Source organism: Paenibacillus sp. sgz302114 (genome assembly GCF_056120345.1).
Genome location: NZ_JBVYOI010000003.1, coordinates 461,372 through 576,714 on the forward strand (window position 1 = coordinate 461,372; position 115,343 = coordinate 576,714).

100 protein-coding genes, 1 pseudogene and 1 other annotated feature (2 of these 102 running past the window's edge) are annotated in these 115,343 nt (G+C 52.7%); of the genes and pseudogenes, 10 read left to right on the top strand and 91 right to left on the bottom strand.

Annotated features, from left to right (window positions below; translation table 11 throughout):
- From AC0LWF_RS11385 to AC0LWF_RS11525, 29 genes are all read right to left on the bottom strand, one after another.
- Positions 1 to 126, bottom strand: partial view of a Nif3-like dinuclear metal center hexameric protein gene (locus AC0LWF_RS11385; protein WP_474651640.1) — the start only. 996 nt of this gene lie to the left of the window's left edge; 126 of the gene's 1,122 nt are visible here — the first part of the coding sequence; the start codon lies at positions 124 to 126; the stop codon falls past the left edge of the window.
- Positions 90 to 881 (bottom strand): tRNA (adenine(22)-N(1))-methyltransferase, encoded by a 792-nt coding sequence (locus AC0LWF_RS11390; RefSeq protein ID WP_474651641.1) that lies wholly within the window; start codon positions 879 to 881, stop codon positions 90 to 92. The genes AC0LWF_RS11385 and AC0LWF_RS11390 overlap by 37 nt, the downstream gene beginning before the upstream one ends.
- A gap of 1 nt (position 882) precedes the next feature.
- The gene (locus tag AC0LWF_RS11395) at positions 883 to 1,710 is read right to left on the bottom strand and encodes a hypothetical protein (RefSeq protein WP_474651642.1); all 828 of its coding nucleotides are present in this window, start codon (positions 1,708 to 1,710) and stop codon (positions 883 to 885) included.
- Between the two features lie 121 nt (positions 1,711 to 1,831).
- The gene (gene rpoD / locus AC0LWF_RS11400; protein WP_126015716.1) at positions 1,832 to 2,959 is read right to left on the bottom strand and encodes an RNA polymerase sigma factor RpoD; all 1,128 of its coding nucleotides are present in this window, start codon (positions 2,957 to 2,959) and stop codon (positions 1,832 to 1,834) included.
- An 18-nt stretch (positions 2,960 to 2,977) separates the two neighbouring features.
- A complete protein-coding gene (gene dnaG / locus AC0LWF_RS11405) occupies positions 2,978 to 4,846 on the bottom strand; it encodes a DNA primase (protein ID WP_474651643.1) in 1,869 nt (622 codons plus the stop codon).
- A gap of 41 nt (positions 4,847 to 4,887) precedes the next feature.
- Positions 4,888 to 5,355, bottom strand: a complete 468-nt coding sequence (locus AC0LWF_RS11410) for a YaiI/YqxD family protein (RefSeq protein ID WP_474651644.1) — start codon at positions 5,353 to 5,355, stop codon at positions 4,888 to 4,890.
- Between the two features lie 84 nt (positions 5,356 to 5,439).
- Positions 5,440 to 6,258, bottom strand: a complete 819-nt coding sequence (locus AC0LWF_RS11415) for a pyruvate, water dikinase regulatory protein (RefSeq protein WP_474651645.1) — start codon at positions 6,256 to 6,258, stop codon at positions 5,440 to 5,442.
- A gap of 35 nt (positions 6,259 to 6,293) precedes the next feature.
- Positions 6,294 to 8,378, bottom strand: coding sequence for a glycine--tRNA ligase subunit beta (gene glyS, locus AC0LWF_RS11420; protein ID WP_474651646.1), 2,085 nt, complete (start codon positions 8,376 to 8,378; stop codon positions 6,294 to 6,296).
- A complete protein-coding gene (gene glyQ / locus AC0LWF_RS11425) occupies positions 8,371 to 9,258 on the bottom strand; it encodes a glycine--tRNA ligase subunit alpha (RefSeq protein WP_474651647.1) in 888 nt (295 codons plus the stop codon). Before glyQ ends, glyS begins: the two co-directional genes overlap by 8 nt.
- A gap of 326 nt (positions 9,259 to 9,584) precedes the next feature.
- Positions 9,585 to 10,475 (bottom strand): DNA repair protein RecO, encoded by an 891-nt coding sequence (gene recO, locus AC0LWF_RS11430; protein WP_474651648.1) that lies wholly within the window; start codon positions 10,473 to 10,475, stop codon positions 9,585 to 9,587.
- Between the two features lie 37 nt (positions 10,476 to 10,512).
- Positions 10,513 to 10,665 (bottom strand): YqzL family protein, encoded by a 153-nt coding sequence (locus AC0LWF_RS11435; RefSeq protein WP_474651649.1) that lies wholly within the window; start codon positions 10,663 to 10,665, stop codon positions 10,513 to 10,515.
- An 80-nt stretch (positions 10,666 to 10,745) separates the two neighbouring features.
- Positions 10,746 to 11,681 (bottom strand): GTPase Era, encoded by a 936-nt coding sequence (gene era, locus AC0LWF_RS11440; RefSeq protein WP_474651650.1) that lies wholly within the window; start codon positions 11,679 to 11,681, stop codon positions 10,746 to 10,748.
- 34 nt (positions 11,682 to 11,715) lie between these two features.
- Positions 11,716 to 12,189: a cytidine deaminase gene (gene cdd / locus AC0LWF_RS11445; RefSeq protein WP_474651651.1), complete on the bottom strand. Its 474-nt coding sequence runs from the start codon at positions 12,187 to 12,189 to the stop codon at positions 11,716 to 11,718.
- Positions 12,180 to 12,530 (bottom strand): diacylglycerol kinase family protein, encoded by a 351-nt coding sequence (locus AC0LWF_RS11450; RefSeq protein WP_474651652.1) that lies wholly within the window; start codon positions 12,528 to 12,530, stop codon positions 12,180 to 12,182. The genes cdd and AC0LWF_RS11450 overlap by 10 nt, the downstream gene beginning before the upstream one ends.
- The gene (gene ybeY, locus AC0LWF_RS11455; protein ID WP_474651653.1) at positions 12,530 to 13,027 is read right to left on the bottom strand and encodes an rRNA maturation RNase YbeY; all 498 of its coding nucleotides are present in this window, start codon (positions 13,025 to 13,027) and stop codon (positions 12,530 to 12,532) included. The genes AC0LWF_RS11450 and ybeY overlap by 1 nt, the downstream gene beginning before the upstream one ends.
- Positions 13,024 to 15,270, bottom strand: coding sequence for an HD family phosphohydrolase (locus AC0LWF_RS11460; protein ID WP_474651654.1), 2,247 nt, complete (start codon positions 15,268 to 15,270; stop codon positions 13,024 to 13,026). Before AC0LWF_RS11460 ends, ybeY begins: the two co-directional genes overlap by 4 nt.
- Before the next feature lie 371 nt (positions 15,271 to 15,641).
- Positions 15,642 to 16,613 carry a PhoH family protein gene (locus tag AC0LWF_RS11465; RefSeq protein WP_474651655.1) on the bottom strand — a complete coding sequence of 324 codons (972 nt, stop codon included), beginning with the start codon at positions 16,611 to 16,613 and terminating at the stop codon, positions 15,642 to 15,644.
- A gap of 6 nt (positions 16,614 to 16,619) precedes the next feature.
- Positions 16,620 to 17,822 carry a sporulation protein YqfD gene (gene yqfD / locus AC0LWF_RS11470; protein ID WP_474651656.1) on the bottom strand — a complete coding sequence of 401 codons (1,203 nt, stop codon included), beginning with the start codon at positions 17,820 to 17,822 and terminating at the stop codon, positions 16,620 to 16,622.
- Positions 17,823 to 17,918: 96 nt separating this feature from the next.
- A complete protein-coding gene (gene yqfC, locus AC0LWF_RS11475) occupies positions 17,919 to 18,197 on the bottom strand; it encodes a sporulation protein YqfC (RefSeq protein ID WP_126015702.1) in 279 nt (92 codons plus the stop codon).
- A 175-nt stretch (positions 18,198 to 18,372) separates the two neighbouring features.
- Positions 18,373 to 18,930: a hypothetical protein gene (locus AC0LWF_RS11480; RefSeq protein ID WP_474651657.1), complete on the bottom strand. Its 558-nt coding sequence runs from the start codon at positions 18,928 to 18,930 to the stop codon at positions 18,373 to 18,375.
- Between the two features lie 39 nt (positions 18,931 to 18,969).
- Positions 18,970 to 19,956 (bottom strand): flotillin-like protein FloA, encoded by a 987-nt coding sequence (floA, locus tag AC0LWF_RS11485; RefSeq protein WP_474651658.1) that lies wholly within the window; start codon positions 19,954 to 19,956, stop codon positions 18,970 to 18,972.
- Positions 19,957 to 19,977: 21 nt separating this feature from the next.
- Positions 19,978 to 21,345 carry an NfeD family protein gene (locus AC0LWF_RS11490; protein WP_474651659.1) on the bottom strand — a complete coding sequence of 456 codons (1,368 nt, stop codon included), beginning with the start codon at positions 21,343 to 21,345 and terminating at the stop codon, positions 19,978 to 19,980.
- Between the two features lie 91 nt (positions 21,346 to 21,436).
- The gene (locus AC0LWF_RS11495) at positions 21,437 to 22,783 is read right to left on the bottom strand and encodes an MATE family efflux transporter (RefSeq protein WP_474651660.1); all 1,347 of its coding nucleotides are present in this window, start codon (positions 22,781 to 22,783) and stop codon (positions 21,437 to 21,439) included.
- A 122-nt stretch (positions 22,784 to 22,905) separates the two neighbouring features.
- Positions 22,906 to 23,349 (bottom strand): GatB/YqeY domain-containing protein, encoded by a 444-nt coding sequence (locus AC0LWF_RS11500; protein ID WP_474651661.1) that lies wholly within the window; start codon positions 23,347 to 23,349, stop codon positions 22,906 to 22,908.
- Positions 23,350 to 23,364: 15 nt separating this feature from the next.
- A complete protein-coding gene (rpsU, locus tag AC0LWF_RS11505) occupies positions 23,365 to 23,538 on the bottom strand; it encodes a 30S ribosomal protein S21 (RefSeq protein ID WP_090573672.1) in 174 nt (57 codons plus the stop codon).
- 163 nt (positions 23,539 to 23,701) lie between these two features.
- Positions 23,702 to 24,040 (bottom strand): histidine triad nucleotide-binding protein, encoded by a 339-nt coding sequence (locus AC0LWF_RS11510; RefSeq protein ID WP_474651662.1) that lies wholly within the window; start codon positions 24,038 to 24,040, stop codon positions 23,702 to 23,704.
- 122 nt (positions 24,041 to 24,162) lie between these two features.
- On the bottom strand, positions 24,163 to 26,598 hold the full coding sequence (locus AC0LWF_RS11515; RefSeq protein ID WP_474651663.1) for an EAL domain-containing protein: 2,436 nt from the start codon (positions 26,596 to 26,598) through the stop codon (positions 24,163 to 24,165).
- Between the two features lie 177 nt (positions 26,599 to 26,775).
- Positions 26,776 to 27,327 carry a hypothetical protein gene (locus AC0LWF_RS11520; protein WP_474651664.1) on the bottom strand — a complete coding sequence of 184 codons (552 nt, stop codon included), beginning with the start codon at positions 27,325 to 27,327 and terminating at the stop codon, positions 26,776 to 26,778.
- 119 nt (positions 27,328 to 27,446) lie between these two features.
- Positions 27,447 to 27,983, bottom strand: a complete 537-nt coding sequence (locus AC0LWF_RS11525; RefSeq protein ID WP_474651665.1) for an HAD family hydrolase — start codon at positions 27,981 to 27,983, stop codon at positions 27,447 to 27,449.
- A gap of 242 nt (positions 27,984 to 28,225) precedes the next feature.
- Between AC0LWF_RS11525 and AC0LWF_RS11530 the strand changes: the two genes are divergently transcribed.
- Positions 28,226 to 29,542, top strand: a complete 1,317-nt coding sequence (locus AC0LWF_RS11530; protein WP_474651666.1) for an FAD-dependent oxidoreductase — start codon at positions 28,226 to 28,228, stop codon at positions 29,540 to 29,542.
- 472 nt (positions 29,543 to 30,014) lie between these two features.
- On the opposite strand, the gene AC0LWF_RS11535 is transcribed toward AC0LWF_RS11530, so the two are convergent.
- The 5 genes from AC0LWF_RS11535 to addB form a co-directional block, all read right to left on the bottom strand.
- Positions 30,015 to 30,626, bottom strand: a complete 612-nt coding sequence (locus AC0LWF_RS11535; protein WP_474651667.1) for a hypothetical protein — start codon at positions 30,624 to 30,626, stop codon at positions 30,015 to 30,017.
- Between the two features lie 115 nt (positions 30,627 to 30,741).
- The gene (locus AC0LWF_RS11540) at positions 30,742 to 34,464 is read right to left on the bottom strand and encodes an AAA family ATPase (RefSeq protein WP_474651668.1); all 3,723 of its coding nucleotides are present in this window, start codon (positions 34,462 to 34,464) and stop codon (positions 30,742 to 30,744) included.
- Positions 34,461 to 35,687: an exonuclease SbcCD subunit D gene (locus AC0LWF_RS11545; RefSeq protein ID WP_474651669.1), complete on the bottom strand. Its 1,227-nt coding sequence runs from the start codon at positions 35,685 to 35,687 to the stop codon at positions 34,461 to 34,463. Before AC0LWF_RS11545 ends, AC0LWF_RS11540 begins: the two co-directional genes overlap by 4 nt.
- Before the next feature lie 21 nt (positions 35,688 to 35,708).
- Positions 35,709 to 39,932 carry a UvrD-helicase domain-containing protein gene (locus tag AC0LWF_RS11550; protein ID WP_474651670.1) on the bottom strand — a complete coding sequence of 1,408 codons (4,224 nt, stop codon included), beginning with the start codon at positions 39,930 to 39,932 and terminating at the stop codon, positions 35,709 to 35,711.
- Positions 39,929 to 43,477, bottom strand: coding sequence for a helicase-exonuclease AddAB subunit AddB (gene addB / locus AC0LWF_RS11555; RefSeq protein ID WP_474651671.1), 3,549 nt, complete (start codon positions 43,475 to 43,477; stop codon positions 39,929 to 39,931). The genes AC0LWF_RS11550 and addB overlap by 4 nt, the downstream gene beginning before the upstream one ends.
- Positions 43,478 to 43,959: 482 nt before the next feature.
- On the opposite strand from addB, the gene AC0LWF_RS11560 reads away from it, so the two are divergent.
- Complete coding sequence (locus AC0LWF_RS11560; protein ID WP_474651672.1) at positions 43,960 to 44,280, top strand: CD3324 family protein; 321 nt, start codon at positions 43,960 to 43,962, stop codon at positions 44,278 to 44,280.
- 302 nt (positions 44,281 to 44,582) lie between these two features.
- Here the strand turns inward: AC0LWF_RS11560 and AC0LWF_RS11565 are convergent, their stop codons facing one another.
- The gene (locus AC0LWF_RS11565; RefSeq protein ID WP_474651673.1) at positions 44,583 to 46,025 is read right to left on the bottom strand and encodes a class I SAM-dependent rRNA methyltransferase; all 1,443 of its coding nucleotides are present in this window, start codon (positions 46,023 to 46,025) and stop codon (positions 44,583 to 44,585) included.
- A 93-nt stretch (positions 46,026 to 46,118) separates the two neighbouring features.
- On the opposite strand from AC0LWF_RS11565, the gene AC0LWF_RS11570 reads away from it, so the two are divergent.
- Positions 46,119 to 47,105 (top strand): Na/Pi cotransporter family protein, encoded by a 987-nt coding sequence (locus AC0LWF_RS11570; protein WP_474651674.1) that lies wholly within the window; start codon positions 46,119 to 46,121, stop codon positions 47,103 to 47,105.
- Positions 47,106 to 47,235: 130 nt separating this feature from the next.
- Here AC0LWF_RS11570 and AC0LWF_RS11575 read toward each other — a convergent pair whose 3' ends face one another.
- From AC0LWF_RS11575 to gpr, 19 genes are all read right to left on the bottom strand, one after another.
- Positions 47,236 to 47,661 (bottom strand): NUDIX hydrolase, encoded by a 426-nt coding sequence (locus AC0LWF_RS11575; protein WP_126015670.1) that lies wholly within the window; start codon positions 47,659 to 47,661, stop codon positions 47,236 to 47,238.
- 124 nt (positions 47,662 to 47,785) lie between these two features.
- Positions 47,786 to 49,150: a tRNA (N(6)-L-threonylcarbamoyladenosine(37)-C(2))-methylthiotransferase MtaB gene (gene mtaB, locus AC0LWF_RS11580; RefSeq protein ID WP_474651675.1), complete on the bottom strand. Its 1,365-nt coding sequence runs from the start codon at positions 49,148 to 49,150 to the stop codon at positions 47,786 to 47,788.
- 5 nt (positions 49,151 to 49,155) lie between these two features.
- Complete coding sequence (locus tag AC0LWF_RS11585) at positions 49,156 to 49,926, bottom strand: RsmE family RNA methyltransferase (protein ID WP_474651676.1); 771 nt, start codon at positions 49,924 to 49,926, stop codon at positions 49,156 to 49,158.
- A 132-nt stretch (positions 49,927 to 50,058) separates the two neighbouring features.
- Complete coding sequence (locus AC0LWF_RS11590; RefSeq protein ID WP_474651677.1) at positions 50,059 to 50,766, bottom strand: site-2 protease family protein; 708 nt, start codon at positions 50,764 to 50,766, stop codon at positions 50,059 to 50,061.
- Between the two features lie 55 nt (positions 50,767 to 50,821).
- The gene (gene prmA / locus AC0LWF_RS11595; protein WP_474651678.1) at positions 50,822 to 51,787 is read right to left on the bottom strand and encodes a 50S ribosomal protein L11 methyltransferase; all 966 of its coding nucleotides are present in this window, start codon (positions 51,785 to 51,787) and stop codon (positions 50,822 to 50,824) included.
- A 156-nt stretch (positions 51,788 to 51,943) separates the two neighbouring features.
- On the bottom strand, positions 51,944 to 52,969 hold the full coding sequence (locus AC0LWF_RS11600) for a Gfo/Idh/MocA family protein (protein ID WP_474651679.1): 1,026 nt from the start codon (positions 52,967 to 52,969) through the stop codon (positions 51,944 to 51,946).
- A complete protein-coding gene (locus AC0LWF_RS11605) occupies positions 52,966 to 53,295 on the bottom strand; it encodes a cupin domain-containing protein (protein ID WP_090573653.1) in 330 nt (109 codons plus the stop codon). Before AC0LWF_RS11605 ends, AC0LWF_RS11600 begins: the two co-directional genes overlap by 4 nt.
- A gap of 152 nt (positions 53,296 to 53,447) precedes the next feature.
- Positions 53,448 to 53,642 carry a hypothetical protein gene (locus AC0LWF_RS11610; protein ID WP_474651680.1) on the bottom strand — a complete coding sequence of 65 codons (195 nt, stop codon included), beginning with the start codon at positions 53,640 to 53,642 and terminating at the stop codon, positions 53,448 to 53,450.
- An 18-nt stretch (positions 53,643 to 53,660) separates the two neighbouring features.
- A complete protein-coding gene (locus AC0LWF_RS11615; protein ID WP_474651681.1) occupies positions 53,661 to 53,819 on the bottom strand; it encodes a YfhD family protein in 159 nt (52 codons plus the stop codon).
- An 84-nt stretch (positions 53,820 to 53,903) separates the two neighbouring features.
- Positions 53,904 to 55,037, bottom strand: coding sequence for a molecular chaperone DnaJ (dnaJ, locus tag AC0LWF_RS11620; RefSeq protein ID WP_474651682.1), 1,134 nt, complete (start codon positions 55,035 to 55,037; stop codon positions 53,904 to 53,906).
- 162 nt (positions 55,038 to 55,199) lie between these two features.
- A complete protein-coding gene (gene dnaK, locus AC0LWF_RS11625; RefSeq protein WP_474651683.1) occupies positions 55,200 to 57,035 on the bottom strand; it encodes a molecular chaperone DnaK in 1,836 nt (611 codons plus the stop codon).
- A 59-nt stretch (positions 57,036 to 57,094) separates the two neighbouring features.
- Complete coding sequence (grpE, locus tag AC0LWF_RS11630; RefSeq protein ID WP_474651684.1) at positions 57,095 to 57,664, bottom strand: nucleotide exchange factor GrpE; 570 nt, start codon at positions 57,662 to 57,664, stop codon at positions 57,095 to 57,097.
- A gap of 54 nt (positions 57,665 to 57,718) precedes the next feature.
- Complete coding sequence (hrcA, locus tag AC0LWF_RS11635) at positions 57,719 to 58,744, bottom strand: heat-inducible transcriptional repressor HrcA (RefSeq protein WP_474651685.1); 1,026 nt, start codon at positions 58,742 to 58,744, stop codon at positions 57,719 to 57,721.
- A gap of 150 nt (positions 58,745 to 58,894) precedes the next feature.
- Entirely contained in the window at positions 58,895 to 59,356 is a 462-nt protein-coding gene (locus AC0LWF_RS11640; protein WP_474651764.1) for an N-acetyltransferase, read from the bottom strand.
- Between the two features lie 119 nt (positions 59,357 to 59,475).
- A complete protein-coding gene (hemW, locus tag AC0LWF_RS11645) occupies positions 59,476 to 60,633 on the bottom strand; it encodes a radical SAM family heme chaperone HemW (RefSeq protein WP_474651686.1) in 1,158 nt (385 codons plus the stop codon).
- A 274-nt stretch (positions 60,634 to 60,907) separates the two neighbouring features.
- Positions 60,908 to 62,725 carry a translation elongation factor 4 gene (gene lepA / locus AC0LWF_RS11650; RefSeq protein ID WP_474651687.1) on the bottom strand — a complete coding sequence of 606 codons (1,818 nt, stop codon included), beginning with the start codon at positions 62,723 to 62,725 and terminating at the stop codon, positions 60,908 to 60,910.
- Between the two features lie 66 nt (positions 62,726 to 62,791).
- The gene (locus AC0LWF_RS11655; RefSeq protein WP_474651688.1) at positions 62,792 to 63,262 is read right to left on the bottom strand and encodes a hypothetical protein; all 471 of its coding nucleotides are present in this window, start codon (positions 63,260 to 63,262) and stop codon (positions 62,792 to 62,794) included.
- Between the two features lie 35 nt (positions 63,263 to 63,297).
- Positions 63,298 to 64,644 (bottom strand): stage II sporulation protein P, encoded by a 1,347-nt coding sequence (gene spoIIP / locus AC0LWF_RS11660; protein WP_474651689.1) that lies wholly within the window; start codon positions 64,642 to 64,644, stop codon positions 63,298 to 63,300.
- A 285-nt stretch (positions 64,645 to 64,929) separates the two neighbouring features.
- Positions 64,930 to 65,934 (bottom strand): GPR endopeptidase, encoded by a 1,005-nt coding sequence (gene gpr, locus AC0LWF_RS11665; RefSeq protein ID WP_474651690.1) that lies wholly within the window; start codon positions 65,932 to 65,934, stop codon positions 64,930 to 64,932.
- Positions 65,935 to 66,125: 191 nt separating this feature from the next.
- Here gpr and rpsT point away from each other — a divergent pair, with 191 nt between their 5' ends.
- On the top strand, positions 66,126 to 66,398 hold the full coding sequence (gene rpsT, locus AC0LWF_RS11670; RefSeq protein WP_090573642.1) for a 30S ribosomal protein S20: 273 nt from the start codon (positions 66,126 to 66,128) through the stop codon (positions 66,396 to 66,398).
- A gap of 74 nt (positions 66,399 to 66,472) precedes the next feature.
- On the opposite strand, the gene holA is transcribed toward rpsT, so the two are convergent.
- The 4 genes from holA to AC0LWF_RS11690 all read right to left on the bottom strand — a co-directional run bounded on the left by holA (position 66,473) and on the right by AC0LWF_RS11690 (position 70,709).
- Positions 66,473 to 67,498, bottom strand: coding sequence for a DNA polymerase III subunit delta (gene holA, locus AC0LWF_RS11675; RefSeq protein ID WP_474651691.1), 1,026 nt, complete (start codon positions 67,496 to 67,498; stop codon positions 66,473 to 66,475).
- A gap of 241 nt (positions 67,499 to 67,739) precedes the next feature.
- Positions 67,740 to 68,963, bottom strand: coding sequence for an anti-sigma factor family protein (locus AC0LWF_RS11680; RefSeq protein ID WP_474651692.1), 1,224 nt, complete (start codon positions 68,961 to 68,963; stop codon positions 67,740 to 67,742).
- Entirely contained in the window at positions 68,960 to 69,508 is a 549-nt protein-coding gene (locus AC0LWF_RS11685; RefSeq protein ID WP_090573639.1) for an RNA polymerase sigma factor, read from the bottom strand. The genes AC0LWF_RS11680 and AC0LWF_RS11685 overlap by 4 nt, the downstream gene beginning before the upstream one ends.
- Positions 69,509 to 69,749: 241 nt before the next feature.
- Entirely contained in the window at positions 69,750 to 70,709 is a 960-nt protein-coding gene (locus tag AC0LWF_RS11690) for a D-2-hydroxyacid dehydrogenase (RefSeq protein ID WP_474651693.1), read from the bottom strand.
- A gap of 158 nt (positions 70,710 to 70,867) precedes the next feature.
- Between AC0LWF_RS11690 and AC0LWF_RS11695 the strand changes: the two genes are divergently transcribed.
- Complete coding sequence (locus AC0LWF_RS11695; RefSeq protein WP_474651694.1) at positions 70,868 to 71,203, top strand: hypothetical protein; 336 nt, start codon at positions 70,868 to 70,870, stop codon at positions 71,201 to 71,203.
- A 61-nt stretch (positions 71,204 to 71,264) separates the two neighbouring features.
- Here the strand turns inward: AC0LWF_RS11695 and AC0LWF_RS11700 are convergent, their stop codons facing one another.
- The 3 genes from AC0LWF_RS11700 to AC0LWF_RS11710 all read right to left on the bottom strand — a co-directional run bounded on the left by AC0LWF_RS11700 (position 71,265) and on the right by AC0LWF_RS11710 (position 75,489).
- Complete coding sequence (locus tag AC0LWF_RS11700) at positions 71,265 to 73,904, bottom strand: DNA internalization-related competence protein ComEC/Rec2 (RefSeq protein WP_474651695.1); 2,640 nt, start codon at positions 73,902 to 73,904, stop codon at positions 71,265 to 71,267.
- Between the two features lie 359 nt (positions 73,905 to 74,263).
- A complete protein-coding gene (locus tag AC0LWF_RS11705; RefSeq protein WP_474651696.1) occupies positions 74,264 to 74,794 on the bottom strand; it encodes a deoxycytidylate deaminase in 531 nt (176 codons plus the stop codon).
- 155 nt (positions 74,795 to 74,949) lie between these two features.
- The gene (locus AC0LWF_RS11710) at positions 74,950 to 75,489 is read right to left on the bottom strand and encodes a ComEA family DNA-binding protein (protein ID WP_474651697.1); all 540 of its coding nucleotides are present in this window, start codon (positions 75,487 to 75,489) and stop codon (positions 74,950 to 74,952) included.
- 130 nt (positions 75,490 to 75,619) lie between these two features.
- Between AC0LWF_RS11710 and comER the strand changes: the two genes are divergently transcribed.
- Entirely contained in the window at positions 75,620 to 76,459 is an 840-nt protein-coding gene (gene comER / locus AC0LWF_RS11715; RefSeq protein ID WP_474651698.1) for a late competence protein ComER, read from the top strand.
- A 61-nt stretch (positions 76,460 to 76,520) separates the two neighbouring features.
- Here comER and leuS read toward each other — a convergent pair whose 3' ends face one another.
- From leuS to AC0LWF_RS11785, 14 genes are all read right to left on the bottom strand, one after another.
- Positions 76,521 to 78,962, bottom strand: coding sequence for a leucine--tRNA ligase (leuS, locus tag AC0LWF_RS11720; protein ID WP_474651699.1), 2,442 nt, complete (start codon positions 78,960 to 78,962; stop codon positions 76,521 to 76,523).
- Between the two features lie 74 nt (positions 78,963 to 79,036).
- Positions 79,037 to 79,270: a binding site (T-box leader), on the bottom strand.
- A gap of 126 nt (positions 79,271 to 79,396) precedes the next feature.
- Positions 79,397 to 80,164 carry a class I SAM-dependent DNA methyltransferase gene (locus AC0LWF_RS11725; RefSeq protein WP_474651700.1) on the bottom strand — a complete coding sequence of 256 codons (768 nt, stop codon included), beginning with the start codon at positions 80,162 to 80,164 and terminating at the stop codon, positions 79,397 to 79,399.
- Position 80,165: 1 nt separating this feature from the next.
- Positions 80,166 to 81,074, bottom strand: coding sequence for a CvfB family protein (locus tag AC0LWF_RS11730; protein WP_474651701.1), 909 nt, complete (start codon positions 81,072 to 81,074; stop codon positions 80,166 to 80,168).
- Positions 81,071 to 81,418, bottom strand: coding sequence for a ribosome silencing factor (gene rsfS / locus AC0LWF_RS11735; RefSeq protein ID WP_474651702.1), 348 nt, complete (start codon positions 81,416 to 81,418; stop codon positions 81,071 to 81,073). Before rsfS ends, AC0LWF_RS11730 begins: the two co-directional genes overlap by 4 nt.
- Positions 81,418 to 81,990, bottom strand: coding sequence for a bis(5'-nucleosyl)-tetraphosphatase (symmetrical) YqeK (gene yqeK, locus AC0LWF_RS11740; RefSeq protein ID WP_474651703.1), 573 nt, complete (start codon positions 81,988 to 81,990; stop codon positions 81,418 to 81,420). The genes rsfS and yqeK overlap by 1 nt, the downstream gene beginning before the upstream one ends.
- On the bottom strand, positions 81,980 to 82,567 hold the full coding sequence (nadD, locus tag AC0LWF_RS11745; protein ID WP_474651765.1) for a nicotinate-nucleotide adenylyltransferase: 588 nt from the start codon (positions 82,565 to 82,567) through the stop codon (positions 81,980 to 81,982). Before nadD ends, yqeK begins: the two co-directional genes overlap by 11 nt.
- 120 nt (positions 82,568 to 82,687) lie before the next feature.
- Complete coding sequence (yhbY, locus tag AC0LWF_RS11750) at positions 82,688 to 82,978, bottom strand: ribosome assembly RNA-binding protein YhbY (protein WP_474651704.1); 291 nt, start codon at positions 82,976 to 82,978, stop codon at positions 82,688 to 82,690.
- A 24-nt stretch (positions 82,979 to 83,002) separates the two neighbouring features.
- Entirely contained in the window at positions 83,003 to 83,869 is an 867-nt protein-coding gene (gene aroE / locus AC0LWF_RS11755; RefSeq protein WP_474651705.1) for a shikimate dehydrogenase, read from the bottom strand.
- Positions 83,870 to 83,918: 49 nt separating this feature from the next.
- The gene (yqeH, locus tag AC0LWF_RS11760) at positions 83,919 to 85,040 is read right to left on the bottom strand and encodes a ribosome biogenesis GTPase YqeH (protein ID WP_474651706.1); all 1,122 of its coding nucleotides are present in this window, start codon (positions 85,038 to 85,040) and stop codon (positions 83,919 to 83,921) included.
- Complete coding sequence (locus tag AC0LWF_RS11765) at positions 85,037 to 85,567, bottom strand: YqeG family HAD IIIA-type phosphatase (protein ID WP_474651707.1); 531 nt, start codon at positions 85,565 to 85,567, stop codon at positions 85,037 to 85,039. Before AC0LWF_RS11765 ends, yqeH begins: the two co-directional genes overlap by 4 nt.
- Positions 85,568 to 85,683: 116 nt before the next feature.
- The gene (locus AC0LWF_RS11770) at positions 85,684 to 87,924 is read right to left on the bottom strand and encodes a DUF4129 domain-containing transglutaminase family protein (protein ID WP_474651708.1); all 2,241 of its coding nucleotides are present in this window, start codon (positions 87,922 to 87,924) and stop codon (positions 85,684 to 85,686) included.
- Entirely contained in the window at positions 87,921 to 89,174 is a 1,254-nt protein-coding gene (locus tag AC0LWF_RS11775; protein WP_474651709.1) for a DUF58 domain-containing protein, read from the bottom strand. Before AC0LWF_RS11775 ends, AC0LWF_RS11770 begins: the two co-directional genes overlap by 4 nt.
- A gap of 5 nt (positions 89,175 to 89,179) precedes the next feature.
- Positions 89,180 to 90,136, bottom strand: a complete 957-nt coding sequence (locus tag AC0LWF_RS11780) for an AAA family ATPase (protein ID WP_474651710.1) — start codon at positions 90,134 to 90,136, stop codon at positions 89,180 to 89,182.
- Between the two features lie 144 nt (positions 90,137 to 90,280).
- Positions 90,281 to 91,135 carry an endonuclease/exonuclease/phosphatase family protein gene (locus tag AC0LWF_RS11785; protein WP_474651711.1) on the bottom strand — a complete coding sequence of 285 codons (855 nt, stop codon included), beginning with the start codon at positions 91,133 to 91,135 and terminating at the stop codon, positions 90,281 to 90,283.
- 74 nt (positions 91,136 to 91,209) lie between these two features.
- On the opposite strand from AC0LWF_RS11785, the gene AC0LWF_RS11790 reads away from it, so the two are divergent.
- A complete protein-coding gene (locus AC0LWF_RS11790) occupies positions 91,210 to 92,262 on the top strand; it encodes a hypothetical protein (protein WP_474651712.1) in 1,053 nt (350 codons plus the stop codon).
- 25 nt (positions 92,263 to 92,287) lie between these two features.
- Here the strand turns inward: AC0LWF_RS11790 and spoVAE are convergent, their stop codons facing one another.
- The 4 genes from spoVAE to AC0LWF_RS11810 all read right to left on the bottom strand — a co-directional run bounded on the left by spoVAE (position 92,288) and on the right by AC0LWF_RS11810 (position 95,583).
- Positions 92,288 to 92,638 (bottom strand): stage V sporulation protein AE, encoded by a 351-nt coding sequence (gene spoVAE / locus AC0LWF_RS11795; protein ID WP_474651713.1) that lies wholly within the window; start codon positions 92,636 to 92,638, stop codon positions 92,288 to 92,290.
- 24 nt (positions 92,639 to 92,662) lie between these two features.
- On the bottom strand, positions 92,663 to 93,679 hold the full coding sequence (spoVAD, locus tag AC0LWF_RS11800; RefSeq protein ID WP_474651714.1) for a stage V sporulation protein AD: 1,017 nt from the start codon (positions 93,677 to 93,679) through the stop codon (positions 92,663 to 92,665).
- 2 nt (positions 93,680 to 93,681) lie between these two features.
- Positions 93,682 to 94,140: a stage V sporulation protein AC gene (gene spoVAC / locus AC0LWF_RS11805; RefSeq protein ID WP_474651766.1), complete on the bottom strand. Its 459-nt coding sequence runs from the start codon at positions 94,138 to 94,140 to the stop codon at positions 93,682 to 93,684.
- Between the two features lie 375 nt (positions 94,141 to 94,515).
- A complete protein-coding gene (locus AC0LWF_RS11810; RefSeq protein WP_474651715.1) occupies positions 94,516 to 95,583 on the bottom strand; it encodes a LacI family DNA-binding transcriptional regulator in 1,068 nt (355 codons plus the stop codon).
- A gap of 150 nt (positions 95,584 to 95,733) precedes the next feature.
- Here AC0LWF_RS11810 and AC0LWF_RS11815 point away from each other — a divergent pair, with 150 nt between their 5' ends.
- Positions 95,734 to 98,883: a beta-galactosidase gene (locus AC0LWF_RS11815; protein WP_474651716.1), complete on the top strand. Its 3,150-nt coding sequence runs from the start codon at positions 95,734 to 95,736 to the stop codon at positions 98,881 to 98,883.
- Positions 98,884 to 98,964: 81 nt separating this feature from the next.
- Here AC0LWF_RS11815 and AC0LWF_RS11820 read toward each other — a convergent pair whose 3' ends face one another.
- The 3 genes and pseudogenes from AC0LWF_RS11820 to AC0LWF_RS11830 all read right to left on the bottom strand — a co-directional run bounded on the left by AC0LWF_RS11820 (position 98,965) and on the right by AC0LWF_RS11830 (position 101,380).
- Positions 98,965 to 99,537: a nitroreductase family protein gene (locus AC0LWF_RS11820; protein WP_474651717.1), complete on the bottom strand. Its 573-nt coding sequence runs from the start codon at positions 99,535 to 99,537 to the stop codon at positions 98,965 to 98,967.
- A gap of 65 nt (positions 99,538 to 99,602) precedes the next feature.
- Positions 99,603 to 100,421, bottom strand: a pseudogene (locus tag AC0LWF_RS11825) (formylglycine-generating enzyme family protein); the annotation flags it as partial.
- A gap of 119 nt (positions 100,422 to 100,540) precedes the next feature.
- Entirely contained in the window at positions 100,541 to 101,380 is an 840-nt protein-coding gene (locus tag AC0LWF_RS11830) for a sugar phosphate isomerase/epimerase family protein (RefSeq protein WP_474651718.1), read from the bottom strand.
- Between the two features lie 176 nt (positions 101,381 to 101,556).
- Between AC0LWF_RS11830 and AC0LWF_RS11835 the strand changes: the two genes are divergently transcribed.
- Positions 101,557 to 102,441: an AraC family transcriptional regulator gene (locus AC0LWF_RS11835; RefSeq protein WP_474651719.1), complete on the top strand. Its 885-nt coding sequence runs from the start codon at positions 101,557 to 101,559 to the stop codon at positions 102,439 to 102,441.
- Between the two features lie 66 nt (positions 102,442 to 102,507).
- Here AC0LWF_RS11835 and AC0LWF_RS11840 read toward each other — a convergent pair whose 3' ends face one another.
- From AC0LWF_RS11840 to AC0LWF_RS11880, 9 genes are all read right to left on the bottom strand, one after another.
- A complete protein-coding gene (locus AC0LWF_RS11840; RefSeq protein ID WP_474651720.1) occupies positions 102,508 to 104,142 on the bottom strand; it encodes a response regulator in 1,635 nt (544 codons plus the stop codon).
- Positions 104,143 to 104,144: 2 nt separating this feature from the next.
- Positions 104,145 to 105,887: a sensor histidine kinase gene (locus AC0LWF_RS11845; protein ID WP_474651721.1), complete on the bottom strand. Its 1,743-nt coding sequence runs from the start codon at positions 105,885 to 105,887 to the stop codon at positions 104,145 to 104,147.
- Positions 105,888 to 105,920: 33 nt separating this feature from the next.
- Positions 105,921 to 106,799: a carbohydrate ABC transporter permease gene (locus AC0LWF_RS11850; RefSeq protein ID WP_474651767.1), complete on the bottom strand. Its 879-nt coding sequence runs from the start codon at positions 106,797 to 106,799 to the stop codon at positions 105,921 to 105,923.
- A 12-nt stretch (positions 106,800 to 106,811) separates the two neighbouring features.
- Positions 106,812 to 107,672 carry an ABC transporter permease gene (locus AC0LWF_RS11855; protein ID WP_474651768.1) on the bottom strand — a complete coding sequence of 287 codons (861 nt, stop codon included), beginning with the start codon at positions 107,670 to 107,672 and terminating at the stop codon, positions 106,812 to 106,814.
- 131 nt (positions 107,673 to 107,803) lie between these two features.
- A complete protein-coding gene (locus AC0LWF_RS11860) occupies positions 107,804 to 109,612 on the bottom strand; it encodes an extracellular solute-binding protein (protein WP_474651722.1) in 1,809 nt (602 codons plus the stop codon).
- Between the two features lie 282 nt (positions 109,613 to 109,894).
- Positions 109,895 to 110,776, bottom strand: a complete 882-nt coding sequence (locus AC0LWF_RS11865; RefSeq protein ID WP_474651769.1) for a phytanoyl-CoA dioxygenase family protein — start codon at positions 110,774 to 110,776, stop codon at positions 109,895 to 109,897.
- Positions 110,777 to 110,805: 29 nt separating this feature from the next.
- Complete coding sequence (locus AC0LWF_RS11870) at positions 110,806 to 112,848, bottom strand: molybdopterin-containing oxidoreductase family protein (RefSeq protein WP_474651723.1); 2,043 nt, start codon at positions 112,846 to 112,848, stop codon at positions 110,806 to 110,808.
- Positions 112,849 to 112,919: 71 nt separating this feature from the next.
- Positions 112,920 to 113,699, bottom strand: a complete 780-nt coding sequence (locus AC0LWF_RS11875; RefSeq protein WP_474651724.1) for an SDR family NAD(P)-dependent oxidoreductase — start codon at positions 113,697 to 113,699, stop codon at positions 112,920 to 112,922.
- Positions 113,696 to 114,505 (bottom strand): SDR family NAD(P)-dependent oxidoreductase, encoded by an 810-nt coding sequence (locus tag AC0LWF_RS11880; protein ID WP_474651725.1) that lies wholly within the window; start codon positions 114,503 to 114,505, stop codon positions 113,696 to 113,698. The genes AC0LWF_RS11875 and AC0LWF_RS11880 overlap by 4 nt, the downstream gene beginning before the upstream one ends.
- Before the next feature lie 127 nt (positions 114,506 to 114,632).
- Between AC0LWF_RS11880 and AC0LWF_RS11885 the strand changes: the two genes are divergently transcribed.
- Positions 114,633 to 115,343, top strand: partial view of a helix-turn-helix transcriptional regulator gene (locus tag AC0LWF_RS11885; protein ID WP_474651726.1) — the 5' portion only. It continues 186 nt past the right edge of the window; the window shows 711 of its 897 coding nt (coding positions 1-711); its start codon is at positions 114,633 to 114,635; the stop codon falls past the right edge of the window.

Here is a 115,343-nt window from a genome sequence, read left to right on the forward strand (position 1 = left end):
GAGCACCTTGCTTACTTCCTTCTGTAAGGTTCCAAGCTGCAAGCCGATCTTGTCATTCTCCATCGCGATATGCTTCGGAGCAAGCTGTTCTAGGAGCTGGACAATGGTTTGGCCATTCGCAAACATGACAGCACCTCCTGAATCGCGTCCATCTCTTGCTTCAGCTGTGCCTGCTTGTCACGGGATTCCGCAAGCTCCGACTGCTCCATCTGTTTGGAGATACGTGCAAGCTTGCCATGCTCATGCTGCCATTTATTATGCAGCAGCTCTTCGTTACTGCGAAGCAAGTACGGTCCCATCCGGTACAGCCACTCCCGCTTGATCTCTTCGGACAAATTTGCCGCTAAGAACGCAGCGTCATAAACACTCTCGATAGACTTGCCAGCTATGCTATGTGAACCATGCAGCGCATGAAGCACTTCATAGATGCGTCCATCCTCTTCCAGAATCGTCTCGTTCTGCAGCACGTAACCATGCGCTGTAAGCCATTTGCGCACAATTTCTTCGCCGACGTTCGGCTGCAGCACAAGTTCCTTGACCCCTTTGAGCTTGCCTGCCTTCCTGCCAGTCTCGAGAATGTCCGCCATAAGCGCGCCACCCATACCTGCGATCGTCACCGTATCGGCTTCACCTGGTTCCAATACGGCAAGCCCGTCCCCTTGACGGACATGAATCACTTTCGAAAGTCCAGCTTCAGCCGTTTGACGCTTAGCCGCTTGGAACGGTCCCGTGTTCAGCTCGCCTGCAATGGCAGACGGACATGTACCGCTTTGCAGCAAGTAGACGGGAAGGAGCGCATGGTCAGAGCCGATATCTGCGACACGCGAACCAGTTGATACATAATCAGCAATTTGCTGCAATCGTTTTGACAATTTAATCATATTACGCAACCCACGCAATCCATTGTTTTCGCAGCGAGAACAGTGTAGCGCCTCCCGCTATAATTTTTATCATAAGTTGTAGCTGTAACCCGATCTGCTCCTTTATGAAAACAGCGGAGTAGAGTTCTGGCATGAACCAAGCAAGCGCAGCAGCGACGAAGAGAATCGACGCGACAGACCTTGACCATCTGTGGAAAAACCAGCTGCACCATCCGAAGACGAAGGAAGCCGGCAGCCAATAAAGCTGAATCTCAAACCAGCGCGGCGATTCCGTATTGTTCGAAAGCAACCACGCGTAGACAAGGAAGGACGCCATCCAGCCGCATAAGTGAAGCAACGGGATACGCGCTCCGATACCGAAAGCGATCCAGCAGATCGAGCATAGTCCGAGCAGCCCTGCTTGCCATCCCCAAGCAAGAAGCTCATGAAGTTGAAGCATATACAAGCCCGTCCCCAGCATGAGCAGCATCCCCGTGCCAATCAATCCGAGCCCGACGGACTCATTGCGTTCACGATATTTCTGCCCGATGGAGAGCAGTACGAGAACGCCAGTAATCGATAGCGCAATTTGCAATAGCGGATGAAATTCGTTAAAATAAAGAACAACAAAACATATTAAGGAAAATATTCCAAATGTAAGCAGCCATTGCTTCACCGATGCCGCTTTCACGACAACTGCCGCTCTTCCAGTGAAAGTAACCGGAGTTCTGGCCTGTCCTTCATCCAAATACAAGTTGAGCAGAAAATCACAATATTGATCCGGAAGCAGTTTGCTGCGCTGCCAATGCTCAATCTCTCTTACGATTGTTTTGCGCCGTTCTTGATCCATATCGTCCAGAAATCCTCTCTCATGATGGTGTGTGAAGCAGGTGTGAAAGCGACCAAGCCGAGCCATTCATTCTGATTGATGGAAAAAAGACCTTGCTGCCTTAGCAGAAAGGTCCCCTCATTTATTCAAGAAAATCTTTCAAACGTTTGCTTCTTGATGGATGGCGAAGCTTACGAAGCGCCTTCGCTTCGATTTGACGAATCCGCTCACGGGTTACGCCAAACACTTTACCAACTTCCTCAAGCGTGCGTGTACGGCCATCATCAAGACCGAAACGGAGTCGCAGCACGTTCTCTTCACGCTCCGTAAGCGTATCAAGCACGTCCTCCAGCTGTTCCTTCAAGAGCTCATACGCAGCAGCGTCCGCTGGTGCAAGCGCCTCTTGATCTTCGATGAAATCACCCAAATGCGAATCGTCTTCTTCCCCAATCGGAGTTTCCAGCGATACCGGCTCTTGTGCGATCTTCATAATCTCGCGTACTTTCTCTGTGCTCAAATCCATTTCAGCCGCAATTTCTTCGGGGCTCGGCTCGCGGCCAAGCTCTTGCAGCAATTGACGGGATACACGAACGAGCTTATTAATCGTCTCCACCATATGAACAGGGATCCGAATTGTACGGGCTTGGTCAGCAATTGCGCGCGTAATCGCTTGTCTAATCCACCATGTTGCATACGTACTGAATTTGTAGCCCTTGGTGTGATCGAACTTCTCAACTGCTTTAATAAGACCCATATTGCCTTCTTGGATAAGATCGAGAAACAGCATTCCTCGTCCAACATAACGTTTCGCGATACTAACGACGAGCCTTAGGTTCGCTTCAGCGAGTCTGCGCTTCGCTTCCTCATCCCCGTTCTCGATCCGTTTGGCAAGTTCCACCTCATCATCAGCCGACAACAGCGGCACGCGTCCGATTTCTTTCAAGTACATGCGAACCGGATCGTTAATCTTGATACCAGGCGGTAATGCCAAATCATCATCGAAGTTGAAGTCGTCATGCTCGCGCTCCTGATCGTCCCGATTGCCTATAGGTTGATCCTCGTCGTTCTCATTTACCACTTCAATGCCGATATCATCGAGTTGCTCGAAGAACTCATCGATTTGCTCCGGATCCTGATCAAACGGGGACAGTTTCTCCATGATCTCTTTGTACGTTAAGGAGGATCTTTTCTTCCCATGTTCAATCAGCTGTTCTTTGACGAGTTCCAGCTTTTGTTCAGTATCCAGTTCAGTATGTTGATCATTCGCCATATTCCGACTCCCTCCTCCCTAGAAACGATCATCCTGCCGACCTTTTAGCTGTCTCTCTAGGGCGATAATCTCACTTGCAATTTGTGCCGCTTTCAACATGTCCCCGGAACGTTCCGCTCGTACCATCGTTTCCTTCAACTGCTCGATTTCACGAAACTTTGGCACTTTCCTAATTTCATTCACGTAATCGGCGAGCAGATGCTCATCGAATGGAATGTCGTCATCCATCATCATGATGGAAGCGGCTGTCCGTTCAAGGCGGTCATCCTGGAGCGATGCGATAAACCGGCTTACATCCGGATCATGTCCTTGCGCGTAATAAGCATATAAGTAAGCAGCAAGCGCTGCGTGATCCTCTACATTAAAAGCTTCTCCAAGCTTCTGATGTACCGTATTTGCGATATCCGAGTCCAGCAGCATCTGGGCGAGCAGCTTACGCTCAGCCACTTGATACGCAGGCAAAACGGGCGGCGCCGAGGACGTACGACGGTTCTCACGGTTCTCACGGTTTTCATTTCTACCATTATTCCACGAATTATCGTTATTATCCCTTGGCGGTTTCATTTTTTGCAGCTGCTGCCGCCTCTCGAAGGCATCCTGCTTCAATGAATCCAAAGACATATCGAACTCTCGGGACAGCTCCTTTAAGTAAAACTCCCGCTCGGTAGGAGAATCGAGTGCAGCAATAATGCCAACAGCCTCGAGCAAGTAGTCTTTCTGTCCTTCTTCTTCTAGGAGTATATGGTTTTTCTTCGCATATAGTAGTCTAAATTTCGTAGCAGAGACGGGATGTTCAATCATTTCGCGCATGAATGCCTGAGCACCATGTTTCTCGATAAATTCATCCGGGTCCAAGCCTTTAGGCAGCATCGCCACCTGAACGCGCAATCCGGCTCGCTCCAAGATCGGAATGCTCTTCAGCGCTGCTGCTTGTCCAGCGTTGTCACCGTCGTAGCAAAGAACGGCTTCCTCAACATTACGCCCCAGTAGTGACGCATGCTCATCCGTCAGCGCCGTACCCATGGAAGCAACGCCGTTCTCGACCCCGGCGCTCCATGCTTTAATGACATCCATATAGCCCTCGAACAGTACGACGCGCCGATTCTTGCGCATCGACACTCTGGCATGATGGAAGTTGTACAAATTACGGCTTTTGTTGAATAGCATGGTCTCCGGAGAGTTCAAATATTTGGGCTGACCCTCACCGAGCATCCTGCCGGCCATCGCAATTACTTTGCCGTCACGGCTCCAGATCGGAAACATGATCCGGTCGCGGAAACGGTCAATGTAGCCGCTTCTGTCCTGCTTGGCAATAAGCAGCCCGCCCTTCTCCATAAGCGCGAGATTGTATTCCCGCTTCTCAAGAAATCGGGCCAATGTGTCCCATTCAGGCGGAGCATAACCGATCATATAATGATCAATCTGCTTGTCCGTCACACCGCGTGAGCGTAAATATTGCAGCGCAGGCTGTCCGTGCGTCGTGTTCATGAGCAAATAATGATATAACTTCACCGCCAGCTCATGCGCTCCAATAAGCGTGTCGCGGTCACCGCCGCCTTCCGTATTCGAACGGTCCGCAGCTCCTGACCACGTGGTCGGGATACCCGCTTCTTCCGCCATCATGCGAACAGCTTCGGGAAACGAATATTCTTCGATTTCCTCGATAAACTTGATCGCATTGCCACCTTTACCGCACCCGTAGCAATAGAAGATACCTTTCTCCGGAGTTACGGTAAATGACGGGGATTTCTCTGAATGAAACGGGCATAACCCCTTCATGTATTTCCCGTGCTTCGAGAGGTGAACGTACTTTCCGACCGTTTCTACAATATCGTGGTGCTTAAGCACCGCTTCAATGACAGAATCCGGTATTTTCCCGTAAGCCATACACCTTCACCTTCATCCTAATTGACAAGTAATACTATTCGCTACAGCTTGTCATTTTCCTTCCGGGTCTGCAAAACTTTTGTCAGCTTTTGCTGAAACCTTGTACGATCCTCGCCGCTCATCGCCTTTGGTCCTTTTGTTCGCATTCCGCCCCGGCGAGCTTTGGCTAATTCATGCCTGCGTTCCATCAAATAATCAATGTTGCTGTCATCGTACTCCTGGCCGCGCGGCGACAGCGCTATTGCGCCTTTAGCTAGCACAATCGTCGCGAGCCCAAAGTCCTGCGTGACCACGATATCGCCTCGCGAGATGTGATTCGCAATATACAGATCAACGGACTGATCGCTTCGATCAACCTGCATAATCGCAACGCCCGCTTCCTGCTGAAGCCGATGATCATGTGAAGCAACCATTAATACAGGAACGGCGAAACTTCGAGCCGTTTCGACAATTTCACGCTTGACTGGACATGCATCCGCATCGACCACAATTGTAGGTAAAGCTTTCATTTTCGCTGCATCACCGCATCTTATTGGAACTACCGTACTATTATATACGGCAAATAAACAAAAAATCCTGCACCAAATCACACATCAGTTTGATTCAATATACTCCAAGATCAGGCTTGCCGTTTCTTCAACTGCCCGGTGCGATACGTCAATCACCAAACAGCCGATCCGATCCGTAATCTTAGCGGCATATTCAATCTCCCGCTCGATTCGCGCCGTCGTTGCATAGGCTGCGCTATCAGGCAGGCCGAGCGCCTTCAAACGTTCCTTGCGAATGCCGTTTAGATAATTCACATCGATCGTCAGGCCGACGACCTTTTCTTTCGGAATTTGGAACAGCTCCTCAGGCGGCTGAAGCTCTGGCATAAGCGGTACGTTCGCGACTTTGAACTGCTTGTGTGCGAGGTACATCGACAATGGTGTCTTGGACGTTCGAGACACGCCAACAAGCACAATGTCTGCTTTAAGAATGCCCGTCGTATCTCGCATATCATCATATTTGACGGCGAACTCAACCGCGTCGACCTTACGGAAGTAATTCTCGTCAAGCACGTGATTCAGCCCTGGCTCCTGCCTTGATTTGCGATTCGTTTTCTCTTCGAGACTCGTGATAAGCGAGCCGAGCAGATCAATCGAGGTCACTTGATGCTGTAAGGCAAGTTCCACCATCCGATCCCGCAAAGCAGGAAGCACAAGCGTATAAAGGATGATTGCGCCGTGCTCCTTGGCGAGCAACACAAACCGCTCGAGCGACGCTTCATCATGGACGAACGGCGCTCTGCGGATATCTGCATTAAGGGGATGAAACTGAGCAACCGCCGCCCTGACGACAAGTTCACCCGTATCACCGGCAGAGTCGGAAACGACGTAAATAATGACATCAGGCTGCGTTTCAGTTGCCATTTGGATTCACCCTCCTTGATTGTCAGGAAAAATGCTTACCACACCAGCTTCGTCAAATCCGCCACTTTCAACACACTGCCCGCAATTGCCGACAATGTTGCCAGACGGTTCGCACGTACCGCTTCGTCCTCAGCCATAACCATGACTTTGTCAAAATACGCATTGATCGGCGTTTTCAGACTAGCCAGCTTCGCAATCGCTTCCGCTGTGCGGCCTTGCTCCACAAATGCTCCAATGTCAGCCTGCACCGCTTCCCAAGCACTGTATAGAGCGGCTTCTACATCTTCGGCGAACAGCTTTGCGTTCACTTCCGACGATGTCGCTTTGGACGCCAGGTTGCATACGCGGTTCAGCGCGTCAACGACGCCTTTGAACTCATCGCGGCGATCACCGGCTGCACAAGCCGTAACCGATGCTGCACGGTCAACAGTCTGGCTCAGATCATTAAAGCCCACTGCCATAACCGCATCAACGACATCATAACGAACGTTCTGCTCCGTGAGTACATTCTTCACGCGAAGCGAGAAGAACTCGTACAAGTCTTTACGCACTTCAGCGCGGTCGCGTTTCAACGAGCCAGCTGAAACATGGACGTCGAGCGCAAGCTCGAACAACGTTTCAAGCGGCAGCTTAAGACCGTGCGCCAATATGATTTGTACGATGCCCGCTGCTTGACGACGCAGCGCGTAAGGGTCCTGCGAGCCTGTTGGAATAATGCCGATCGAGAAACAACCCACGATTGTATCGATTTTGTCTGCGAGGCTGACAACTGCGCCAACTACGGATGCCGGAGCGCGATCGCCTGCAAATCGCGGCTGATAGTGCTCGTTAATTGCACGAGCAACCGATTCTCTCTCGCCTGCTTTACGAGCATAATCTTCACCCATGATGCCTTGCAGCTCTGGGAACTCGTAGACCATCTGCGTAACAAGGTCGAATTTGCAAATTGCCGCTGTGCGGGCAGCATCATCAGACGTCTCAGCATCCAATTGCAGCGCATTTGCGATTTTGCCTGCTGTATTCACGATACGGCGCACTTTATCTGCAACTGTACCAAGCTCTTCATGATATACAATCGCCTCAAGCTTCTTAAGCGCATCGTCAATTGCCAGCTTCTGATCTTCTCCATAAAAGAACTTCGCATCGGACAGACGTGCACGCAGCACTTTCTCGTTACCTTTGGCAACAGACTCAATGGAGGTGCGGTCGCCGTTACGAACGGTAACGAAGTAAGGCAGCAGCTTGCCTTCATGATCCAGAACCGGGAAGTAGCGCTGATGCTCGCGCATCGAAGTAATCAGCACTTCCTGCGGAATGTTCAAGAACGCTGGATCGAACGAGCCGAACAGGACGTTCGGGTATTCAACGAGGAATACAACTTCCTCCAGCAGATCTTCTTTAATGTCGATGTGCCAGCCCTTCTCGGCTGCGAGCGACTTGATTTGCTCTACGATCAGCGCTTCACGCTCTGCCGCATCCGCAATAACTTGCTGCTCTCTTAGACGTTCCACATACGCAGAAGGCTCAGATACAACTGTCTCGCTGCCAAGGAAACGATGGCCGCGTGTTGTCTTGCCACTTTGCACAGCAGTAATATCGAGCGGAACAATTTCTTCGCCGAACAAAGCAACGAGCCAGCGGATTGGACGTACGAAACGAAGATCATAAGCGCCCCAACGCATATTTTTCGGGAAAGACATAGCGGTAATAAGTGCTGTGAGCCCTTCCGGCAGCACATCGCTCGTTACGGTACCAATGCTGCTCTTGTTAGCATACACATACTCGACGCCAGCAAGCTCCTTGAAGAAGAAGTCTTCCGGAGAAACGCCTTGACTGCGGGCAAAACCAAGCGCAGCTTTGCTCCACTCGCCTTGCTCATCAAGCGCGATTTTGCGGGAAGGGCCTTTCACTTCCTCGTTCACATCAGCTTGCTTCTCCTCCACATCGCGCACCAGAACCGCGATACGGCGAGGCGTTGCAAAAGCTTCAACAGCGCCATGGCCGATTCGAGCGGAATCCAGCCATTTGACCGTCTTCTCTTTCAATTGATTCATTGCGCCGCGCACGAAACGTGCAGGCACCTCTTCAAGTCCGATCTCCAGCAGCAAATCTTTAGCCATTGACGTTCACTCCTTTCAGCAGCAGCGGGAAGCCAAGACGCTCACGCTCTTCCAAATACGTAGCCGCACAAGCACGAGCCAAGTTACGTACACGCATAATGTAGCCTGTACGCTCCGTTACGCTAATCGCGCCGCGCGCGTCCAGCAAGTTAAACGTATGAGAGCATTTCAGAACGTAATCATACGCCGGGAAAACAAGCTTATGCTCGATCGTCTTCTTCGCTTCTTCTTCATACATGTTAAACAGCGAGAACAGCATCGCCGGATCAGAAGTTTCAAACGTATACTTCGAATGCTCAAACTCAGGCTGCAGGAACACGTCGCCATAAGTCACTCCGTCTACCCACTCCAGATCGAACACATTCTCTTTCTCTTGAATGTACGAAGCTAGGCGCTCCATACCGTACGTAATTTCAACAGCGACTGGATTCGCATCAATACCGCCGACTTGTTGGAAGTACGTAAATTGCGTGATCTCCATACCGTTCAGCCAAACTTCCCAGCCAAGACCCCAAGCGCCAAGTGTCGGTGATTCCCAGTTATCTTCGACGAAACGAATGTCGTGGTGAAGCGGATCAACGCCAAGACGCTTCAAGCTCTCAAGGTACAATTCTTGAATATTGTCCGGCGACGGCTTCAGAATAACCTGGAATTGGTGATGCTGGTACAACCGGTTCGGGTTCTCACCGTAACGGCCGTCAGCAGGACGTCTGGACGGCTCTACATAAGCAACGTTCCACGGCTCAGGTCCGATAGAGCGCAGGAAGGTCATCGGGTTCATCGTGCCCGCACCTTTCTCCGTATCGTATGGCTGAACGAGAATGCAATTTTGCTCTGCCCAGAACTGCTGCAGCGTCAGAATCATGTTTTGAAAATTCATTTCATTCATCTCCTTAAGTTTGTATGACCGGCCATTCCACGTGCGTGGCATATAAAAAAGCCCTCGCCCACTATGTCCGGAAAATCAGACATAGGGACGAGAGCTATCATCTCCCGCGGTTCCACCCTACTTGGTCTTCAGCATGAAGTCCTGAAAACCCGCTTTTCGAAAAGTTGCAAGAACTCCGGAGTGCCTTTCACCGAATACGTCCGTCCAGGCTCCCACTATCCCCGGCTCGCTTTACTGACGACTGTAACAGTTACTTTCTCCTTCAACGTTCTTATTTCATAATAATATATCATAACATTGCCAATAGGGTGTGTCAATTATTCTGCGGCGTCATCTTTGGGTTCATGTTCATGTTCACGTTCATGTTCATGTTCATGTTCATGTTCATCACGAGATTCACGAGATTCATTCACTCCGCTTGCTTCGCTCGCCTCACGTTTAGGCTGCCGGCCCACGGGCACCGTCGATTCGAATCGTTCCATCTGATCTAAGAACGAACGCGATTTTAACTGCAGCGCCAGATGCGTGTCCATGAGCGCGCGCATAACGAGTTTGAGCTGCTTCTTCGTTTCATCTCGCACCGTTATGTTTCCTAGCCTGCGCAGATCGAGCTGGCGGAACATTCTAAGCAGCTTAAGCGCGCCCTCGCTGAGCTCCATTGCACTCGGATCCTTATAGCGGCATCTGCTGCACAGAACCCCTCCGGCTCTCGCGCTGAGCGCCATTCGTCCTTCAGCATTGCCGCAAGACATGCAAGCGGTAAAGTCCGGCGCATAACCAGCCGCTTCGAGTATCTTCATCTCGAAGAGCTGGATCGTAATGGCAACATCCTTGCCTTCGACAAATGCGGTCAGACATGCTTTCAGCTGTTCGTAGATGTACGCACTCGCATCCTCTTCCTGCAGCGCCCTGTCTACCAATTCGACCGCATAAGAAGAGTAGGCGGTTAGCTCCAATTGCTCACGCAAAACATGGTGAGATTCAATAATCTCACCATGCGTCAATGTGCCTAAGCCGCTATTTCGGAAAAATAAATATTCGCCGTACGTAAACAGCTGAGCAAGGGAGCCATGACGACTCTTTACTTTTTTGGCACCACGCACGACAACACCTATCTTGCCGTGCGTTCTTGTAAAGAGCGTAATGATCTTGTTGCCTTCACCGTAATCCGTACTGCGAATAACAATGCCTTCGACGCGGTATTGCATGAATCTCTCCCCCAACCTGCGCCTTGCAGCGACCTGCTTATAACGCGCTGTCAGTCTCGACTGCAGCCTCTCCATCTTCCTCGCTGCTGACAGCGTCGGCACCCGCTGCCTGTTCCTCGATTTCCTTGTAAAGCATAAAAGCTTCCACATCCCCCGTCAGCGCAAAATACTTCCACGAAAAATTTCGCATTCGTATTCATCCTTTCCGCGTGAGAATGATGCTCACGAATTAGGATGCGATAAAGGGAGCAAGGCTATGCCTTACAAATTTTAGTCATTGCGGTAGCCGAGGTCCTTCAGTAAGCGATCCTGATTGCGCCAATCCTTCTTCACCTTCACCCACAGCTCAAGAAATACTCGTGAGCCAAGCAGCGTCTCGATGTCGCGGCGCGCTTCCTTGCCAACCTGCTTCAGCAAGGCGCCTTGCTTGCCGATAACAATCCCTTTCTGGGAATCGCGTTCAACGTAAATAACGGCGCCGATATAGACGACTCCGTTCTCCTGCACGCGCATATCCTCAATCGCAACAGCGATGGAATGCGGTACTTCTTCACGAGTGAGGTGAAGAATCTTCTCCCGGACAAGCTCTGCACAGACGAATTGCTCCGGATGGTCTGTCACTTGATCCGCAGGGTAGTACTGCGGCCCTTCCGGCAAGTAGCTGCTCAGCACTTTCAGCAAAGTGTTGATGTTATTGCCTTGAAGCGCGGAGATCGGAATGATCTCTGCGAAGTCGTACAGATCCTTATATTGAACGATGAGCGGCAGCAGCGCTTCCGGCTCAATCTTGTCGATCTTGTTCATGATGAGGAACACTGGCGTCTTTATTTTCTTGAGCGCTTCGATAATGAAGCGGTCACCGCCGCCGAGTCCTTCGGAAACGTCAATAAGAAACAGCGCCGCATCCACTTCGCCAAGCGTATTGATTGCCGACTTTACCATGAAGTCGCCAAGCTTGGACGTCGGTTTGTGAATGCCAGGCGTATCTAGAAACACAATTTGCGAGTTGTCGGTCGTATAAACGCCGTGAATTTTATTGCGCGTCGTTTGCGGCTTGTCCGACATAATTGCTATTTTCTGCCCGATGACCTCGTTAATAAGTGTCGATTTGCCGACGTTTGGCCTGCCTACAATAGCGACGAAGCCGGAGTGAAATTTCTGTTTGGATCCCTTAGGTCCAGATCCTGATCCTGTTGTTGAGCTCATAGGTTGTCCGTTTATCCCCTTCCAGTTGCGGCGGTTATACTTCTTTCGTTAGCGAAACTGACGAGAATGCGCCCGGCAGCAGTTCCGCAACGGTGGAGACACGCCAATCTCCATTTACATTTCCCATAATGACTGGCATGTCGGATGGGCATAGCTCCACAAGCACCTGCCTACATACGCCGCAAGGCGTAATCGGTGCGTCTGTGTCTCCTACAACCGCGATCGCTTCAAACGAGCGCGCTTGATGACCGTCCGCAATCGCGCGGTACAACGCTGTACGTTCAGCGCAGTTCGTTGGGCTGTAAGCTGCATTCTCTACGTTGCAGCCCAAATGGACGCCGCCTTCGGAATCAAGCAACGCTGCGCCGACTTGAAAGTTCGAATACGGCACATAAGCACGCTTTCGTGCTTCAAGCGCCTGATGAAGCAGCTGCTGCCACTCTGCGGATAGTTCATTCGATTTATTGTTCATCGTATCTCGTTTGACACTCCTTCTCGTTAAGGCCATAAGTGCGGAACAAATACGATTAGGCCAATGATAACGGCTGCTATCGCCAATAGGAGCACAGCGCCGGCCGCTGTATCCTTCGCAGCTTTCGCAAGCGGATGCTGCTCGGGACTAGCTAGATCAACGACATGCTCAATGGCAGTGTTCATAAGCTCGGCTGCCATGACGGCTGCTTGCAAGAGAATGATCACCAGCCATTCGTTTCGCTCCAAATGCGCAATTACCCCCGCAACATTGACGATGATGGCTGCTGCGACATGAATGCGCATATTCGCTTGCGTGCGAATGCCTGCGCCAATTCCTGCGAATGCAAAGGAAAAACTGCGGAGCAGCTTGCGCATTAGCGAGTTAAGCCGACTTGGCTCAATGCCGCTTCTTGCTTCTCAGTCATGACCGCTTCGCTCGCCTCATCCTGATGATCGTAGCCGATCAGATGAAGGAACCCGTGCACGAACAGGAAGCCAAGCTCACGCTCCAAGGAATGTCCGTATTCGTCACTTTGTAGTTTAGCCCGTTCAGCCGAAATAATAATGTCGCCAAGCATTCCTTCGAACGGGATTCGCTCGCTCTCGTTTTCCACTTCATAAATAATTTCCAGCTCTTCATCCGTTTCTTCTTGCATCGAGAACGACAAGACGTCTGTTGGCCGGTCGACGTTTCGGTACTCGCGGTTCAACTCGTGAATTTCTTCGTCGTCGACGAACGTGAGCGTCACTTCACCCTCAGTCAACCCCTCGGCTTCTGCCGCCAGCTGCAGCAGCTTATCCAGCACGCCGATAAAATCCTCGGAAATTTCGATTTTATCCTGATCGTTGATCCATCCTAATTGCAAACTCATGCTAGCCGCTCCTTTTGTTTAACGTCTTCCGGATATTCAATGCGCGAGTGGAAGATGCCGATAACGGTCTCTTTCAGCGTCTGCGCGATCTTCTCAAGTTCCTTCAGCGTAATATCGCATTCGTTGAATTGATCATCGTCCAGTCGGCTCTTAATGATCTTGTTAATCATGGATTCAACTTGCTCCACCGTTGGACTGCGCAGGCTGCGAACCGCAGCTTCGACACAGTCTGCGATGCCGACGATCGCCGCTTCCTTCGACTGTGCCTTCGGACCTGGATACCGGAAATCATCTTCGGTGAAATCCGGCTCTATGCCCGCTTCTTCCGCCAATTTATACGCTTTGTGATAAAAATACTTCAGGAATGTCGTACCGTGATGCTGCTCGGCTATGTCTCTTATCGGCCTCGGCAGCTTGTGAGCGCGAAGCATCTCGACTCCGTCTCTAGCATGCGCAATGATGATCGATTTGCTCAGTTTCGGCTCAATCGAATCATGCGGATTCTCAATATTCGACTGATTCTCGATGAAGTAGCTCGGTCGTTTCGTCTTCCCGATATCGTGATAGAAAGAACCGACGCGGCATAACAAGCCGTTCGCGCCGATAGCCTCAGCTGCAGCTTCGGATAAATTGCCGACCATCACGCTATGATGATAGGTCCCAGGCGTCTCTGTCAGCAGCTTGCGCAGCAGCGGGTGGTTCGGACTCGACAGCTCGACAAGTTTCAGCGCGGATAATATGCCGAAAGTCACTTCGAAGAAAGGCATTAATCCGACAACAAGAATCGCCGTGAGCAGGCCGCTCGCGAATGCAAACGCCACCGTCATGATGATCTCATTCTTGTCTGGCAGCTCCCCTAGAAGCAGTATCGCCAATGCGGAGGCTGAGCCAAACAAGCTGACCATAATGCCTGCTTTCAGAATCGTTGAACGCTGGCTCGCTCGATGTATCGCAAAGATTGCCGCGAACGAGATGACCGCAGTCGTGAATCCATAATTGAAATCAAAGATACGTCCAGAGTCCATGTTAAAAATAACGCTGCCCATAATAGCAAACAAGAAGGAGCTGACGACCGCAAGCTGAATATCCAGCAGCAGCACGATCAGCATCGCACCCATTGCGGTAGGAGCTAGATAACCGACGTAAGGCATCGACTGCGTCTGCGTTAAATCTATAATTTGCATCGCCACGATATTAAGCACATAGACCAGCAACAGCATAACGAGCTGCGTATTGCTGTACTTGGTCCGCGTCCCGCCGGATAAGCCTGCCGCCTTCTCCAAGTAGCTATAAATAACGATCGTGAACAAAATAGACATCAGCAGCAAACCAAGCTGCGGCCAGTACGTCTTCTTCGTCTGAAGCAGTCCGATGGAAGATAGTCGATCGTACATTTCTTTGGATACGATTTCGCCTTTATGAACAATAATATCGCCCTGCTTGATGACAACAGGCGGTGTATTCTCCTTCGCAGCAACTCTTGCATCGTTCGTCGCTTGTTTATCTAGAAATTTGTTCGGCATAATGGCGTACCGGGCAAGCTCCTGCACAATTTCTCTCGTTTTGCGCTCGCTTAAGGAGCTGGCATTGACAAGCTCTGCGACTTTCGTACGAGCGGTCTCCGCTTCACGAAGCGAGTCACCCATCAGCTTATGTACGATGGATACCGCAACCTGCTGCATGTCACCTAGCTGAATCGGCGACAACGACGGCAGCTTATAATACGTTTCCTCAGGAATCCGGTAAGTTTGCGACTTGACGGCAGTTGCCATCTCTTCGAGCAGCGTATCGTTGTACGTGCCATTGCCTTTGTTATTGCGAACGAATTGATCCACATAATCGGTATACAACTGAGGAATTTCGGTGCGATAAATCGATACCTTGTTCTCCAACGTCACTTGATCATCCTGGTTCAATTGCTCCATCCGGGCAAAAACTTGCTCCAGCAGCACCTCGCTCCGCAGCGCAACGATGGAATAGATCGGCTCCACCTGCTCGGCAGCTTGCTCCTGCGCTTGAAGGGTCGCCTTCTCATCCTTAATCTCCATCGGCGCTTCGATGTCGCGGTCGCTTGGCTTGCCAAGCTCAATGTTGTATGTCTCCGGGAGCACATGAGGTGCCAAAGAAAAATAAAACAACAAAACAAACAGAAGCAATAGCACCCATCTAATGGCGGCGCTGTGCTTCCATCCATTCCATCCTGATGACCTTAGTTCATCTAGGCTGGTTCCTTGATTCACCATCTTATTTATCCTCCCAAACCTAGAACAATCCCCCAACCTTACATTCGTATCCCCAAGGACACATTCGCATCCCCCTAAATCCCCCTTTATAAGGGGGACCCCAGGGACTACCGTCCCTGGCCCGGAAATACCGTACCTGCGCCTGGGCCGTCTTCGACCATTCTTCGACGAGGGAACGTTTTCGTCCGCTAGCGCGGACACACTTTCATGCGGCGTTCTTACGCCACGTGATGCCTGAATAAGGTGGAGGACTGCCGCTTTTTGTCGATATTAGTAACATTCGCGGAAGGGAGCGCTTTTGTGACCTTCGGTCACAAGGGTAGCTTTTAGTCGGTGACCTACGGTCACAATTCATAGGCTTACAGCCTATTTTAAACCTGCTTCTCTGCGTCTACATTGTATGCCGTTATGATTTTCTGGACAAGCGAGTGACGGACGACATCCTGCTCGTTAAAGAGGATGAAGCCAATCTCCGGAATATCAGCGAGAATGCGCTGTGCTTCGATAAGTCCCGAACGCTTGCCGCGGGGCAAGTCAATTTGGGTAACGTCGCCGGTGATGACCATCTTCGCGCCAAAACCGAGACGAGTCAGGAACATTTTCATCTGCTCCGGTGTCGTATTCTGTGCTTCGTCCAAAATAATAAATGAATCCTCGAGCGTCCGGCCACGCATATAGGCGAGCGGCGCTACTTCGATAAGTCCGCGTTCAAATGCTTTGGTCGTTTGATCCGGGCCGAGTACGTCATGCAGAGCATCGTACAGCGGTCTTAAGTACGGATCTACCTTCTCTTGCAGATCACCGGGCAGGAAGCCTAGGTTCTCGCCTGCCTCAACCGCTGGGCGCGTCAGCACGATTCGTTTGACGGAGCCTTCCTTCAGCGCAGCTACTGCGAGAACGACCGCGAGATACGTTTTGCCCGTACCTGCCGGGCCGATCCCGAACACAATATCCATCCGCTTAATCGTCTTAACGTAGTGGCGCTGACCAATCGTTTTTACCCTAATCGGTTTGCCACGAAACGTTGTCGTAATTTCGGCCTTGAACAAATCTAGCAGCTGATCTGCCTGCAGCGTACGCGATAGGTCAAGCGCATACATAATATCGCGTTCAGACGGTGTGTAGCCGCCTCGCACGAGCTGCTGCAGTACGGTATAAAGCTGTTCGATAGAATCAACCTCGGTGCTAGTACCCGAAATCGAAATTTCCGCTTCACGGGATGCAATGTCTGCTGACGTTTGCTGCTGAACTAACCGTAGATACTTATCCTGCGGGCCAAATAGTGCTAGCCCCTCCGCTGCGTTGGCAAGTGGAATTTTGGCTACTTTGAATTCATTTTGCAAAAATACTCAATCCCCTTGCATCTGAACTAGCGGTCTCTCTTTCACAATCGATTGATCCACTTCAAAAAGCACTTTCATATAAACTTTACCATTGTCCGTCTTTTCATGCAAAATGTTTTCACCAAGCACCTGTGCATCCGGGCCGACTTTAGCCAGTACATCTGCCTTTGCCTGCTCAATCCCCTCAGCTTTGGCCTCCTCGACGCTGACCGTTTGGCTTTGCAGCTTCACTTCCAGAATCGTCTCTTTCATTCTTCCAAACGGCATCTTCATCGTTCGCCAAGCGGCCTGCTCCTCTTGCTTCACGCTTTCGTACATCGCGAAGGGACTGCCGCCATATCCGCTTACCTTCATCGCCCGACCTGCGACAACCGCATACCACACCACTTTCTTCTCGCCCGTATATACCTTCGTCTGACGAGTGAGCGGTGAAACTATGTCATACTCATGCCACACAATACCCTTCACGACGCCTTTCGCGACGACCGCTTTGATGTTATTCTCGTCCCCGAGCATGCCTGAGATGAGCACATCGCCCTGCTTGACGCGCATATTGCGTTTAACGACAGGCCTGCCGGTCTCGGCCAGCACCTTCGTCACGACCGCATCGGTAGAAGCGACGAGATGGCGCGGGTTCATCGGCGTCTTCTTATCCGGCATTGAAGATTCTACGACTTGTATCGTAATTCGCGTGCCCTGCTTCTGAACGCCGACCCATGCCGCACCAGGAAGCTTCTGCGCCATTTTCTTCGACAATACGGTTACATCGTCAAGCCGGAACGACCATTGGAACGGGTACAGTCCCTCCTGCTTGGCCACCTGCAAGATTTGCTCCTCCGAGAGTCGATTATTGCCCTTCACGTCGATAGACCAGATGAGCGATGATAGCAAATACATCCCGATAAAGAACAGGACGAGCCCCACTGCAAAAAAAACACGCTTCTGCGCGCGGCGCACCCAGAACGGCAGTCCTTGACGCGACGTCACATGGATGCGGCAGCCTGTCTCTTTCAAGATCGGACGAAGCTCGAAGAAATCCGTCACAAGCAAGTAACAGTCAAGCTCTCCCTTGCTTGTCCGCCTGATGGACCAAAGCGACAGCCCTTTCGAGAGAGCGGTGTTCACCAGCTTCTCTGCGGCTTCGCCGCGCACCCGAACGGTGATATATCCGCGGAGCCATTGCATCCACGTTGCATTCGTCGCATTCATTGTTCTTGCCCCCCTACGGTTGTTCTGGCAGCGGTGCTTGTCCGGCACACGCTCAAGGAAGCGCTGCTTCCGCCATAAGCGCTGCTCCCCTTCGCATTACTCGCGTACTTCTATATTTTTAATAAAGCCTTCAATGACGACTTCCTCTGTCCATATCGTACGTATGACGAGATCGCTGCCCGTCACTTCTATTTCACCCTTGCTTAGCGCGAGTCGCAGCTTATCGCTTGAGAAATGCAGCACTCCGCGATGGTTCTCGATGTAAAGTTGGCGGTCGCCGATCATGGTTAGCCGGGGCAAATCCATCACGACATCCTGCGGCAAATCGAGCAGATCGGCAGCCATTTTACGAAGTTTGCGATTGAATCGGCTCATGCCGGCAGAGGCCCCCTTCCCGTACTGTACCAAAATATGCGCAAAGGATCGGAAATATGAAAAAAGCACCACCTAGAATCTCATCCGAAAAAAGCGAAGGTTTTAAGAAAATAAAAAAAACAGATTCCTCGTTTAAAAGGAATCTGTTCTTGGACTGCGTTTATACTCGTTTCCGCTACATCCGCCGAAGCGATCGCTTCGAGCGCGGAGGCCCTAGCACCTCCGCCATAACGAAGGCGCGGCGCAGCTCTTCGCCTTGCGGCGTACGAAACGCGGTGCCTCCCTGCGCTCGCTGCGGCACTTCAGCTGGCTGGCGTGCCGCAGCAGTCGGTCTGCCGCCCACGGCAACAGCCGCCGGACGCTCCGCCGCTAGCGCCCGCTGAAGCGCACTAGACTCCGTCTCAGGCTGCGAAGGGATCATATCGCCTCGCGGCTTCATCTGCGTCGTATATACCCGCGCAGGCACATCTGCTGCCGGCTGATTCACCGGACGCTGCTGCTCAGGCCGCGTAGACTGCTCCTGGCGGCGCGCCGGCTGCTGCGTGTGCACATCGCGAGTCGCGGCAGGAGGACGCTCCTGCTGCTGCCTCTTAGAAGGCTCACCGCCGAAGGATGGCATCCGATTGGGCGAATTTTGCTTGCCTCTTGCCTTGTTAATCATCGTCAGCAGAAACCCGACGAAGATGACGACAATATAAATGTTCGAGAAGAGGAGCTCAATTAGCGCTCTCACCCAGACACCTCCTCCGTACGATCACCGTAGCGATACGGGCTATTCATTCTTCTCCGGAGTAGTGCCGCCACCGATGGAATTACGCATTGAAGTATCTGCTTCAATGTTCTTGAAGTTCATATAATCAAGAACTCCGATCTTGCCAGTCTTAAGCGCTTCAGCCATTGCAAGCGGAACTTGCGATTCGGATTCAACCACTCGCGCTCTCATCTCGACAACGCGCGCTTTCATCTCTTGCTCCTGAGCGACCGCCATCGCGCGGCGTTCCTCCGCCTTCGCTTGCGCGATCCGCTTATCCGCCTCAGCTTGCTCCGTTTGCAGATGCGCGCCGATGTTCTTGCCTACGTCAACGTCGGCAATATCGATCGACAGAATCTCGAACGCCGTACCAGCATCAAGCCCTTTGCCAAGCACCGTACGGGAGATCATATCCGGATTTTCAAGCACATCCTTATGCGAATCCGAGGAACCGACCGTCGTAACGATACCTTCGCCGACACGGGCAATAATCGTCTCTTCACCTGCACCGCCGACGAGGCGGTCAATGTTCGCGCGAACCGTTACACGTGCCTTAACTTTCACTTCAATCCCGTTCTTCGCTACAGCCGCTACAATCGGCGTCTCAATGACGCGCGGGTTAACGCTCATCTGAACGGCCAGCAACACGTCACGACCTGCAAGGTCGATTGCTGCAGCACGCTCAAATTCCAATTCGATGTTCGCACGCTGTGCCGCGATCAAGGAGTTGACGACGCGGTCTACGTTACCGCCAGCGAGAAAGTGGCTCTCAAGCTGGTTAATCGTCAGCCCAAGTCCTGCTTTGGTCGCTTTAATGAGCGGATTGACAATCCGGCTCGGTACGACGCGGCGGAGCCGCATAGCTACTAGCGTAATGATGCCGACTCGGACACCAGATGCAAGCGCCGAAATCCAGAGCATAATCGGGAAGAAGCTAAGGAACACCGATACTGCGATTACAGCAAGCACCGCAATTATGACTACCGTTACTGTTGGATCCAATTCCATAACTAAAATCCCTCCACTTCTTTATTGAGCAGCTGTTTCCTGCTCGACGACGACGCGAGTGCCTTCGACTTTAATAACAACGACGTTCACGCCAGTCGGAATGAACTCGCCAACGGTAACGACATCGACACGTGCTTCTCCGATACGGACGGTGCCGGCAGGCCGCAGCGGCGTAATGGTCGTCCCTTTCATGCCGAGATAGGACGACTTGTTAGCCGTTGAGACGTAGCCTCCCTCTGTCGTCAGCGCATCTTTCAGAATGAACTTGTTCCATACACCACGATGCGCGAAGCGCTTCGCGACCACAAATACAATCACCACAGCCACCACGAGCGCCACGAGCAGAGACAAGCCAGCAGACTTCGGATTCGGCGCCGCCATCAGCACGCCAGCGACAAGCGATGCCGCTCCGAGAATACCAAGTATGCCAAAGCTCGGAACGAATAGCTCAGAGACGAGCAGCAGTATCCCAATGACGAACAGGACGACGTCTTCAAGCCCTGCGAATCCGGCGATATAATGACCGAAGAAGTAGAGCGCAAACGCAATGAGACCGACAATACCCGGAATTCCAAAGCCAGGCACCATGAGCTCAATAGCAATGCCAGCGATGCCGATAATTAGCAGCAGCGTCATGATAGCAGGCGTGGTCAGAAATTGTGAAATGCGTTCCATGACGCTCGCATGGAAATTCACGACATTCGGCTGCGACAGCTTCAAGCCGTCAAGCGCTTCATCTACACTTGCCGCGGTATATTCGGCATAGCCGACTTTCATCGCATCAGCTGCAGACAGCGTTAGAACGTCGCCCTTCTCCTTCGTTCTACCGAGGTCCTTCAGCTCCAACGTCAAATTTGTATTGACCATTGCAGCCGCAATATTCGGATCACGGTCATGCAGCAGAGCCGCCGACTTCATCTCCTCAGTCCAGAAGGATACGGTCTTCGGATTCGTAATTAGCGTGCCACTCTCATCCACCACAGCAGCAGCGCCCATCGTACTGCCCGGCTGCATGGCGATCTGCTCCGCATTCAGCGCAATATAGGTACCTGCCGATACCGCTTTGCCTTGAATGTAGACAGTCGTCGGCACACTGCTCGTTCGAATAAGCTCGCCAATGTTAAGCGCATTGTCAACTAGCCCGCCAAGCGTGTTCAGCACGAGCAGCACACGCGCCGCTTTCGCATCCTCCGCTTCTTTGTATGCCCGCTTCAGAAAATGCTCCAGGCTTGGATCAACGGTATCCTTCGCCTCCACCACATAAACGGTAGAGCCAAGCGCTCCGCCGGTCTCCTCGGCCGCGACTGCCGCCGGTGCGGCAGCAAATAGCGAGCTGAGCAGCAATGCAGCAATTGGCAGCAGAATAAGCAAACGCAATCTTTGGATCATTCGCATGAATAGCCCCCTTATTGGATAACAAACGACTTTACCACGCGTCTGTACTACATCTACGTCCAATACTGCAAGGCGTTTCGTTTTATCAGTGAGCTGCTTCCTTCAGGCGCACCGCTGTCCAGTCCGTACGGTAAAACCGGATCATGACCGCGATGCCGAATATGGTCAGGAACGTATACAACGCGAGCCACGCCCCCATGCTGCCCCAATGGAACACGAAGATAAACACATAAGCGAGCGGGACAAAGATGAACCAGCTGACCACAAACGAAACGCGCAGAAGGAAGGTCGTATCGCCGATGCCGCGCAGGCCGCCAGCGAAGAAGTTCAGCAATCCGTCGAACAGCTGCAAGTAAGCGGATACTTTGATGAGATATGCCGCGAGCTCATAAACTTCTTTGTCATTCGTGTACAAATGCGTAATTTCATTTGCAAAAATAAGTTCAACCGTGCCAAGCACAATCAGGAAGATCGAGCCGAGAATTGCGGTATCCGTGCCGGCGCGGCGACCAAGCAGAGGCGTCCCTTTGCCCACGTACTGACCAACGAGAATCGTTGCAGTCGATCCGAAGGCGAAGGCCGGCATGAAGCCGAACGACATGATGCTGAGCGCCACTTCGTTAGCCGCGAGCGCTTTGTCGCTAAGCCGGGCAACGAATGCAGTAAAGATGTACATGGATAAGCTTAGCGAGAACTCTTGAATGCCAAGCTTGCCGCTCTCAATGGAGATCAGCTTCGTCTCAAGCCAGCTGAGTGAGAACGCAATTCGGCTGCGCGTCTGATACTTCTTGTGCAGCAAGACGAAGAATATAAATGCGCAGATCAGCGTCTGCAGCCCTTCTCCGAAAATAACTGCAACACCTGCGCCAGTTAAGCCAAGCTCCGGGAAGCCCCATTCACCGAACGTAAGCGTATACGTGAGCAAGATAATTGGCACATTCGTGATGAGCGATACGACCATCGACGTCTTCGTAGCGCCTATGCCGCGCAAGAAGCCATGGAAGGCGAAGTTAATAATGCCGAATGCCATTCCATAGAACCGCAGCTCCAAGTAGAAGCTTCCGGTGCTGACAAGTTCCTTCGAACCGCCGGTCCATCTAAGAATATCGCCTGCGCCTATCCAGCCGACAAGCGCGATCACGAACGCGAACGCAATGCACATATACAATGCGATGTACGTACGCTGAATGCCCTTGCGCATATCACCTGACCCATTATTCTGTGCAACAAGGTAATTGACCGTGTGGCCGATGCCCGAGAACAGAGCGAATGCGTTATACATGATGATATTGGAAACGCCTACAATTGCAATGATAAGTGCGCCCAGCTGACCGACAATAATGAGATTAATCGTACCCGTCATCGTCATGCTGGCGAATGAAACGAGCGACGGGATGGCAAGTACTAAAATTCCTTTCCAATTACGTAACATTGTGCATGTTGCCTCGTTTCTTTAGGTTAGCACTAATTGTGGGCTAATATGTGCAATTGGTCAATACGATATAACGAAAAAACACCCCCCGCAAGCGAGGAGTGTTTGGCTGTCAGCCTATGTTATTGCAGAAATTGCTGCACAAATGTGTTTACTAGTTTACCGTCAGCCCGCCCTTTTGTTTTTGGCAAAAGTGCACTCATGACTTTCCCCATGTCGGCTTTGGAAGAAGCACCGGTCTCCTGGATGGTCTGCTGAACAATCAACTTGATCTCTTCTTCGGTCAGCTGCTGAGGCAGGTATACACTAATAATTTCAATTTCTGCTGCGACATCTTTCTCAAGATCATCGCGGCCGGCTTTCTTAAATTCTTGGAGGGAATCTTTACGTTGTTTGATCTCCCGACTTAAGATATCAAGCACTTCAGCGTCTTCAAGCGGACGTTTCAGTTCGATCTCTTGATTCTTAATGGACGAACGGATCATCCGAATCGTAGTGAGCTTGAACTTATCTTGGCTCTTCATCGCTTGCTTCATATCATCGTTCAATCGTTCGCTAAGGTTCATTGTGGAAGGATCCTCCTAAAACTTTCTCTTGCGCGCAGCCTCGGACTTCAACTTACGCTTTACGCTAGGCTTCTCATAATGCTTGCGTTTCTTCACCTCGGCCAATACGCCATCCTTTGCGATGGTACGTTTGAAGCGGCGGAGTGCAGCATCGATCGTCTCGTTTTTGCGAACTTTTGTTTCAGACACCAGTTTTCCCTCCCTCCGAATCAGACCGTCCAGTAAAAGTTAACACGGTTCATCAAATTTAATTATATGGTTTAAGATAGGCAGTGTCAACTGAATTGGACATGCTATTTTTATACATGCGTCTAGAGAGTACTCCAACCCCGTCAGCTACGCCGCAAAAAGCTTAACCGAGTCCCTTTAATTTCTCCCCGCCGAGGAGGTGAATATGCAGGTGGTAAACAATTTGTCCGCCGTCTGAATTGCAGTTATTTACCAGGCGATAACCGGATTCTGCAACACCAAGCTCCCTCGCTACATGACGCGCTGCTCGAAGCAATTCAGCCATCAGCGCATCGTCTGCGTCTGTCACATCATTCATCGTGGCGATATGCTTCTTCGGGATGAGAAGAATATGTACCGGCGCAGCAGGCTGGATGTCGTGAAAAGCAACTACGTGCTCATTCTCAAACACTTTTTTGGATGGAATGCTGCCTTCAATTATTTTACAAAAAATACAATCCATTCTCTTCTCCTCCTTTCACCTGTGAATTGCGAAATGCGAACACAACTACTCCCTATAATAACGAAAATATGCGAACAAGTCCATGTCAGCAAACTACCGCTAATCGCTCACTATACACGCTCTTATTGCAGTGGTTGCAGTGTTTTGTCACTCAGGAACATGGCTTCAACATCGTTCGCGGACAGCGGCCGACTGTAGTAATAGCCTTGAATTTCGCTGCAATCGTTGTCTACCAGAATGTCGAGCTGTTCCTTCGTCTCAATGCCTTCCGCGATGACGTCCATGTTCAAATGCTTCGCCATGGAAATAATCGTTGCTACAATCGCTTTGTCATTCACATTCTGGGTGATGTCGCGAATAAACGAACGGTCAATCTTCAGCTTATGAATAGGCAGCAGCTTGAGATAACTGAGCGAGCTATATCCGGTTCCAAAGTCGTCAAGGCTAATGCGAATGCCAGACTCCGACAATTCATTCAGAATGCTGCTGGATACTTTCGGATCCATCATCATGCTCTCCGTAATCTCGAGCTCCAAATAACGGGATTCGAGTCCCGTTTCCACCAAAATGTCTTTGATATACGTCGTCAAATTCGCTTGATGGAATTGCTGGGAAGACAGGTTAACTGAAACCGTAATTAGCGGTCCTCCCGCGTCATGCCATGCTTTCATTTGTCGGCAAGCTTCTCGCAATACCCATGTGCCGAGTTCATAAATCATCGCCGTTTCTTCCGCTATCGGAATGAACATGCCGGGCGATAGAATGCCCTTCGTCGGATGCTGCCAGCGGACGAGCGCTTCGACGCCGATGATCTGATTGCTCCCGGCATCGGCTTGCGGCTGGTAATCAAGGAATAACTGGCCCTGAGCAAGCGCCTGCCTCAAATCGCCTTCCAGCTGGATTTTCTCCTGCAATAGCGCATGCAGTTCTTTCGTATAGTACTGATAGCCATTCTTCCCGTTCTTCTTCACCTCGTACATGGCGGTATCGGCGTTTTTGAGTAATTGAACCGCATCCGCTCCATGCTCGGGATAAACCGCGATGCCGATGCTCGTCGTCACGTAGAAATCATTCTCTTTCAGTCGATAAGGCACCGCGACCGCTTCTATGATCCGCTCCGTAATTCGCGTGATTTCTTCGTCCCCATAGATACCATCGCAGAGCAGCGTGAATTCATCACCGCCCATGCGGGAGAGCGTCATATCGTAATCGCTGATGCAAGCTTGAATCCGCCTGCTCACTTCCTGCAAAAACAGGTCTCCATACGTATGGCCAAGCGAATCATTGATTAACTTGAAGCGGTCCATGTCCATGACCATAACGCTAAAACGTGCGGTTCCGCTCTCAATCATCTGCGCCAGTCCTTGATTGAACCAACGCCGGTTAGGCAAGCCTGTCAGCTCATCGTGAAACGCCAGATGTTGAATCTGCTCCTTCGCTGCCTTCTCCTCCGTCACATCCTTGGCGATTACATAGCTGCCGACGATTTGCCCGTTCACGCTGACCGGGACATTGACAACGTTGATATCAACCCGTTGACCAAGCTGATGGATAATGGCGGATGGATAGTTCTGGATCTCTCCGTTTAACGACTTATGTAGCTTATCCCGCGTTCGCTCTAATTCGTCCGGTGCGATGAAAGGAAGCAGACTGCTGAGCGAGTTGCCGTGAAACCAGCTGCCAGGAAGACCTGTTAGCTCCGTAATCGCCATATTGTAGTCGATGATTTTGAGATCCTTGTCAATGGAGATGATGCCGTCTTGATTGTTCTCGAACAACGACTTGTACCATCGTTCGTTCTGATGAATCTCCGAATCCTTCCGAGAGAAGCGATTGGAGATGTAAATGCCGAATAGCGACAGCCCCAGTGTGAACAGCGTTGCGCCTACGATGAGATATGGTAGAAACGTTTGGTCCAGCACGACGCCTTTCATCATGTCTGATTCCGCCCGCTCCTGAAACTGAGCGGCATGCATCCCCGTGTAGTGCATGCCAACCACGGCGGCCCCCATAATGAGACTGCTGACAAGCTTTACCCAGATCTTATTCCGTTCTTTGCCTTGGCGCAGGAAGAATGACAGCCACAAAGCCACGTTCGATGCGATGATTGCAATTAATATCGACAGCGAGAAGAATAAAGGATCATATGTAATATCTATTTGCATGGCAGCCATACCGGTATAATGCATGACCGAAATCCCCGTCGCGAGCAATAGCCCGCCTGCAACCAAGCGCGGGATCGTCAGCTTGCTCTGGCCGACAATAATGAGCGCAACAAACGCAGCTGCAATGACGACGACCACAGAGTAAATAACCATTTTTAAATTATACGCAACGGAAGTGCTCAGCGAGTATGCAAGCATGCCGACAAAATGCATCGACCATACACCAAGCCCCATCCCGACCGCGCCGAATGCAACCCACCCCCAGCGCTGCATACCTCTCGACGTACTGATCCTGCCAATCAAATCAAGCACCGTATACGAAGCGACTGTCGCAACCAAATAAGAGAATAAAACTAACATTAAGTCATAAGAACCATGCATGTGTTGATGCACCAATGTCCCTCTTTCATAAAAAAGAATAACTGCATACTCATAATAAACGATAATCTGACAATTTTCAGCAAAATAATGCCAGATGATACCACGTTGTGAGTTATTTAGAATGCAAAAAGCCGACACAAGGTCGGCTCTGTACATCGGCGGAGGGCATATTGCCGAGAAATTAGTAGCTTAATAATAGGGCAGTAGCGATAATCCGAGCAGCGTCGCGAGCGGAAATACTTGCCGAACGAACCGTCTGCGCGGGAAGAACGGGTATGGATAAATGGGGAAAAACGGCGGTTGCGGGAAAAACGCGCGTTGGTGTTGGTCCACATTGCCCCCGCATGGCACGGCGAGACATACGTATTCATCGTCGATATGTTCAACAATGCCGTCGCAGCACCAGCCATCATGCGTGTGCACAAGGACGTAGCGGTGCATGTGCTCGTGGCATTTTTGCTTCATTTCATGATGAGTGTGATGCTTTTCGTGCTTCTCCATGACCATCGGTTTATTCTCATGCTTCGTTTCGCCTTTCGAAGCATTTCCGCCTTTGGAAGCGTTTGATCCTTTTGATGCATTCGATCCTTTTGATGCATTCGATCCTTTCGATGCGTTCGCGCCTTTGGATAGATTCCAGCCTTTCGGCATGTTCCAGCCTTTGGAAACATTCGACTTTTTGGAAGGCATCGGCTGATTAGGCGCCTTCCCGACTGGGGAAGTCGTAACCTTCTTCTCCATGCTGTTCATGACCTCCTTCATTCTGTTACCATGATATTCGCCCGTAGGCAAATGGCGCCTGTTCAATCGCAAAATGGGCGTTTATCTATCACAGATCAGGAAGTTACATATGGATCGGCCTAGTTAAGCACAAGCTCACGATTTAACTGCTCAACCAAATCCAGCAGCTCCAGAGGCTCACGAATGGTATAAGCCGGTTGCTCCGTCTCATCTGCTGGCGTATGCGGATAGCGTGTCGTCCAGCTTTGAAACACACTCGTTATTCCGAGCGCATTAGCACCTTTAACGTCACGGCTTAAATTGTTGCCCACCATAATAATGCGGGAACAATCGGACTCACTAAGGTCCAGCGCTCCTATTGCCGCTTTGAACATGCGGGGACTCGGCTTGCTGGCTTTGATCGTTTCGGAATAAATCATCGTCGTAAAGTACTCATACAGGTCGTTTTGTTTAAATACGTTCTTAAACGACTGCGCGTCACCATCAGCGACCAGAGCAAGCGTATACCCTCTCTCAAAGAGCGTCCTTACCATTACGTCTGCTCCCGGGATCACATTTGCACTAACGACAATCCCCTCTTCATCTCTAATTTCGGTCGATTCATCGATAATGGTGTCTCCGCTGTCCAGAAAAATGATCAGTTTCTTGTTATCCATCGTTGATCTTCCCCGCTTTCCTTATTCTAGGATAATGAATATTGATTTATATCAGTTCAATGCCTGGAAGCGAATTCCTGCCTTCTATGAAGGAACAAAATTCGACATAAGATGAAGCGGATTCAAACTGTTTCGCACAGCGAATCTATGCCGATTTGATCAGACTATCAGCCATTAATGAGATGGATTGGCATTTTGGTCATGCGTATAATTGGGATAGATATGAGGAGGAGAGTACGACAATGAGAGTGGCCATTATCGGCGGCGGACTGGCGGGATTAACCGCAGCTGCTTACCTTTCAGGGCAGTCTGGCATCCAGGGTGTTCTATTCGAGCGGAGTCCGCAGCTTGGCGGACGAGCATTTACGTATGAGAAGGCCGGCTTCACGCTCAATTACGGCGCACATGCCATCTACGGTCTGGACAGGCACACGCTAACTGACATGGAACGCGAGCTGGAGCTGCAATTCAGCAGCAAGCAAGTCGATAAGCGCAAGGTCATGTACGAGAAAGGCGAGCATCTGACACCGGCACCGATGGACTTCGTAAACCTCGTGAAGACCGACATTCTGACGACGATGCAGAAGGTCCGTTTTGTCGGAGAAATTACAGCTATCATTGCAAACATTCATCAAATTAAACATTACGATACACTTGGCGACTATTTGGCCGAGTCCGGCGCAGCCGAGGATGTAAAGGAGCTGTGGGAGCATCTCGTATGCAGCAACTTCTTCATTACGCCTGAGGATGCTCGGCGAGTTCCAGGCGCAGTCATCAGCGACTATTATCATAACTTGTTCCTCTCGCATCGTCCGGTCAACTATGTGCTGGGCAGCTGGGCCGTCATTACGAATCAGCTGAGAGACAAAATTGAGAAGTCTGGCAGATGGTCCATCGCCTTGCAAGAAGGCGTTGATGGCATCCGCTATGAGCAAGGCAAGTACTTGCTCAAGACGAAGGCGCGCGAGGAACAATTCGATCGAGTCGTGTTCGCGATGCCGGTTCAGCAAGTGACGAAGCTGCTTCGCGGGACGCCATGGGAGCCTTTCCTGGCACCTTATGAATTCAACACGGCAACAGAGGTTATGGTTTACGATATCGGACTTAACCACGTCGTTGCACGGCCGTTCAGCTACATAAGTGATATGAACCATAAGCTGTTCATCTCCGATGTATCCGCGACCGACCATACGCTCGTTCCGGAAGGCGGCCAGCTGCTGCAGGGGATCGCCTACCTTAGCGACGAGAGCAGCGGCGGCGATACCGACCGCAAAGCCTACCTGGATGAGAAAACGCAGCAGATGGAATCGCTGTTCGATCGCCACTATCCAGGTTGGCGCGAAGCGGTAGCAGTAAAGCGCGTGTCTAAGAAAGCGATGGTGCAGAGCGTCAAGAACGTCACCGGCAACCGGCTGCTGCCGATTCGGATTGAGAGTATGCCGTTCTTCTTCTGCGGCGACGGCTGCGAAGGTAAAGGCGAGCTGGCAGAGCGCGCATTCTCAAGCGGACGAAAAGCGGCTTCGCTGTTAATTGCAGATATGAAGAAAACCGTACATTAGTTTAGAGAGGAAAGCCCTTCCCGATAGTCTGGGAAGGGCTTTTGAGTGTAGAGAAACGTATAGGATCCATTGGAAGACTCGATCCGACTAGCTTGGTTGCGTCTTATACACTGAACGCTAATGGTTGCCACGCAGCCTATTTAGAATAAAATTGCACGTGTGAAATTGTAACGGTTATCAGCGGCGTTATTGGGCTAGATGGAAGCGAAATGTTCCGATTTTGGGCCAAATAAGCTCTCAGGCAACCGTTAGATTGCAAGAACAAAGCTTCGCTTGTCAATAAGCACTCTGCGAACCGCTAGAATGATGGTCTATAGAATCGAGAGGGTTGTCGCGCCTAAATTAGTCGCATAACCGCTGTTCAGCAGGCGAAAACCAGAGAAACAGATGAACTAAATCCGCAAAACAGGTGAAATAAAAAAGAGGTTGTTCCCTCCGTCAGTCCTTCGACTACGATTGAGGGAACAGCCTCTTATTTGCTTAGGTTCAAAACAGGGGAATCATGCATCGTTTGCTTCAGCTTCTCGGCCATTGCGACCCACTCTTTATCAACGAGAATGGTCAATGCATTCGTCTCGGACCATGTATCATGGTCGAACGGCTGCATCGTCTCAGCGCAGACTTGATACGTCTTGATTAGAAACTGCAAAAACTCTGATTCATTCGCCTTTAACGGACCTTCATGATTGCCAATGTTCGCAAGTCTCGTTTGCGCTTGTTTCATGAAAGCAACAGCATCCCGCTTATCTGCTTGAAACGGTTGACCATTCGTAACTTCCGCTTCCTTGATAAACTGAATCACTTGCGGAGCAGTTTGAAAAGCAGCAAGCAGCTTACTCTTGTCCGCAAGACGCGATGAAACGTCTTGCTTGTCCAGCATGTGCTGCGCCGTATCGACAACTAGCTTGAAGTGCTCCTTTGCTTCATTGCCAGACTGAATAACTATATTTCCACGTGCCACTCGCGTGTCATGATCATTCTGAATCTTCTTCGTATACAAAACGACGTTGCCCATTAAGCTCATCGTCAGTAAAAGCAGAATGGCAGGCGTAAATATGGGACGTTTCTTTTTAGTCTCTTCCAAGTCAAATTCCTCCAAGCTAACCAACTTTATTTCGATAATCTCCCTACTAAGTTAGCCGTTTCAAGTGTAGTTTGCAAGGCTGCCTGGAGGCAAAACCGTAATGTTAACAGAACCGTCACATCGTCTCGAGCGCAACTGTACTGCCTCGTCCAGCGGGCTCGGATGCCGTTACAATCAACCTTCTTGGCAATCTCGCGCGGAGCTCCGGCACGTGGCTGATGACACCAACTGCCAGCGTCTCGTTATGGAGCCGCTCTAACGCTGTAATGACCGTATCGAGCAGCTCCGGATCAAGTGTACCGAAGCCTTCGTCGAGGAAGAAGAACTGCAGCGGGTATTTGCCTCGCAGCTGAATTTGTCCGGAGAGCGCCAGCGCAAGAGCAAGCGAAGCGAGGAACGTCTCGCCGCCAGACAATGTCGACACAGGTCGGCGAATACCGCCTCCCGCGTCATCGCGGATTACGAAGCCGCCGCCGGAATCAACTTCCAGCGCATAGCGCCGCTTCGTCAAGAAGCCAAGCCGCTCGGAGGCGGCTCTGCACACCTGCACAAGCTGCTCCTCAGCCACGTATTCAACAAAAGCATTGCCGCGAAATACGGTTTGAAGCGACTTTAGCCGTCCGGTAAGCTGATCCATCTGGCTCCGCTTCGCTTCGAGCGCATTCCACCGCTCTTGCTTCTGCTTCAGCTCTTCTTGGTCTCGTTCAGCTTTCGCCGACACCCCAAGCTGCAGCTCGTTCTCTTCGCGGCAGCGAGCAAGCTGCTGAACTGCCGCTTCCCACTCTTCCTCGGTCTGGCTCCGTCCGCCAAGCTGGTCACGCAACAGCTCGATCTGAGCGGCAATTTGGTTGATTGCTTCGTGGAACTCTGCAGCCTGTTCGGAAAGCTTGCTCTGCTCCGCAAGGCGTGGCTGCAAGGCCGCAACCTCCTCACCGCTCTCAAACGGCGAACGTGCAAGCTGCGCCTCCCACTCCGCACTCGTTTCCTCGTGGCGGCTAGCGGCAGCCCGCTCTGCTTCCTGCTCTCTGCTCTGGGTCAGCAATGCATCTTGAAGAGCCGCCTGCGCAGCTTCATGACGTTCAGTTTGCTGCTTGAGCGAGCTTCTCAGCTTCGTTAATTCCTGTTCCGCCGCTGCAATTAATTGTGCAGCTGGAACACCAGCTGTCATCTGACGCAGCTGTCCTTGCTTCTCTTGAAGCTGAAGCTGCTGGCCAGCAAGTTTCTCGGCAAGCGTAGCGGCTTCCAGCTCTGCAGCTTGCGCCTGCTTCGTGCTTTCTTGCATGGTGTGCGTCTTCTCTTCGATGTAGCTTACGCTCTTCTCCAATCTCATCCGCAGCTCTTCCGAGCTGTTCTCACGGCTTGCGAGCTGTTCAAGCAGCTCCTCGGCTTGCTCAGGCGCAAGCGTCTCGCCGAATAGCTGCTGCCACTTCGCCAGCCCTTCTGCCAGCTGCATATCGGCTTGCTCCCGCTGCTCCGAAGCGCGGTTCGACAGCGCAAATTGAGTGCGAAGCTCGCTTGCGGCTTGCTCATGCTTACGCGTCGTTTCGGTAAGCCGATTGCGGCTGCTCGTAAATCCTCGCTCTGCCGATTGCAGCCAAGCTTCCTGCACAGCGATCTGCTCTGACAGAGCGGCAAGCGCCTGCTGCGTGGCAAGCAGCGCCTCGCTTGAGGAGAGAGCTGCGGCTTGTAATGGCGAAACAATGGACTCGGAGTTAATAGAGATGGAATCTACAGATATGAGATCAACAGAATCGGAATTAACAGTGACGGAATCAACAGCCACGGAACCAATGGAACCAGAATCGACAGAACCGGGATCAACAGATACAGTTAATGAGGTCTCCTCTTCCGTACTGTGGAATGCATCCCCAAAGAGGTCGACCTGCTCCACTGCTTCCGAGTAGAAATCAGCCGAGGCATGTGAATTTGAAACAACAGAGCTAGGTGCAACAGGATCGGCAAGCGCGGCCGCTGCTTCGCTTATCGGCGCAAACCGTGTCCAGCCAATTTGCGACCCCGCCGCTTCATCCATGTGGATTGCTTCCATGAGACGCTCTCGCGCCGAATCTGCTTTCGTTTGCAGCGGCGTCAGTCGCAGCTGCGCCATCTGAACGTGTCGCTGCGCTTGTTCCCATGCTGATACATGGCTCGCTCCTGCATCCGCTTCTCCTTGCAGCACTCGATCATGCGCGCCGTGATGCGTGCATGATCCGCACACTGGGCACGGCTCGCCATAGACAAGTCCTGCCGCCAGCTGGGCAGCTAGCGCCTGCCGTTCCTGTTCGCGCTGCTCAGCGCGCGTTCTTTCGATCCACTGCGGCAGCATGCTGCCCATTGCAGTCAAATGACTGCCGATCTCAGATAGTTCGGCACATACGGGCACCAGCTGCTCCAGCTGTCCGCGTACATCAGCCTCCGCTTGCACCATCTCCATTCGTGCTTTCCCGTGAAGTTCCATCGAGCGCTCCAGCTGCAGCGCGGCAGCGTCGCTCTCACGCAACGCTGCCGCCTTGGCGGCGAGCAAATGCTGGTGCTGCTGCAGCTGCTTGCCGAGCTTCTCACGCTTCTCGCGATCGGCGGCGGTCAGCTCCGTCGCCTTCAGCTCCTGGCGCAGCTCCGCCTGCTTCGCCGTGGCGCGGCTGAGCTGCTCCTGCGCTTTGGCCGCTTCCGCGCCAAAGCTGTCGCGCCGCTGGGCCGCTGTGCGAGCGCGCAGCTCGCCTTCGGCCGCGCTCTTCGCAAGCGCAGCGGCTTCGCCCTCCAGCCGCTGCGCTTCCGCAAGCTGGCCGAGCCGCAGCGCTAGGCGCGGCTCGCCAGCCGCGGCCTCGGCAGCGGCCGCCGTCCACGCGGCGGCTGCGGCCGTGGCCGCTTCCTGCCGGGCAGCATGCGCAAGCCCGGCTGCTTCGCGGCGCGCCGCGGCAGCGCGCAGCGCCGCGGCGGCCGTGCCTGCGGCAGCGAGCGCGGGCGCGAGCCGCTCCGCCGCCGCGAGGCGCGCAAGCTCGCGCTCGAGCGCCGCAATGCGCGGCGCCTCGGCGAGCAGCTCCGCTTGCCGCGCCTCCTTGCTGCGCAGCGCGGTTAATCGCTCGCGCACATGCAGCTGCTCCGCATGCAGCCGCTCCGCATCCGCGAGCGCCGCACGCGCTGCTGCAGCCACAGCTGCCGCTTCGCGGTAACGCGCCTCCGCGGCTGCCACCGCTTCGGCAGAGGCGTCGCCGAGGCCATGCTGCTCGGCCGCCGCCTCATTCAGCGCGGCTTCAGCCGCTTTCATGCGCTGGCTTAGCTTCAGCGCCAGACCGTCGCCGAATCGCTCCAGCCGGAACAGCCGCTGGAGCATCGAACGGCGATCCTTGCCTGTCAGCGACAGAAACTCCGCGAACTTCCCTTGCGGAAGAACGACAGCGCGCGTGAAGTCCTGCATATTAAGCCCGATATGCAGCTCGACGCAGCGCGTCACATCCGCAAGCTTGTCCGCGATGACGATGTCGCCCGCACCGGTCAATTCCACGAACCGGCTGATCGTGTTGCTCACGGTCACATCGCCGCTTCGTTTGAACTGCCGCTCGACGCGGTACCGTTTCTTCTCTCCAGCGCCAGCCAGCTCGAATGTGAATGCAACGGAGAGCGTCTTCTCCGCCTGATTCATAATGCCCTGCGTGCCGTTCGCCGCACGCTCTACTTTGCCATAGAGCGCAAGCGTTACCGCATCCAGAATAGTGGACTTACCGCTGCCGGTCGATCCGAAGATCCCGAACACGCCAGCTTCAGTCAGTCGCTCGAAGTCGATCTCCTGCATCTCCCGATAGCTCTGCAAGCCGCTTAATCGCAGCAATATTGGCTTCATGCGCGCTCCCCTCCAGCCAGCTGCTCGAGCACTTCTTCCGAAGAAACAGTCAGCGTATCTTCCTCATCCTCTGCAATCAGATCGAGAAACAATTGCACCGTCTCTGCATCCGGCTCGCCTCCGCCCGTTTGACGGGAGAAAAATCGGCGGAACAGCTCTTCAGCAGGCAGCTGCTCGCGAGCGCGATGATCCGCTTCGAGCGCCTCCGCCTGCTCTGGATAGACCGGACGAATATGAACGAGTCCCTCATGAAGCTTGCGCAGCTGCTGTACATGCTGCAAGGTCATTGCTTCAGTCATCCATACATCGAGATCAATCCAAGCACGTGAATCACGACCTTCTTCAATCCAGCTGTATACCTCGCTAATTCCGCCTTTTGCCGTCCATCGAACAAGCGGTCTGCCAGAGCTCAGCAAAAGCTCCTGCGGCACGATAACCTTGCCTGGCTCCGCATCAAACACCGTTACCGACTTCGCTTGACCCGCTTCCGAGAAGCTATACGCAAGCGGTGATCCACTGTAGCGCATCGTCTCATCTCCAGCTACCCGCTGTGGCCGGTGCAAGTGTCCTAGCGCCACGTATTGAGCGCCAATCTGCAGCGCAGACGGATCAACCGTGTATGCGCCGCCGATCTGAATCGGACGTTCGGAATCTGTCTCCAGACCGCCAAGCACATAAATATGGCTCATCGCCAAGTTTACCGTATCCGGCCGGAACGCAGAGCCAAGCTGCGTCATCAGCCGTCCTACCCGCTCCGAATAAGCGGATCGGAGCACGCCTTCATCCGTTGCCTCGCTTAACAATTCGCGAAGCCGCGATTCCGATGGATAGGGCAGCGCCGCAATGATGGCCTGCTCGCCGGTTCTCGCAACGTCGATGACCATGGGCTCCGCAGTCGGCATGCCGACAAGCTGAATGCCACTCCTTGCTGCAAGTGGAGCCGATGCCGTCACCCGCTCTGGATGATCGTGATTGCCCGCTATGACTGCAATCGTTCTTTTGCCTCCATCCGCCAACCGGGCTACCGCCTCGTAAAACAGCTGCTCCGCTGCTGCCGGCGGATTGACAGAATCATAGACATCCCCAGCAAGCATAACGAGATCAATCCGTTCATCGTGAACGAGCTGAACCAGCTCATCGACAAAAGCCTCCTGCTCCTCTAATCGGCTGCGGCCTTCAAGCGAACGCCCAAAGTGCCAGTCTGCCGTATGCAGTATCCGCATCGCCAGTTTCCCTTCCCCTCGTTAAAACAATTTTACCGCTCGTCCCCCATCGAAGAAGAACACATAACATTCATCTATTTTCCGGCCAATGACAGACTCTATCGCTTCCGCATACAGCGTCAGCTGGAACCGATGGCGCTCTGCCGCCTGCTCCCATTGCTTCATCTGAATCCGGTCTGTTTTATAATCTAGCAGCACCAAGCCCTGCTCGTCTTCGAACAAGCAGTCGATTACCCCTTGGATCAGAATCGGCTCTTCATCGAGCGATTCGTCCCATCCCGGATACACCCGCGCTGCCGGGAATGTGCAGCTGAACGGCGTCTCGCGCCGCACCCACTGCGCTTCAAGCAGCCTTTTGCCAACACCGCTCTGGAAAAATGCCGCCGAACCCGCGATATCCACCGCTTCCGCTTGCTGCTTCGACAGCATCGACAGCTCCCGCAATCGGTTAACGGTCTCACGCACTGTTTCTTCAGTCACTTCTGCTGTGATCGGTATATGCTGCATGACCAAGTGGCTCACGGTTCCCCGCTCCGCTGCAGTCATCGAAGCCTCTTCCATAAATTTCGGACGGCGCAGACGGAACGTATACTCGCCACCGCCTGACTTCGTCGCCGAAGCTTCAAACTTCCTTGTGGCCTCAGTCTGCGACAACTCCTCATGCACAAGGCTAACCGCTTCATCATCGAAGAAGAGCTCCACCTGGCCTTCATCCTCAGCGATCGCAAACAGATCAAGCTGAACCACTTCGCCAGGCAGTACTTCCTGCTCTACCGGCTCTACCGGCTCTTCCATCACATCCGCAACGACCTCAACATTCGCCGCTTCGGCAGCCTCCGCAATCTCCGGCAATAACAGCACTTCATCATCACCGCCGAATTCGGCATGCAGCCTTTTCATCTCGGTTACCGAGCTTTTTGCTGCCGTCGTCGTTGCTGCCGCATAAGGGTACCGCCAGCTAAGCCGTCTATCAATCTCGCTTGCAGCTTCACTTGACATCGGCAGTGGGACAAGAGATTGAACAGCCTGCATCCGCTCCGCAAAAGCCTCCATCGCTTCGGTATCTTCAGCAGCACCAGCAGCAGCTTCAAACCCTAGCACGGATGCCGGCACGACCGCTGTCTTCCAATCTTTGAACGCACGCAGACGGCCAAGCTCATCCTCGATCTCCGGCTGCTGCGAGATCTCTGCCGCTACCGCTTCAACGCTCTCTTGCGTCTCGAGCGCCAGCTCCGCACCCTCTTGCTGCACAACAATCGGAATTCCTGCTTCCATCGCGAGCGGACCGAGCCAATCAATAAACTTGGATGCTCCGGCAATGCGGAAGTCCGGCAGCTGACCTTCACGATCAAGCGCAGACGCCCAACGCTGCTGCTGCTTCTCGGCATCGGCAACGGTGCCGACGAGGAACATCTTTTCCTTCGGTCTCGTCAGCGCTACGTACAGAATCCGCATTTCCTCCGCCAGCGTCTCCATGCCAAGCCGTTGGCGAATGGCAAGATACGGCAGCGTCGGATAGCTCACGCGCAGATCCGTATCGACATATCGCGGGCCGAAGCCGAGCTGCTTGTGCATTAAGAACTGGCTCGTCAGATCACGCTTGTTAAACTGCTTGCCAAGCCCTGCTGCGAACACGACCGGGAACTCAAGCCCCTTGCTCTTGTGAATGGACATGATGCGAACGACATCCTCTTGTTCGCCCAGCGCTCTTGCCGTGCCGAGGTCCCCGCCGCTTTCCCGCATCCGGTCGATAAACCGGAGGAAGCGGAACAAGCCGCGCAGCGTCGTCGCTTCATATTGGCGCGTACGGTCATGCAGCGCACGCAAATTTGCTTGCCGCTGCAAGCCGCCCGTCATTCCGCCGACGAGATCGTAATAGCCGGTTTCGCGGTAAATGCGCCATAGCAGATCGGCGAGCGCGCCTTGACGCGCCTCCTCTCGCCATGTTTCCAGCGCCGCGAGGAAGTTGACAAGCTTGCGCTGCGTCGATTCTGGGATCGTGGGATCATCAGCCGCGAGACGAACGGCCTCGTAATAAGCGACTCGTCCGCCGGCAATGCGGATTAGCGCCAGCTCCTCGCCCGTTAATCCGACAAGCGGCGAACGAAGCGTCCCTGCAAGCGGAATATCTTGAAAAGGATTGTCGATGACACGCAGCAGCGATAGCATCGTCTCTACTTCAGTCGCTTCAAAGTAGCCGCTGCTCAGCTCCGCATAGGCCGGAATTCCATGCTGCTGCAGCTCCTCGATAATAGTAGGCGCCCATTGCTTGTCTGCTCGCAGCAGGATAACGATGTCGCGCCATGCGAGCGGACGCTTCCGCCCTTTTTTGCCATCATAAACTTGAAAAGGCTCTTCGTACGCTGCGTCTTCACCTGCCTGCATGCCTTTCAATCTAAGAATTTGGCTAGCAATCCACCGCGCCTCAAGCTCTACCGTCTGCAAATCTTCAGCCGGCTCTGCATCAGAGCTGACTTCGCTTTCACTGTTCTCTTCCGCATCGACATCCGTTTCGCCGGAGCTTTTGCCACCTTTATCGAGAACCGCAAACTCTACTGCATAGCGCTCCGGTGCTCCGCCATCGCTCGCAGATGGATAGGACGCGCCGCACACGAGCTCTGCTCGCTGGTCATAGTCCATCTCCGCTGCCTTCTCGCGCATGATCGCCCGGAACACATTGTTAACACCGTCGACCACCTCTTGACGACTGCGGAAGTTACGCGCCAGATCGATCCGAACGCCGTATTCTTGCTCTTCGTCAATCCCACTAACGCTGTCGGCTGCATCTGTATCTGCATCTGCATCCGCGCCTTGCATATCGTCAGAAGTCAGATAAGTTTTATATTTACGCAGGAACAAGCCTGGCTCCGCCAGTCGGAACCGGTAGATGCTCTGCTTCACGTCGCCAACCATGAAGCGGTTGCCTTTGCCCGGCCTCGCGATTAAGGAAACTATCGCTTCCTGCACCATGTTCGTATCTTGATATTCATCAAGCAGCACCTCTTGGAACTGCTGCTGGTATTCGAGCGCCGCAGCCGATGGGACCATCCGTGCCGGCGTAGATGAGCTGTCTCGCAAAATCCGCAAGCAATAGTGCTCCATATCGCCAAAATCGATAAGCCCTTTCTCGAGCTTGGCAGCTTCGAACCGGCTGCCGAATTCGTCTGCTAGCCCGGAGAGCGTCTCCATGAGCGGCGCCATCTCGAGCAGCTCCGCCGCAAACTGCTCCGGCGTGCGGGTGAACAGCTCATCGGTCATATCCGCGATGAGCTTCTTTACGGAATCGCGCAGCTCCTTCGCCTGCTCCTGCAGCCCTTTGTCGCATGCATCCCCGCGCTGGCTCTTCAGCTTGCCGAAGCTCGCTGTCGTAAACGCTTCGTGCCATGTCTCCCACGGCTCATGGCTCACCTTGCGCTGCAATGCATGAATGACATTCAGATCATCCTGGAAGGTTTCGGCATACGCGTCAGGTCCTGCCGGCAGCCGCGTAATGTCCATCGCCTGTTCGAGCAAGCTCTGCGCGCCTTGCAGCGACATATTGACAGCAGCCGCAATGCTCTGCACCCACTCGGTACGCCCAAGCTCCTCGGCATCCTTTACACGGAATTCTGCAGCCGTGTCTTGAAGCCATGCCTTCGGCCAAGGATGGCTTTGCGAGAAATTGTAGAGCTTCATGACGAGTGCATATAGCGGCTCATCGCCGCGCTCTCCGCCGAACCGTTCGACTAGCTCATAGAAGGCTTGTCCTTCTTCATTCTCTATTGCTTCGTAGCGCTCTTCGAACAACGCATCGAGCACGTCCATCCGCAGCAATTCCGCTTCCGTCTCATTCGCAATGCGAAAGCCCGGATCAAGCCCGATCAACGAATAATAGCGCCGGATGACATCAAGACAGAAGGAATGAAGCGTCGTAATAGACGCTCGACCCATAAGGGCAAGCTGCCTACGAAGATGATCGGAGCCCGGATTCTTGTCTAGCTCCTTCTCAAGCGCGATTCGGATCCGCTCTTTCATTTCCGCGGCAGCCGCTTTGGTGAAGGTCGCTACGAGCAGTCTGTCGACATCCGTGTCCGCAGAGATTTTGCGGATGATCCGCTCGACGAGAACAGCCGTTTTGCCGGAGCCTGCAGCAGCAGCAACAAGAATGTTGCTCCCGCTCGTCACAATGGCGCGCCATTGATCGTCTGTCCATGTGCTTCCAATCGGCTTTGGCGGTATCGAAGCTATCGTCGCTGTCGTCGTCATTGTCCATGCTCCTCCTTCTCATTCACATTCGGCTGTTTACCAGCAGCACTCTCCTCGTCGTCTCCTGACGCGAGCAGCTCCCACACTTCGTCTTTGCCCGGCTTGTTCAGCTTCGTATAGCAGTTGCCTTCGATCAACGGATCGAAATGGCATACCGGCTTATAGGCACAGAATTGGCACGGCGTCTTCCCGCCAAGGCGGTAAGGTGCGATAGATACGTCGCCGCCCGCGATTCGCTCGCCAATTCGGCGCAGCGTTCCCCGCACTGACTTGCGAAGCGTTCCCCATTGCTCGTCCGAGACAACAGAAGAACTGCTATAGAAACCTCCGTCGCGCTTGAGCGCGAGTGGAAGCAGCTCGGAATAGCCGGTAGCTAATGTGTTATCCATCATTCGGACCGTTTCTTCATCTGCAAGCACAAGCCCTTTCAGCTTGAACCGCTTCAATATTTCCGTTTGCGCCTTCTCCGGCAGCATGCCATTCGAGGATGACAGCATTGGGTTGTGTACATGGAAGTACAACGCGCCAGCTGCCTTCGCTGGTTGACCTAACCACTCCGGTGCATGCGTCAGCAAGACGTCCAGATACGTCAGCATTTGGAGCGCCATCCCATAGGCAACCTCCTCAAGCCGCAGCTGCTTGGCGCTGGACTTGTAATCGATGACACGCAGCAAAAGGCCGTCCGTCGTCTGCGCAGCATCGACACGGTCAATTCGGCCGACCATCTCAAGCGTTCTCCCGCCAGACAGAGGAATCGTAACCGGCGGCAGTGGACCGTCCGGACCAAAGCCGATTTCGAGACCGACCGGCTTGAACTGCGCGCGCCGCGCATGCTCGCTAAGAATAATCGCCGCTTGGCTAATAATGTCACGCAGCTTGCGAGCCACATATTGATGGCGGCTGCTGCTGTACAGAATTTGCGATTGCAGGCGCTGGGCCAGCTCGCCAACGACTTCAGCGGACAGTTGACGCAGCTGATCCGGGGTGTATGCGCCGAACTGGTCGCCAAGCGACTCTGTAAGCCGGCTAAGAGCAGCATGGAAGAGCTGACCAATGTCTGGAGCAGCGAGCTTATATAGTGCTCTCTCTCGAAGCCGCAAGCCGTGTATGGCAAAATGCTGAAACGGACAAGATACGAAGCGTTCCATCCGCGACACGCTGCCGCGCAGCAATCGTCCATAGAGTAAATCAGCTGTCTCACCCGACAGCGTCACTTCTTCATTGCTGTATTGAAGCGATGCTGCCAGTCGTTGCAGCTTGTCCTGCCATTGCGGGCGGACAGCGAACCAGTTGTACGCCTCCCACCAGATCGGAGCAATCTCGCCGCCATGCTTCCAGATGCGCAGCTGTGTAATCAGATAGGACAATGTCCGCTCCGAATGCGCCATGAAGGCTTGCTGCTCAGGCTCCGGCATGCTCGGAATCGGCTCTCCTGCAATGCCTGCTTCCTGCAAGCCTGGGAGCAAATTTTTCAAATGCCGAATGACCTCGGACGGATGCAGGCTCTTCCCTTCCTCATCCGCCAGCGGCCAGCTAATCCACAGATGCTTACTCGGCGTCGTCAGTGCTCCGTAGATCATAAAACGTTCATCGAGCAGCTTCCGGCGTACGCCTGGCGCCATCACAAGCCCGCCGTATTCAAGCGTCTCGCGCTCCGCTTCCGTCAGTACACCGTCTTCCTGCATGCGCTGCGGCATGACGCCGTCATTCGCGCCAAGCAGATAGCACACCGACACTTGTCCTGAACGTGTCCGATCCATGCTGCCGATCAGCACTTGGTCCAGCGAGGGCGGTACCGAGGCAAGCTTCAAGCTCTCAAGACCTGTCTCCACCATGCCAGCAAACAGTTCAACAGGCATCGCTTCCGTACCGGTCATTTCTGTCAGCTGGTCAAGCATCTCCATCACGCCGTCCCACAGCTGGCGATGTTCTCTCGCCTTCAGCGGATTGCCGCTGGCAATTGCCTTGCGGCTCCAACGCTCTAACCGATCCGGCGCTTCGATGGCAATGAATAGGCGGTACAGCGCCTCGCACATCCCCCTTACACTGCTTGCCTTCTTCAGCTCGCGCGTAAACTTTCGAATAACAGGTATGACTGCTTCTCTAGCGGCCATAATAACTTCGAACTCTCGCAGCTCTTTCTCGCCTGCGCCTATCGGATCGCCTTCGAGTGTATCCCGCGTCATCGGCTTCCACTGGCTAAGCGTCGTCCAGCGGTTGCCGTTCATCCCTGTCGCCAGCGCGTAATTCTCAAGCAAGTCGAAGCTCTCACGAGTTAAGCTTCCGTCCTCTGGTATGAGCAGCTCTGTCTTAATGCAGCGGAATACGGCCTCGAACCTCCAGCCATGTACCGAAATTTCCAATGCCGAACGAATGAATTCGACAAAAGGATGGTGCAGCGCTGCATTCTTCTGATCGAGAAAATACGGTATTTCATAATCAGCAAACACCGCTTTAATATAGTCGTTGTAATCCGGCGCATTGCGCACCATAACCGCCAAGTCACGGTATCTTGCGCCTTCATCGCGCACTCTGCGCACGATATCTCGCGCTACCGCTTCTACTTCAGCTCGGCGTCCTGCCGCAGCATGAAGCGAGACGCCGCCATGTCGCAGCTCGTCTTCGGTGAGCGTAAGTCTTCCCCGTCCGCCATAGTTCCGTTCCACATGCGCCAGCATGGGGTTCTCCCGGAAGCGGTATGGCGTTCCTTCCAAGAACAGCGGCTCCTCAATCGTCACGCCGTTTGTAATCGCTATATCTCTCAGCTTCATATACGTCTCTGCAGTCGGATGGAACAAGTCCAGCTCATGCGGCTGCTCGCCTAGCTCGTAGAGCTTATCGAGGCACAGCGTAATCGTCATCGCTTTGCTGTGCTTCATTAGCGATGCGAGGGCGTCAAATTCCTTCGGGGTAAAGCCATGGAACCCGTCCACCCAAACTTCCGTACCTGCCATCGACGGCGCTTGATGAAAACCGCGAATGAGCCAGCTCAAATAATCCTCGGCATCAACATAGAGCCCTTCCAGCTCCTGCTCGAGAGTTTCGGAGATTTGTTTAAGATCGTTCAGCTTGCGCCCGAGCAGCGAATTGCTCTTCTGCGGCAGCCTGTTAATTGCATAGTCCGATAGCTGCGAAGCGTCAATGCCATATCGCTTCAACTCCGTCATCAGCTCGCCCAGCCGTTCGATGAAACCGTGCTGCGTATGTGATCCTTGGAACAGCTGCAGCTGATCCTCGAGACGATGAACGATTTTGTACAGCAGCATGTTCTTCCCGTTCTCGCTGATTGGAATGAGTGCAGTGCCGCCGGTCTCCTGCATGATGCGGAACGACAGACGCCGGAAGCTGAGCGCTTGCGCCCGTATGCTGCCTCTAAGCTCCGAATGATTCAGCAGCTCGTATTCCGTCTGGAATGTCGCCTGCTCCGGCACCAAAATAACGATAGGTGGTCCTTCTGGCTGCGCCAGTACCTGCTGTCTAATCTCGTCTAGACAATGGTGCGTCTTGCCTGAGCCTGAGCGGCCGATTACAAAGCGTAGCGTCATGACCTGCCCACCTCTCTCCCATATTCGATTCTATTATTCTACCATAGGCATTCCACTCATTTCACCCATTGACACAAACATTTGTTCTTATTTGGATAAGGTAAATAGTACAATGGAGGTATTAGCCAGCGTAACAAATGATTATAGCCGTTCTTTCGCTTGCTGGCGGCTCTCTTGGTATGGCTTAATATAGATGTCGGGCCCGACGAATCTTCGCGAAAGGAGATGATCCAATTGATCAACCAACACGAGGTGATTTCCGCCTAACAGCGGAAGTCGTCTTCAGAGGGAGGCTGCGATGCCTCCCTCATCTACCAAAAAAAGGATGACGGCTAGCTCCGTTTTCAATTATACTGATTTCATGAAGCACGATTTCGCCAGTGTGATCGTGTTTTTTCTATTTTAATAAGAGGAGGTGTACGACATGGTAATCTCGACTTTCGGTGATGTTGCAGCAGGCGATATGAACAAGGAGGTTTACCTTGAACTACAAAAATGGAAAAGATGTGCTTCCCCCTAATCTGCTGAAAGAGCTTCAATCTTACATTCAAGGAGAACTGCTCTATATCCCGAAGCCGCACAACGAACGTGCCGCATGGGGCGAGAAGAGCGGATCTCGGATTATGATTAAGCGGCGTAATGATGAGATTTTCCAGCACTATGTGAGTGGAAGCTCCGTGCAGGAGCTTGAGCGGCAATATCATTTGTCCGGCGAGAGCATCCGGAAGATCATTATGAAGACGCGCAGCGCAAGTGCGATAAAGGTACAAACCGAATACGATGCTGCCAAGGCACGTATATGACAATAGAGAAGAGCCCTCCAGATCGAAGCCGTATGGCTTTCGCTGGAAGGCTCTTTTTATGTTTCTGGCAATTGCCTTTGCATTCATCACAATCATCTCTTATGTCGCTTAACGATCATCCAAACGAACATGCCAATAATAATGGCCCCAATCGTAACAATCAGAGTTATCAGCATCGGGTTGCCTGACTGATGGGAAGCTCCGACTTCGAAAGTTTCGTCTCTCAGCAAAACAAAAAAGAAGTGCATCAGCTGTTTCCAGCCTGCACTCCTTCATCATCTTTATTACATGCGGTTCGCATTCTAGCGGCTGCGCACTTCAAATATGCCAAACTTCAAATAATGGCCCTCGTTCACGCCGACGATTTGCGGGTGATCCTTGCCAGCTGCGCGCCATTCGATGAGACGGAGCGTCTTGCCAGCGTCTATCGCTGCAGCTTGGATCGTCTCAAGGAACAAGTCTGGACGCATATGATAGGAGCAGCTCGCGGTTACGAGATATCCGCCTTCATTGACGAGCTTCAGCCCGTGAAGGTTTATATCTTTGTAGCCTCTGACCGCGCCTTCAATTGCGCTTCTCGACTTCGTGAATGCCGGCGGGTCCAGGATGACAACGTCCCATTTCCGACCTGCATCGCTCAATGGCTTCGAGGTATCACCTTTACCTGCCGCGCGATCTTGGCGTTCATCGATTCCCTTTACTTGTTTGCGAAGATACTCGAACGCATCTGCAACGACAAACTCTACCCGATCTTCGAACCCATTGCGAATGACGTTGCTGCGAGCGGTCTCGATTGCATGCTCGGATACGTCCAGGCAAGTCACCTTCTTCGCACCATACTTACACGCATGGAGCGTGAAGCTGCCCGTATGCGCGAAGCATTCCAGCACCGTTGCGCCATCCCAGTATGGGAACGTGACGATTTTACCATTCGCATTGACGGGGACGAGCTTCTCTTCGATTAACGTTGCGATCGTGCCGGTGTCATCCGACTGCGCCGCTTTTGCCTCTGTGGCATCGTCTGTCGGCACCGGAGACAGCTTAATCCCGCTGCGCGAACCCCAACCGAGCATAAGCGGTGCAATTGACGCCCGGTTCTCTCGCTGGTCGAAGAAATAGCCGGTCTTCTGCCCTTCCACGATATCGACTTCCATCTTCAATCCATTCTCGATGATCTCTACGATCCTCGGGCAATCGCCGTAAAGAACGCCTGTCCGTTGCTCCAACCCTTCCAGCTCTCTCACCGACACGTCGCTGCGCTCATAGATCCCTTGCGGCGCGAACACTTGGACAAGTGCCGCAATAATATCATCACGGCGCGCATCCATCCCGAGTGTGAGCAGCTGGACAACGAGTACGCCGCCGAAGCGATCAACAATGAGCCCCGGCAGGAAATCCGCCTCTCCATACACCAGACGGCAATCACTGCCTTGTACGAAACGGCTGCGGTGCTGCGAGCACTGGCTGAATCGTTCAACGAAGAATGCTTTGTCCATCGACTCGATTGGTTTATAGGAGACGACGCGTACCGTAATCTGCGAGCGTGGGTTCCAATAGCCCGTTGCCAGATAGCGTCCTTGATGTGTCACGAGGTCAACCAAATCGCCCGGCGATGCTTCGCCATCCACCCGATTGATCTCGCTTGCGAACACCCAAGGGTGCCCGGCTTCCAATCTTTTTTTGCGATCACGCTGTAAAATCGCTTTTGCCCGTTCCAATTCTATCTCCACCTTTTCCTCTTGCATCTAGCTTGATGATGCTTGTCATGCTCGTCCTGCGCCTAGCATATGTATTTATATTCAACCTTTGAGATGTGGTACGAAAGGAGAATGAGTGCAATGCTCAGTACAATCATCATTCCGATTATAATCGGCTTTATCCTATTCCTGCTCGGCATGCGAGCAATGGAGCTTGCGCTTCAGCGATCCGTGGGCAACCGACTGCAATTTGTGCTGCAAAAGTTTACTTCCACGCCGCTGCGGGGCTTGCTCGTCGGGACAGCAACAACGGCTGTACTGCAGAGCAGCACAGCCGTTACCGTTATCGCAATTGGGCTCGTCAACGCTGGCTTGCTTACTTTCCCGCGTACGCTTGGCCTCATTCTAGGCACCAATATCGGCACTTGCTTGACGACCGAGCTCATCGGGATGAACTTGAACCGGCTTGGCTGGCCGCTGCTTCTGCTAGCGCTCGGGTTATGGCTCACGACCGTCATCTTCGGCGAGCTTGGACTAGGACCTTGGCTTGGCAGAGGCAGGAAGGGGCTTCGCCGCTACTTGCTGCCAGTGCGCAGCCTGAGTGTCGTCCTCGGCGGCTTCGCCTTGCTGCTCATCGGCATTGGGCTTATGCAATCCGTCGCGCCTGCCGTGCAGTCGACGAAGTTCTTCCACGAATTCCTCGCGCGGGCCGAGGTTAGCGTGCTGTGGGGGATGGCGGCGGGAATCGTACTGACCGCCATGGTGCACAGCAGTGCCGCCGTCATCGGCATCGTCATGGGCCTCGCCCAGTCTGGCGCGATGCCGCTTCCGATCGGCATCGCCATCGTACTCGGCGCGAACGTCGGCACCTGCGTGACCGCCGTCATCGCGGCGCTTGGCGGCACGCGCGCCGGGCGGTTCGTGGCGCTGTCGCATGTGCTGCTCAACGTCGGCGGAGCTGCGCTGTTCGCGCCTTTCGCTGCCGAGCTCGGCGCGGCGGCGGCTTGGCTCACACCATCGCCAGCAGGGCAAATCGCCCACGCGCAGACGTTGTTCAACGTGCTCAGCTCACTGCTGGCGCTGCCTCTCTGTTATCTTCCAAGGTTGCGGAAGCTAACTTCAGCTTGAGCTGGTGACAAGAAGATCCCTCAGGAATCTTCTTGTGCTGATTGCGGCGATTTCCCGCCAATGTGTATCCCGGCCGCCGAAGCGCTAACCCGCTTTGTCCACGGATGCAGCTGGTCTACTCGTCCGCCACCTACACACTAATCCCCAGCAACCGCAGCGCACCGGCCACAATGCGGTCATTATTGTTATAACCTGACTGTTTCTGCCGTCTCCATGCCTCGGATGGCTCGAACCATTCCACGCCGCGAATTTCCTCGACCTGTGCCTGCAGCTTGCCGCCGACTGCCTCCACGAGATAATAGTGGACTTCTTTATCCACAAGTCCTTTAGATTCGTGATTGTATTTGTATTTAATCTGGTCAATCGGCGCAATAATGACGCCTTCCATGCCCGTCTCTTCTACAATTTCGCGCAGCGCGGTCTGCTCGACGGTTTCGCCGGCCTCCATCTTGCCCTTCGGCAACGAGATTTTGCCGTAGCGATCCTGAATCAACTGAATCTGCAGCGCACCTTCATGCTTGCGGAACACAACTCCACCTGCTGAAATTTCTTTCATCCCGTTCGTTCCCCTCTACGCATTTTCCTGAAATGGCTCTTATGTAGAGCAAGGATTCTCACGCAGCCCTTTAGCGGACAGCTTAAGAATCCTTGCATCAAGTTTACTGTTTCTCTTTGGAAAATTACGCCTGCATCGCTTGCGGCAAAGCAGTACCAGCAGTCTTCGCATCAAGGACGCGCAGGAGCTGTCCTCTGCACTCGTTAACGCCAGCTTCTGTAATTTTCACGCGGCACAGCTCGCCGATTAGCTCTACTGAGCCCTCGAACACAACTTGAATGTAGTTGTCCGAGTAGCCCATGATAAGTCCGGAACCTTCCGAGCCCTTGTGCTCGCGCTCCGGAATGATATCAAGCACTTCACCGACATATTTCTTCGCATATTCAAGCTGCATCCGCTCGGAGAGATCAATCAGCTTATGAACGCGCTCGTTCTTCACTTCATCATCAATCTGATCTTCCATACGCGCAGCAGGCGTACCTGTACGCTTGGAATACGGGAACACATGCATCTCGGCAAAATTCATCTCTTCCATGAATTTGAAGCCGTTCTCGAACATTTCATCCGTCTCGCCTGGGAAACCGACGATCACGTCTGTTGTAATCGCTACACCAGGCATCGCCTCGTGCAGCAGCTTGATTTTCTCGGCGAACTCTTCGGTTGTGTACTTTCTGCGCATCCGCTTCAGCACGCTGGTGTCGCCTGCTTGCAGCGGAATATGGAGATGACGGCACATTTTGCTTGAACGATTCAATACGTCAATCATATCTTCATCAATCTGACTCGCTTCGATGGAGCTGATTCGAATACGCTCGAGGCCTTCGATCGCATCTAGATCCCAGATCAAGTTCGATAATTTATAGTTCTCCATATCATCACCATAACCGCCGGTATGAATGCCTGTCAGGACGATTTCCTTATAACCCGCATCCACGAGCTGGCGAGCCTGGTTCAAGACGCTTTGCGGATCACGGCTGCGGGACAACCCGCGCGACCATGGAATAATACAGAAGGTGCAGAAGTTGTTGCAGCCTTCTTGAATCTTCAGGAATGCACGCGTACGCTCTGCAAAATCAGGCACATCGAGCTCTTCGAACTCCCGTGTCTTCATAATGTTGCGAACGGCGTTCACCGGTTTACGCTCTTTATGCAGATCCGCGATGTACGTCATCAGCTTGTCACGGTCCTGTGTTCCGATTACGAGGTCAACGCCTTCAATCGCAAGAATTTCGGCAGGCGAAGTCTGGGCATAGCAGCCCGTAACCGCGATAATCGCGTCAGGGTTACGGCGAATCGCACGGCGAATAATTTGTCTGCTCTTCTTATCCCCCGTATTCGTAACCGTACAAGTATTAATCAAATAAACATCAGCTGTCGTCGTTTCGAAGTCAACCTGCTCGTAGCCTTCGTTCTTAAACAGCTGCCAAACCGCTTCTGTATCATAAAAGTTAACTTTGCATCCAAGTGTGTAAAAAGCAACTGATGGCATAGTTGTTAAACGCCTCCCATTTCTCCGGATTCATACATGAGGCAGGCGAGTCCAACCATCGCAGCCGTTTCCGTGCGTAAGATTCGCTTGCCTAGGCCGACGATCACTGCGCCGGCTTCCTCTGCTTCGCCAGCTTCACGTTCCGTGAAGCCGCCTTCGGGTCCAACGATGAGCAATATTTTGCGCTCTTCGCTGCCCCAGCTGTGACGTGCCCGCTGCGCGGATATCGCATCCCGCAAGCCGAGGCCGCCGCCTTCCTTTTCATAACAGAACAAAGCCAAATCATAAGCCTTAATAAGCGCAATCAGCTGTTTCCACGAAGCTACTGCTTCAATGGCCGGAATTCGGCTGCGATGTGCCTGCTCCGCCGCTTCCTTCGCGATTTTGCCCCAACGCTCCAGACGTTTGACTTCCTTCTTGGCATCATATTGAACAATCATCCGCTGAGACTGAAACGGCACGAAGCTGACTGCGCCGATTTCGGTTCCCTTCTGAATGACAATTTCCATTTTATCGCCCTTAGGCAAGCTTTGCGCGACGGTGACGGACCAAAGCGGCTCGCTGCTATCTTGCAGCCACTCCGATACTTCGGCCTCTACATGGCTCGGCGAGAGCGTGCGAATGACCGCTTCAGCGACTCGCGACTGTCCGTCGCTTACAATGATGCTATCTCCTGCTTCCATCCGCATCACGCGTACGACGTGATGGGCATCGTCACCTGTGAGCACGACGCGATTGTCCTGCAGCTGCGCAGGTAGTACAAAATAACGTTGCATGGGTCAAACCTCTCTACTCCAAATTGCAAATCGAGGACGAAACGGATATCCCCTCACGAAAAACTCCAACCTACATGATACACGTTTTGGCGTACCTTTGCTAGGGAGGTCAAACATTTTCCAAGCCGCTAATTACTTAAGGAAATCGTTGTCAAACTGCTGCCAATCCACTTGCTTGAAGAACAAGTCGAAGAAATCGATGATTCCGGAAATGATATTATTCGAGTACATAAACAACGGATCAAGCGTTGCAGCGCGAAGCGGCGGAATGAACACGATAAGGAGGAAAATAAAGATACCCCAATGCGCGTTCTGATCCATTCGAATTCGCAGCGACGTCGGTACAACATCTTGAATGATGCGATAGCCGTCAAGAGGCGGAACCGGAATAAGGTTAAAGATGAAGAGCACGATGTTGAGCGTAATCAGATAGTGTAAGAAATGAACGATCGCGCGGTGAACGCCGATCGAGCCCGCATCCAGCAAACCCGTCTCGTTAAGAACATATACAGCCAGAATGCCGATTGCGGAGAGCAGCAAGTTGCTAAGCGGTCCCACAGCCGAGACGACAATTCCCATCAACCGAGGATGCTTGAAGCGTCCCCGATTGACTGGTACTGGTCTTGCCCAGCCGAAGCCAGCAATTAGAATGAGGATTGTTCCCATCATATCGAGATGCGCGCGCGGATTGAGCGTTACACGCCCGGCATCGTACGCGGTCCGATCTCCGAATAGATAAGCAAAATACGCATGCGCGAATTCATGAGCCGTGAAGGCGATCATAATAACAAGAAAAACAAACGGTAAATCGTTTAATGGGTACCATAACAAATCCGACACCGATTATCTTCCTCCTCAGGATATAAGCAACGGAAACGTCGAACAATTTCCCCGCTTATTCTGGTTTCTTCGCAACGAATGCAATCCAATCTTGGTCGCGCTGACGGTCGATAATCGTAAACCCAGCTACTTGCAAGCCTTGCTCAACCGCTTCTTCTTTGTTCTTCCAAATTCCCGATGCGATATAGGTACCGCCAGGCTTCAACGCTGCATACACGTCGTCAATGAACAGCAGAATGATCTCTGCCAAAATATTCGCCACGACAACATCGACAGGAACCGTAACATTCAGCTTCTGATCGCTGTTCAAGACGCCAAGCAAGTCGCTCAAGTACACTTGAATATCGCCTTGCAGGTTGTTAAGACGGGTATTCTCCGTTGCAGAAGTAACCGAGATCGGATCTAGGTCAAGCGCCAGCACTCGGCGTGCGCCAAGCAGCATCGCGCCAATTGCGAGAATACCGGAGCCTGTACCAACGTCGATGACTTCCTCATCGCCTTTGATGACCGATTCCAACGTGCGCAAGCATAATGCTGTCGTAGGGTGCGTGCCTGTACCGAATGCCATGCCAGGATCAAGCTCAATAATACGCTCATCCGGCGAAGGAGCGTATTCTTCCCATGTCGGTTTAATCGTCAAACGTTCAGATACACGAATTGGCTTGAAATACTGCTTCCATGCATTAGCCCAGTCCTCTTCGTCGACCATCGCTTTCGTAATCGTGTATTCACCTGGCTCAATATCGAATTCGCGCAGCTCATCAATACGGGCCGTCAGCATTGTCACTAACGCGTCCACGTCCGAATCCAGCTCCGAGAAATATCCTTTAATGACCGCCTGTCCTTCCGGAATATCGTTCAATGGATGCTCGTACCACTGGCCGAGGGAAGTGTCTCTTTCTTTATTAAGAGTGCCTGATTCTTCAATGGATACGCCGTCGGCATCCATTTCATGCAAGAAGTTAGATATCATCTCGATCGCTTCTTCCGTTGTCGAGATCGTTATTTCATTCCATTTCACTTGAATATGTCCCCCTGAATTTACCACTAGTTTGGTGTATATTGCTTCTATTTTACACTGTTACACGCTTCCAAGCAAAATCAGCTCCCACATACAAAAACAAGCCTCTTCAGCATCCGGTGCGAAGAGACTTGTTTAGGGCGTATGATGCACAAATCAGTTCGTTACGATGTAGCTTTCCGGGTTCTTGACGACACCGCTCTCCGAAGAATCCGCGAAAGCGATAAGCGCCGCCAGCGTGTGCAAGTTATCGCGACCGGACAAGGTCGGCTCAGCGCCATCCTGAATCCGTGCAGCGAACTCAGCCAGCACGCTGTGAATGCCTTGCTTCGAGTCCGGCAGCGGGCCGTCCTCATAGGAGATATATCGCTTATTCTGCTGCTGATCCACGATATAGACGCCATAGCCTTGGCCAAGATCCCCTAAGTGGACGGAGCCGTCTTGGCATTGAATTCGCCATTCGCCTTCCCACGGCGACGACAGCCCTTTGGATACGAGACTGCCCAGATAAAACACCGGCATACCGTTGTCCAGCTCCATACTAGCCTGTACGTTCGGATGACCATTGTACATGCTGCCTTCGATGTTCCACGTCTTCCCTGACACCGTGCGGATATTCGTATTAAACAAGTAGCGGATCATATCAATATGGTGGACCGCCATCTCGAGCAGCATGAAGTTGTCCATGACCTGTTGATAATCTTTGCCGAAGTGGTCATAGAAGAACTGCGCTTGTACGAATAGCGGCTTGCCTACTTCCCCGATCGCGCTCTTGAGCGATAGCACATGGTTCTGGTAGCGATAATTCTGGCTGACCATCAAGATCAGCTGCTTCTCTTTCGCTAGATCAACGAGCTCGCAGCCTTCCTTAATATCGAGCACGAACGGCTTTTCAACCAGCACATGCAACCCTTGCTCAAGCGCTGCTTTACAGATCGCATAATGATATGGGGACGCTGCCGTAACGAAGACGGCATCTGCCGTAAGTGTCGCGAACGCTTCCTTGTAGTCCGTAAAACAGAGTTCTTCGGATACGCCAAGCGTGGCGCCACATTCTTTCAGCCGGGCTGGATTAATCTCTACCACGCCAGCATAATCGAAGTCCTGCGACTGCTTGACGAAAGCTTGCGCGACTCCGAAGCCATGCATGCCAAGACCAACTTGAATGATTCGAAGCGTCATTTTACGTCGTCAACTCCTTTGAATAAATACCCGACCCGTCCGCCTTCCGGCATAATTCCATAAATATATACAGCAACCATTTCCTCCGTAACGACCAAGGAGTGCTCGTCGCCCCGCTTGGTCAGGACCATGTCGCCAGGACCGATTTCGTAGGGATCGCCTTCTGTCGTGCAAGTGCCTCTGCCGCTAATAATAATCCAATATTCATTGGCGTCATGATAGTGCAGCTTGACGATATCTCCGACCTTCAGATGGTTAATTCCGTAGTGGCTAAGCTCGCTCCATTCGGGATAAACCTGTGTGTTATTGTAAAAGTTAACTGGCATTTCGTTGCTCCTCCCCTAATCATTGTGCCCGAGCACAAAACTGAACCCATCGTCTATTGTGCCACAATTGTAAGCGCATGTATATTCATAAAAAAAGATGCCCCCTACATGCGTGATCCGCATCAGGAGGCATCCATACTGCATTTTCCAAATTAAATCATCGCTGTTCCACCGGTCTGCTCGATCAGATGAATCGTCCGTTCGATGAGCTCATCGCCAACGGTAGCCGTGAACGAAGCGTCATCAGCACCATCGTTCACCTGCTGTACACGGAGGTACTGCAGCTTCGCTTGCGCTTCCCTCGCGCCATCACTGTCCTGGAACGTCGCGTGAATTGTCGCGGTCATCTCGGCACGTCACGCTCCTTAGGATTTCTCAGCTCTGGCATCCGCTTCGGAAGCACGTTGCTGCGCAACTCGATCTGCTTCGTCAGCGAGCTCTTCAGAGAACTCGACGTCTTCATTCTTCCCTATCGGCAGCTCGGCAAAATTCACTTTTTCAAGGTCTTGATCCTTATTGGGCATACTTGCTCCTCCATGTTCAATATGAGTTGGACACGAAGGTTAGCATAGACCAATGGTTTCGTTCTTATGCTGACTAATTGCCGATTATTCGCCGCGGAATGCTTTCTTCATCTTATCGAAGATCGATTCGTGGTGCTCATGCTGCACTTCGCCCGCTGGCGTGCCTACGCCGGCGAACTGACGCAGCAGTTCCTTCTGCTCTTCGCTCATGTTCGTTGGCGTTACGACAGTCACCTTCACATGCTGGTCGCCTTGACCGTAACCGCGCAGACGAGGTACACCCTTGCCCTTCAGGCGGAAGAAGGTACCCGTCTGTGTGCCTGCAGGAATCTTCAGCTTTACTTTCTCCGTCAGCGTCGGGATTTCAATCTCGTCGCCAAGCGCTGCCTGTGCGAAGTTCAGTGGAACCTCACAATAGATATCATCGTTGTCACGCTCGAAGAAGTCATGTGCCTTCACGCGAATGACGATATACAGGTCGCCGGATGGGCCTCCGCGCGTACCGCCCTCGCCTTCGCCGCTGAGGCGGATTTGTGCGCCTTCATCTACGCCGGCAGGAATCTTCACGTTGATCTTGCGCTGCTTCTTCACTTTGCCTGCGCCGTGGCAGGTCGTGCATTTCTCTTTAATGATCTTGCCTGTTCCGCTACATGACGAACAAGCGCGGCGGTTCACCATACGGCCGAACGGCGTATTCTGAACAACCTCTTGCTGGCCTGTACCACGGCATGTCGAGCAAGTTTCCGGCTTCGTGCCAGGCTTAGCGCCCGAGCCCACGCAAGTGTCGCAGTTCTCGGTACGAGGAATCGTAATCTCCGTCTCCTTGCCGAACACAGCTTCCTTGAACTCGATCGTCATCGTATATTGAAGATCGTTGCCTCGCTGAGGCGCGTTCGGATCACGGCGACCGCCGCCACCTCCGCCGAAGAACATATCAAAGATATCGCCGAAGCCGCCGCCGAAGTCAGCACCGCCGCCGCCTCCGAAGCCTTGGTTCGGATCGACATGGCCGAAACGGTCGTACTGCGAACGTTTCCCCTCATCGCTCAGGACGTCATACGCTTCCTTCACTTCCTTGAACTTGCTTTCCGCATCCGCCGCTTTATTCACGTCCGGATGGTATTGGCGTGCCATCTTACGGTATGCTTTTTTAATATCATCATCCGAAGCACTCTTCTCAACTCCAAGCACCTCGTAAAAATCACGCTTGTCTGCCAAAACCGTCACCCCTTCTGTATCCGTATAATCGCTGATTTCTCTCTCCCAAGTTAAAACAACTTTGCCATGATTCAACTCTCATTAATTCATGACATAGCAAGAAACGGCTGCGCCGTCCAAAATTTTCTCGGACGGCGCACCGTTTACACGAATCAGCCTTACTTATTTCTTATCGTCAACAACTTCGTAATCAGCGTCAACTACGTTATCTCTGCCTTTTGCTTCGCCTGCTTCAGGACCTGCGCCTTCAGCGCCGCCTGCTGCGCCAGCTTGCTCATACAGCTTCATCGACAGCTGCTGCATAATTTCAGTCAACTCGTCAGAAGCGGCTTTGATTTGCTCTACATCGTCTGTTGCCAGCGCTGCAGTAACTTTCTCTTTCGCTTCGTTCGCTTTTGCAATCTCGCCTGCGTCTACTTTATCGCCAAGATCTTTGATCGTCTTGTCAACTGTGTACACGAGCTGGTCAGCGCTGTTCTTCGCTTCAACAAGCTCACGGCGTTTGCGATCTTCTTCCGCGTTAAGCTCAGCGTCTTTCATCATGCGATCGATTTCTTCTTCGGACAAGCCGCCGGAGGAAGTGATCGTGATCTTCTGGCTCTTGCCAGTGCCTTTATCAAGGGCCGATACGTTAACGATACCGTTCGCGTCGATATCGAAAGTGACTTCGATTTGCGGTACGCCGCGCGGCGCCAATGGAATGTCACCAAGCGTGAAGCGTCCGAGTGTTTTGTTGCCGGCAGCCATTTGACGCTCGCCTTGCAGCACGTGAATCTCTACGCTAGGCTGATTGTCCGCATAAGTGGAGTACACTTGCGATTTGCTTGTTGGAATCGTCGTGTTGCGGTCGATCATCTTCGTGAACACGCCGCCCGCTGTTTCGATACCAAGGGACAATGGAGTTACGTCGAGCAATACAACGTCCTTCACATCGCCAGTCAGTACGCCTGCTTGAACTGCTGCACCAAGAGCTACAACCTCATCCGGGTTAACGCCTTTGTGCGGGTCTTTGCCGATCAGCTTCTTAACTGCTTCTTGAACAGCCGGGATACGAGTCGATCCGCCGACAAGAACGACTTTGTCGATGTCGCTTGGGGACATGCCAGCATCGCTAAGTGCTTGGCGAGTTGGTCCAAGTGTACGCTCAACAAGCGCTGCGGACAGCTCTTCAAACTTTGCACGAGTCAGGCTCATTTCCAAATGCTGCGGTACGCCGTCAGCCATTGTGATGAACGGCAGGGAGATCGTCGAAGTAACCATACCGGACAGTTCCTTCTTCGCTTTCTCTGCTGCGTCTTTCAGACGTTGTACAGCTGCTTTATCTTTAGAGAGGTCTACGCCTTGCTCTTTCTTGAATTCACTTACGAGGTAGTCGATGACTACTTGGTCGAAATCATCGCCGCCCAGACGGTTGTCACCGCTAGTTGCTTTTACTTCGAAGAAGCCGTCGCCGAGCTCAAGGATCGATACGTCGAACGTACCGCCGCCAAGGTCATAAACGAGAATCGTATGATCTTCTGTTTTCTCAAGGCCATATGCAAGCGCTGCTGCAGTGGGCTCGTTGACGATACGAAGTACTTCAAGGCCTGCGATTTTGCCGGCATCCTTCGTCGCTTGACGTTGGCTGTCGTTGAAGTAAGCAGGAACAGTAATAACCGCTTGTGTTACCGTTTGACCAAGGTATGCTTCAGCGTCTGCTTTCAGCTTTTGCAGGATGATTGCGGAAATTTCTTGCGCCGAGTAGTCTTTACCGTCGATTACTTCTTTATGGTTAGTACCCATGTGACGCTTGATGGAGCTAATCGTACGGTCCGGATTCGTGATCGCTTGGCGTTTAGCCGCTTCACCGACAACACGCTCGCCGTCTTTCTTGAAGCCAACAACCGACGGTGTTGTACGATTGCCTTCCGGATTCGGGATTACGACAGCTTCGCCGCCTTCCATTACCGCTACGCATGAGTTTGTTGTTCCAAGGTCAATACCGATTACTTTACTCATAATTGAATTTCCTCCTTAGGCTTTCTATTACAAATTTTAAGTATATAGGCAACTGAACGTTAACCGCTCACTTTCACCATGGCGGGACGCAGCACTTTATCCTTCAGCACATAACCCTTTTGCACTTCTTCCACGACGATGCCTTCTTCATGCTCATCGGACTCCACTTGCATAATCGCTTGGTGGAAATCAGGATTGAACGGCTCGCCAACAACATCCATGGCTTTGAGGCCTTCAGCTTCAAGCACTTGCTCGAATTGGCGGAAGATCATGTCTACGCCTTTGGAGAACGATTCGACGTCGCCGCCGCTCTTCGCAGCTTCTACAGCGCGTCCGAAGTTGTCAACAACCGGCAAGAGCTGGCTGATCAGCTTCATCGAAGCATATTGGGCGAGATCTTCCTTCTCCTTCATCGTACGGCGGCGGAAGTTATCGAAGTCCGCTTGTGCGCGTAAGTAACGCTGCTGATTCTCATCCGCAAGCTTCGTGAGCTCGGCGATACGGGAATCCTCTGCACTTGCTTCTTCGTTCTGAGCCGTTTCCTCTGCTGGCACTTCCTTTTCATCTACAGAAGCGCTATTCACTTCATTGATATGTTCCTCATCTGTATGCTGTTCATTCACAGACACGAGCGCGTGCACCTCCTGAAAATAATCCCTGTCTTACGTTACCTATTACATACGTCACTTGTACCACCGGCTGAGCAGTACTGCCATATCCTTCGATAAAAGATCGAGCAGGCTTATTACTTTACCGTAATCCATCCTTGTCGGACCGAGTATGCCTATCGTGCCAAGCTGCTGCCCATGTGCCGAATACGTCGCTGTTATCAAGCTGCAATTGTTAATTGCCTCATGAGTATTCTCTGTTCCAATTCGAACCGCAATACCGCTCGGAAGCGAATTGAACATCTGCATAATCGTGGGCGTCTCATCGAGCAGGTCGAGCACAGTCTTCACTTTGTCGACATCCTTGAACTCAGGCTGTGTCAGCATGTTCGTCGCACCGCTAAAGAATAAGCGGTGATCGTCTTCACTCTTCAGCGCATCATCCAATACCCCAAGCAGCCGTTCGCATTGGTCCGCATAACGCCCAAGCTCTTGGCCAACCTCAGAATAAAGCTTCGACTTCAGCCTTACCATCGGCACGCCGATCAATTTCGCATTCAAAATATTAACAGCCTGCTGCATTTCATCCATGCTCATATCAGCCGGAATGGAAATGGTGCGGTTCTCGACATGGCCGGTGCTCGTCACAATGATCGCCACCGCCGTGTCATCGCTGATCGGCACCAATTGAAAATGCTTCAGCGAATTTGCAAACGTCTCGGGTCCCAGCACAATGCTCGTATAGTTCGTCAAGTTGGACAAAATACTTGCAGCATGCTGAATGATCTGCTCCATCTGGTTCATCTTCTCCGTGAAGTAAGAACGAACCTTCTGTACATCATGATCGTTCACCTCGCCCAATCGGACAAGATGATCAACGTAGTACCGGTAACCTTTAATGGATGGGATTCGCCCTGCTGACGTATGGGGCTGCTCTAGAAAACCGAGTTCCTCCAAATCAGCCATCTCATTCCGGATCGTTGCCGGCGAGAAGCTGATGTCGCTTCGTTTCGAAATACTGCGAGAACCTATAGGCTCCGCCGAGCGGATATAATCATCAATAATGACGTTCAATATCATTCGCTGCCGTTCAGTTAACATCGCAGTCCCTCCAATTTCGTTATCGACACATCGTTAGCACTCGTTATCGTTGAGTGCTAATCATTAATACAAAAATACCAAACCGACTTATCGATTGTCAAGCCAGTTTGGCATTTTCGGGACATCTACAAAACGTACATTTTGTGTACGTTAATCCAGCATCTTCAGTACAGCGATTTCATCACACGCATGCTGTTTCGCGCAGTGAATACAATCCGTCCATACTTTCTCTGGGAAGATCTCTTTATTCACTACCGTAAAGCCGTTTTTCTCGAAAAAGCGGACTTCATAGGTCAGTGCCATTATCTTCGGAATTTGCTGCTCTCTTGCTTCAAAGATCAGCTGATCGACGAGCTTACTGCCAATACCAAGTCCTTTGTAGCCTTCGGAAATGCCGAGCGAGCGAATTTCAACAAGATCGGCTCCAAGCTGAGTTAGAGAACCGCAGCCGACGACCTCGCTTCCAACTTCAGCTACAACGAATGTATCGATCTGGCGCTTCAGCACATCGCGTGATCGCGGCAGCATAATTCCTTTCTCGGCGTAACCTGCTATTAAATCCACTAGCACTTCAACATCGTCTTCGGTCGCCTTTCTGCATACCGCTTGCAACGCTTGCACTCGCACTCGCCTCCACCCTTGCTCCGAAATTATATTTCCAACATTAATACGAATAAATATACAACATCAATGTTTGGTTCACAAGTACTAATTGAAACGAAATTCACACCTTATTCGCCAATAAACGCGCCGAAAACTTCATTCCCGAGCGGAATGCCCTTCTTCGACAGCCGGTAACCGCCACCGCGCTCTTCTGTACGTTCCAGCAGCCCTTGTGCAAGCACCGTCTCAAGCCGTTGACCAAATTCACTCTCCATCGTCAGCCCCGAGAACTGCAGCGCAAAATCATCATTGCATACGCCTTCCAGCATCCGAAGGCCGACCATCATGAAGTCCTCCATCGCTTCACGCTCCGGCACCGGATTCGTCTCAAGTCGCGGCAATCTAATTAATGAAGCATCAATGAATGGCTGGACGCCTTTAATGTTAACGTGCCGCTCGCCTCTCGCATAGCCGTGCGCGCCAGCGCCTAGTCCGTAATAGGGCTCGTTGCGCCAGTAAGTGATGTTGTGCTTGCTCTCGTAACCAGGCTTGGCAAAATTGCTGATCTCATAATGATGGAAGCCTTCCGCTTTGAGCGTGTCTATCAGATGCAAATACATGGCAAGCTCGTCCTCTTCTGCAGGCAGTGGCAATTCGCTGCGCTCATACAGAGTATGGAACAAGGTGTTCTCTTCGACCTTTAAGCCGTACAAAGAATAATGCGGCAGCTCCAGCTGGAGCGCACGGGCGACGCTGTCCGACAGCTGCTCGACCGTTTGCCCCGGAAGACCGAACATGAGGTCGATCGACAGGTTATTAAAACCAGCCAATCGCGCGTTCTCAATGCTGCGGTATACGTCATCGACGTTATGAATACGTCCGATACGCTCCAGCAAGCCGTTGTCAAACGATTGCACGCCCATGCTGATCCGGTTTACACCGCCTGCCTTCATGGCGTGAAGCTTATCGATGTCAACAGTTCCCGGGTTCGCTTCCATCGAGAACTCCGCATCCGGATGAATCGGGAAGTAGCGATTCACCGACGCAAGGAACCTCTCCATCTGCGGCGGAGTCAGCACGGTCGGCGTACCTCCGCCGACAAACACAGTACGAATCTCTTCCGGCGGCAGCAGCTCCACGGTCATTGCCATCTCCCGCTCCAAGGCATCAAGATAAGCATCGACCGGCTGCCCCTTCAGCACGTATGAAGTGAAATCGCAGTAATGGCACTTGTTCGTGCAAAAAGGGATATGAATATAAAGCGCCCTCGGCGCGTGCGTAAGCATAGCTCTTATCTGTACCTCCAATGCTCCCTTGAAATAAAAACAAGGGAGCTCTTATGCTCCCTTTTACTAAAGCGATGAGGTGAAGCAGGCCGTAGGCCGATAAGGAGATGTAGCACGCCTTTGTAGGCAGATTCCAACATCTAACTGTTTAATAAAATCAGGGGGAATCTAGACTACAACAGCGAGCGGAATCCCTTATCGGCCGAAGGCTAGCGCAGCCCTCAGATAACTAAAAGTTCCTGACCTAGTCCTAGTCATTGCGCTAGTCCTATTCCTAGTCTTCGTCAATCTTCAGAACAGCCATGAATGCTTCCTGCGGAACCTCTACGCTGCCCACCTGCTTCATGCGTTTCTTACCTTCCTTCTGCTTATCAAGCAGCTTCCGTTTACGGCTGATGTCACCGCCGTAGCACTTGGCAAGAACGTTCTTCCGCATGGCTTTAACCGTCTCACGCGAAATAACTTTGTTTCCGATCGACGCTTGTACCGGAACCTCGAACATTTGACGAGGGATCAGCTCCTTGAGCTTCTCGCAAATAATCCGTCCGCGGTTGTATGCGCGATCGCGGTGAACGATAACGGATAGAGCATCGACCATCTCGTTGTTGAGCATGATGTCCATCTTCACGAGCTTCGATTGGCGGTAGCCGGACAGCTCGTAGTCGAACGACGCGTACCCCTTCGTGCTCGACTTAAGCTGATCGAAGAAGTCGTAGACGATCTCGGACAATGGCATATCGTACGTAAGCGTTACGCGGTTCGTGTCGAGATATTCCATGTTCACGAACTCGCCGCGCTTGCCTTGGCAAAGCTCCATGATCGCGCCGACAAAGTCGTTCGGAACGATAATCGCCGCTTTGACGTAAGGCTCTTCTACGTACTCGATCTTGCCGACTTCCGGATAGTTGGACGGGTTGTCGATATTCAGCACTTCGCCGTTCGTCAGCGTAACGCGATAGATAACGCTTGGCGCTGTAGTGATGAGCGGAATGTTGAACTCGCGCTCGATCCGCTCTTGAATAATCTCCATATGCAGGAGGCCAAGGAAGCCGCAACGGTAACCGAAGCCAAGCGCCGTGGACGATTCCGCCTCGTAACGAAGCGATGCATCGTTAAGCTCAAGCTTCTCGAGCGCATCGCGCAGATCGTTGTAATCCTGCGTCTCGATCGGATACAAGCCGCAGAACACCATCGGGTTGATCTTACGGTAGCCCGGCAGCGCCTCCAGCGCAGGCTTCTTCGCATCGGTAATCGTATCGCCGACACGCGTATCCTTCACGTTCTTAATGCCTGCAACGACGAAACCAACGTCGCCGACAGCCAGCTCGTCGACAATACCCATTCGCGGCATGAACGCGCCGACTTCGATAACCTCGAACTCTGCGCCTGTCGCCATGAAGCGGATCTTCTTGCCTGCTTTGATATGACCGTCAATAACACGCACATACACGATGACCCCTTTGTATGGGTCGTAGTGCGAGTCGAAGATAAGCGCTTTAAGAGGCTCGTCCGGATCACCTGTAGGTGCCGGCACTTTCGTAACGACCTGCTCCAAAATCTCCTTAATGCCAATACCGGCCTTCGCCGAAGCATGCACTGCATCGCTTGCGTCAAGTCCGATAACGTCCTCGATCTCTTGCTTTACGCGCTCAGGTTCTGCGCTTGGCAGATCGATCTTGTTAAGCACTGGAATAATTTCCAGGTTGTTATCGAGTGCGAGGTAAACGTTCGCAAGCGTCTGCGCTTCGATCCCTTGGGCTGCGTCAACGACGAGCAGCGCGCCTTCGCATGCGGCAAGACTGCGCGAAACTTCATAGGTGAAGTCGACATGTCCTGGCGTATCAATCAAGTTCAGGATATATTCTTCGCCGTCATCGGCTTTATATCCGAGTCGTACTGCTTGCAGCTTTATCGTAATCCCGCGTTCGCGCTCCAGATCCATCTGGTCGAGCACCTGCTCTTGCATTTCACGCGAGGAGAGCGCACCAGTAAATTCAAGAATCCGGTCTGCTAATGTTGATTTCCCATGATCAATATGGGCGATAATTGAAAAGTTTCTAATTTTCTTTTGCCGTTCACGTACATCCGACATGCTAAACCCCCAGAGGAACTCTATTGCTAATCATTCTTGTTATTATATCAGTTTGCCGGAATACCATCAATCCGTTACCGATTCGAAAAATGAAACGACCATTCGGATGCCCTTCGACGATACCGTTTGCAGCACACCGGCCGTGCCGTCTGCGACCTTGTTGACCGTCGATTCGCTCTTCAAATCCGGCACGCCGGGCAGCCGTTTGTTCAATTCCTCCTGCAGCTTGCGCTCATAAGCGCGGCGCACCTCTTCATCGGTTCGCCCATGCTGCGCATCCGCCACGGTGCGGCGCTCCGGCACGATATAAATTTGATTTTCCGGCAGCTGCTCCTGCTCCGCCACTGTGCTGGTTGGATCCGCAGGCAGCTGCTTCGATGTGATGCTTGTCTGCGGATTCACAGCCGTTGCGCCGTTGCCGCCGTCAACCGGTCCATAGATTCGCTCGATCCCACTCGAAGCAAGATCGATACCGAACATAACCACAAGCGCTGCTGTCGCCCCGACGATAACCATTTTCATCGAATTTTTGCGCATACTCCATTCTCACCTTTCCAGTTACGTTCCTCATTTTATTTTGAAGCGGATACTTTCTCAGCATCCCAATAAATGTCCGAGATAACCTTTGCCAGAACATCAATGGTGCGGTACGACTCCTTAAGCGTGTTGTCTACACCGCCGACCTCGATAAGCACGCTGTGCGGCGACAGCGATTGATTGTACTCGCCGTTCCCGCTGGCCTTCGTCTTGCCGAGCACGCCGCGCGAGAGACCGGGATACTTCTTCTCCAGCGCTTCATGAATCTTGTTGGCGAGAGCTTCGTTCTCACTCCAATGCGGATTTGCCAGGCCAATGACGAGGAACACCTGGGCATACGCGACGCCGTCTATCGTAATCGTCGTATTTTTGCGGCGGAGCGAGTCACGGTGGATGTCGAAGAAATAACTAAGCTCCTTGTCTTTTGCCATCGCGCTCACGACTGTTTGTTTCGAATATTTATAGGATAGGAGCCAATTGTAGTTTTTAACCGTGGAAGCATAATCTGTGCCGGAAGATATCGATCCGATTCCGGATTCCTTGAGCTGTGATGCGAGCCGTTTGCCGAGCAGCGTAACGTTCTTCACCGGCGATTCTGCGTATTTCTTGCTCTTGACCTCGGGGAACCACGATTCTCTACTGTGCGAGCTGTAGATGAAGACGACATTACGATCGCCTGTTGTCGGCTTGGCCGGCTCTTGCGTGCTTGGCGTATTGTCCGTATCGGACTCCGTACCTTTGTCAGGCACTGCTGGCGTATCGGTACTCGTGCTATCTGGCAACGACGTCGAATCAGAATCATCCGCTGGATTGTCTGAAGTGGAATCTGCACTGCCATCTCCTGCGCCCGTCGATGTGTCCAAGTCCCCTGCAGGGTGATCAGGCCGATCCGAATCGCCTACAACGCTGCCTGGATTCTCATCGCCCTCCGGCGGAACCGTATCGTGATCCTCAGAAGCGATACTATCGCCAGTACCGGATCCCGATCTGAGAATGACCGTACTATCTCCTCCTAGCCCGGGGTATTGACTTGACAGCAAGCTAAGCGGGTCAGCTGGATTAATATTCGTCAGCATTCGGAGAAGGAACGTACTCGCCTGCCTGCCGGTGATGGACCACTTCTTATCCGCTTCGCCTGTGCCCGGCATCTCCATCGCAAGCATGTCTGAGAATAAGCCGCTGGACACCGAGGATGCGAAGCCTTTCATCGACGAGATCGGCGAGCTCGCCGTCTTCTCATGTACAATGACGCCAATTCCTACAACAAGGACAAGGATCATCGATCCTAGGGACAACAGGGCAAAGGTACGGGCCGTTACGAGCAGCTGGCGCAGCCGCTGGCTGCTCTTTCCAAGGTTGAACGTCATGATTAATCGTTTCATTGCGTTTTTCTTACCTCCTAAGCTCCAATATCGCGGGGATTCCCTTTTGCACGAGGCTAGTATCACTTTATGAATGCGTAAGAATTAATAGAACCGAAAGTTTAATAGAGTTCATTTGAAAAAAATGATAGAATCGCTAGTTTGATAGCTATTCGCTAGCAGAAAAAGCAAAAAAAGCAAAAAACTCCACCCGCAGAAAAAGCAGGAGGAGCTTTATTGCAAATATCCATTTATTGATCGGGTACTTATCACAGATGCACCCTAGTCTTCGGTAACACAGACAACCTAGTGCGTATAAGCCGCAACGTTGTCCTGGTCAACCGCTTCATGGAGCGCAGCATTCAGTCCGCTCGCAACAATATTCCCGATATCCTCGATGAATTGGTCAACCTCTTTCGGCGTCACGAGAAGATCATGCCCCAGCGGACCGAGCGCCTCCCGTACGAGCTGAAGCCGCTCATTCTCGTCAATCGAGTCGAGCAATCCGAGGAAGTTGTCGGTATTGTTCGCATGCTTCTTCAGATGCTCCCGCATCAGATCAATGCTGTTGCTAACGATTGTTGATGCGTAAAGCACGGTAGGAACGCCGATCGCAATAACGGGCACGCCCAAAATTTCCTTCGTCAGCCCGCGCCGCTTATTGCCGATGCCAGAACCAGGATGAATGCCGGTATCGGCAATTTGAATTGTCGTGTTGACACGCTCCAGCGCCTTCGAAGCAAGCGCGTCAATGGCGATAATAAGATCAGGCTTCGACCGGTCTACGATGCCCTGCACGATATCGCTCGATTCGATGCCTGTAATACCAAGCACACCCGGCGCGACAGCGCTCACGTTGCGGTATCCCGGCGCCACCTCGTTAGGCATCAGCTCGAAGAAATGCCGCGTCACAAGCGCGTTCTCCACAACGATTGGCCCGAGCGCATCCGGCGTCACGTTCCAGTTGCCCAAGCCGACGATCAGCACCTTCGCCGTCTTGCTGATCCCGATCCGGTCCAGGAATGTCGCAAATTCCTGCGCCAGCTTCGTTGCGACGCGGTCTTGCAGACCGGTATCCTGTTTGCGCAGCTCGGGCACCTCGAAGGTGACGTAATGACCGATCATTTTGCCCATAAGCCTGGAGCCTTCCTCTGTCGTCACTTCCAGCCTCGTTATCGTAATGCCGTCATCCTCGGAGACGTCGGACGTGACGCCAGGGACCGGTCCCTTCCCTCCGGATTCGGCCAATTCTTTTGCTTCCAGCGCCAAGTCAATTCCAGGGTTAAACTTCTGAAGATCAAGCTCGCTCATTGTATAAGGGCGCTCCTTCCATCGGTTTGTCTTTAGTGTGCGATGGGTCAGGATGAATTATGCGGTAACTAAGCTTGCCTGACTGACGGATTCATCCTTATTGTGCTATTGCTTTTTGTGCTTGCCCATGATACACTGTGTCAAGTTGTGTTGTTACAAAGGGATTTCCCTTTTTACAGGAGGTGAATGCAATGCCAAACATTAAATCCGCTGTCAAACGCGTTAAAACAATCGAGAAACGCCGCGCTTTGAACGCTTCGCAAAAATCAGCTCTTCGCACGGCCGTTAAAGCTGCTGACCTAGCTGTGGTTGCAACTGATGTAGATGCTGCTAAAGCGGCTCTGATCAACGCTACTAAGAAGCTGGATAAAGCTGTAACTAAAGGCCTGATTCATAAAAATGCAGCTGCTCGCAAGAAATCGCGCCTAGCTAAAAAGCTGAACGCACTTAGCGCTCAAGCATAATCAACATAACAAATGAAAGTCCTGCTCCTCGCTTCCGGCGAGTAGCAGGACTTTTTTATTGTTCTTATTACCGCTTATACAGCAAGCGATAATAAGAACAGCTCAAGACCAAGCGTCTTGTCGACGCGGCCGGTCTTCATGTTGTAATCGAGCTCTGCAAGCCGGCTCAGATGCTTGCCGAGCGTCTGAGCACTGAATCGCTTCGCCTTCTCTGCAGCCAGCTTCACAGCGTACGGATGCAAGCCGATCTGCCCCGCCATCTGCTGCTGCGAGTAGTTGTGCTGCTCAAGCTCCTTCACCTGCAGCATAATGCGGAATTGCCTTGCAATGAGCGCAGCGATCTTAATCGGCTCCTCGCGGCGCAGGAGCAGCTCTCCGTACAGCTTCAGCGCGCGTTCAACCTGCAGCGCGGCCATCGCATCAATAAGCGCGAATACATCCTCTTCGACTGTGGAGGCGATCAGCTGCTCCACATCCTCGCCGCTAATGCCGCCACCGCTCCCAGCATGCAGACAGAGCTTGTCCACTTCATGAGCAAGCTGCTGCATGCTGGTGCCTGTTCTGGCCAGCAGCAGCTGCGCTGCATCGCGGCTCATCGTACGCCCTTGCTCTTCCGCCCGCTTGATCGTCCATTGCAGCAGCTCATTCTCCTGCAGCTCCTGGAACGGCATAAGCGCGTCCTGCTCCTTAAGCAGCTTGACCACCTTGCGGCGCTCGTCGAGCTTCTCCGCCATCACTTGAAAGACGATCACGCTCGTATCACAGGGCTGCTTCAAATAGGCGATCAGCGAATCCGTACTATGCTCAAGCTTCGCTTCCTTCCCTTGCGCTGTAGCAAGCACGGAGCTGTCCCGCACAAGGACCAGCTTGCGAGAAGCGAAGAACGGCAATGTGTCCGCTTCCGCGACGACTTCCTCGATTGCTGTCTCCGACGTATCAAATTTAACGATACCAAGCTCCTGCTCGTCCGGCGGCAGCAGCTTCTCTGTAAGCGCGGCTACGAACTGCCGCATCCGATATCGGTCTTTCCCATAAAGCACATAGACGGGGCGGAACTGCCCAGCTTTCCATTCCTTCTGTGCATCCTTTAGCTCCATCATGAATTCCCCCTTTGAACCACCAACACTACGATAGCGCCATTCCGGCAAAAACGCAACAAAGGGATGAAGGCTGTATCCAGCTTCATCCCTCTGTCCCCGAGCATCTATATAAACAGCCGATCACATACGGTCCATGGTACCGGTGTCGGATGGTCATACGATCGTCTTGGGAGCGTATTACTGACTGCTTCCCTGCTTCTACACCATACGCAAACATCACGTCATGTGTGCATAAGCCGGATTATTTATTACTAGATTGCTGTTGCTCGGAAGCGGACTTCACTTCAATGGCGAATACTTTCTTCACTCCGCCTTCGCCCGCTGTTTCGTAAGTCAGCTCCTTGCTGTCCTGCGACCATTTCAAATTAGCAATACCCATGCGTTTATTTCCTTGGAAGACAAGAGTACTATCCTGCACCGTATAGATCTCGATTCGATCCTCCACAATAAAAGCTTGATACTGGCCATCCGGCGATATCGGCGATGCAATGATCATATTGTTACTGAAATTCTGATCGGCTTTCTTGTCATCCTTCGTCGTGCCGGTCATCGCAATCGTTCCGCTAGTTTCTTTATTTATGCCATTATTGCTTGCAGCACTGTCATCCGCAGCTTTGGAGTCCCCTGCTTTGGAAGTCGTTTCGTTGGCCGCAGCAGTCGAATCCGCTGAAGTCCCGGCATCGTCTTTGCTGCTGTCCGAACCAGCGTCAGCCGTATCGCCCGAGCCGCTTACTTCAACATTCGGCGCTTGCGCGCCTGCCGCAGGAGCATCTTTAGTCGAACCTCCCGTTGCGAGCGGCGGCATAATTTCACCATTCGGATCGACATTAAGCGCCTGTGCATCGGCGCTTTTCTTCACGGCATTCGACGAAGCGGATTTATTCGAAGATGTATCGGACGAACTTGTATCTGCAGCGGAATTCGTGCTTTCAGTCATGAGCGTCTTCTGATCCAACGCGCTCGTATCCGCTGCATTGTCGCTTGCACTTATATTGGCACTATTAGTCGTCGCCGAATCTGCGACGGCGGAATTGTCATCAGAACCGCCTCTCAGAGGATTCGAGCTGTAGTTGAGCAGGAAGAATACAATGACGACGGCTGCGGCTGCAATGCCTGCAAATCCGCCGACCGTATATCGCTCGGTCCACTTGCGCTTGCCGGAGCCACTCTTCGTTGCTCCATCGATTGGAATCACTTTAGCCGGTTCTGCTATTAATTCTTCTTCGGTGCCTTCGCCACTAGCATCAAGCTCAGCAAGGCGCGGCAGTATAGCATCCACCAGGCTGTAGCTTGGCGTCACTTTTGGTAAATTTTCAAGTCCCTCATTCAACAATTGAAGCCGCTCCAGCATAGCTGCACACTCGGGGCATTGCCGTGTATGAGTCATCAAGATATCGGTTTCTTCACCATTCAAATCATGATCTAGCTGACGCTGCATATATTCTGTCACCTCTTGACAATTCATCCTCGGACCCCCCCTCTCTGATAGTCATGCAAGTACGTTTGCAGCTGTTGCCTTGCCCGGAATAAATAGGATTTGACCGTATTAAGCGGCAGATTCAGCGAATCTGCAATCTCATTATAAGAAAAGTCCTGCAAGTACCGCAGCACGACGACCGCTCGATGATGCTCGGGCAGCTTGTCAATCGCCATTCGAATATCTTGCGCCGCATAAGAAGTGAGCACTTCCTCCTCGACGGATGTGTGATCCTGGAACACCATATCGTGCTCGTCGATAGAGACGGTCGGCTTGTTGCGGCGGAACTTGTCGATGCATATATTCGTAACGATCCGCTGCACCCAGGTTTTAAACTGCGCCTTCTCTTCATAAGTACCGATCTTCGTATAAATACGAATAAGCGCTTCTTGCGCAGCATCCATAGCATCCTGCTCATTGCCAACAATATAGTAGGCTGTCCGATAGACGTGATTCTCAATCTCGCGCAATAGAGTAATCAGAGCGTCGCCATCGCCGGCTTGTGCGGCTTTAATAAGGCCTTGCTCTACCACGGAGGATCCCCCCTCATGCAACCTTTCAGACGGAAAGGTTCGTAATAATGTTGCAGCAAACTTATAAATTCTTTATAGATTCTTTAAGGAAATTTTAATTTACATAAATCCTTAGTAAAATTGCGTTATCGTGCATGTATGCAAACTACCTCAAAATCATAGCAGAAAACAGAACAGCCGTACACCCTGCTAGGAATTCCCAGTCGATGTACGGCGCATATCCTGTTTGCTCAAACCTTAATCAATATTGCGCCTGCAAGTCTACGATATTTCTTACAACCGTTCCGCGTTCACTATAATGTGCCAAATTGTCCAAAATAATTTCAAGCGCCCGGTCCATGTAGGATGATGTATCACCTGCAATATGCGGCGTTACGATAACCTGCTCCATCTTCCACAGCGGATGGTCTTCCGGCAGCGGCTCCTGCTCGAATACATCAAGACCCGCTCCAGCGATGACTCCGCTTTGCAGCGCCTCGACGAGCGCAAACGTGTCGGTCGTTGCGCCTCGTCCAATATTAATGTAGCAAGCCGTGTCTTTCATCGCAGCGAACTCTGCCGCACCGATCAAATGGCGCGTGTCGTTTGTCAGCGGCAGACAGTTCACAACATAATCGCTTTGCGCAAGCACTTCATGGAGTTCATCCATCGTATACATGCGGTCCACCCACTCAGCCGGTTCGCCGCTTCTGCGGATGCCGAGCACGTTCATGCTGAACGCCTTGGCAATCTTCGCAGTCTCGAGGCCGATCGAGCCGACACCGAGAATCGCAATCGTCTTGTGATGCGCTTCGCCCATCCCGGGTTCTGGGCGCCAGTTAGCCTCAAGCTGGTTACGAACATAAGCATGAACTTGGCGAGTCAGCGAGAGGAGCATCGCGAAGATCGATTCCGAAATCTGATACGGATGAACGCCGGATGCGTTCGTTAGCGTTATGCCGCGCTCCCTGATTCTGTCGAGCGGAATGTGATCGACGCCAGCGCCGAGATTTTGCACCCATTTGAGCGGCGTTCCTTCGGAATAGACGATTTTGAGAACATCGCGGTTAAATCCCAAAATAATTTCAGCACTCGCGAGCTGCTCTCTTGCATCTGCCTGTTCAGAGCCACTGACATCTATGTAAGTAAATCCCGGAGCGGCTGCTTCTATTGCTTTGACCTGCGCTTCCTCGAATGGATGTACCGAAACAATTGTAGCCATCTTGTACTGCTCCCTCCTCTATCGTGCCCAAAGATTACCATCCACCGCTAGACGGTGTCAAACACCTTTTTATGAGAGATACAATAAAAACAATTGGACAACTTTTTAAACCCGAGTATAATACTAGGTATAACGCCATCGAAAGGGGTTGGGCCATCATGAATAAGAACAATCAACAAGGAAACCAACGATGGGTAGACGACTATTTGGATATGTACAATTATGCAGGGCAGATCGGCGATCACGAGTGGCAACAGCAAATACTTGCCGATATTCGCAACAGAGAACAGATCATGCGCGAGGAAGCATTGAATGCAGCCAAGGAAGAACTGTGGGAGCAATTCAATACCGTTAACCATCAAATGATGGAACTGATCGCTCGGAGAAAATATTGCGAGAACGTTGAGGAAGATAGTACAATCAAGGAGCTTATCGAAAACTTGAAGCAGCAGCGGGTCGAGCTGGCCAAGCAGATCAAGAAAATTTGCTCATAGGATAGATAGAATACATAGATATCAAGCTGAGTTAAAAAGCATACAATTCCAGTTTCCCCATTCACGAGTTGTGAACGGGGATTTTTTGTTTGACGGCGAGCGTGCCGTCCGGACTTACTCGGAATTGGATTTCGCCTCCCAGGTCGGTTCGCTTTACTGCGATGCCAGCCGTATCCAGTCGATTGATTATGCTGTCCGCAGGATGACCATAGATGTTGTTGCGGCCGACTGAAATGACAGCTGTGCGAGGCTGCCAATAGGAGAGCCATTGATCGGAAGTGGAGGTTTTGCTGCCGTGATGGGATATTTTCATGACATCGATTGGTAAGGAAACGGAGGAAGAAGCAATGGCATTTCGCTTAAGCTCCGCTATTATTTGCTGCTCTTCCGCGATATCGGCATCGCCTGTGAAGAGAAACTGGCGATCGTAGAGGCGAAGACGGAGTGCGACACTATGTCCGTTCTGCTCTTCTTCTTCCGGAATGGAGCTCGCTTGTGCTGCGCTGGCTGAAGTTGGCGTGTGAAGCATAGAAATGCTCGTATGATTGTCTATCACCCACTCAAGTCCGGCATGAGCAGGATAGAGAGGAATTTCTTTGTTAAGTGCTGTTCGAAGCAATGTAATGGCATCCTCCGAGTCCTTCCATGTTCCGTTCCACAGAATCGCTTTCACGGGAATGCTTGCAAGGATCGCTTGAACGCCTTTGATGTGGTCGCTGTCCAGATGGGATAGGACGAGCAGATCAATGCGGTGGACGCCTCTCTGCTGAAGCAACGGTACGAGCAGCTTCTGCCCCACCTCGTACGGATCCTTTCTCTTCCGCCATCCCTCGCGATTGCCGAATTGAACAGCACCTCCGCCATCGATGAGAATATGCTTGCCTGCCGCGGACCGTATCAGAATCGAATCGCCTTGACCCACGTCCATGAACTGCGCGTAACCGCGATGATCAAGGACATCTGGGTTGTATGCCCATATGAGCAGAACTGCTAATGTTAGTGAGCTAAGCAGCAGCAGCAGCCGATTTAAACGCTTGTTGAGCGTTGAGCCAATTTCTTCAATCTGAATGAATGGCATTGAATGGCCAACCTTACCCCTAACTTCATCTTCTGATTGAACCCGTACCTGATCGTCTAATCCTGCATCGATTCGGTTAAGAGCCGAGAAACCAATCATGAATGCTGCATAGCACGCGATCACCCACCACAGCGGCGGTGTCGCCCAAATAAGCCGGAAGCCGTTCCAGCTGCTAAGCTTGGCTACGAAAGCAAACGTAAGCTCATTGCCAATGGCCGCCACATGCGCCGAAAGCACGCCTAGGGGATGCCACATGCTGTCCAGCAGCATGGACGCGCCGCCGAGCGGCATTACAATGAAGCTAATGAACGGCACCAGTATGAGGTTCGCCAGCAAAGATAAGAGATGCAGCTGATTAAAATAATACAAGGTGAGCGGCAGCGAAACCGCCTGCGCGACTAATGAGACAGCGAGCAGGTCAAGCAGCGACGCTTGCCATTTGTGTTTGCCGCGAGGCAGGCAGCGGCGGATCGGCGTGACGCCGAGGATGAGACCTGCCGTTACAAGAAACGACAGCTGGAAGCCGACGTTTCCTAGCATGTACGGGTCCCATACGAGCATCGCGAGGGCAGCGGCTGCGAGTAAATGCAGCCCATCCTTCAGCTTGTGCATGCGCGCCGCGGCGAGACCGAGCATCGCCATAATGCCGGAGCGTACGACCGACGGCGATCCCCCGGCGAGTAGCACATAAAGCGGCACAGCCGCAATGAGCAGCAGGAGCATGCGCTCCCGGGTCATGCGAAGCAGGCGCAGCAGGCCGCCAAGCACGTAGAGGAAGACGGCGACGTGCAGGCCAGAGATGGCCAGTATATGCGTAAGCCCCAGCTGCGCGAACTGGCGGTATACAGTGGGATCGAGATCATCGGTTATGCCGATGACGAGGCCTTTCATGTAGCCGGCTTGGATGCCCGGATAGAGGGCGTCCATACGCTTGCCGAGCGCTTCGCGCGCGGCATCCATGCCTTTGAGCAGCGCCGCAGCGCTGTAGCGCGGCCCGGCGCTTGTCGTTAGCGCAGCCGCGCCTTCTGCGCTGAACAGCCAGTGGATGCGCTGGCTGTTCAAATATCGGCGGTAATCGAAGCCGCCGAAATTGGTTGCAGCAGCAGGCGCAGCCAGCTCGCCTACAGCATCAATGCGCTGTCCTCGCCGCCAACTGGCAGCAACGGCAAGCTCACTCTCCTCCGCTAGCCGTACCTGCAGCTGCATCCGCTCACCATGAAGGACTTGCTTATGCGCCTCGCGAGCCAGCTTCACCGCTTCAACTTTCACGACCATTTGCACGAGGTCGCCATCTACTTCCGGCGGCTCAGTAATAACGCCGGTTATCTTCGCTGAAAACGTAATTGTACCCATCGGAACAGCTTCTTGCGCGGCGACAAGCTCCGCAGGAAGTCCCGTCACATTGTGTGCATCCTCCCACACCCGCTGCCCTGCCGCAAGCGCGAAGGCCGCCAAACACGCGGCTGCCAGCTGCCACGATGCTTGCCTCATCAACGTCAGCGCGAGCAGCATCACGAATACCGCCGCGCCAGCCAAATAAGTACCCGCATTCGTCAGCCCCGCAGCCGCACTGCTGCCGAGTACCCAGCACACTGTAAACCATATAAGCGGCCTTCTCGCCACACACAGCCCCTCCTTTTGCCTCTGGATTCTCGAGTTTTCGCCAATGAATGGTAACCACTACCCTTCTTTGCGATATTCTCGCGTTTTCTCGCCAATGTAGGGTAACCACTACCCTTCTTTGCTGGTTTCTCGCGTTTTCTCGCTAATGTAGGGTATCTAGTCCCCCTCTTCACCGGAGATCCCACCAATCTAATCCACTTAACCAGCTACATCACCCGGAAACGCATGATTTCGGCGAAAACAAAAAAAACCTCTTCCCACACCTGCAACACGCCGGGCAACTGCCGATCAATCGGCAGTGCTTGCGGGAATGTCCAGATGCAGCAAGAGGTTCTTCCTCATTGAAGCTGCTTTGATTGCTATGAAATGATATCCATGCCGGCTTGAGCCGGGGGCTCGTACGAGGCGAGATTCCGAAAAATGATTCCTTTTAACTCCATGAGCGCATTTACTTTATCGCTGTCCTTGGAATAGGCGCGGTGATAGACGATTTCGATGACGCCGCTGTTGGCCAGCATGTTGGCGCATGTCCAGCACGGCTGATCCGTCACATAGACGGTCGAGCCTTCCCGGTCGATCCGATCCGTGAAAAGCAGCAAGTTCTGCTCCGCATGAATCGTGCGTATGCAGCGCTGCTTCTTGATCATTTGTTCCTGTTCGCCATCTACCTGCAACTCATATTCCTCTACAATCATGCAGCCGTCTTCGGAGCAATCCGAGACTCCCATCGGCGCGCCGTTATATGCCGTACCGAGCAGCTTCTTCCCTTGCACCAGCACCGTTCCGACATGTCTGCGCGGGCATCTGGAGCGTGTCGATACCATATACGCGATGTCCATAAAATAGGTGTCCCAGTCTTTGCGCATGTTATCCTGCGTGTTCCTTGCCATTTCTACTCGTCTGCCTCCCTGAGTGTTTTGTGCGTTGGCGCCTGAATATGCATCTTGCAAGCACAAAAGCTCACTTCGAAAGCATCGGCTTTGGCACATGTACGGGCTCCAAAACGTATGATCATTAATAAGTAATTCTTTCTATTGTCGCATAATTAGGGCTGCAGAACAATGAAAGACTTCAGCTTCGCAAGCAGCTTTGGTCCAATTCCCTTCACTCGGAGCAAATCGTCGACACTATGATACGCACCGTTTTGATCTCGATCAGCTACGATAGCCTTCGCCTTCGAAGCTCCAATTCCCGGAAGCGTATCCAGCTGCTCCGCGGTCGCATGATTAATATCGACCTTGCCATCCATAACCGTCGGCGATGTCGCATTATCCGCTCCTGCCGCTATACTCCCGCCAACACTCTCACTCGATTTGACCTCATGCGCATCATTCTTCTTTTCGCTCGTACCAACAGCACCACCAGACACCGCTTTATCCTTCTCCGTCTCCTGGTCCTTCACTTCTGCTGACTCCTGAGGTCCCAGCGCGCGTTCAACCTGATCATTCACCGCCTCCCAGCCAGGCTGCCCGCTGCTCTCAGGTTGATACAAAGCGGTGCATACCAGCACGACAGCTGCAACGAGCAGCACAATGATAAGCAGCTTCTGCGGATTAATCTTATTGCTTCTCGGTTTCATCCCCATAAAGGAAGCCCCTTTCGACTGACAAAATCTTTTTTATGCTCCATTCGGTCATGTTGGCCTTGCCGCCTTGCATACCGTAGTAAGAGCGATCGATCGAAATACTTATGTTTTGCCTTGAGGAGGGATTGCGATGAATGTCGGGTTTATCGGGATTGGGAGCATGGGCAGCTTGCTCGTCGATACGTTTATTGGATCGGGAGCGCTGAAGCCATCGCAAATCACCGCCAGCAACCGCACTTACTCAAAAGCAATTGCTCTCGCCGACCGCCATCCCGGCCTGCAAGCTGTCCCTTCGAATCGCGATGCGGTCATCGATCAAGATGTTATCTTTCTATGCATCAAGCCGATGGAGTTCAAGGCGGTACTGGACCAAATTCGCGATGTCGTTCTGCCTCACCAGCTCGTCATCTCCATTACAAGTCCCGTGCTGCTCGAGCAGCTCGAAGATGCACTCAGCTGCAAAATCGCCAAAGTCATTCCGAGCATCACCAACAACATGTGCAGCGGCGTCACCTTGTGCATGTACGGCAACCGGATGACCGATGCCGACATCATTCGCCTGAACGGACTGCTCTCTTATATCAGCGAGCCGCTCCCCATTGAAGAACAGCATCAGCGCGTTGTCTCGGATCTCTCAAGCTGCGGCCCCGCAATCATGGCCTTCCTGCTGCAGCGGTTTATCGACGCAGCGGTTGAGGAAACCGGTCTCCATCGCGATCAGGCGCGAGTCGTCGCCTCCGAAATGCTCCTCGGCACGGGTCAGCTGCTCACAGCAGGCGGCATGACGCCGGAGGAGCTGCAGAGCCGCGTCTGTGTGCCGGGCGGCATCACGGCACAAGCAATTGCCCTGCTGAACGACGAACTCGATTGTGTGTTCAACAGACTAATCCGCGTCACGCATGCCAAATATGAAGAGGACCTGGAGCGCGTATCCGTCTCTTTATACGGCAAAGAGGTGAACGGCCCTTAGCGCATGCTTTGCGCCAAGAGGTCGTTCACCTCTTTTTTCATGTCAACCTTTGATCAGCCGTTTAGCCGACAACGATGTTAACAAGCTTGCCTTTAACAACGATCAGCTTGCGAACGGTTTTGCCGGCAATCGCTTCAGCGACCTTCTCCGACTCTTTCGCTATCCGCTCCATCTCTGCTTCAGCTGTATCAGCAGCGATCGAGATCCTATCTATGATTTTACCGTTCACCTGCACGACGATTTCAACCTCTTGGTCAACCGTAAACTTCTCTTCATACGTAGGCCAAGCTGCATATGAGAGCGAATCGGTAGACCCAAGCTTCGACCACAGCTCTTCCGCGATATGCGGCGCAAGCGGCGACAGCATCTGTACGAAGCTCACCATCGCTTCACGAGGCAGCGATTCCGCTTTGTACGCGTCGTTAACGAAGATCATCAATTGGCTGATCGCAGTGTTAAAGCGCAGATTCTCGTAATCGTCTGTCACTTTTTTCACTGTGCGGTGCCAAGTACGCTTGAACGCTTCCGCGCCTTCAACATTGGCGATCTTCTCGGACAGCTCGCCATTCTCGCCAATGAACAAACGCCATACACGGCCGAGGAAGCGATACATGCCCTCTACGCCGTTCGTATTCCAAGGCTTCGTCGCCTCGAGAGGACCCATGAACATTTCGTACATACGCAGTGTATCTGCACCGTACACGCTCACGATATCGTCTGGATTAATGACGTTGCCGCGGGATTTACTCATCTTCTCATTGTTCGTGCCGAGGATCATACCTTGGTTCACGAGCTTGTAGAACGGCTCCTTCGTATCGACTACGCCGATATCGTAGAGCACTTTATGCCAGAAGCGCGCATACAGCAAGTGAAGCACCGCATGCTCGGCGCCGCCGATGTACAGATCAACCGGCAGCCATTCCTTCTGCTTCTCTTTGGAGCATAGCTCCTTCTCGTTATGCGGATCAATGAAACGCAGGTAATACCAGCAGCTGCCAGCCCATTGCGGCATTGTGTTCGTCTCGCGGCGAGCTTTCATGCCCGTCTCAGGATCTACCGTCTCCACCCACTCCGTTACGTTCGCAAGCGGAGATTCTCCCGTTCCGGAAGGCTTGATTTGTTCCACGTCGGGCAGCAAGAGCGGCAATTGATCGTCTGGGACCGGCTTCATTGTGCCATCTTCCAAGTGAAGAATTGGAATTGGCTCGCCCCAGTAACGTTGGCGGCTGAACAGCCAGTCGCGCAGACGGTACGTCACTTTGCCTTGGCCTTTGCCTTCTGCTTCGAGCCATTCGATGGCACGCGCAATCGCTTCTTCATTGCTAAGCCCGTTCAAGAAACCGGAGTTCACGTGTGCACCATCGCCAGCATAAGCGGCTTCGCTCACGTCGCCGCCGGAGACTACTTCAACGATCGGCAGATTGAACTGCTTCGCAAATTCCCAGTCGCGCTCGTCATGACCAGGAACTGCCATAATCGCGCCTGTTCCGTAGCCTGCAAGCACATAATCAGCAATCCAGATCGGCACGAGCGCGCCGTTAACCGGATTAACCGCGTAAGCGCCTGTGAATACGCCGCTCTTATCCTTGTTCAGGTCTGTACGTTCCAGATCGCTCTTGCGCGCAGCTGTCTCTTGATAGTCCTTCACTGCAGCGCGCTGCGCCTCAGTCGTAATCGCTTCAACCAACTCATGCTCTGGAGCAAGTACGCAGTACGAAGCACCAAACAGCGTATCCGGGCGCGTTGTGAACACAACGAGCGAAGCATCATGACCATCAATTGCGAAAGTCACTTCTGCACCCTTCGATTTGCCGATCCAGTTGCGCTGCATATCTTTGATGCTTTCCGTCCAGTCCAGTTCTTCCAAATCTTCAAGCAGACGCTCTGCATATTCCGTAATGCGAAGCACCCATTGGCGCATCGGCTTGCGGATAACCGGGTGGTTGCCGCGCTCGCTAAGGCCGTTAATTACCTCTTCGTTCGCAAGTACCGTTCCAAGCGCCGGACACCAGTTAACCGGTACTTCAGCTACATAAGCAAGACCTTTGTTAAACAGCTGGATGAAGATCCACTGTGTCCATTTGTAGTAATCCGGATCCGTTGTGCTGAACTCGCGATCCCAATCGTACGAGAAGCCGAGCGACTTAATTTGGCGACGGAAATTGTTAATGTTCTTGACCGTAATTTCACGCGGATGCTCCCCTGTATCCAGAGCGTGCTGCTCTGCTGGCAAGCCGAACGCGTCCCAGCCCATAGGGTGAAGGACGTTGTAGCCGCGCATTCTCTTATAACGCGACACGATGTCTGTAGCGGTATAGCCTTCCGGATGGCCTACATGCAAGCCTGCACCGGACGGATACGGGAACATGTCGAGTGCATAAAACTTCGGCTTCCCTGCATCCTCTGTCGTTTTGAACGTTTTGAACTCATCCCAATACCGTTGCCATTTCGGCTCAATTACGAGCGGGTTATAACCCTGTTGCTCTTGGCGCTCCTGTGTCATAAATATGCCTCCCATTTCACTAAACAAACTAGTCTTGCCGAGAAAATAAAAAAACTCCCGCCCCTAGCGTAATCGCTAGGGACGAGAGGATTATGCTCCCGTGGTACCACCCTAGTTAGCAAGCGGTATGCTTTACCGCTGCTCACTCTATGCCTTTAACGCAGGCGAGACGGCACGCTTGGCAGCTAAATAAGCTGTTCACGTGCGGCTCCAAGGCGAGTTCACTTCACGCTGGTCCGACTTGCACCTACCGCCGGCTCTCTGATCCAGACGCTGCTGAAGCTACTGCTCCTCTTCAACACCATATAAGCAAAAACGACACATCTCCTAATGGTTAGACGAAATTCGTTTTGTGCAGGGAAAAATAGATAGTTCGATTATAATTAATCCTATCTTACCATGTCAAGGAAAAGCGCCTAAAACGGACAGCATGATCACTTGACCGCTGCAAAAAACAGTCGTTCTGCATCGCCCGTTGCCGGCTCCAGCAAGAAATCAGCATATAGCTCGACCTGAGAAAAGCCTGCACCTAGCAGCACTTCCCGCAGCCACGCGGCATCGTAGGCACGCTGCACATGAGTTTCTTCAATGCGAGCGAAGCTGACGCCTCTCGAATCCTCACGGGCGAAAATCGTCAATTGATGCTCGATTTCGCCTCGCTCCTCATCAAGCTCGCACGTCCATATGTACGCCACATCCGGCTCATCAAGAACAAAAGGCTGCTCGCTCGCATAACGATCCAGCGTTGCCTGCGAATGAACATCGAAGAGAAATACGCCGCCCGGCTTTAGCGCCCGATAAGTCGCTTCTATCGCGGCAACGACATCTTCTTCTTCCGTTAAGTAGTTCACGCAATCACAGAAGGAGATGACCGAATCGACTTGCTCGCCAAGCTCCCACTCCGTCATATCCTGCTGCAGCCACGTAATCGTCCCTCGCGCAGGTCCGTCGCTGCGAACCGAATCTTCCCACTTGCTCTGGCCGATCGTCAGCATGTCCGAGGACAAATCGATCCCATAGACTTGATAGCCTTGCCTTGCAAGCGGGATCGCGATGCTGCCTGTCCCGCAGCCGAGATCAACAACCGTACGCGGCGTCCCATATCGCTGCCAGCAGCTTTGCGCAAACTTCAGCCACTCTGGATACGGCATATCCGCCATCAGCCGATCATAGACAGTGGCAAACTGCCGATAGGCTTCCATGTTAGCCCTCCTGCTTCTCAGCCGCAGCGGCTTGCTCGGTCAGCTTCGTCCAGTTGCCTTCTTGCGTTACAATACCGTCGCGCATCAGCTTGCCTAGCGCGCGCTTGAAGGCACTCTTGCTAATGCCGAACTTCTGCTTGATAATGTCCGCTGTAGTCGCGTCAGAGTAAGGCATTGCGCCATTCGGACGCTCTTTCAAAAATGCTAGAAGCCGGTCTGAATCTTCCATGCGGCCTACTTCCTTGCGCTGCTGCATCGACAGATTGACGCGACCGTCTTCACGAACGAACGTTACCCTGGCTTTCACGCGCTCTCCGAGACGGAGCAATCTTGTCCGATCGTCAGCTGGAATTAAGCCGTACGCGCCGAAGCCGAGCACGCCGCCGTCAATCATGACGAACGAGCCGATCTTCAATGTCTTCGTTACCCAGCCTTCCACCCACGTGTTATGCCACGAGGATGGCGCGTGAAAAGCAAGCTCAGCCAGCTCTTCCTCGAAAGCTATCTTTGCAACGAGACGGCCTATCTTGTCGTGCGCGAGGATAACATGCACCTCATCGCCGATTTTTGGACGCAATTCCTTCAGCTCAGGCTGTTCGGACAATGGCAGCAGCAGCTGCCGGCCAAGTCCCATCTCAAGGAATGAGCCTATACGCGGATGAATATCCGCCACTTTAAGACGAGCCACTTCTCCCAATTGGATAAGCGGCTTCTTCATTGTCGCAGCGATGCGGTCCTCGGAATCGAAGAATAGAAATACATCATAGAATTGACCGATCTGCGGACGGTGGCCGACGAGCTCGGTATAGTGCATAAGCACTTCGTTCTCGCCGTCTGTCATGAAGTAGCCGTAAGGAGAAACCTCGCGGGCCAGCTTCAAATTCTGCGTTGTGCCTGCTACGAGACTCATGCTAATTCCACGACCTTCGCATCGGACCATAGTCGTTCGATGTTGTAATATTCGCGCTCTTCGCGATGGAATACATGAACAACAACGTCGCCGATGTCTACAAGCACCCATCTGCAAGTATCAGCACCTTCGATGCCGCGAACCCGTACGCCACGCGCTTCCGCCTGCTTGCGGATTTCGGTCGTGATTGCCTGCACCTGTGTATCCGAATTGCCGTGACAGATGACAAAATAGTCTGCGACGAGCGAAATGTTCTTCAAATCCAGCGCCACCACGTTATGCGCTTTCTTATCTTCCGCCGCTGCTACAACGGCTTTCAGAAGTTCCTCTGGATTTACTGTCATTACTCAGCCTCCCGTAATTGAAGTATTAAATCATTCCGAGCTGCAACGGTTAGCGGATAAATCCGCTTTCCCTGCTGAAGCAAGTAAGAAATCGTAGAATCAAACCCTGCAATAAGCGCCTTTTCCACACTATGCTCGGCTATTTCTCTTATTTTATTCACGCCTGGGAAATCACGACCGGGTTCCATATAATCGGCGAGACAGACGATTTTGTCCATCAACGTCATTCGTTCGCGACCGGAGGTGTGGTATTTGATCGCATCCAGCACTTCAATATCTTCGATGCCATAATCACGTGCTGCTATGAAAGCACCGACCGGCGCATGCCAGAGCTCTTTGTCATATTCGAGCAGATCGCTCGGAAGCCCTTCCTCCCGAATAATCGTCTCCATCCGCGAGGTCGGCCAATATTTCGCGACATCGTGCAGAATCGCAGCCAGCTCCGCGCGAACCGGATCACAGCCGAACCGCTCCGCGAGCAGCACTGACGTCTCCATCACGCCGAGCGTGTGCGTCCATCTCCGTTCAGGCATTTCCGCTTTGACCGAAGCCATCAGTTCATCACGATTCATAGAGTTCATTCCTTCGAATAAACGAATAGACTTTCTCCGGTACGAGGAACCGAATCGAACGGCCTGCCGCGATACGCTCCTTGATAACCGTCGAGGACAGCTCGAACAGCGGCATCTTCACGACTGTCAGCCTGTCCTTGAGATAATCCGGCAGCTCGTTAACTTCCATGTCCTCACCGCCGCGCGTTACGCCGATGAAGCGCACCAGCTGCGCCAGCTCCTGAATGTTATGCCACTTCGGCAGATCGTTGACGCGGTCCGAGCCGATAATAATGCTGAACTCCCGCCCCGGATACAGTTCATTCAACTCTTTTATCGTATCGATCGTGTAGCTGGTGCCTTCTCGCTCCAGTTCGATATCCATAGCGCGAAAATGCGGCTGAAAATCAATCGCCCGATACACCATCTCAAGTCTGGTAGCCCCGTCAGCAAGAGGAGCGTTTTCCTTAAGCGGCGGATGGCCGGCCGGAACAAACCAAACTTCGTCTAGGCCGCATGCTTCACGCGCCGATTCGGCAGCGAGCAGATGGCCATAATGAATGGGATCGAACGTGCCGCCCATAAAACCGACTTTTATCAAGTTCATGTCTCCTCTCGCTGAGCGAACATTATGTAAAACCGCGCAAACCTTTTTTCTTTAAAAGTAATGCTGCTTCGCTCCGGGAACATCCCTTGCGGCTGCTGTTGATTCGGTGGTTTAAGGCAGTTCAATCGTTTTATGATCTTTACTTTCTTTGTACAGCACGATCGTCTTGCCGATAACTTGAACAAGCTCGCAGCCGGATTCAGCTGCTATCCATTCGCCAACTTCTTTCGGGTCTTCGATGCTGTTGTTAAGCACAGAAATTTTGATCAGCTCGCGCACTTCGATCGCTTCTTCGATGTGACGAATCAGATTCTCGTTCTTGCCTTCCTTGCCTACTTGAAAAATCGGGTTCAAATGGTGCGCCAGCGAGCGCAGATGACTCTTTTGTTTACCTGTTAGCATGTGAAATTTCCTTCTCTCGTCAATTTAGCTTTTGGACTGCTGCAGCGCTTCAAGCACTGTCTCTCGCATCGCTTCTACCGGTGCAGGCTGTCCCGTCCAATATTCAAAGGCATAAGCGCCTTGATAAATAAACATTCCAAGTCCGCCGTGTATCCGGCAGCCTCTCTCCGCTGCTTCCTTGAGGAAACGCGTCGTAAGCGGGTTATAAATCAGATCGCTCGCTACCGTGTCCGGCTTCAGCCACGAGCTGTCAATCGGCGTCTCATCCACATTCGGGAACATGCCGAGCGATGTTGTATTAATAATAATATCACTATGCCCGCAAGCCGCTTGGAGTTCATCCTGGCCGATAGCCCGGATTACCGGAACAAGTCCACGGAATGCGGCAGCCAGCTCTTCTGCACGGGCAACTGTACGATTCGAGATCGTAATGGACGCGACACCTTCGCGAGCGAGCGCATAAAGAATACCTCTTGTCGCCCCGCCGGCGCCGATGATGAGCACATGAGAGCCTGCAAGATCAGACTTCGCTTCTTCTTTAAGCGACCGGACATAGCCGATGCCGTCTGTATTGTAGCCTTTCAAGTGACCGTCCGTATTCACGATCGTGTTGACCGCTCCAATCACTTGCGCGCTTTCGTCGATTTCGTCCAGCAGCGGCATAATGTCTAGCTTATGCGGAATTGTGACGTTCACGCCGCGGATGCCCATCGCACGGACACCAGCTACGAAATCGCCAAGCCGATCAGCATTTATATGAAAAGCGGTGTAGATCCCATTAATCCCGCGTTCCCGGAACGCCCGGTTCATCATAATCGGCGATTTGGAATGCCGAATCGGATCGCCGATGACGCTGAATAACACCGTATGGCTGTCTACCTTGTTGCCCATCCTTTACGTTCACTCTCCCCTAAACATATGGATGATCTTTTCTCTCGGATTAAATCAGTGCATCGCGCATGATCACTCGAATGCCCTTCGGCACATGAATGTCGATAAGGGCGCCGCTTGCGCCGTTCACGTGAATCCAGCCAAGGCCAGAGATGAACAAGTCGGTCTCTGTATTGCTGCGTACTGTCAGACGGTGACGCGTCCATGCCGGCATCTCTTCCAGCTGCTCCTTCGATGGAGGCGCCAGCAGCTCGCCTTTATGATCGGCGTACAGCTCGTCCGCCCGCTCCAGCTTCGTCCGGTGCACCTGCAAGGCATTGGACACATACAGGGTGAACGATTGACGATCCCCTTCGATAAAATCAAACCGCGCAAGCGCGCCGACAAACAGCGTCTGACCGCTGTTCAGCTGATACACGAGCGACTTGATCGGTTTATCCGGCAGTAATGCGCCCAGAACGTCGCGCGGAACGATCTCCGTCATCCGATGCGAGTAGACGATCCCCGGCGTATCAATGATATCTTTGCCGTCATCCAGCGGAATGTGTACCGCATCAAGTGTCGTTCCTGGGTAACGCGACGTCGTCAGCTCTCGCTCCAAGTCGCTGTAGTCGCGGATAAGACGATTGATTAGCGTCGACTTGCCGACATTCGTCGCGCCGACGACATACACATCGCGGTTGCCGCGGTGCTCGCCGATTGCTTCTATTACACGCTCGAAGCCGATATTGCGTTTCGCCGAGCAGAGCACGATATCGACGACGCGCAAGCCTTGCGCCTTCGTCTGCTTCTGCACCCAGTTCAGCAGCCGGTTCGGGTTAATGCCCTTCGGCAACAAATCAATCTTGTTCACAACGAGCAGCACTGGATTGTTGCCGACAAAACGCTGCAAACCAGAGATCAGACTGCCTTCGAAGTCGAACAGATCGACAATATGGACGACTAGGCTGTTCGTCGCGGCAATGCCGCCGAGCAGCTTTAGGAAGTCGTCCTGATCGATGGCGACCGAAGCCGCTTCATTATAGTTCTTAATACGGAAGCAACGCTGGCAAATGGCCGGCTCCTTCGCAAGCGCCGCTTGCGGGATGTAACCCGGCTTGTCCACCGACTCCGTCTGCAGCTTAATGCCGCAGCCCGCGCACGAGGTCCCTTGTTCTAGCTGATTGGTCATGATTTTCTTTGTTCCTCCTCGGGCCAGAGCCCTTTTTTGCGGAGACTTCTTAGGGCAATCTTCTCCAGCATACGGTTAAATTTCGTCATAATGCCCTCTTCATGAGGTGCAATCGGCGCGACGAGAATGGTGAACAGCCCCATTCGTCTGCCCCCGAGCACATCGGTCATCATCTGATCGCCAATGACGGCTGTCTTCTCAGCCGGCATCCCAAGCACTTCCAGTGCCCTGTGAAAAGCGCGATTCGCCGGCTTGCGTGCCGCATGAACATACTTAATGTTCAGCGGGTCAGCGAATTTGGACACACGCGTCCGATTATTATTCGAGACGATGACAACTTTAAAGCCGAGGTCGCGCACATCATCAAGCCATTTCACAAGCTCCGGTGTGGCGAGCGGCACTCTCGCTCCTACAAGCGTATTGTCAAGATCTGTAATGATGCCGCGAATTCCCTGGTCTTTCAGCTTATGCAAATCGATATCATAAATGGTATTGACGCGCATTTGCGGCAACAGCCGTTCAAACATAGTTTCGACTCCCCTGCTATCGCTATCACGCAAACTATACCATAATTAATGAATTTGTTGCAAAGAAAGCCAGCATAGATGCAAGGCACACCTACGCTGGCTCCTTCAGACAAACGTTACCCTAAATGCTCACGGATTTTTTTCATCGTAACCGTCACTTGATCAAGCTCAGCCTGTGTCACCTGACTGCTGCTGTACATCGCCTTCTCGAAGGCGTGCTGCACTTCGCGGAATTGCGGCTGCAAGGCCGATAGCCGAACCGACCAGCGCCCCATCGTTTCGCGCACCGTGTCGGTTTCGTTGTATTCCAGTCCCTTCTTCCGGCAGAACCGGATGAGGCGGTTCGTCTCCCGTACTACTCGTTCGTTAACCGTGCCGGACCTGCCTGTAAACCATTGTCTGATCATCGATAGGAAGCGGAACCTGAGAATAATGAAGAGTAGAATGAGTGCGACCGACGCAATTGCCGTCGTCCAGATGATCCATGGTTGCAGCAGATAACCAGTAGGAGATTCGGTTTGAGGAATGGATTCCGGTTCTACATCCGGCGCAAGAACAGGTTCTGGCGCTGTTTTGTCCTTCGGCAGCGCATAAGGGTAAGCAAACCCTGACGTTGCTTCGAACGGCAGCCAGCCATATCCGTTAAAATAAATCTCAACCCATGAGTGCGCATCTGCGTTACGTACCGTATACGTGCCCGCACCGCTAGGATTCGTTTCGGCACCGGTCATGCCTTGCTGCCGCAGCATATCAGCCTCATTCGGAATCGAGCCGGGAGAATAGCCCTTCACCCAGCGGGAAGGAATACCGATCTCACGTGCCATTACAGCAAGCGCGGTGGAGAAATAATCGCAGTAGCCTTCGCGAACCTCGAACAAGAAGGAATCGACGAAATCTTCGCTCGCCCGCTTCGTAACATCCGGCGTATTCGTATAGTTGTACGTATTCTGCAAATAGGCGACGAGCAGCTGCATTTTGTCATATGGCGTTGCGCCTGTCTTCGTAATCGCTAGAGCAAGCGCCTTGACGCGCTCCGGTATGGTGGGAGGCAGCTCCAGATACATCGGATCCATGGCTGAGCTCGCCTGAATAGCCGCGCCGCTTCTCAGCTTCTCTTCATCAAGGATCGGCACTTTTGATTTAATCGTATACTTCTTCGGATAAGCAGCCGAGCCAAACTTCATTAGACGCAGCTCCCAAGCTTGCGAGAACCAGCTTAAGCCTGGCAAGCTGGTCTTCCCGTCTACCGAGACGACGGAAGAGATTGGCCCTGCGCCGAACAGAACCGGATACTTCGTCTTGCTAATCATTTCCACGGTCTGCTCTACGAGTTCGGTTTCCGTCTTCGCTTCCGTGTACAGCGCTTTAAACGACTGGCCGCTGGCTACAGGACCATTGCCCTTCTCCAGCTTCTCCTGCACAGCCTCTAGCCAGCCGTTACCGTTATAATACGATCTCGTTTCTCCACGCCAATAGCTTTTCTGCGAGGTTGTCACCGTCATGACAGGCGTATAATCGAACTCAAACCCGCCGCCTAGCGACGCATCGCTCCGGCTGTAACCGGATTGGCTGTTGTTGCTATCCTTCGATGCGGGTATTGAAATGGCTTTGTCGCCGATGAAGGAAGGCACCGTCTCATTCCGCGCTTCTTTCCACGCCGTATAAGGATCGGTCAGAATCGGATTGATCGCCGGAACGAACAGCCCTGCGCCCATGACGAGCATGATGATAATCGAGATTGGCAGGAAGAGGCTCAGCGGATATTCGAGCAGCTGCGACCAATTCTCGGGATGCCGCTTCTGAAAGCTGGCAAAGTGGCTCGCAACGAGCCAGCCAAGCCCAATGAATACGATCCAAGCGATCTCATCCCACAAATGAATGGGCGTAAATAAGGAATCCGCTGTTGCCAGCGATAGGACAGCAGCGAGAACGACAAAAATAATAAAGAGCCGTTTATGGCGCAGAAGCACGATACTATGGAAGACCGCCCACACGCCAAGACTGATCCAGATGAAAGGCTGGATCTGATCGAGCTGCATGCCAAGCCAGTCCAGCCAATCCATCAGCTTCCGCTTCTCGCCTGTGAAAGGGATCCATGTATACCCCGAGTAAACGGCGTTAAGCAACACAAGGACGATAAGCTGAATCGAGCCAGACCAAATCTTGGACGAGATTAGCAAATTGGCGACGACAGCTGTGAACAGCACGCCATTCACTATCGTAAACGTCTCTTCCCACCAGTAATCGCCCAAGCACCGAATCCATTCATAGATCAATAAGGCGGATAGCACAGCCGACAGCTTGCGATACACATCAGCAGACAACCATTTGAACGCTGCACGACTTACTGCTGTCATCCTTTACCACCCTCCAATACGTCCGGCAGTTCTTGCAGCGTACTAATCGTGTGGACCGCAATGCCGTTTCGACGCAGCAGCCGCATCCACTCGCCGGTGCGGATATCACTGACGTTGCTCCGTTCCGTGCCGCCCGGCTTCAAATGCACGAGCACCGGCACAACTCCGGTCTTGTTCAGCCATTCCATGGCGCGAACCGTATCTTCGCCCGTCTGCGGACTGACGACAACAACGAACGAGCCAGCCTGCGTAATCACGCTGGACTGGCGCAGCGCGCGGTAAAGCGGCTGATCGCCGTCCGCCTGTACGCGAACGAGATGCTTCATCATTAGTTCCCGCTGATCGGCCGAAGCCGTCGGCGCGAAGCCATCGGTCCGTGATCCGATCGATACGAGGCCGACAGCCGTCCCCCGGCGAAAGCCGAATTCGAGCATCGAGGCCGCTGTTGATACGGCAAGCTCGAATTGCTCCGGCTTCTCATAAGCGCCTACATACCGATCAAGCACAACGATCGTTCGCGGCAGTGACTCCCGTTCGAACTCCTTGGACTTCCATTGTCCGGTCTTGGCAGTCGCATTCCAATGGATGCGTGACAGCCGATCGCCGTAGATATACTCGCGAACGCCGTTGATTTGCGTCGTTTCTTTTGCTGCAAGCCGCGATGCGGATGTGGAATACGGACCTTTTGCACCGCGTTTCAGCTGCTTCCACTGCCGAATCGCAACCGTTCGCGGATAGACGCTGAACGGTACTGACGACTCGAAGCTGCCCTTGTGCTCGAACAGGCCGAAGATGTCGCGAGTCGAGCATTCCGTCGCTTCGAACCGATACACTCCGCGTTCCAACGGCGGTGTTGTGTAGCTAACGGAGCCGGCTCTGCGGTAACTCGGCACGAAGGACGCTTCGAACGGCACGGTTTTGCCGCTATGCGCGGTGAGACGGTCGCGAACGAGAACGTAAGGGATGGGCCAAACGCCTGGAATTTGGACAGATATTTGCACATCAAGCCGCGACCCTGCCGATAAGGACTGCTCTGCAATCGTAGCTGTCCCGCTGCTCAGCTTGCGAATACCGGTCACCCCGGCGATGCCGCTCCATCTGCCGAACACCAAATATATGAGAAGCACATTGAAGATACAGAACAGCATGAATGAGGTTTTCCCGCCTTGAAAGAGCAGGAACAAGAGTGAGGTAATATAGACAACGCCGATTAACCGCCATCTGAGCAAAGTCGCTTTAGCCGTAAGCATAGCATTTAACGCTCCATCCGGACTGGCACTTGCGTATCGCGGACGACCGCGCGGACGACATCCTCTGTCGACAATCCGTTCATGCGAGACTCGGTATGCAAAATAATTCTGTGAGCCAATACGGCGGATGCCAGCTGCTTCACGTCGTCTGGAATGACATAATCACGCTCTTGCAGGAAGGCGTTCGCCTTCGCCGCTGCCGTCAGCGAAATCGCTGCGCGCGGACTTGCTCCAAGCTGTACGCCGCTGTGCGTCCGTGTGCCGCGGATAATGCGGATAATATAATCAGCAACCGCTTCATCAAGGTGAACGCTATGGGCGGCTTCCATCATTTGCGCAACCTGCTCAATGGAAATCACAGCCTCAAGCTTATCAGCCGGGGACGACGCATTCGGCGAAATAATCATCTGGCGCTCAGTTGCTGCGTCCGGATAGCCGAGCGAAATCTTCATCATAAACCGGTCGAGCTGCGCCTCTGGCAGCGTATACGTACCATCGAATTCGATAGGGTTCTGCGTCGCGATTAACGTAAAAGGAATCGGCAGCTCATAGGAATCGCCGTCTACCGTCACATGACGCTCTTCCATCGCTTCGAGCAGCGCGGATTGAGTCTTCGTCGTAGCACGGTTAATTTCGTCGACAAGGAGCAAATTCGCCATGACCGGACCAGGCCGGAAAATAAAGGCTTCATTCTTCGGATGATAAATGGCAACGCCAGTAATATCGGTCGGGAGCAGATCGGGATTACATTGAATACGGCGGAATTGGCCGCCAATCGTACGAGCAAGCGCTTTCACAAGCTGCGTCTTGCCAGTGCCTGGAACATCCTCGATCAGAACGTGACCGCCTGCAAACAATGCAGTTAGCAGCAATTCGATTTCGGCTTCTTTACCCAGGATGCAGCTGGCGAGGTTGCGGCGAATTTCTGTAGATAAGCGATAGTTGGCTGTTCGATTGTCCATGACAATCCCTCCCGGATGATAGTGGTAGAATCAAGTTTCATATTCTATTATTTTACAGAATATACAACTGCGCGTATAGCCTTATATCCGCCAAAAAAAATTGGAGAATCCCACAGGGATGCTCCAATAAAGTGACTATGGCGGTTAGATCTGGAAAGTAGACATGACCGCAGCATGGTCAGACGGCCACTCGTTCTGTTCATGGCTGCCGAAGCCCTGCGGTTCACCGAGCACCACAACTTCGGAAGCTGTTACAACAACCCCTCTGCCGTGGTAATAGAGAAAGTCTATTCGGTCTTGCGGCTCGAACGGATTGTCGCCCCAAGGATGTTCAGGCGTATGTACCGTCGACCATGTGTGGCCCGGCGTCTCTGCCGGGTCTGGATGAATAACGCGGTACGAATCGTGGAATCCTGCTTCCTCCACCATACGGCTGACCGGCCATTCAATGATATAATCGTTATGCGCCGCTCTCGTAGCTTCCGTCCAATCCAGATGCGACGGTGCATTGAAATCGCCCATGAGGAACAGCGGCGAGTCCGATGCCACAAGCGGCTCAAGCGCCTTCAGCACGGCTGCAATTTCTTTGCCGCGAACTTCCGTCTCCATCGCGATAATCTCTTCAGCGGACTTCCCATCGAAGAGCGCCCAGTACGGCCCATACGGATCATAATAGAGGTGCGTGCTTACAGCAATGATATGCTGCCCGGAAGGAAGCTCGATATGCGCTGCGACAGCGCTTACTTCTTCCAAGAAGAAAGACTCCACGATCGGATATTTGCTAATGATGCTGCAATTGCCGCGGCCTTCGTTATTTTGACGGAAGTGCCAGCCTAGCTGCTTCGCGACTGCTTCCGCAGGGTCAGGCGTTTCCTGGAAGCCGACGATATCTGCTCCCGAGAACGATACGGCGCGCGCCAGCTTATTCGCTCCGTCATGGACGGCTTCTCCGCCGAGCCATGTGTTTAACGTCATGATTTTAACCTGATCCATCATCATCGTGCTCCTATCCTACGAATGTACTTGCCACTAGTATAAGGACAAGCCTATTGTTCCGTAAAGGAGATTGAAGCATGAAAGTTGGAATTGCACGACAAATAGCTGCCGAGTGGGTTCATACTCATGCCGGCATTGGCGCAGGATTCATAGGCGCTTATTTCAGCGGATCAACCGTCGAAATGCCAGATGACGCCTTACTGCCAACTGCCTCCGACATCGATCTCATCGTAGTGACGGAAGAGGCAGAGCCCCCGCTCAAGCTCGGTAAATTTATCTATAACGGTGCACTTCTCGAAATAACGTACCTCGCTTGGCGCCAGCTATCCAACTATGAAGAGGTTCTGACCAACTATCATCTGGCAGGTAGTTTCCGAGTGAACACCATTATCGCCGATCCAAGCGGTAACCTGCGCGAGCTACAGAAACAAGTTGCAACCAAGTTCGCAGATGAATACTGGGTACGAAGACGGTGCGAGGATGTCCTTAGCAAGATCAGGAATGGGCTGCAGCAAAATCTTCCCTCGTCCGCGCCCTTAAACGACAGGGTGAATGCTTGGTTATTTCCAACAGGAGTAATGGCGCATCTGCTGCTAGTGGCTGCGCTTCGCAATCCGACCGTTCGCCGCCGCTACGTTGCCGTCCGTGAAGTTTTGGAGGCGCACAATAGCTTGGATATTCATGAGGAGCTACTCGCGCTATTAGGCTGCGGGCAACTGTCGGCCGCGCGTATCGGGCAGCATGTCTTGGCGCTCGCCGACACCTTCGACATCGCAGCATCCATTGCGAAGACGCCTTTCTTCTTCAGCAGCGATATTACGCCAGCATCCCGCCATATAGCCATTGATGGCTCTCTCGAGCTCATCGCGTCCGGCTTGCACCGCGAGGCCGTGTTCTGGATTGCCGCTACCTTTGCTCGCTGCCATGCGATACTAAGCGCCGATGCGCCTCAGGAGCTGCAGCAGAGGTGTTTGCCAGCCTTTGAAGCGCTGCTAGCTGAGCTTGGCGCCCGTACAGACTTGGAACGACGAAGCCGCGCTGATGCTGCGCTTCGGTATTTGCCCAAGCTGCAAACAGTGGCGGAGCACATCATAACTGCAACAAAAAAGACACCGGGGCAGCAGCAGTAACTCGCATGCTCCAATGTCTTCTTATTCAGCCCTTCGGTCTTACGGCGATTGCCGCCAGGAAGGAGAATATAATCGCGGCGGAGATGCCCGCGCTCGTAATGCTGAATATTCCTGTTATGATCCCGATCCACCCGTCTTTCTGCAGCTCGGTGAGCGCCCCGTGCACAAGCGCATTCCCGAAGCTCGTAATCGGCACGGTCGCCCCCGCTCCGGCAAACTTGATTAGCGGGTCGTAGACGCCGACTCCATCAAGCACTGCCCCAATCACGACAAGCGTTGCCATCGTGTGCGCGGGGGTTAGCTTGAACACGTCGAACATCAGCTGTCCGATCACACATATTCCGCCGCCGACGATAAATGCCCACAAATAAATCATCGTTCTCTTGCTCCCTTCCTACGCTTATCCATGCAATGGGCTCTCCAATGCAACTGCGTGCGCGATGCACGGAATCGACTCGCCTTGCTGGAATGACAGCGGAGAGAGCAGCGCTCCGGTCGCGCAGACAAGTATCCGCTTCAGCTCTCCTTGCTTCAACCGCTTGAGCAGATGGCCATAAGTGACGACGGCTGAGCAGCCGCAGCCGCTCCCGCCCGCTTGTACCTTCTGCTTCGCCACGTCATAGATCATCAACCCGCAGTCGCCGAACACGGTGTCCTCCATCGGCACGCCGTCTCGGTGAAGCAGATCTTTTGCAATCGCATGCCCTACTGTCGCGAGGTCACCCGTTACAATGAGATCGTAATCACCCGGCGTCCTGCCTGTATCGTTAAAATGCATCGTCAGCGTATCGACCGCCGCCGGCGCCATCGCTGCTCCCATATTAAACGGGTCGGTGATGCCGAGATCGACGATTTTGCCAATTGTCGCGCATTCTACGATTGGGCCGTCACCATCGGCTGCTACGACGACCGCACCGGCGCCGGTAACGGTATACTGCGCTGTCGGCGGCTTCTGCGAGCCATATTCCGTCGGATAACGGAACTGCTTCTCAGCGGTGCAGTTATGGCTGCAAGTGCCGGCAAGCACATAATCGCCCTGCTTAGAGTTAATGATTAGCGACGCGATCGCAAGCGACTCCATCGATGTGGAGCACGCTCCGAAGACGCCGAGATACGGCGCGCCAATCGTGCGGGCGGCGAAGCTGTTGCTGATGATCTGATTCATGAGATCGCCGCCGACATAAAATTGCAGCTGCTGCTTGTTCACTTTGGCATATTGAAGTGCCATATCCGACGCCTGCTCAAGTAGGAGCCGCTCCGCCTTTTCCCAGCTTTTCTGCTGCATATCCAGCTCAGGATGGACAAGATCGAAGTCCGCTGCGAGCGGGCCTTCCCCTTCATCCGGACCTACGACCGTCGCTGCGCCGATAATGACCGGACGCTGTTCGAACCACCATGTTTGTTTGCCGCGCAGCATCTTTAGTGGCCTCCCATTCCGATACCAAATACGAAGTAGACGATACCTACAAAAAATGCAGCGACGACGCCAAATACGATAACCGAGCCAGCAAGCTTGAACATGTTCGCGCCTACGCCAAGCACGAGCCCTTCACTGCGATGCTCAAGCGCTGCGGAGCACATCGAATTGGCAAAGCCCGTTACAGGCACCGCCGTTCCTGCCCCCGCCCACTGGGCGATTTTATCGTATACGCCGAAGCAGGTCAGAATGACAGAGAGTAGAATAAGCACAGCAACGGTAGGGTTGCTCGCTTCCTGCCGGGACATATTCATCCCGTACATGAACACTTCCTGTATGGCTTGTCCAAGCACGCACAGCAGTCCGCCAACGAGAAACGCTCTCACGCAATTGGCTAAAACCGAACGGCTGGGCTCTCGGGATTTTGCGAAATTTTGATACTCTTTAGGTGACATCGTCATCTTCTTATATCTGTTCGATCCTGCGCTCTTCGTTGCGATGATGTACGCCTCCTCTTGGATTGTCTTCATGGAGTATGCGTCGATTCCGGCACAATTATGCCATTGCTGGGAAGGCGCAGCCAGACAGACCAAATAAACCTCTGGCAGCTGCTGCCGAAGGTTTATTCGCTCTGTCATTTATGGCAACATTGCAACGACGAGCAGTACGACGAGCAGTACGAAAATAACAAGCGCCAGCAGCATAAAAACGCCACGGGCCGATTGTACATTCAGCATAGGAGAAGCTCCTCTCAGCCAAAGATAGGCTCTTGTGCTATCCTATGCGGGCTTGTGCGGAATTGAGATTGTCCCTCTGGAATTTGCTGGGTCCCAGCCTTAGCCGGATTCCCTGACGACTAGCTGCGCTCGGAGAATGATTTTCTCAGGCAAGCTTGATGGCTGCTTTAGCTTACGGGCGAATGCTTCAACTGCTCTGATGCCGAGCCCTTCCTTCGCCAGATCAACCGTTGTGAGCGGCACAACCGCGGACAAGCTCGGCGCTGTGTTATCAATGCCGACGACGCGCACCTGTTCTTGCAGTCCACGCTGCCTCAGCAGCTGCAGTAAATGCAGCGCAATGTCATCATTGGCGCAAATAAAACCGTCCGGCAGCTCCGCTGGAGAAGCCGAAGCCGCCGCGTCAAGCCGCCGCTCCAGTGCGGTCTCCCATCCTCTTGAGAGAGGAACGCTATCTCCGCCATAGGGGACTGTCCATTTCTTGAGCTGGAAGCTCTCGCTGCGGGCAGCCGCTCTCGCTTCATCCATCGCGAGGCGGCAGCCCCACCACCGTTCCTTGAAGCTGACGGCGAAGCTGTCGCGTCCAATGAACACAAGCGAGCGGCAGCCTTGCGACAGCAGATGATGACAGGCCATCCGCCCCGCTTCCGTGTTCGCATGAAGCACCGCATCCGCGCCGATCATCGGCTCTTCGTGGTCGACGAGAACGATCGGCTGACCGAACCGCTTCAAGGACAGCAATGTGCTGAGCGGACATTTGCCGGCAATTATAAAACCAGCAGCGTGGGCGGAGAGACGATCTTCTGTTGGGGTCCATAAGCCGAGTTCCTCTTGACCGAAGGTGAAAAACTCCGGCCGAAAGCCTTGCATCCGGCAGCCTGCTTCCAGCCCCTCCTTCACGCGCAGCCAGAAATACGGCTCCTGCTCATGACGAATGTCGAGACCAATATAGGTGATAGGAAGCGGACTCTCCTCCGCCGCGACATGATCAGCCTGAGCCTTGTCCGAGCTTGTCCGAATGGTATAGCCTAGCGCGGCAGCGAGAGCCAGCACTTCTCTGCGTGTCGCATCGCTTACGCCCGGCTTGCCAGCGAGCGCTTGTGAAACGGTATATTTGGATACGCCGAGCCGGTCGGCGATTTGCTGCATCGATATTTTGCGAGCCATTGTCTCCCTCTCTCTTCTTCCTCATGCTGCTTAAACGCTTGACTTTCTACTATTTTATCTCTAAAGTGTGCCTCAAATAAAGCAATCATGTACCTAACAAACCTAACAAAATACATTTATTATTCATGACGAGAGGCTGTGGCAAAACGAATGAGCAATTGGATTCTATTTTATGATGAGAACTTCCCCTACGCGGGTGAACGTCCCGATGCCGGTGCGCTTGCACGTTTAAGCGAAACCTTCCGCATTGTCGGTGTCGGGGAATTGGCTTCAGAGATGCAGGATGCTGCTGTTTATGTGCATTTGCACGGCTCTTACTTCCCGAAAGATGCATGGCCGGCGGTTATGGCTCATGCGAACGCAGGCAAAGGTCTAATCACGGCAGGCGGCGCTCCATTCAAGACGCCAGTTTACAACGATGGCGGCGAGTGGATTGCTGAGCCGAACCAAACCGCTTACCATCAGCAGCTGCATATTAATGAAGCGCTCGTCGTCTCTGAGAACGGCGTGAGCAGCTTGCAGCATCTGCGCGATATTCCGCTCTTCGCAGGCTATGAATCGCTATTTACAATTGAACCAACCTTCGGGCTTGCGCTGCATGTGACGCATGCCGACGACTGTCCTGGCGAAGGGGGAACAGCAGGTCCGATTGACGCCCATATCTATCCGCTTCTGCGCGGCATTAGCGGCGACGGGCTCGCACGCGAGCTGTCTGCGCCAGCAGTGCTGCTCGAGCACACGAAAGGCGCATTCAGCGGCGGACGCTGGATGCTGATTAACCAGCCGCTGCGCAGCGCATTCTGGTCCGGCGCCGGCGCAGAGGCGCTCGCGAAATGGGCAACGTTCGCGGCACAAGGCGTTACCGAGCTATGGCTGAAGCCGAATTACGGCTCCTATGAGCTTGGCGAACGCCCCGTTTTCATGCTCCAAGGCCAACAGCTGCTAGCATCTCGCAGCGGCGAGAATAGCGATTGGTCGTTCAAGCTGCGCGTGCTGAGGTCAAATAGCAGCACCGTTAGCGAGCCTGCTCCGAACTTTATCTATAATGAAGCCGACTTCACAGAAGTATGGCGTACAGAGGTTGAACTAAACATCAGCCGCGAGCTGACCATTCAACGTCTTGTTGCACCGCAGCCGGTTGAAGCTGGTTTCTATGTCGCCCAGTGTGAGGCAACTGCCGCTTCCGGTGAACAGCGACTGCTCCGTCAAGGCTTCTGGGGCATGGATCAAGAGCTGCTCACTTCGGGCGAAATGATTACATGCGACCGCGATTACTTCTGGAAGAACGGCCGTCCGCTTCCGATTGTCGGCATGACCTATATGACGAGCGATGTTGCTCGTAAATACTTGTTCCTGCCGAATGCAGCCGTATGGGATCGCGATATGGCACAGATGAAACGCGCTGGCATCAACTCGATCCGGACAGGGATATGGACAGCGTTCCGCTATGTCATGTACGTCGACGGGCATCCGTACGAGGAAGTGCTTCGCGCCATCGATGCGTTCTTCCTCACTGCGAAGCGCCATGATCTCGAGGTGACCTTCAACTTCTTCGCTTTCACGCCGGAAGCTTGGGAAGGCGTCAATCCATACTTGGACCCTCGCAGCGTAGAAGCGCAGAAGCGTTTCATCGCCGCAATCGTATCCAGACATGCAGATTCTAAGCATGTGCACTGGGACTTGATCAACGAGCCGTCGATGTTTGATCCGAAGCGGATCTTCAGCGGTCCCCGCTCTGCGCAGGACAAGTTTGAGAAAGCACACTATGTGAAATGGCTTCAGAAGCGTCACAGCTCGATCCGCGAGCTGCAAGAGCGCTGGAATATGACGCCTGCCGAGCTCCCTTCCTTCGAAGCGGTGAAGCTTCCGGAAGCGGACGAGATCAGCTTCGGCACGACGCAAGTTGCGGTAAAACGCGGCGCTCCTTGGCTTGATTACACGCTGTTCACAATGGACATGCACAACCTGTGGGCTTCGCAGCTCATTGAGACGATCCGTTCCATCCAGCCGAAGCAGTTGGTTACGGTTGGTCAAGACGAAGGACTTGGCGCACAGCGTCCATCGCCGTTCTTCTATGCAGAAGAGGTCGACTATACGACGGTTCACTCGTGGTGGCTCATGGACGATCTCGTGTGGGATGGCATCTTCGCCAAAGCGCCGAATAAGCCGAACCTTATTCAGGAAACAGGCATCATGCACGTAGAAACACCGGACGGCCGCTCCAAGCGAAGCGAGGAAGAGCTGCGCAACATCCTTGAGCGCAAGTATGCTTATGCATTCTCAACAGGCGGCGCCGGTGCGGTGCAATGGATCTGGAACATCAACTTCTATATGAACAACATTAATGAATCGCATATCGGCGCACTTCGCGCTGACGGCACTGAGAAGCCGGAAGCGAACGTATCGTATGATTTCGGCGCTTTCATGGGCCAAATCCGCGACCTGTTCATTGGCCGCAAGCTGGAAGATGTTGCAGTCATTTTCCCTTACTCCAACGACTTCTCGAACCGCAAGCTCGCGTATGCGGCAACGACTCGCGCCATTCGGACGCTCTCGTACACGATGAATGTCCACGCCTTCGGCCTTGGCGAGTATCATCTTGAGGCGCTCGCGGAAACGAAGCCGAAGCTCATCATCGTGCCAAGCGCACATAACTTCAGCAGCGAAGCGCTCGAGACACTCACTTCGCATGTGAAGACGCATGGCGGTACTCTGCTGTTCACTGGTCCACTTGGCCTTGATGAGTACTGGCGTCCAGTTAGCGGACGCCTCGCTGAAGTTGGCGAGCACAGCGTGAGTAACCTGCTTCGCGAGGAGCTGCTTGAGCTGGACGGCAAGCTGCTGCCGGTATCGTTCGGCGGCGCACGCATCGCGGACAGCAACAAAGGCGTTCTTGCCGAATCGGGTAGCGGCGCTGCGAAACTGACCGAAGCTGCACTAGGCGCAGGACGTTTGCTCTGGTGCCCGCTGCCGCTTGAGCTGAACGAACGCCTCGCACCGCTGCAAGCGGTCTATGAAGCGGCGCTCCAGAATGCTGGCGTGGAAACGGAGCTGGATTGGCTGCATGGCGGCGAGCTCCCTGGCGTATATGGACGCAAGCTTGCTTTCGACTCCGGCTCGCTGTACATCTTCGTCTCCGAATTCGGCTGCGACACGGCGATCGAAATCCGCGATCCGAAGACGGACAAACAATACGCGTTCACGCTGCCGCAAGAGCGCACAGTCATGTTCGCCGCTGACGCGAATGGCGAGCTGCTCGCTGTATACCGTCCGCAAGAAGTTGCAATTGAAGTGAAATAATAGCAAAGAGGCAAGCATCCGGCTGCAGTAGAGCCGATTGCTTGCCTCTTTTTTCACGCATGTGATACGCTGCACGCTCGCTTAAGCGTCAATCCACGTCGTTTTGCTCGCTGCATCTGACCGCTTGCCTTGCGTCGGTGTCATATCTGGCTTGCCGAGATAGATGAAACCTAGCATTTTATCCTGTGGACGAAGATCGAATGCCTCGTTCATATATGGATGGTAGCACGGCTCTCCTGTACGCCATACAGCGCCGAGGCCAAGTGCATGCGTTGTGAGCAGCATATTCTGAATAGCTGCGTGAACAGCGCCGATTTCTTCAATCTCGAGGATGTCGTGGCGATCTGATGGAGCTGCTGCCACTGCAATAATTACAGGCGAGCGAAGCGCTTTCTTCCGCGCACCTTCCGCTTTCTCCGCGTGCTCTGGCGCATGGGGATCCTCTACGCCATCAAGCGCAATACGCGCGAGTGCGTCGCCAAGCTTGGTGCGTCCATCACCGCTAAGCACGAAGAAACGCCATGGCTCGGTCAGCCGGTGGTTCGGCGCCCATACAGCCGATTCGATAATTTGCTCGAGAGTCTCTTTTGCAATCGGCTCCTGCGTTACTTTGCCAATGCTTCTTCTTGTGCGAATCGCTTCTTGTATATTCATAATCGTCCTCCACTTGAGAAATGTTATCATAGATTCATAGTAACATATCTTGGACAAAAAAATGATCAGCTAGTGCCACGGATCACTCGGAAGCCTTGATCAGGGCCATAGCCATTCGCTTCAAACTTGCCCCTAAAGGACGGCTCGTCAATCGTGATGTCACCGATCCAGCCGCCGCCTTTTACAACCCGGTAGGAGCCTCCCGTATTATCCATGCTCTCGTCTCCGTACCAGTTCCAGCACCATTCCCTTACATTGCCTGACATGTCATAAAGACCTAGCTCATTCGGTTTCTTGAGCCCGATCGACTTGGTTTGATTGTGGTTATTCTCGATAATTGGCCAATTCCACGTGCCTGACAGCCATTTATCGCCTGCATTGCGCCAATACCATGCGACATCGTCTGCACGATTGCTTCCGCTGTACGTGTAATTTTGGCTGAGCTGACCTCCGCCTGCAGCATATTCCCACTCTGCTTCTGTCGGCAGCCGGTAACCGTTTGCTCCCTCACTTACCGTTACGATCCATTCGACATTATCGTGTTCGCTCTTATTATTCGGATCTATCGTATTCTTATCAATATTGTAAAAGGCTGTTAAGCCTTCTTTCTCGCTTCTAGCATTACAATACTCAATCGCATCATACCAGCTGATCATCTCTACCGGCTGCTTGTTGCTCTTGTATTCCGAAGGATTGCCTCCCATTACCTCGATCCACTCTTGCTGCGAAACCTCGTATTTGCCCATATAAAAGTCCGATATCGTCACACTTTTCCCATAATAGTTAGAATGTTTATTGATAAAAGCACCGCCTTTAACAAGCACAAAGCTATCATTCCCCGCAGGGCTAACATTGTTCGACGGCTCTCCTTGCCCACAAGCGCTTTGGCCTTACATAAGAAAATTATAGAAAGTAAGCGCATACATTCCGGAGATGTTCAACGGTTAACATGAAAAAATCCCGCAGAACCGACTATCGATCGGCCCTACGGGATGTTCTCTTGCTATGCCAGCCCTGCAGCTGTATACACTTTATCATAACCGGCTTTGGAGCGTGCAAGCAGCTCTTCCGGCGAGCCTGCTGGCGGCTCAGAGGATAGAATTTCTTGCGTCACCGAGCCTTTGTAGCTAATACGGTTCAGCGCGGCCAAGAAGCCTGCCAGGTCGATTACACCTTCACCAGGATATATTCTGCCGTTGTCGAGTGCCGCTTCAAAAGGCACATCCGGTGCATCATTAATGTGGACGTGCGCGATCTGCTCCGGCTTCAACGCTTCGATCTCTGCAATCGTATGTCCGTTCGTGTACCAGTGGTACGAATCGAGCAGCAATCCGACATTTGGCTCGCCAATCGCGGCGATCCAGTCCAGCGTCTCGTCCATTGACCAGAGGAACGGATTCGCCCATAACGCGCGAAGGTGATGCGGCCCAACGAATTCGATGCCAAGGCTAATGCCGTAAGCGCCGAGAATTTGCGCGCAAGTGCGCAATCTGCGAGTCGCAATGACAGCGAAATGCGCTGCTTTATAATCCGTCGCCGGCAGCACATACGTGCAGCAAACCTTGCTGCCGAGCGCTGCTGCTGCAGCCGCGTCGTCAGCGAGCTTCGCGAGCCCTTCGCGGAACTTCTCTTCCGTGCCCCGCCAATCGACAGACAGGCCGATCGCTCCAACGCTTACTCCGCTCTTCTTCAGCAGGTCTTGAGCGCCTTCCAAGCCAATGCGCTCGATTAATCCGCGAGCATCAATGTCAACCGTTTGAAAACCGTATTGCTGCGCGAGCGCAATCATTTGCTCGTCGCTGCCGATATTCCCTAGCCCTGCACGACTTAATCCTCTTAACATTTCTTTCGTCGCCTCCAGTAACTAATAATATAGCTAGGTGGATCGCACCTGAGCTGAAACGCTTTCAATTTCGCTTGCCACTACTGCATACAAATCTATGATAAAGTAGTAGATAGAAAAATGCCCCACTCATATTTCGATAAACGTCTCATATCTTCGGAGGCAATGAAACGAACATGACTTATTTTCCTGATTATTTGAAAACGTATCCAAACATGGATTCCGCCTTTCCGCTCCATATTGGCATTCATCAGCTCGAACGCGGATTTCGGGCGCATCGCCACGATTTTCTCGAATTCTCGTATGTCATCGAGGGCGAAGGCTGGGAGAGCATCAACAATGTGAAGCACATCATGCGTCCTGGCACATTCACATTCGTGCAGCCATACCAAGTGCATGAGCTGTTCACCGAGCCCGGCAGCAAGCTTGTGCTGTACAATTGTATGTTCAGCATGGATTTGCTCATGGAGCATGGAGCCGGCGACAGCCTTGCCGAGCTGATTGAACCGCGCCAGCTCGATCCGTTCACGCATTTCGGCGGTGCAGCGCAGCATCAGATGGAAGGTCTCATGCGAGAGATGCTGCAGGAATACGAGGGCAACGAGCCGTGGCGCTTAACGATGCTCGCCGCTCGATTGAAGGAGCTTCTCGTGCGCTTCGACCGCGAGCGGCGCAAGCATGCGCCGGCAGACCTGGAGCTCGCCTGTGCAGCAGTCGTGCCAAAGAGAGGCACCTCCGTCTGGCCGATTATTCGCTATATTCATCGCAGCTATCAGGACAATCTCACCTTATCGGACCTATCGCAGCGCTTCGGCATGAGCGTCTCGCGAATTAGCGAAGTCATCAAAGAAACGACGGGACAGACGTTCGTCCATTTCGTTCACGATCTACGTCTTCGGCATGCGAGCAGCCTGCTCGTCTCTACCGACAACAGCGTCGTCGATGTCGCGCTCGAGGTCGGGTTCGGCTCGTATAAGACGTTTGCGCGGATCTTCCGCGAACGCAAAGGCATGGTTCCGCTCGCTTATCGCAAAGCGAAGCGAACGCAAACAGCGAAATAGGCGACCGCATCGTGCGGTCGCCTATTTCGATCCGAGAGAACATCTGCACGGCGTGGTCGCCTCCTCCTACCGCTCCCCGATCCGATCGCGATACTCCTGCGGCGTCTTATCCGAATACCCCTTGAACAGCTTAATGAAATGCGGCACAGCCTGATAACCGACCGCTTGCGCGATTTCGTAAATTCGCTTATCACTGCTGCGCAGCATGTATGCAGCAAGCTCCATCCGGTAGCGCTGGATATAGTCGCTCAGATTAGTCCCCGTCTCCGCTCTGTATACCCTAGACAAGTAAGCCGGATGCAAGCCGACATGAGCCGCAATCGTCTGCAGCGACAGGTTGTCGTTAAGGTTGCCCTCGATAAAAGCGTGGACCTTATCGACAAGCCCCGCCTTCTGCTTCTCTCCAGTCTCCTCCGACTGCTCACGCAGCGAGCGGAATACATGGAATGCCCACTTCTCCAGCTGCTTCAACGACGGCGCAGCCGGCATAAGCCCTAGAGAGGCACTTCCGCCTAGCTCGCTCAGCAGCTTTCCCCTCTTATGCGCCATATATTGATAAGCATTGGCAATGGAGAAATAAGCTTCATTCGCATGCTCCGGCGGATAATGCGCATGCTGCAGCTCTTCGAATATTTCGATTAGCTTCTTCTCTGCCGAGGCCCAGTTGCCCGTATCAAGCAAATGAAGGAGCATCGGCGGTCGATACAGAGAGGTCAGCGTTTCGATCCGATTCTGATCCCGATTGTCGGCAATCCGCATGAAGACGCCCCGCTTCTCCTTCGCGTCCTCCCTCATCCCTTTGATCGTCGATCGGTATAAGCCAGGCAAGCCTTCCGGGAAGCACGCTCCGTTCTTGGCGATGAATACAGACAGGTTCTCGTGCAGAATCGCTTCCGCCTTCTTCTTAAACGCTGCCGCCCGATTGTCCATCAGATGCAGATCGAGCCCAAGCCCCACTGACATGCCGGCGCTCTCTTCCTTATTCGATGCCACGAGGAAAACAAGATATTCGTTCGAGTCGCGACTGTGCCATACATGAAAGGCGTCGTTAAACACCTCTTCCGCCATATTCGAGACGGCATATTCAATGAGCTCACGGTCCTTGTTCTCATAATCCTGCAGCCTGCCATCCAAGCGTACGATAAAAAGTCCGACCTGCTGCTGCAAAGAGAATGGCAAGCCTAACAAATTCAGCTTTCGGGCAAGCTCCGCAAACGGCACTCCGTTATCCCTCAGCAGCCTAGTCAGAAGCTCGCTTCGCAAGGCAGGCAAATTCTCCCTGAACGCATAAACGTCACGCTGCTGCTGCCTTTGCTGCTTCATTTCGGAGGCAATCTCCTCGGTCAGCTTGCTAAGCTTATCCCGCAGATGCTCCGAATGAACCGGCTTCATCAGATAGCCAGATGTATTGTAAGGCACGACGCTCTGTGCGTATTCGAAATCCGCATAGCCGGACAGCACGATAATTTTGACAGCTCGATCCATCTCTCGAATTTGTTTTATGAGTTCGATACCGCTCATCTCCGGCATGCGAATATCTGTAATGACAATCTGAATGCTGTGCTCACGGAACAGACTAAGCGCTTCTTCACCCGAAAATGCTTTATGAATGCACGTAATGCCAAGCTCCTCCTTCGGCACTGTCGCAGCGATGCTGTCGACTTGCGAAGGAATGTCGTCGACGATCATCAGTTGAAGCATCCCTAGTCTCCCCCTTCCTTAATGACCAGCGTTACCTTCAGACCTCCCATGCTGGAGTGGTCGATTGCTAAACCCGAAGCCTCTCCGAAAAAATGCTTCAGCCGCTGATGGACATTCCGCAGCCCCAGACTGCCATTCTCGCTCGCCTGTATATTCAAACTGTGCCTAAGCAGCATTAATCGTTCCTCCTGCATACCGATGCCGTTATCCTCGACTGCGATTTCGTAGCCATCCTCTGTGCGGTGGCCGGTAATTAGAACGTGAAACTCCCCTTTTTTACTCTCCATCCCATGCACGACCGCGTTCTCGACAAGGGGCTGCAGCAGCAGCCGGGGCATTAACATTTTGAACAAGTGATCTTCCATATCCTCCTCGTATTGCAGCCGCTCAGACTGCATCCGATGAATTTCCAAGTAATTCCGAATTAACTCCATTTCATCCGCTAGCGAGGTCAGCTGCTGCTCCGTTCTTGTCGTATAGCGGTAATATTGGCTCAAATGCTGCGTGAAAGCGATAATCGCCTTCGTCCGATCCAGCTGCGCCATACTTTGGATATAGGCAAAATTGTTATATAGAAAGTGCGGGTTAATTTGCGCTTGGAGATGCTTGAGTGACGACTCTTTCGCACGGAGCTGCTCCGTATACACTTTATCGATCAACGTTTGGATATCGTTCGACATGAGATTAAACTGCTCGATTAAATAAGTAAATTCATTGTTCGGCCAGCGCTTGATCCGATGACCGTATTGACCCCTTCGGAGCGATTTGACAGCTCCTATCAGATCATAGATAGGCTTCTGCACATTGCGATACAACAGCGCCGCCGAGGCGACGCCAAGAACGAGCAGGAGAATACCAGCTTCATAGAACTTACGTTTACTATGCGCGATAGGCTCGAGCACCTTCTTCATCGGTTGAAAATCAACCAAGTACCACCCGAGCGTGGAGGAAAGCACATAATTGACAAGGTAAGGCTCATTACGATAATTCATCTTCACGGAGCCATCCGCAGGCTCGGGATCGCTCGCCTGAATGCGATTAAACTGCTCGGACATCGCCTGGATTAACTCGGGGTCGGAACCATGCGGGATGATTGGCGAGAGGCCCGGATGGTACAGGAACGGCTGGCCGACGCTGCCTTGCATGAATCGGTCAAGCATATTCACCAGGTTCTCCGATGCGAACGTAACTTCAACGTACATATTGGGCTCTGTAGACCGATTGGGCGACTCGAACGGAGTCGTCAAATGCCGTACGAATGCTCGTTCGACTCCGCGTTCCGTAAAGATGTGACGGTAGTCCCAGCGCTCCTGAGATAGATGATCGTTGAAGTAGGCCAAGTCATACTGCTGCTTCGAATTCGTCGATACCGCAAGATTCGCAAGCGGAGAATAGACCGAGAAATCATTGTCCCATTCAAAGGTGGTCGATTGCATGTCGAGCTTCTGCAGCAGCAGCCGTTTCGATTCCAATATGGAATAGGTGGGCTCGGTGGATGAACGAAACTGGAGCTGTACCGCATCCGGGTCCGTAGCAATGGCGAAAGCGGCCCGCCATAAGCGGTCCGCCTCAACATTCATTTGCTCTACAAAAAACCGGATCCGATTCAGGTTAACCTGCAGCAGCTCCTGCTCGACAACGTCGGTACTCGTCTTATTCGACGAATTGTACATCATGAAGATCGGAATGATCATCAGAACGATAACGATCATAATTCTCGTAAATATGTTTACCCGGTTTCTCATTCGATTCAACCCCGACCTTCTGAAGCATTTCGCCTACGATTTCACGGAGCCTAGCACAATTCCTTTAACGAAATATTTTTGCAGGAATGGGTACACAAGCAGAATCGGCAGCGCGCCGATAAAGATTTGGGCGGTCTTGATCGTTCTGCTGGAGAAATTCGCGATACTATCCGACGTCACGCCGATACGTGACAAATTGTCGCTTACAATCATCGAGTGCAAATAACTGGATAACGGATAGCCATCGGGATTCGTCATATAGATGACACCGTCAAACCATGAGTTCCAGTGGAAGACCATCGTGAACAAAGACAACGTTGCAATGGAAGCCATCGAAACAGGCAAATATACGCTCCATAACACTCTTAAGTGGCCAGCCCCATCAATATAAGCGGCTTCTTCCAGATCGACTGGAATCGTACGAAAGAAGTTGAGCATCAGAATCATATTCCATACACTGACGGCCGAAGGCAGTACTAGCGACCAAATGGAATCGATCAGATGAAGCTTCGTGATCAGAATATATGAAGGTATCAACCCTCCCGAGAAGAGCATCGTAAACACGAATAGCCACATATAAATTTGGCGCCCTGGAAATTTGTTGCTCGTCTTGGACAAGCTGTATGCGCCCATTGTGACGACAATCATGGATACAATCGTCCCTAAGATGGTCCGCTCTGCGCCGATCCATAAGGATCTAAGAAACTTCTCATTGCCGAGTGTCTTAACATAAGCGTCCGTCGTGAAGCCCACCGGCCAGAAGTTGACGATATTCGCTGTTGCCGCGGCCCGTGAACTGAAGGAAACAGCAAAGATATGGATAAGCGGCATGATGCAAAGCAAGCCGAGCAGGCATAGAAATATCGTGTTTGCAATCGTAAATAGCTTGTAGCTCCGAGAGCGGTAAAGCATCATACAACCTCCTTAGAAAATCCGGTAGTTCGCCAATTTGTAAGCCAATCTGTAGCTGATGATAATCAGAATGAGGCCGACGACGGACTTGAACACGCCAACCGCTGTTCCGAAGCTGAATTGCGAATTGTTTAACCCTTCTCGGTATGCGAACGTATCGATAATATCTCCGTGCGAGAATACAAGCGGATTATAGATGTTCAAGATCTGATCGAAGCCCGCATCCAATATCCGGCCGAGCGACAGCGTCGCGACAACGATTACGATTGGCAGCATAAGCGGAATTGTGATCGACTTCACTTGCTGCCAGCGGGTAGCGCCGTCAATTTCAGCCGCTTCATACAGCGACGGATTTATGCCGACTAACGTTGCTAGGAAGATAATCGCGGAGAACCCGAATTCTTTCCATACATCGCTGATAATGACCGTAAATCGGAACCAAGGACCATTGCCGAGGAAAAAGATCTTCTCCATGCCCACTGCAGCGAGAACGCGGTTTACAATCCCGCCCTCCGTCGAGAGAATGTCGATCAAGATGCCCCCGAGAATAACCCAAGACAAGAAGTGAGGCAAATAGACGAGCGTTTGTATCACGCGCTTGAACACGACTTTTCTGACTTCGTTAAGCAGGAGCGCGAAAATAATCGGAATAATTAAGTTAAAAAGCAATTTAAATGCGGCAATAATTAACGTATTCATAATGATCTGCTTGCCGTCGGGATAGGTAAACAGATAATGGAAATGGTCAAGGCCCACCCACGGAGAGTTTTTCATCCCAACCCACGGCTGATAATCTTCGAAAGCAATGACAATTCCAGCCATGGGAATGTAAGAAAATATGATGCATAATACGATTGCCGGCAGCAAAAGCATATGGAACGGCCATGTTTTTTTCCAATACGATAGCACCTTGCACCCTTCCTTTCATAAGAAAAACAGAGGAGTAGCTGCAGCTTTAGACTACCGCGGCCCCTCTGTCTCTCAATCATGCGGTTTTTCCATTATTACTGGTTCTTCGCATACCAATCATTAACTTCTTCCGTAATCTTCTCTCCGCCGTTCGCGAGCCATTCTTTGACGAATTCATCAAAATACTCGATCGGTTTATCGCCGTAGATGATTTTCAGATAAGCCTCTGTAGCAAGCTTCTGCAGCAATTGACCTTTGGATTTCATCGTCGGCGTCACAGGTCCGGTGAAGTAGTTTTTGCCTTCGGTGATGCCTTGGTTAATCCGTACGCCTGCAGCTTCGATCTGCTTACGCTTCATCGCTTTCACATCAACTTCTCTGGAGGTGAGAGCGTCCGCGTTCGGATCAGCCAGGAACTTCTTAACGGGCTCATCATTGGAGAACGGAATCGTCGTTACCCCGCCTGCAAGAATATTCGTTGTCATGAAGCGCATATCCATCTTGCTGCCGTCTTTGAGCGGCCATTTGTCTTCCGGTACGCCGTTTTCCTTGAAATCTGCCTTTACAACTTTGCCGTCAACGGTAACATAGTCATAACCTTCCAAGAAGCCGTTCTTCCAGCTTGGGTCGTAGTAAGGGTCGCCGTCTTGCTCCAAGCCCTTCGCGAACATCTTATTGAAGTATGCGAACCATGCTTCGATGTTTTTGAAGTCTTTGTTGAATACAGTGAAGCCTGCAGTGAGCGGCTTCTCCGCGCGGCCTACTTTGCCATCTGGACCGGCAGGGAGCGCATATGGCTCGAAGTCTGCTTTAGCATCGACCTTCGCAGCATCGCTAAGCGGCCAGTCGCCCATCCAGAATGGTCCGAAGATAACGCCTGCCTTACCGCTTGCAACCAGCTCAGATGTTTTCATCGGATCTTTGATGCCGGCTTCCTTATCGATATAGCCTTTGCTCATCCAGTCCTTCATCGTTTCCAGGTACTTCTTCGCATCCGGGTGGATTGCGCCGTAGCTGAGCTTACCGTCTGCGCCTTTGTTCCAGAAGCTGCGGACATCGTAAGTGTTGATCATTTGATCCGTAAGCGCTCCAACGATTGCATCCGTCTGCCCCATCCACGTCCAAGGTCCTTCTTTGAGCGGCACAGCGAGACCGACCGTGTCGTTCTTGCCGTTCTTATCAGGATCGTTCTCCGTGAACTGTTTGATCACTTCTTCGAATTCAGCCAGCGTAGTAGGCGCTTTCAGACCGAGATTGTCGAGCCAATCCTTGCGCACCCACATGACTGTTCCTTCGTCGCCCATGAAGAAGGCAGGGATACCGTAGATATGGCCGTCCTTCTTCACTTCGCCCATCGTATAAGCTAGCTTCTCAAGCATCTTCTTGTACTCTGGATGTGCGTATTTCTCGATCGCTTCATCAAGCGGCATCAGCTTATTCGCTTGAAGCATACTTTGCAGAATCTCACCGGAGGTTCCGAATACATCGGGCAGCTTGCCGCCGCTCGAGAGCAGTAGGCGCAGCTTCGTATCGTAGTCTTCCGGCTTCGTTACGATAAAATCATATTTAACCTCGATACCGATATTGTCTTTCATCCAAGTAAGTATTGCATTGTTCTCCATCGACTCCCCTGGTTTAAAAGCATTGCCACGGGAAGCACCGTCATCCGTAACTGCAGATGTAATGGTAACCGGCGGATCGAATTTCTGTTTCCAGATCTCAGTTGGCTTCGCATCGTTAGTGGAAGCTGGAGCGTTCTGAACCGCAGCCTGGTTGTTGTTGGCCTGGGCCCCTTCGTTGTTGCTCGTGTTGCTGTTGTCGTTCGAACAGGCGGCTAACGTCGGCAGCATGCTAATCACAAGAGAAAGCGTTGCCAACTTTGTGTACTTTGCATAACGTTTCATGTTTTACCCCTTTTCTATTTGATCGTGGTACAACCTGATTATAGGGGGAGAAACAGTGTGATGAAATAGACCGTTTTTTACATTATATCGTAAATTGTACATTTTGAGTTTACGTTTTTATTTTATATATCTAAATTCATGAGGTTAAATGAGCAAAACGTAAATCATTTTGTCAAATTTACATATCTTCTGTCAACATACCGTTCAACGTTTACAAGCAATAAAGCAAAAAAAAGCGCCGCGGTATAAGCGGCACTTGGCTTTTTACATCCTATTCGATTATTAGACCCTGTGTAGGCTCTTGCCCTGCTGCTCTTTCACATCCCGCCACATCTGGCGCCATGCTTCGAAATCGGTCATTACGCTTTCCGGCTGTAACCGGCTGCGCACGACGAACGAAGGATGCACGTCGCGACCGGATGCCGCGCCTGTCTTGTGATAACGCAGGTCGACCGACCATCTGACAATGTCCGAGCGGTTCGCGATACCCCGATGCGGCGTATATTTGTTCATGATGACGAGGCTGCCCTTCCTGCATTCGGCTAGAACAGGCGACACCTGCGGCAGCTTATCCGGCACAATCGAAGTGCCGCCTTCGGCACGATGATTGATATACCCCTGCTTGAACACATGCGGCATCACTTCCATACAACCGGTCTCCGCGGTCGCATCGACGAGCGGCATCCAGAACGTAATGATTTCCGACGCTTCGGAGTCAGGCGAGGTAACGGCGCAGTCCTGATGCCAAGGGACATTTTGAAAATGATCCGGCTCCTCCGAGCGTGCACGTGACGCTGGCAGCTTCGCACGGATATGCTGGATCGGATTGCAGCTCAGCTCGGTGCCGAGGAGGCATTCGACGACATCCAGCAAATTCGGATTGGCAAGAAACCGGAACATCGCTTCGCCAAGATATCCATTAATGTCGAAGCCCCGGCCGATCTCCCGGCACTGAGCATGCAGCAGCATATACCGCCGCTCGAACGGCTCGTCCTCGTAGAGGTCCGGCAGCTTTCCTTCTGCATGGAGCACACCTGCGCGCGCATTAATTTCCGCTGACAATTCATCGATGACTGGCTGCAGATCCTCGTTCGTGAATACGTCCGGTACGATAAGATAGCCTTCTGTCTGATAGCTGATGATTTGCTCGATGGATAATCGCATGCCCACGCACCTGCCCTTTCTCCAGCAAACTATTCGATTTTCGCTACTTGCACGCGTCCTGAGAAGAACGTCGCGCCTTTCCCCATATCTGCCACACGGTCCGGCGTCAGCGCATTGACGAGCGCCTTGCCATCCTTGCCGTCTGCCCATAATCCCTGCATAACGACAACGCCCGAGAGCACATCGTCGCCAACAGCAGCAGTCAGTTCGCAGTCTCCACGGTCGTTCCACACTTTGATCGCGTCACCGTCTTCTATGCTCAAGCCCGATGCATCTAAGCGGTTCATATACAGCTTCGGCGTCTTCTCCAGCTTTACATGCTTCTCATTGTTCGAGAACGTCGAGTTAAGGAAATTATGATTCGCCGTCGGGATGAACAGGAACGGGTACGGACCGTCATCGACAAGCGGCGTGTACGTCGGCATCGGCGGAAAGCCTTTGCGCTCCATCTGTGCCGAATACAGCTCAATTCGTCCGCTCGGCGTACGCAGCTTGCCTGGAAGCAATGGCTTCACGTCTGCCTTGATTGAACCGTGCTTCTTCAGCCCTTCAAGCGTAATCGCTGCGATATTGCGATTGTTCGGATTGTTAAGCGCCTGCACGATCATCGCTTCATCCGAGTCACGCAGCGCTTCTTCCACATAGCCCATCCCTGCAGCAAGCAGTCGGAACACATCGCTGTTCGACTTGCTCTCGCCGTACGGCGCTGCGACCGGCTGCTGCAAATGCACATAATGATGCCAGTAGGATAAGTACAGATCGGTATTCTCAAAAGCGGACGTAGCTGGCAGCACAATATCCGCGTATGTCGCCGTTTCCGTCAAGAACAGATCATGCACAACAGTAAACAAGTCTTCGCGCGACAGTCCCTCTCTTACTTTGCCAGCGTTCGGCGCCACGACTGCCGGGTTTGCGTTATAAACATAGAGCGAGGAAAGCTTCTGGCCCTCCGGCTCCATCAGCGCATTGCCTAACAGGTTCATGTTAATCTCTTGCGCGCCGCTCTCCGCACGTAGATTAGGACGTTCCAAGGCCGGCTTATTAATCATCAGATAGCCGCCGTTGCCTTTAATTGCGCCGCCTCCGCGTTTCAGCCACTGTCCGGTCAGCGCCGGCAAGCAAGCAATCGCGCGAGTCGTCATGCCGCCGTTGTCATGATGCTGCGGCCCGTTGCCGATCCGGATGAACGCGGACTCCGCTTCGCCGTACATGCGTGCAAGCTTGTAAATATCGTCTACTGGTACACCGGTGATCGACGATACCAGCTCAGGCGCGTACGACTTCACGTGCTCTCGCAGCTGCTCATGTCCGGTCGTAAACTCAGCCATGAATGCTTCATCGGTGTAGCCTTCCGCGAACAAAACATGCATCACGCCAAGCGCCAGTGCTGCATCCGTGCCTGGCAAAATCGGAATGAACCAATCCGCCCATCTAGCTGTCCGGTTGCGGTGCACGTCGATGACGACCACTTTCGCCCCTTGCTTGCGCGCTTTCTCGGAGATCGTCACTTGATGCATATTGGTGCTGACGGCGTTAATGCCCCACATGATGTGAAGCTTCGCGTGAACCGTTTCCTCCGGGTCCGTCCCGTAGCTGCCACCCATCGTATAGCCGTAGCCCTCCGTGCCTGCTGCTTCGCAGATGGAATAGATGAGCTTGCTTGCGCCCATACGGTTGAACATGCGCCGGCCCATGCCTTCCGTGCCGATCCGCCCCATATTGCCGTAGAAGCTGTAAGGGAGAATCGCTTCCGGCCCTTCCTCTTCGATCAACTGCTTCCATTTCGTAGTGATCGTGTCAATCGCTTCATCCCAGGTAATGCGCTCGAACTGGCCGCTGCCCTTCGGCCCTACCCGCTTCAGCGGATATTGCAAACGGTCTTTATCATATATACGTTCCGTCATATTACGGACTTTATTGCATATTGCCCCTTGTGTTACCGGGTGATCCGGGTCTCCTTCAATGCGAACGATGCGCCCATTCTCCTTGTGAACAAGCAGTCCGCACTGATCCGGACAATCGAGTGAACAAACCGATGGAAAAACGCCATTCTGCTCGGTTACATAAGCCATAATTAAGTACGCTCCTTCCAAAACAAAACCATTCTCACCTATTATACAAGGGAGCGCCCAATTACGCGATGTTACCGAACTGAATTGCCTCCGTCCACAACGAGCACTTGCCCGGTAATTTGCCGGCTCATATCCGACCCCATGAAGAGCACCGCATCGGCGATATCCTCGCCTGTCTGCATCCGCCCAAGCCCCATTCGGCTCATATGTGCCGTAATATTCGCTTCATCCATTCCTGCCGTTTTCCAGCGGGCAACCTCGCCTTCGGATGCAATCCAGCCGGGCTGTACGCAGTTGACTCGTATACGGTGCTGCGCCAAAGCTTTGGCGAGATTGCGGGTTAAGGTGACGATGCCTCCCTTCGATACGGAATACGCGAGCGTCGCCGGTTCCCCTGCATTCGCATGGCCCGAGCCGATATTAATGATCGCACCGCTGCCTCGCTCCATCATGCTGGGCACCACGGACTGGCACAGCATGAACGTGCCTTTGAGATTGACGTCCAGCACATGATCCCAGAATGCCTCCTCCATCTGCAGCATGTCGCAGCGCGGGAAGATGCCCGCGTTGTTCACCAGCACATCTACAGGACCGAAATGGCCTGCCGTCTCGCTAACGAGCGCTTCGATATCAGATCGCTTCGAGACATCGCACCTGACAAAATGAACCTGCGACGCGTATCCATCCTCCGACAACTCGCTCGCTGTCGCCACACCGCTCTCATCCACATCAGCAATGACGACATACGCGCCGCATTGCAAGAACCGAAGGGCGATCGCTCTGCCGATGCCTCTGGCCCCGCCGGTGACGATGACGCTCTTCTGCTCAATATCGCGAAGTGGCGCTGTCATGACTGCAGCGATTCCTTACGCGCCGCCGCTTCATAAGCGGTCGCTGGCATTTGCGTCGCAAGCTTGCCGCCGCTAATGTCGATCATCGTCCCCGTAATATAACCCGCGAGGTCCGATGCTAGGAAGCAGATCAAGTTCGCGATGTCTTCCTTGTTGCCCCACCGGCGCAAGGTGAGCGTATCCAGCAGCCGATTCTGACGCTCCTCCGTCTGCTCGGCAAAATGATTCATTTCCGTTGGAATCATGCCGGGCGAGTAGCAGTTCGCCGTAATATTGTACGGACCAAGCTCCCCGGCTAGAACCCGGGTAAACTGCTTAACCGCTGCCTTCGAAGAAGCGTACGCCGCACCGCCATAGGAAGGGACAATCGCGGCAAAAGAAGCCGCATTCAAGATGCGCCCCGACAGCTGTTCCCTCATAATCGGCGCAACTGCCTGGCACATCAGGAACGTGCCTTTCAGGTTAATGTCCATATTAGCGTCCCATATCTCTTCCTTCAGCTCTTCCACGATGCCGCCGCTCGCCACGCCTGCATTGTTGACTAGAATATCTATGCGGCCGTAGCGGCTGCGCACCTCTGCGACGACTTCTGCAATCTGCTTCGCATCACGTACGTCACAGACGAACTGCGCACCAGCCAGCTGCTGCTTCGCGAACGCTTGCCCAAGATCTTCGAGCAGCTCTGCCCGAATATCCGTGCCGATTGTGACAACGCCTTCCTGTGCGAGCGTTATCGCGATATGCCTTCCGATGCCTCTGCCAGCGCCAGTGACAATGGCTACTTTGCCTCTAAGATCGATAATCATGAGAACGCCTCCGATTGTTAGAGAATGCGCTTTCATGTTACCATTCGGGTAGTTGGTATGGATTTACATAAAGGAGAATGTTTTTTGGACTTTTCCGAAAATCTTTCATGGGGACGGTGTTCAGCTATTGGCCGCTTCGATCAATCCAGCCGCTAGACCAACGACGCTTCGCGAGCTGTCGCCTGTCATCCACTGGGCGCAGCCGCATAACCGGACGCCTGCTTTCAAATGGAGCCGCCGTATCTACGATTTCCAGCTGCTATACGTGAAGCATGGCGAGCTGCGTGCCACAATCGAAGGGGAAACAATGCTGAAGGTGCGGGCCGGCAGCCTACTCATGCTGCCGCCGTGGCGTCACCACCGGATTGAGGTGCTGTCGGAGCCTTATGCGGAGCTGCTTGGGGTTCATTTTGACTTTTTCGAAACAACTGAGGGTACGCACTCGATCCTTGTAGACGAGCAAGCGCCGAATGTGGAGCTGCTTAGCCCTATCCCCTATTTGCAGGACAAACCGATCTTCATGGAGCTTCTCTTCAATACGGTATCGCCTCGAATCATCTCTTTGCTCGAAAATGTCATTCAAGAGTGGAATGAAAAGCAGCAAGGGTACGAGGTTATCTGCAGGGGTCTGATGGTTCATCTCATTGCGCTGCTCGTGCGGCATCAGAACGAGCGCCGCGGCCTCTCGCATCCGAAATACGAGAAGCAGCTGCTTCAGCTCGCAGAGGAAATTCGGTCTGACTTCAGTCGCAAATGGACAAGCGGGGAGATGGCGAAGTATCTGAACGTGCACGAGGATTATATGAGCAGGCAGTTCAAGGCGATGATGGGCATCGGA

Bases quoted from the DNA above. Each gene is read 5' to 3' on its own strand.
- spoVAD (WP_474651714.1), bottom strand. From the start codon at position 93,679: ATGCTGCGCGGCAAACAAACATGGTGGTTCGAACAGCGTCCGGTCATT.
- AC0LWF_RS11765 (WP_474651707.1), bottom strand. From the start codon at position 85,567: ATGTTTGAACGGCTGTTGCCGCAAATGCGCGTCAATACCATTTATGAT.
- AC0LWF_RS11410 (WP_474651644.1), bottom strand. From the start codon at position 5,355: ATGAAAGCTTTACCTACAATTGTGGTCGATGCGGATGCATGTCCAGTC.
- spoIIP (WP_474651689.1), bottom strand. From the start codon at position 64,644: ATGAAACGATTAATCATGACGTTCAACCTTGGAAAGAGCAGCCAGCGG.
- comER (WP_474651698.1), top strand. From the start codon at position 75,620: ATGAATGTCGGGTTTATCGGGATTGGGAGCATGGGCAGCTTGCTCGTC.
- dnaK (WP_474651683.1), bottom strand. From the start codon at position 57,035: ATGAGTAAAGTAATCGGTATTGACCTTGGAACAACAAACTCATGCGTA.
- AC0LWF_RS11780 (WP_474651710.1), bottom strand. From the start codon at position 90,136: ATGGACAATCGAACAGCCAACTATCGCTTATCTACAGAAATTCGCCGC.
- AC0LWF_RS11565 (WP_474651673.1), bottom strand. From the start codon at position 46,025: ATGCAAGAGGAAAAGGTGGAGATAGAATTGGAACGGGCAAAAGCGATT.
- AC0LWF_RS11810 (WP_474651715.1), bottom strand. From the start codon at position 95,583: ATGGCTCGCAAAATATCGATGCAGCAAATCGCCGACCGGCTCGGCGTA.
- glyS (WP_474651646.1), bottom strand. From the start codon at position 8,378: ATGGCTAAAGATTTGCTGCTGGAGATCGGACTTGAAGAGGTGCCTGCA.
- AC0LWF_RS11415 (WP_474651645.1), bottom strand. From the start codon at position 6,258: ATGGCAACTGAAACGCAGCCTGATGTCATTATTTACGTCGTTTCCGAC.
- AC0LWF_RS11850 (WP_474651767.1), bottom strand. From the start codon at position 106,799: ATGCTTTACCGCTCTCGGAGCTACAAGCTATTTACGATTGCAAACACG.
- AC0LWF_RS11615 (WP_474651681.1), bottom strand. From the start codon at position 53,819: ATGCCCAATAAGGATCAAGACCTTGAAAAAGTGAATTTTGCCGAGCTG.
- ybeY (WP_474651653.1), bottom strand. From the start codon at position 13,027: ATGAGTTTGCAATTAGGATGGATCAACGATCAGGATAAAATCGAAATT.
- AC0LWF_RS11845 (WP_474651721.1), bottom strand. From the start codon at position 105,887: ATGAGAAACCGGGTAAACATATTTACGAGAATTATGATCGTTATCGTT.
- yqeK (WP_474651703.1), bottom strand. From the start codon at position 81,990: ATGAATCGTGATGAACTGATGGCTTCGGTCAAAGCGGAAATGCCTGAA.
- glyQ (WP_474651647.1), bottom strand. From the start codon at position 9,258: ATGAATTTTCAAAACATGATTCTGACGCTGCAGCAGTTCTGGGCAGAG.
- AC0LWF_RS11855 (WP_474651768.1), bottom strand. From the start codon at position 107,672: ATGCTTTTGCTGCCGGCAATCGTATTATGCATCATATTTTCTTACATT.
- hemW (WP_474651686.1), bottom strand. From the start codon at position 60,633: ATGCTTACGCACGCGCCGAGGGCGCTTTATATTCATATCCCTTTTTGC.
- rpoD (WP_126015716.1), bottom strand. From the start codon at position 2,959: ATGGCGAATGATCAACATACTGAACTGGATACTGAACAAAAGCTGGAA.
- AC0LWF_RS11545 (WP_474651669.1), bottom strand. From the start codon at position 35,687: ATGCGGATACTGCATACGGCAGACTGGCACTTTGGGCGTTCGCTTGAA.
- yqfD (WP_474651656.1), bottom strand. From the start codon at position 17,822: ATGAATGCGACGAATGCAACGTGGATGCAATGGCTCCGCGGATATATC.
- AC0LWF_RS11605 (WP_090573653.1), bottom strand. From the start codon at position 53,295: ATGCCAGTTAACTTTTACAATAACACACAGGTTTATCCCGAATGGAGC.
- dnaG (WP_474651643.1), bottom strand. From the start codon at position 4,846: ATGGCTTACGGGAAAATACCGGATTCTGTCATTGAAGCGGTGCTTAAG.
- AC0LWF_RS11655 (WP_474651688.1), bottom strand. From the start codon at position 63,262: ATGCGCAAAAATTCGATGAAAATGGTTATCGTCGGGGCGACAGCAGCG.
- aroE (WP_474651705.1), bottom strand. From the start codon at position 83,869: ATGGGCAACAAGGTAGACAGCCATACGGTGTTATTCAGCGTCATCGGC.
- gpr (WP_474651690.1), bottom strand. From the start codon at position 65,934: ATGAGCGAGCTTGATCTTCAGAAGTTTAACCCTGGAATTGACTTGGCG.
- AC0LWF_RS11820 (WP_474651717.1), bottom strand. From the start codon at position 99,537: ATGAATATACAAGAAGCGATTCGCACAAGAAGAAGCATTGGCAAAGTA.
- AC0LWF_RS11510 (WP_474651662.1), bottom strand. From the start codon at position 24,040: ATGGATTGTATTTTTTGTAAAATAATTGAAGGCAGCATTCCATCCAAA.
- rsfS (WP_474651702.1), bottom strand. From the start codon at position 81,418: ATGACAGTAAATCCAGAGGAACTTCTGAAAGCCGTTGTAGCAGCGGCG.
- AC0LWF_RS11730 (WP_474651701.1), bottom strand. From the start codon at position 81,074: ATGAGTCTCGTAGCAGGCACAACGCAGAATTTGAAGCTGGCCCGCGAG.
- AC0LWF_RS11830 (WP_474651718.1), bottom strand. From the start codon at position 101,380: ATGTTAAGAGGATTAAGTCGTGCAGGGCTAGGGAATATCGGCAGCGAC.
- AC0LWF_RS11840 (WP_474651720.1), bottom strand. From the start codon at position 104,142: ATGCTTCAACTGATGATCGTCGACGACATTCCTTCGCAAGTCGACAGC.
- mtaB (WP_474651675.1), bottom strand. From the start codon at position 49,150: ATGCCATCAGTTGCTTTTTACACACTTGGATGCAAAGTTAACTTTTAT.
- spoVAC (WP_474651766.1), bottom strand. From the start codon at position 94,140: ATGACGATGTCACCTAAAGAGTATCAAAATTTCGCAAAATCCCGAGAG.
- AC0LWF_RS11390 (WP_474651641.1), bottom strand. From the start codon at position 881: ATGATTAAATTGTCAAAACGATTGCAGCAAATTGCTGATTATGTATCA.
- AC0LWF_RS11875 (WP_474651724.1), bottom strand. From the start codon at position 113,699: ATGACAGCGCCACTTCGCGATATTGAGCAGAAGAGCGTCATCGTCACC.
- AC0LWF_RS11570 (WP_474651674.1), top strand. From the start codon at position 46,119: ATGCTCAGTACAATCATCATTCCGATTATAATCGGCTTTATCCTATTC.
- AC0LWF_RS11610 (WP_474651680.1), bottom strand. From the start codon at position 53,642: ATGACCGCGACAATTCACGCGACGTTCCAGGACAGTGATGGCGCGAGG.
- lepA (WP_474651687.1), bottom strand. From the start codon at position 62,725: ATGTCGGATGTACGTGAACGGCAAAAGAAAATTAGAAACTTTTCAATT.
- AC0LWF_RS11450 (WP_474651652.1), bottom strand. From the start codon at position 12,530: ATGCGCAAGCTGCTCCGCAGTTTTTCCTTTGCATTCGCAGGAATTGGC.
- AC0LWF_RS11530 (WP_474651666.1), top strand. From the start codon at position 28,226: ATGAGAGTGGCCATTATCGGCGGCGGACTGGCGGGATTAACCGCAGCT.
- AC0LWF_RS11395 (WP_474651642.1), bottom strand. From the start codon at position 1,710: ATGGATCAAGAACGGCGCAAAACAATCGTAAGAGAGATTGAGCATTGG.
- AC0LWF_RS11695 (WP_474651694.1), top strand. From the start codon at position 70,868: ATGAATAAGAACAATCAACAAGGAAACCAACGATGGGTAGACGACTAT.
- holA (WP_474651691.1), bottom strand. From the start codon at position 67,498: ATGATGGAGCTAAAGGATGCACAGAAGGAATGGAAAGCTGGGCAGTTC.
- AC0LWF_RS11790 (WP_474651712.1), top strand. From the start codon at position 91,210: ATGAAAGTTGGAATTGCACGACAAATAGCTGCCGAGTGGGTTCATACT.
- AC0LWF_RS11585 (WP_474651676.1), bottom strand. From the start codon at position 49,926: ATGCAACGTTATTTTGTACTACCTGCGCAGCTGCAGGACAATCGCGTC.
- AC0LWF_RS11770 (WP_474651708.1), bottom strand. From the start codon at position 87,924: ATGACAGCAGTAAGTCGTGCAGCGTTCAAATGGTTGTCTGCTGATGTG.
- AC0LWF_RS11775 (WP_474651709.1), bottom strand. From the start codon at position 89,174: ATGCTTACGGCTAAAGCGACTTTGCTCAGATGGCGGTTAATCGGCGTT.
- floA (WP_474651658.1), bottom strand. From the start codon at position 19,956: ATGGAATTGGATCCAACAGTAACGGTAGTCATAATTGCGGTGCTTGCT.
- AC0LWF_RS11710 (WP_474651697.1), bottom strand. From the start codon at position 75,489: ATGGGGATGAAACCGAGAAGCAATAAGATTAATCCGCAGAAGCTGCTT.
- AC0LWF_RS11865 (WP_474651769.1), bottom strand. From the start codon at position 110,776: ATGCGATTATCCATCGAGCAAATCATCAGCTATCAGACAGAAGGCTAT.
- addB (WP_474651671.1), bottom strand. From the start codon at position 43,477: ATGACGCTACGCTTTGTAATCGGCCGCTCAGGCTCAGGCAAGACGCAC.
- AC0LWF_RS11870 (WP_474651723.1), bottom strand. From the start codon at position 112,848: ATGGCTTATGTAACCGAGCAGAATGGCGTTTTTCCATCGGTTTGTTCA.
- AC0LWF_RS11815 (WP_474651716.1), top strand. From the start codon at position 95,734: ATGAGCAATTGGATTCTATTTTATGATGAGAACTTCCCCTACGCGGGT.
- AC0LWF_RS11575 (WP_126015670.1), bottom strand. From the start codon at position 47,661: ATGAAAGAAATTTCAGCAGGTGGAGTTGTGTTCCGCAAGCATGAAGGT.
- AC0LWF_RS11690 (WP_474651693.1), bottom strand. From the start codon at position 70,709: ATGGCTACAATTGTTTCGGTACATCCATTCGAGGAAGCGCAGGTCAAA.
- AC0LWF_RS11500 (WP_474651661.1), bottom strand. From the start codon at position 23,349: ATGAACCTTAGCGAACGATTGAACGATGATATGAAGCAAGCGATGAAG.
- yqeH (WP_474651706.1), bottom strand. From the start codon at position 85,040: ATGACCAATCAGCTAGAACAAGGGACCTCGTGCGCGGGCTGCGGCATT.
- AC0LWF_RS11495 (WP_474651660.1), bottom strand. From the start codon at position 22,783: ATGTTACGTAATTGGAAAGGAATTTTAGTACTTGCCATCCCGTCGCTC.
- rpsT (WP_090573642.1), top strand. From the start codon at position 66,126: ATGCCAAACATTAAATCCGCTGTCAAACGCGTTAAAACAATCGAGAAA.
- era (WP_474651650.1), bottom strand. From the start codon at position 11,681: ATGAGCTCAACAACAGGATCAGGATCTGGACCTAAGGGATCCAAACAG.
- AC0LWF_RS11540 (WP_474651668.1), bottom strand. From the start codon at position 34,464: ATGAAGCCAATATTGCTGCGATTAAGCGGCTTGCAGAGCTATCGGGAG.
- spoVAE (WP_474651713.1), bottom strand. From the start codon at position 92,638: ATGATTTATTTGTGGGCATTTATCGTCGGCGGCGGAATATGTGTGATC.
- AC0LWF_RS11600 (WP_474651679.1), bottom strand. From the start codon at position 52,969: ATGACGCTTCGAATCATTCAAGTTGGTCTTGGCATGCATGGCTTCGGA.
- leuS (WP_474651699.1), bottom strand. From the start codon at position 78,962: ATGACACAGGAGCGCCAAGAGCAACAGGGTTATAACCCGCTCGTAATT.
- cdd (WP_474651651.1), bottom strand. From the start codon at position 12,189: ATGGCCTTAACGAGAAGGAGTGTCAAACGAGATACGATGAACAATAAA.
- AC0LWF_RS11725 (WP_474651700.1), bottom strand. From the start codon at position 80,164: ATGGAAGCCTATCGGCAGTTTGCCACTGTCTATGATCGGCTGATGGCG.
- AC0LWF_RS11835 (WP_474651719.1), top strand. From the start codon at position 101,557: ATGACTTATTTTCCTGATTATTTGAAAACGTATCCAAACATGGATTCC.
- AC0LWF_RS11680 (WP_474651692.1), bottom strand. From the start codon at position 68,963: ATGAATTGTCAAGAGGTGACAGAATATATGCAGCGTCAGCTAGATCAT.
- yhbY (WP_474651704.1), bottom strand. From the start codon at position 82,978: ATGCTAACAGGTAAACAAAAGAGTCATCTGCGCTCGCTGGCGCACCAT.
- AC0LWF_RS11860 (WP_474651722.1), bottom strand. From the start codon at position 109,612: ATGAAACGTTATGCAAAGTACACAAAGTTGGCAACGCTTTCTCTTGTG.
- AC0LWF_RS11550 (WP_474651670.1), bottom strand. From the start codon at position 39,932: ATGACGACGACAGCGACGATAGCTTCGATACCGCCAAAGCCGATTGGA.
- AC0LWF_RS11460 (WP_474651654.1), bottom strand. From the start codon at position 15,270: ATGGTGAATCAAGGAACCAGCCTAGATGAACTAAGGTCATCAGGATGG.
- AC0LWF_RS11705 (WP_474651696.1), bottom strand. From the start codon at position 74,794: ATGGCAAGGAACACGCAGGATAACATGCGCAAAGACTGGGACACCTAT.
- AC0LWF_RS11785 (WP_474651711.1), bottom strand. From the start codon at position 91,135: ATGATGATGGATCAGGTTAAAATCATGACGTTAAACACATGGCTCGGC.
- AC0LWF_RS11520 (WP_474651664.1), bottom strand. From the start codon at position 27,327: ATGGAGAAGAAGGTTACGACTTCCCCAGTCGGGAAGGCGCCTAATCAG.
- AC0LWF_RS11490 (WP_474651659.1), bottom strand. From the start codon at position 21,345: ATGATCCAAAGATTGCGTTTGCTTATTCTGCTGCCAATTGCTGCATTG.
- recO (WP_474651648.1), bottom strand. From the start codon at position 10,475: ATGCAATACCGCGTCGAAGGCATTGTTATTCGCAGTACGGATTACGGT.
- AC0LWF_RS11880 (WP_474651725.1), bottom strand. From the start codon at position 114,505: ATGATTATCGATCTTAGAGGCAAAGTAGCCATTGTCACTGGCGCTGGC.
- AC0LWF_RS11525 (WP_474651665.1), bottom strand. From the start codon at position 27,983: ATGGATAACAAGAAACTGATCATTTTTCTGGACAGCGGAGACACCATT.
- hrcA (WP_474651685.1), bottom strand. From the start codon at position 58,744: ATGTTAACTGAACGGCAGCGAATGATATTGAACGTCATTATTGATGAT.
- yqfC (WP_126015702.1), bottom strand. From the start codon at position 18,197: ATGAGCCGATTCAATCGCAAACTTCGTAAAATGGCTGCCGATCTGCTC.
- AC0LWF_RS11435 (WP_474651649.1), bottom strand. From the start codon at position 10,665: ATGCGAAATTTTTCGTGGAAGTATTTTGCGCTGACGGGGGATGTGGAA.